This window comes from Aliiroseovarius sp., from assembly GCF_965228805.1.
Lineage (GTDB): Bacteria > Pseudomonadota > Alphaproteobacteria > Rhodobacterales > Rhodobacteraceae > JASBTN01.
In genome coordinates this window covers 1,047,670-1,158,126 of the sequence record NZ_CBDDIE010000003.1, presented here as the reverse complement: position 1 = coordinate 1,158,126, position 110,457 = coordinate 1,047,670, and the positions used below count along the sequence as shown (strand labels likewise).

At 61.4% G+C, this 110,457-nt stretch carries 116 protein-coding genes and 1 tRNA gene (2 of these 117 cut by a window edge); 63 read left to right on the top strand and 54 right to left on the bottom strand.

The annotated features are described in order from the left end of the window. Window positions 1-78, bottom strand: the 5' portion of a protein-coding gene (locus ACO07D_RS07000) for a CopD family protein (RefSeq protein ID WP_421702242.1). 372 nt of this gene lie to the left of the window's left edge; only the first 78 of its 450 coding nucleotides appear in the window; it begins with the start codon at window positions 76-78; the stop codon falls past the left edge of the window. 411 nt (window positions 79-489) lie between these two features. Here ACO07D_RS07000 and ACO07D_RS06995 point away from each other — a divergent pair, with 411 nt between their 5' ends. Genes ACO07D_RS06995 through dnaQ form a run of 4 tightly spaced genes read left to right on the top strand, consistent with a single transcriptional unit; the run spans window position 490 to window position 3,238 of the window. Then, window positions 490-1,089: a Maf family protein gene (locus ACO07D_RS06995; protein ID WP_421702241.1), complete on the top strand. Its 600-nt coding sequence runs from the start codon at window positions 490-492 to the stop codon at window positions 1,087-1,089. Then, on the top strand, window positions 1,086-1,925 hold the full coding sequence (locus ACO07D_RS06990; protein ID WP_421702240.1) for a shikimate dehydrogenase: 840 nt from the start codon (window positions 1,086-1,088) through the stop codon (window positions 1,923-1,925). Before ACO07D_RS06995 ends, ACO07D_RS06990 begins: the two co-directional genes overlap by 4 nt. Next, window positions 1,918-2,517, top strand: coding sequence for a dephospho-CoA kinase (coaE, locus tag ACO07D_RS06985; protein WP_421702239.1), 600 nt, complete (start codon window positions 1,918-1,920; stop codon window positions 2,515-2,517). Before ACO07D_RS06990 ends, coaE begins: the two co-directional genes overlap by 8 nt. Then, the gene (gene dnaQ / locus ACO07D_RS06980; RefSeq protein ID WP_421702238.1) at window positions 2,510-3,238 is read left to right on the top strand and encodes a DNA polymerase III subunit epsilon; all 729 of its coding nucleotides are present in this window, start codon (window positions 2,510-2,512) and stop codon (window positions 3,236-3,238) included. The genes coaE and dnaQ overlap by 8 nt, the downstream gene beginning before the upstream one ends. Before the next feature lie 9 nt (window positions 3,239-3,247). Here the strand turns inward: dnaQ and secB are convergent, their stop codons facing one another. Then, a complete protein-coding gene (secB, locus tag ACO07D_RS06975) occupies window positions 3,248-3,742 on the bottom strand; it encodes a protein-export chaperone SecB (RefSeq protein ID WP_421702237.1) in 495 nt (164 codons plus the stop codon). Between the two features lie 124 nt (window positions 3,743-3,866). On the opposite strand from secB, the gene idi reads away from it, so the two are divergent. Next, a complete protein-coding gene (idi, locus tag ACO07D_RS06970; protein WP_421702236.1) occupies window positions 3,867-4,388 on the top strand; it encodes an isopentenyl-diphosphate delta-isomerase in 522 nt (173 codons plus the stop codon). Here idi and ACO07D_RS06965 read toward each other — a convergent pair. Continuing rightward, window positions 4,368-4,859: an FxsA family protein gene (locus ACO07D_RS06965; RefSeq protein WP_421702235.1), complete on the bottom strand. Its 492-nt coding sequence runs from the start codon at window positions 4,857-4,859 to the stop codon at window positions 4,368-4,370. The genes idi and ACO07D_RS06965 overlap by 21 nt on opposite strands. 104 nt (window positions 4,860-4,963) lie before the next feature. Here ACO07D_RS06965 and ACO07D_RS06960 point away from each other — a divergent pair, with 104 nt between their 5' ends. Genes ACO07D_RS06960 through ACO07D_RS06950 form a run of 3 tightly spaced genes read left to right on the top strand, consistent with a single transcriptional unit; the run spans window position 4,964 to window position 7,260 of the window. After that, window positions 4,964-5,626 carry a Tim44/TimA family putative adaptor protein gene (locus ACO07D_RS06960; protein ID WP_421702234.1) on the top strand — a complete coding sequence of 221 codons (663 nt, stop codon included), beginning with the start codon at window positions 4,964-4,966 and terminating at the stop codon, window positions 5,624-5,626. 6 nt (window positions 5,627-5,632) lie between these two features. Continuing rightward, window positions 5,633-6,655: a murein transglycosylase A gene (locus tag ACO07D_RS06955; protein ID WP_421705005.1), complete on the top strand. Its 1,023-nt coding sequence runs from the start codon at window positions 5,633-5,635 to the stop codon at window positions 6,653-6,655. A gap of 8 nt (window positions 6,656-6,663) precedes the next feature. Further along, entirely contained in the window at window positions 6,664-7,260 is a 597-nt protein-coding gene (locus tag ACO07D_RS06950) for a Smr/MutS family protein (protein ID WP_421702233.1), read from the top strand. Here the strand turns inward: ACO07D_RS06950 and ACO07D_RS06945 are convergent. The 4 genes from ACO07D_RS06945 to hslV all read right to left on the bottom strand — a co-directional run bounded on the left by ACO07D_RS06945 (window position 7,257) and on the right by hslV (window position 10,571). After that, window positions 7,257-8,333 (bottom strand): alpha/beta hydrolase, encoded by a 1,077-nt coding sequence (locus ACO07D_RS06945; RefSeq protein WP_421702232.1) that lies wholly within the window; start codon window positions 8,331-8,333, stop codon window positions 7,257-7,259. The genes ACO07D_RS06950 and ACO07D_RS06945 overlap by 4 nt on opposite strands. Before the next feature lie 61 nt (window positions 8,334-8,394). Beyond that, window positions 8,395-8,679 (bottom strand): hypothetical protein, encoded by a 285-nt coding sequence (locus tag ACO07D_RS06940; protein WP_421702231.1) that lies wholly within the window; start codon window positions 8,677-8,679, stop codon window positions 8,395-8,397. A gap of 27 nt (window positions 8,680-8,706) precedes the next feature. Then, window positions 8,707-10,017 carry an ATP-dependent protease ATPase subunit HslU gene (gene hslU / locus ACO07D_RS06935; protein WP_421702230.1) on the bottom strand — a complete coding sequence of 437 codons (1,311 nt, stop codon included), beginning with the start codon at window positions 10,015-10,017 and terminating at the stop codon, window positions 8,707-8,709. Further along, the gene (gene hslV, locus ACO07D_RS06930) at window positions 10,014-10,571 is read right to left on the bottom strand and encodes an ATP-dependent protease subunit HslV (protein WP_421702229.1); all 558 of its coding nucleotides are present in this window, start codon (window positions 10,569-10,571) and stop codon (window positions 10,014-10,016) included. The genes hslU and hslV overlap by 4 nt, the downstream gene beginning before the upstream one ends. Before the next feature lie 92 nt (window positions 10,572-10,663). Between hslV and ACO07D_RS06925 the strand changes: the two genes are divergently transcribed. After that, a complete protein-coding gene (locus ACO07D_RS06925) occupies window positions 10,664-11,581 on the top strand; it encodes a hypothetical protein (RefSeq protein ID WP_421702228.1) in 918 nt (305 codons plus the stop codon). On the opposite strand, the gene hemH is transcribed toward ACO07D_RS06925, so the two are convergent. Both hemH and ACO07D_RS06915 read right to left on the bottom strand, forming a co-directional pair. Beyond that, window positions 11,578-12,603, bottom strand: coding sequence for a ferrochelatase (hemH, locus tag ACO07D_RS06920; protein WP_421702227.1), 1,026 nt, complete (start codon window positions 12,601-12,603; stop codon window positions 11,578-11,580). The genes ACO07D_RS06925 and hemH overlap by 4 nt on opposite strands. A 54-nt stretch (window positions 12,604-12,657) precedes the next feature. Next, window positions 12,658-13,476: a methyltransferase domain-containing protein gene (locus ACO07D_RS06915; protein ID WP_421702226.1), complete on the bottom strand. Its 819-nt coding sequence runs from the start codon at window positions 13,474-13,476 to the stop codon at window positions 12,658-12,660. Window positions 13,477-13,506: 30 nt separating this feature from the next. On the opposite strand from ACO07D_RS06915, the gene ACO07D_RS06910 reads away from it, so the two are divergent. From ACO07D_RS06910 to ACO07D_RS06890, 5 genes are read left to right on the top strand one after another with little or no spacing between them, the layout of a single operon-like run. Further along, complete coding sequence (locus ACO07D_RS06910) at window positions 13,507-14,223, top strand: ComF family protein (RefSeq protein ID WP_421702225.1); 717 nt, start codon at window positions 13,507-13,509, stop codon at window positions 14,221-14,223. A 28-nt stretch (window positions 14,224-14,251) separates the two neighbouring features. Further along, on the top strand, window positions 14,252-14,506 hold the full coding sequence (gene grxC / locus ACO07D_RS06905; RefSeq protein WP_421702224.1) for a glutaredoxin 3: 255 nt from the start codon (window positions 14,252-14,254) through the stop codon (window positions 14,504-14,506). Continuing rightward, window positions 14,506-15,324, top strand: a complete 819-nt coding sequence (locus ACO07D_RS06900; protein WP_421702223.1) for a carbon-nitrogen hydrolase family protein — start codon at window positions 14,506-14,508, stop codon at window positions 15,322-15,324. The genes grxC and ACO07D_RS06900 overlap by 1 nt, the downstream gene beginning before the upstream one ends. Then, window positions 15,325-15,771 (top strand): MarR family winged helix-turn-helix transcriptional regulator, encoded by a 447-nt coding sequence (locus tag ACO07D_RS06895; RefSeq protein ID WP_421702222.1) that lies wholly within the window; start codon window positions 15,325-15,327, stop codon window positions 15,769-15,771. Then, a complete protein-coding gene (locus tag ACO07D_RS06890) occupies window positions 15,768-16,550 on the top strand; it encodes a GNAT family N-acetyltransferase (RefSeq protein WP_421702221.1) in 783 nt (260 codons plus the stop codon). The genes ACO07D_RS06895 and ACO07D_RS06890 overlap by 4 nt, the downstream gene beginning before the upstream one ends. A gap of 178 nt (window positions 16,551-16,728) precedes the next feature. On the opposite strand, the gene ubiG is transcribed toward ACO07D_RS06890, so the two are convergent. Beyond that, entirely contained in the window at window positions 16,729-17,469 is a 741-nt protein-coding gene (gene ubiG, locus ACO07D_RS06885; RefSeq protein ID WP_421702220.1) for a bifunctional 2-polyprenyl-6-hydroxyphenol methylase/3-demethylubiquinol 3-O-methyltransferase UbiG, read from the bottom strand. 50 nt (window positions 17,470-17,519) lie between these two features. Here ubiG and pip point away from each other — a divergent pair, with 50 nt between their 5' ends. From pip to infB, 7 genes are all read left to right on the top strand, one after another. After that, window positions 17,520-18,509, top strand: a complete 990-nt coding sequence (pip, locus tag ACO07D_RS06880) for a prolyl aminopeptidase (protein WP_421702219.1) — start codon at window positions 17,520-17,522, stop codon at window positions 18,507-18,509. 104 nt (window positions 18,510-18,613) lie between these two features. Further along, window positions 18,614-19,252 carry a CDGSH iron-sulfur domain-containing protein gene (locus ACO07D_RS06875; RefSeq protein WP_421702218.1) on the top strand — a complete coding sequence of 213 codons (639 nt, stop codon included), beginning with the start codon at window positions 18,614-18,616 and terminating at the stop codon, window positions 19,250-19,252. A gap of 38 nt (window positions 19,253-19,290) precedes the next feature. Next, a complete protein-coding gene (locus ACO07D_RS06870; protein WP_421702217.1) occupies window positions 19,291-19,905 on the top strand; it encodes a class I SAM-dependent methyltransferase in 615 nt (204 codons plus the stop codon). Window positions 19,906-20,071: 166 nt separating this feature from the next. Beyond that, window positions 20,072-20,656, top strand: a complete 585-nt coding sequence (gene rimP, locus ACO07D_RS06865; RefSeq protein ID WP_421702216.1) for a ribosome maturation factor RimP — start codon at window positions 20,072-20,074, stop codon at window positions 20,654-20,656. Window positions 20,657-20,658: 2 nt separating this feature from the next. Then, on the top strand, window positions 20,659-22,359 hold the full coding sequence (gene nusA / locus ACO07D_RS06860; protein WP_421702215.1) for a transcription termination factor NusA: 1,701 nt from the start codon (window positions 20,659-20,661) through the stop codon (window positions 22,357-22,359). 23 nt (window positions 22,360-22,382) lie between these two features. Beyond that, window positions 22,383-23,021: an RNA-binding protein gene (locus tag ACO07D_RS06855; RefSeq protein WP_421702214.1), complete on the top strand. Its 639-nt coding sequence runs from the start codon at window positions 22,383-22,385 to the stop codon at window positions 23,019-23,021. Continuing rightward, window positions 23,018-25,531: a translation initiation factor IF-2 gene (gene infB, locus ACO07D_RS06850; protein WP_421702213.1), complete on the top strand. Its 2,514-nt coding sequence runs from the start codon at window positions 23,018-23,020 to the stop codon at window positions 25,529-25,531. Before ACO07D_RS06855 ends, infB begins: the two co-directional genes overlap by 4 nt. Window positions 25,532-25,607: 76 nt before the next feature. Here the strand turns inward: infB and ACO07D_RS06845 are convergent, their stop codons facing one another. From ACO07D_RS06845 to ACO07D_RS06830, 4 genes are all read right to left on the bottom strand, one after another. Beyond that, window positions 25,608-25,748, bottom strand: a complete 141-nt coding sequence (locus ACO07D_RS06845; RefSeq protein ID WP_421702212.1) for a hypothetical protein — start codon at window positions 25,746-25,748, stop codon at window positions 25,608-25,610. Between the two features lie 115 nt (window positions 25,749-25,863). After that, the gene (locus ACO07D_RS06840) at window positions 25,864-26,280 is read right to left on the bottom strand and encodes a (deoxy)nucleoside triphosphate pyrophosphohydrolase (RefSeq protein ID WP_421702211.1); all 417 of its coding nucleotides are present in this window, start codon (window positions 26,278-26,280) and stop codon (window positions 25,864-25,866) included. Between the two features lie 44 nt (window positions 26,281-26,324). Beyond that, complete coding sequence (argJ, locus tag ACO07D_RS06835; protein ID WP_421702210.1) at window positions 26,325-27,626, bottom strand: bifunctional glutamate N-acetyltransferase/amino-acid acetyltransferase ArgJ; 1,302 nt, start codon at window positions 27,624-27,626, stop codon at window positions 26,325-26,327. A gap of 9 nt (window positions 27,627-27,635) precedes the next feature. Beyond that, entirely contained in the window at window positions 27,636-28,478 is an 843-nt protein-coding gene (locus ACO07D_RS06830) for a peptidylprolyl isomerase (protein ID WP_421702209.1), read from the bottom strand. 178 nt (window positions 28,479-28,656) lie between these two features. Here ACO07D_RS06830 and secA point away from each other — a divergent pair, with 178 nt between their 5' ends. The 3 genes from secA to ACO07D_RS06815 all read left to right on the top strand — a co-directional run bounded on the left by secA (window position 28,657) and on the right by ACO07D_RS06815 (window position 34,175). After that, on the top strand, window positions 28,657-31,350 hold the full coding sequence (gene secA / locus ACO07D_RS06825; RefSeq protein ID WP_421702208.1) for a preprotein translocase subunit SecA: 2,694 nt from the start codon (window positions 28,657-28,659) through the stop codon (window positions 31,348-31,350). 209 nt (window positions 31,351-31,559) lie between these two features. Continuing rightward, complete coding sequence (locus tag ACO07D_RS06820) at window positions 31,560-32,603, top strand: hypothetical protein (RefSeq protein ID WP_421702207.1); 1,044 nt, start codon at window positions 31,560-31,562, stop codon at window positions 32,601-32,603. A 21-nt stretch (window positions 32,604-32,624) separates the two neighbouring features. After that, a complete protein-coding gene (locus ACO07D_RS06815) occupies window positions 32,625-34,175 on the top strand; it encodes a substrate-binding domain-containing protein (RefSeq protein WP_421702206.1) in 1,551 nt (516 codons plus the stop codon). A 6-nt stretch (window positions 34,176-34,181) separates the two neighbouring features. Here the strand turns inward: ACO07D_RS06815 and radC are convergent, their stop codons facing one another. The 3 genes from radC to dnaK all read right to left on the bottom strand — a co-directional run bounded on the left by radC (window position 34,182) and on the right by dnaK (window position 38,146). After that, complete coding sequence (gene radC / locus ACO07D_RS06810) at window positions 34,182-34,952, bottom strand: RadC family protein (RefSeq protein ID WP_421705004.1); 771 nt, start codon at window positions 34,950-34,952, stop codon at window positions 34,182-34,184. 45 nt (window positions 34,953-34,997) lie between these two features. After that, on the bottom strand, window positions 34,998-36,146 hold the full coding sequence (gene dnaJ, locus ACO07D_RS06805) for a molecular chaperone DnaJ (RefSeq protein ID WP_421702205.1): 1,149 nt from the start codon (window positions 36,144-36,146) through the stop codon (window positions 34,998-35,000). 80 nt (window positions 36,147-36,226) lie between these two features. After that, complete coding sequence (dnaK, locus tag ACO07D_RS06800; RefSeq protein WP_421702204.1) at window positions 36,227-38,146, bottom strand: molecular chaperone DnaK; 1,920 nt, start codon at window positions 38,144-38,146, stop codon at window positions 36,227-36,229. 194 nt (window positions 38,147-38,340) lie between these two features. Between dnaK and ACO07D_RS06795 the strand changes: the two genes are divergently transcribed. Continuing rightward, window positions 38,341-38,961: an alpha-ketoglutarate-dependent dioxygenase AlkB family protein gene (locus ACO07D_RS06795; RefSeq protein WP_421702203.1), complete on the top strand. Its 621-nt coding sequence runs from the start codon at window positions 38,341-38,343 to the stop codon at window positions 38,959-38,961. Between the two features lie 5 nt (window positions 38,962-38,966). Here the strand turns inward: ACO07D_RS06795 and ACO07D_RS06790 are convergent, their stop codons facing one another. Both ACO07D_RS06790 and ACO07D_RS06785 read right to left on the bottom strand, forming a co-directional pair. Beyond that, window positions 38,967-39,569 (bottom strand): peptide-binding protein, encoded by a 603-nt coding sequence (locus ACO07D_RS06790; RefSeq protein WP_421702202.1) that lies wholly within the window; start codon window positions 39,567-39,569, stop codon window positions 38,967-38,969. Further along, entirely contained in the window at window positions 39,566-40,390 is an 825-nt protein-coding gene (locus ACO07D_RS06785; RefSeq protein ID WP_421702201.1) for an ABC transporter permease, read from the bottom strand. The genes ACO07D_RS06790 and ACO07D_RS06785 overlap by 4 nt, the downstream gene beginning before the upstream one ends. A gap of 130 nt (window positions 40,391-40,520) precedes the next feature. Between ACO07D_RS06785 and cysQ the strand changes: the two genes are divergently transcribed. The 8 genes from cysQ to ACO07D_RS06745 all read left to right on the top strand — a co-directional run bounded on the left by cysQ (window position 40,521) and on the right by ACO07D_RS06745 (window position 49,757). Continuing rightward, window positions 40,521-41,318, top strand: coding sequence for a 3'(2'),5'-bisphosphate nucleotidase CysQ (gene cysQ / locus ACO07D_RS06780; protein WP_421702200.1), 798 nt, complete (start codon window positions 40,521-40,523; stop codon window positions 41,316-41,318). After that, window positions 41,318-42,118 (top strand): 3-deoxy-manno-octulosonate cytidylyltransferase, encoded by an 801-nt coding sequence (locus tag ACO07D_RS06775; protein WP_421702199.1) that lies wholly within the window; start codon window positions 41,318-41,320, stop codon window positions 42,116-42,118. The genes cysQ and ACO07D_RS06775 overlap by 1 nt, the downstream gene beginning before the upstream one ends. After that, window positions 42,118-43,380, top strand: coding sequence for a glycosyltransferase family 2 protein (locus tag ACO07D_RS06770; RefSeq protein WP_421702198.1), 1,263 nt, complete (start codon window positions 42,118-42,120; stop codon window positions 43,378-43,380). The genes ACO07D_RS06775 and ACO07D_RS06770 overlap by 1 nt, the downstream gene beginning before the upstream one ends. Before the next feature lie 96 nt (window positions 43,381-43,476). After that, a complete protein-coding gene (gene galU, locus ACO07D_RS06765; protein WP_421702197.1) occupies window positions 43,477-44,373 on the top strand; it encodes a UTP--glucose-1-phosphate uridylyltransferase GalU in 897 nt (298 codons plus the stop codon). 5 nt (window positions 44,374-44,378) lie between these two features. Further along, entirely contained in the window at window positions 44,379-45,587 is a 1,209-nt protein-coding gene (locus ACO07D_RS06760; protein WP_421702196.1) for a glycosyltransferase family 4 protein, read from the top strand. A 73-nt stretch (window positions 45,588-45,660) separates the two neighbouring features. Beyond that, entirely contained in the window at window positions 45,661-46,647 is a 987-nt protein-coding gene (locus ACO07D_RS06755) for a glycosyltransferase family 2 protein (protein WP_421705003.1), read from the top strand. Further along, window positions 46,644-48,341 (top strand): beta-1,6-N-acetylglucosaminyltransferase, encoded by a 1,698-nt coding sequence (locus ACO07D_RS06750; RefSeq protein ID WP_421702195.1) that lies wholly within the window; start codon window positions 46,644-46,646, stop codon window positions 48,339-48,341. The genes ACO07D_RS06755 and ACO07D_RS06750 overlap by 4 nt, the downstream gene beginning before the upstream one ends. 3 nt (window positions 48,342-48,344) lie before the next feature. Then, entirely contained in the window at window positions 48,345-49,757 is a 1,413-nt protein-coding gene (locus ACO07D_RS06745) for a sulfotransferase family 2 domain-containing protein (protein ID WP_421702194.1), read from the top strand. Between the two features lie 62 nt (window positions 49,758-49,819). Here ACO07D_RS06745 and ACO07D_RS06740 read toward each other — a convergent pair whose 3' ends face one another. The 12 genes from ACO07D_RS06740 to ACO07D_RS06685 form a co-directional block, all read right to left on the bottom strand. Beyond that, window positions 49,820-50,284 carry a PTS sugar transporter subunit IIA gene (locus tag ACO07D_RS06740; protein ID WP_421702193.1) on the bottom strand — a complete coding sequence of 155 codons (465 nt, stop codon included), beginning with the start codon at window positions 50,282-50,284 and terminating at the stop codon, window positions 49,820-49,822. 45 nt (window positions 50,285-50,329) lie between these two features. Then, the gene (gene hpf, locus ACO07D_RS06735; protein ID WP_421702192.1) at window positions 50,330-50,902 is read right to left on the bottom strand and encodes a ribosome hibernation-promoting factor, HPF/YfiA family; all 573 of its coding nucleotides are present in this window, start codon (window positions 50,900-50,902) and stop codon (window positions 50,330-50,332) included. A gap of 217 nt (window positions 50,903-51,119) precedes the next feature. Then, window positions 51,120-51,881 carry an LPS export ABC transporter ATP-binding protein gene (lptB, locus tag ACO07D_RS06730; protein WP_421702191.1) on the bottom strand — a complete coding sequence of 254 codons (762 nt, stop codon included), beginning with the start codon at window positions 51,879-51,881 and terminating at the stop codon, window positions 51,120-51,122. After that, window positions 51,881-52,348, bottom strand: coding sequence for a lipopolysaccharide transport periplasmic protein LptA (gene lptA / locus ACO07D_RS06725; RefSeq protein ID WP_421702190.1), 468 nt, complete (start codon window positions 52,346-52,348; stop codon window positions 51,881-51,883). Before lptA ends, lptB begins: the two co-directional genes overlap by 1 nt. A gap of 25 nt (window positions 52,349-52,373) precedes the next feature. Continuing rightward, window positions 52,374-52,994, bottom strand: coding sequence for an LPS export ABC transporter periplasmic protein LptC (gene lptC, locus ACO07D_RS06720; protein ID WP_421702189.1), 621 nt, complete (start codon window positions 52,992-52,994; stop codon window positions 52,374-52,376). Window positions 52,995-53,053: 59 nt separating this feature from the next. Next, window positions 53,054-53,665, bottom strand: coding sequence for a ribonuclease D (locus ACO07D_RS06715; protein ID WP_421702188.1), 612 nt, complete (start codon window positions 53,663-53,665; stop codon window positions 53,054-53,056). Between the two features lie 52 nt (window positions 53,666-53,717). Then, window positions 53,718-54,584, bottom strand: coding sequence for a dimethyl sulfoxide reductase anchor subunit family protein (locus ACO07D_RS06710; RefSeq protein WP_421702187.1), 867 nt, complete (start codon window positions 54,582-54,584; stop codon window positions 53,718-53,720). Further along, window positions 54,584-55,315 (bottom strand): 4Fe-4S dicluster domain-containing protein, encoded by a 732-nt coding sequence (locus tag ACO07D_RS06705; protein WP_421702186.1) that lies wholly within the window; start codon window positions 55,313-55,315, stop codon window positions 54,584-54,586. The genes ACO07D_RS06710 and ACO07D_RS06705 overlap by 1 nt, the downstream gene beginning before the upstream one ends. Continuing rightward, entirely contained in the window at window positions 55,312-58,137 is a 2,826-nt protein-coding gene (locus ACO07D_RS06700; RefSeq protein WP_421702185.1) for a molybdopterin oxidoreductase family protein, read from the bottom strand. The genes ACO07D_RS06705 and ACO07D_RS06700 overlap by 4 nt, the downstream gene beginning before the upstream one ends. A gap of 95 nt (window positions 58,138-58,232) precedes the next feature. After that, a complete protein-coding gene (locus ACO07D_RS06695) occupies window positions 58,233-58,535 on the bottom strand; it encodes an ArsR/SmtB family transcription factor (RefSeq protein WP_421702184.1) in 303 nt (100 codons plus the stop codon). A 104-nt stretch (window positions 58,536-58,639) separates the two neighbouring features. Then, window positions 58,640-60,598 (bottom strand): bifunctional 2',3'-cyclic-nucleotide 2'-phosphodiesterase/3'-nucleotidase, encoded by a 1,959-nt coding sequence (locus ACO07D_RS06690; protein WP_421702183.1) that lies wholly within the window; start codon window positions 60,596-60,598, stop codon window positions 58,640-58,642. 87 nt (window positions 60,599-60,685) lie between these two features. After that, entirely contained in the window at window positions 60,686-61,690 is a 1,005-nt protein-coding gene (locus tag ACO07D_RS06685; protein ID WP_421702182.1) for a glycosyl transferase family protein, read from the bottom strand. 129 nt (window positions 61,691-61,819) lie between these two features. Here ACO07D_RS06685 and ACO07D_RS06680 point away from each other — a divergent pair, with 129 nt between their 5' ends. From ACO07D_RS06680 to lpxK, 6 genes are read left to right on the top strand one after another with little or no spacing between them, the layout of a single operon-like run. Beyond that, a complete protein-coding gene (locus ACO07D_RS06680; protein WP_421702181.1) occupies window positions 61,820-62,824 on the top strand; it encodes an ArsJ-associated glyceraldehyde-3-phosphate dehydrogenase in 1,005 nt (334 codons plus the stop codon). Next, window positions 62,821-64,080, top strand: a complete 1,260-nt coding sequence (arsJ, locus tag ACO07D_RS06675; protein ID WP_421705002.1) for an organoarsenical effux MFS transporter ArsJ — start codon at window positions 62,821-62,823, stop codon at window positions 64,078-64,080. Before ACO07D_RS06680 ends, arsJ begins: the two co-directional genes overlap by 4 nt. Window positions 64,081-64,090: 10 nt before the next feature. Then, complete coding sequence (locus ACO07D_RS06670; RefSeq protein ID WP_421702180.1) at window positions 64,091-64,999, top strand: alpha/beta hydrolase; 909 nt, start codon at window positions 64,091-64,093, stop codon at window positions 64,997-64,999. Window positions 65,000-65,059: 60 nt separating this feature from the next. Then, the gene (locus tag ACO07D_RS06665) at window positions 65,060-65,305 is read left to right on the top strand and encodes a DUF4170 domain-containing protein (protein ID WP_421702179.1); all 246 of its coding nucleotides are present in this window, start codon (window positions 65,060-65,062) and stop codon (window positions 65,303-65,305) included. A gap of 8 nt (window positions 65,306-65,313) precedes the next feature. After that, window positions 65,314-66,603 (top strand): 3-deoxy-D-manno-octulosonic acid transferase, encoded by a 1,290-nt coding sequence (locus tag ACO07D_RS06660; RefSeq protein ID WP_421702178.1) that lies wholly within the window; start codon window positions 65,314-65,316, stop codon window positions 66,601-66,603. A gap of 1 nt (window position 66,604) precedes the next feature. Beyond that, complete coding sequence (gene lpxK, locus ACO07D_RS06655; protein ID WP_421702177.1) at window positions 66,605-67,597, top strand: tetraacyldisaccharide 4'-kinase; 993 nt, start codon at window positions 66,605-66,607, stop codon at window positions 67,595-67,597. 48 nt (window positions 67,598-67,645) lie between these two features. Here the strand turns inward: lpxK and ACO07D_RS06650 are convergent, their stop codons facing one another. Next, entirely contained in the window at window positions 67,646-68,302 is a 657-nt protein-coding gene (locus tag ACO07D_RS06650) for a DsbA family protein (protein WP_421702176.1), read from the bottom strand. Window positions 68,303-68,305: 3 nt separating this feature from the next. Beyond that, window positions 68,306-68,797, bottom strand: coding sequence for a DUF721 domain-containing protein (locus tag ACO07D_RS06645; RefSeq protein ID WP_421705001.1), 492 nt, complete (start codon window positions 68,795-68,797; stop codon window positions 68,306-68,308). Window positions 68,798-68,928: 131 nt separating this feature from the next. Between ACO07D_RS06645 and ACO07D_RS06640 the strand changes: the two genes are divergently transcribed. Further along, a complete protein-coding gene (locus ACO07D_RS06640) occupies window positions 68,929-69,990 on the top strand; it encodes an A/G-specific adenine glycosylase (RefSeq protein WP_421702175.1) in 1,062 nt (353 codons plus the stop codon). 54 nt (window positions 69,991-70,044) lie between these two features. Continuing rightward, a complete protein-coding gene (locus ACO07D_RS06635) occupies window positions 70,045-71,184 on the top strand; it encodes an alkane 1-monooxygenase (RefSeq protein WP_421702174.1) in 1,140 nt (379 codons plus the stop codon). Here ACO07D_RS06635 and ACO07D_RS06630 read toward each other — a convergent pair. The 4 genes from ACO07D_RS06630 to ACO07D_RS06615 all read right to left on the bottom strand — a co-directional run bounded on the left by ACO07D_RS06630 (window position 71,174) and on the right by ACO07D_RS06615 (window position 74,393). Further along, window positions 71,174-71,794, bottom strand: a complete 621-nt coding sequence (locus tag ACO07D_RS06630) for a glutathione S-transferase (protein WP_421702173.1) — start codon at window positions 71,792-71,794, stop codon at window positions 71,174-71,176. The two genes, ACO07D_RS06635 and ACO07D_RS06630, sit on opposite strands and share 11 nt — an antisense overlap. A 145-nt stretch (window positions 71,795-71,939) precedes the next feature. Continuing rightward, the gene (locus ACO07D_RS06625) at window positions 71,940-73,040 is read right to left on the bottom strand and encodes a site-specific DNA-methyltransferase (protein WP_421702172.1); all 1,101 of its coding nucleotides are present in this window, start codon (window positions 73,038-73,040) and stop codon (window positions 71,940-71,942) included. A gap of 128 nt (window positions 73,041-73,168) precedes the next feature. Beyond that, window positions 73,169-73,792 (bottom strand): ribonuclease HII, encoded by a 624-nt coding sequence (locus ACO07D_RS06620; protein WP_421702171.1) that lies wholly within the window; start codon window positions 73,790-73,792, stop codon window positions 73,169-73,171. Window positions 73,793-73,952: 160 nt separating this feature from the next. Next, on the bottom strand, window positions 73,953-74,393 hold the full coding sequence (locus tag ACO07D_RS06615; RefSeq protein ID WP_421702170.1) for a hypothetical protein: 441 nt from the start codon (window positions 74,391-74,393) through the stop codon (window positions 73,953-73,955). 165 nt (window positions 74,394-74,558) lie between these two features. Here ACO07D_RS06615 and ACO07D_RS06610 point away from each other — a divergent pair, with 165 nt between their 5' ends. Together ACO07D_RS06610 and ACO07D_RS06605 are read left to right on the top strand one after the other, a co-directional pair. Further along, entirely contained in the window at window positions 74,559-74,846 is a 288-nt protein-coding gene (locus tag ACO07D_RS06610) for a hypothetical protein (protein WP_421705000.1), read from the top strand. Window positions 74,847-74,856: 10 nt separating this feature from the next. Beyond that, window positions 74,857-75,534, top strand: coding sequence for a winged helix-turn-helix domain-containing protein (locus tag ACO07D_RS06605; RefSeq protein WP_421702169.1), 678 nt, complete (start codon window positions 74,857-74,859; stop codon window positions 75,532-75,534). 10 nt (window positions 75,535-75,544) lie between these two features. Here ACO07D_RS06605 and ACO07D_RS06600 read toward each other — a convergent pair whose 3' ends face one another. Continuing rightward, window positions 75,545-75,901, bottom strand: coding sequence for a hypothetical protein (locus ACO07D_RS06600; protein ID WP_421702168.1), 357 nt, complete (start codon window positions 75,899-75,901; stop codon window positions 75,545-75,547). A 499-nt stretch (window positions 75,902-76,400) separates the two neighbouring features. Between ACO07D_RS06600 and ACO07D_RS06595 the strand changes: the two genes are divergently transcribed. Both ACO07D_RS06595 and ACO07D_RS06590 read left to right on the top strand, forming a co-directional pair. Then, a complete protein-coding gene (locus ACO07D_RS06595) occupies window positions 76,401-76,625 on the top strand; it encodes a helix-turn-helix transcriptional regulator (RefSeq protein ID WP_421702167.1) in 225 nt (74 codons plus the stop codon). 176 nt (window positions 76,626-76,801) lie between these two features. Further along, a complete protein-coding gene (locus ACO07D_RS06590) occupies window positions 76,802-79,096 on the top strand; it encodes a DUF262 domain-containing protein (protein WP_421702166.1) in 2,295 nt (764 codons plus the stop codon). A gap of 35 nt (window positions 79,097-79,131) precedes the next feature. Here ACO07D_RS06590 and ACO07D_RS06585 read toward each other — a convergent pair whose 3' ends face one another. Genes ACO07D_RS06585 through ACO07D_RS06575 form a run of 3 tightly spaced genes read right to left on the bottom strand, consistent with a single transcriptional unit; the run spans window position 79,132 to window position 84,322 of the window. Further along, window positions 79,132-79,974, bottom strand: a complete 843-nt coding sequence (locus ACO07D_RS06585; protein WP_421702165.1) for a phosphoadenosine phosphosulfate reductase family protein — start codon at window positions 79,972-79,974, stop codon at window positions 79,132-79,134. Continuing rightward, window positions 79,971-83,366, bottom strand: a complete 3,396-nt coding sequence (locus ACO07D_RS06580; RefSeq protein WP_421702164.1) for a hypothetical protein — start codon at window positions 83,364-83,366, stop codon at window positions 79,971-79,973. Before ACO07D_RS06580 ends, ACO07D_RS06585 begins: the two co-directional genes overlap by 4 nt. Continuing rightward, window positions 83,366-84,322 carry a DUF4007 family protein gene (locus tag ACO07D_RS06575; RefSeq protein WP_421702163.1) on the bottom strand — a complete coding sequence of 319 codons (957 nt, stop codon included), beginning with the start codon at window positions 84,320-84,322 and terminating at the stop codon, window positions 83,366-83,368. The genes ACO07D_RS06580 and ACO07D_RS06575 overlap by 1 nt, the downstream gene beginning before the upstream one ends. 173 nt (window positions 84,323-84,495) lie before the next feature. Here ACO07D_RS06575 and ACO07D_RS06570 point away from each other — a divergent pair, with 173 nt between their 5' ends. Next, entirely contained in the window at window positions 84,496-85,647 is a 1,152-nt protein-coding gene (locus ACO07D_RS06570; RefSeq protein ID WP_421702162.1) for a cysteine desulfurase family protein, read from the top strand. A gap of 49 nt (window positions 85,648-85,696) precedes the next feature. Here ACO07D_RS06570 and ACO07D_RS06565 read toward each other — a convergent pair whose 3' ends face one another. After that, window positions 85,697-86,731: a class I SAM-dependent methyltransferase gene (locus tag ACO07D_RS06565; protein ID WP_421702161.1), complete on the bottom strand. Its 1,035-nt coding sequence runs from the start codon at window positions 86,729-86,731 to the stop codon at window positions 85,697-85,699. A gap of 331 nt (window positions 86,732-87,062) precedes the next feature. Here ACO07D_RS06565 and ACO07D_RS06560 point away from each other — a divergent pair. Both ACO07D_RS06560 and ACO07D_RS06555 read left to right on the top strand, forming a co-directional pair. Further along, window positions 87,063-88,189, top strand: a protein-coding gene (locus ACO07D_RS06560; RefSeq protein WP_421702160.1) for an IS3 family transposase whose coding sequence is annotated in 2 segments (ribosomal slippage) — window positions 87,063-87,327 and window positions 87,327-88,189 — 1,128 coding nt in all. Because the reading frame shifts where the segments join, the coding sequence is not laid out codon by codon here. A 73-nt stretch (window positions 88,190-88,262) separates the two neighbouring features. Next, window positions 88,263-88,763: an alpha/beta hydrolase gene (locus ACO07D_RS06555; RefSeq protein WP_421702158.1), complete on the top strand. Its 501-nt coding sequence runs from the start codon at window positions 88,263-88,265 to the stop codon at window positions 88,761-88,763. 150 nt (window positions 88,764-88,913) lie between these two features. Here ACO07D_RS06555 and ACO07D_RS06550 read toward each other — a convergent pair whose 3' ends face one another. Further along, window positions 88,914-89,108, bottom strand: coding sequence for a hypothetical protein (locus ACO07D_RS06550; RefSeq protein WP_421702156.1), 195 nt, complete (start codon window positions 89,106-89,108; stop codon window positions 88,914-88,916). Window positions 89,109-89,274: 166 nt separating this feature from the next. After that, complete coding sequence (locus ACO07D_RS06545) at window positions 89,275-89,499, bottom strand: DUF2188 domain-containing protein (RefSeq protein ID WP_421702154.1); 225 nt, start codon at window positions 89,497-89,499, stop codon at window positions 89,275-89,277. 129 nt (window positions 89,500-89,628) lie between these two features. Between ACO07D_RS06545 and ACO07D_RS06540 the strand changes: the two genes are divergently transcribed. The 4 genes from ACO07D_RS06540 to ACO07D_RS06525 are packed head-to-tail and all read left to right on the top strand — an operon-like array spanning window position 89,629 to window position 91,901. Beyond that, on the top strand, window positions 89,629-89,835 hold the full coding sequence (locus ACO07D_RS06540) for a ribbon-helix-helix protein, CopG family (protein ID WP_421702153.1): 207 nt from the start codon (window positions 89,629-89,631) through the stop codon (window positions 89,833-89,835). Beyond that, window positions 89,832-90,455 (top strand): hypothetical protein, encoded by a 624-nt coding sequence (locus ACO07D_RS06535; RefSeq protein ID WP_421702151.1) that lies wholly within the window; start codon window positions 89,832-89,834, stop codon window positions 90,453-90,455. The genes ACO07D_RS06540 and ACO07D_RS06535 overlap by 4 nt, the downstream gene beginning before the upstream one ends. Then, window positions 90,452-90,979 (top strand): helix-turn-helix domain-containing protein, encoded by a 528-nt coding sequence (locus tag ACO07D_RS06530; RefSeq protein WP_421702150.1) that lies wholly within the window; start codon window positions 90,452-90,454, stop codon window positions 90,977-90,979. The genes ACO07D_RS06535 and ACO07D_RS06530 overlap by 4 nt, the downstream gene beginning before the upstream one ends. Then, window positions 90,969-91,901, top strand: a complete 933-nt coding sequence (locus ACO07D_RS06525) for an ImmA/IrrE family metallo-endopeptidase (RefSeq protein ID WP_421702149.1) — start codon at window positions 90,969-90,971, stop codon at window positions 91,899-91,901. The genes ACO07D_RS06530 and ACO07D_RS06525 overlap by 11 nt, the downstream gene beginning before the upstream one ends. Window positions 91,902-92,056: 155 nt before the next feature. On the opposite strand, the gene ACO07D_RS06520 is transcribed toward ACO07D_RS06525, so the two are convergent. The 7 genes from ACO07D_RS06520 to leuC form a co-directional block, all read right to left on the bottom strand. Further along, on the bottom strand, window positions 92,057-92,257 hold the full coding sequence (locus tag ACO07D_RS06520; RefSeq protein WP_421704999.1) for a helix-turn-helix transcriptional regulator: 201 nt from the start codon (window positions 92,255-92,257) through the stop codon (window positions 92,057-92,059). A 233-nt stretch (window positions 92,258-92,490) separates the two neighbouring features. Beyond that, window positions 92,491-92,567, bottom strand: a tRNA-Pro gene (locus tag ACO07D_RS06515). Between the two features lie 170 nt (window positions 92,568-92,737). Beyond that, a complete protein-coding gene (leuB, locus tag ACO07D_RS06510; RefSeq protein ID WP_421702148.1) occupies window positions 92,738-93,844 on the bottom strand; it encodes a 3-isopropylmalate dehydrogenase in 1,107 nt (368 codons plus the stop codon). A 71-nt stretch (window positions 93,845-93,915) separates the two neighbouring features. After that, window positions 93,916-94,836: an endonuclease/exonuclease/phosphatase family protein gene (locus tag ACO07D_RS06505; protein WP_421704998.1), complete on the bottom strand. Its 921-nt coding sequence runs from the start codon at window positions 94,834-94,836 to the stop codon at window positions 93,916-93,918. Window positions 94,837-94,946: 110 nt separating this feature from the next. After that, complete coding sequence (locus ACO07D_RS06500; RefSeq protein WP_421702146.1) at window positions 94,947-95,744, bottom strand: hypothetical protein; 798 nt, start codon at window positions 95,742-95,744, stop codon at window positions 94,947-94,949. 320 nt (window positions 95,745-96,064) lie between these two features. Continuing rightward, window positions 96,065-96,670, bottom strand: a complete 606-nt coding sequence (leuD, locus tag ACO07D_RS06495) for a 3-isopropylmalate dehydratase small subunit (protein ID WP_421702144.1) — start codon at window positions 96,668-96,670, stop codon at window positions 96,065-96,067. A 12-nt stretch (window positions 96,671-96,682) separates the two neighbouring features. Continuing rightward, window positions 96,683-98,089, bottom strand: a complete 1,407-nt coding sequence (gene leuC, locus ACO07D_RS06490) for a 3-isopropylmalate dehydratase large subunit (protein ID WP_421702142.1) — start codon at window positions 98,087-98,089, stop codon at window positions 96,683-96,685. A 241-nt stretch (window positions 98,090-98,330) separates the two neighbouring features. Between leuC and ACO07D_RS06485 the strand changes: the two genes are divergently transcribed. After that, window positions 98,331-99,701: a mechanosensitive ion channel family protein gene (locus tag ACO07D_RS06485; protein ID WP_421702141.1), complete on the top strand. Its 1,371-nt coding sequence runs from the start codon at window positions 98,331-98,333 to the stop codon at window positions 99,699-99,701. Window positions 99,702-99,703: 2 nt separating this feature from the next. Here ACO07D_RS06485 and ACO07D_RS06480 read toward each other — a convergent pair whose 3' ends face one another. Next, window positions 99,704-100,888: an alpha-D-ribose 1-methylphosphonate 5-triphosphate diphosphatase gene (locus tag ACO07D_RS06480; protein ID WP_421702140.1), complete on the bottom strand. Its 1,185-nt coding sequence runs from the start codon at window positions 100,886-100,888 to the stop codon at window positions 99,704-99,706. A gap of 66 nt (window positions 100,889-100,954) precedes the next feature. Further along, complete coding sequence (gene phnF / locus ACO07D_RS06475) at window positions 100,955-101,665, bottom strand: phosphonate metabolism transcriptional regulator PhnF (protein ID WP_421702139.1); 711 nt, start codon at window positions 101,663-101,665, stop codon at window positions 100,955-100,957. Between the two features lie 93 nt (window positions 101,666-101,758). Between phnF and phnG the strand changes: the two genes are divergently transcribed. From phnG to phnN, 7 genes are read left to right on the top strand one after another with little or no spacing between them, the layout of a single operon-like run. Further along, window positions 101,759-102,199 carry a phosphonate C-P lyase system protein PhnG gene (gene phnG / locus ACO07D_RS06470; protein ID WP_421702138.1) on the top strand — a complete coding sequence of 147 codons (441 nt, stop codon included), beginning with the start codon at window positions 101,759-101,761 and terminating at the stop codon, window positions 102,197-102,199. Next, window positions 102,199-102,762, top strand: a complete 564-nt coding sequence (gene phnH, locus ACO07D_RS06465; protein WP_421702136.1) for a phosphonate C-P lyase system protein PhnH — start codon at window positions 102,199-102,201, stop codon at window positions 102,760-102,762. The genes phnG and phnH overlap by 1 nt, the downstream gene beginning before the upstream one ends. Further along, window positions 102,762-103,844: a carbon-phosphorus lyase complex subunit PhnI gene (locus ACO07D_RS06460; RefSeq protein WP_421702135.1), complete on the top strand. Its 1,083-nt coding sequence runs from the start codon at window positions 102,762-102,764 to the stop codon at window positions 103,842-103,844. The genes phnH and ACO07D_RS06460 overlap by 1 nt, the downstream gene beginning before the upstream one ends. Further along, window positions 103,841-104,710: an alpha-D-ribose 1-methylphosphonate 5-phosphate C-P-lyase PhnJ gene (locus ACO07D_RS06455; protein ID WP_421702134.1), complete on the top strand. Its 870-nt coding sequence runs from the start codon at window positions 103,841-103,843 to the stop codon at window positions 104,708-104,710. Before ACO07D_RS06460 ends, ACO07D_RS06455 begins: the two co-directional genes overlap by 4 nt. Beyond that, window positions 104,707-105,477 (top strand): phosphonate C-P lyase system protein PhnK, encoded by a 771-nt coding sequence (gene phnK, locus ACO07D_RS06450; RefSeq protein ID WP_421702132.1) that lies wholly within the window; start codon window positions 104,707-104,709, stop codon window positions 105,475-105,477. The genes ACO07D_RS06455 and phnK overlap by 4 nt, the downstream gene beginning before the upstream one ends. A gap of 2 nt (window positions 105,478-105,479) precedes the next feature. Continuing rightward, window positions 105,480-106,163, top strand: a complete 684-nt coding sequence (gene phnL, locus ACO07D_RS06445) for a phosphonate C-P lyase system protein PhnL (protein WP_421702130.1) — start codon at window positions 105,480-105,482, stop codon at window positions 106,161-106,163. Next, a complete protein-coding gene (gene phnN, locus ACO07D_RS06440) occupies window positions 106,160-106,699 on the top strand; it encodes a phosphonate metabolism protein/1,5-bisphosphokinase (PRPP-forming) PhnN (RefSeq protein ID WP_421702129.1) in 540 nt (179 codons plus the stop codon). Before phnL ends, phnN begins: the two co-directional genes overlap by 4 nt. Here phnN and ACO07D_RS06435 read toward each other — a convergent pair. Next, window positions 106,681-107,364, bottom strand: coding sequence for a DUF1045 domain-containing protein (locus ACO07D_RS06435; RefSeq protein WP_421702127.1), 684 nt, complete (start codon window positions 107,362-107,364; stop codon window positions 106,681-106,683). The two genes, phnN and ACO07D_RS06435, sit on opposite strands and share 19 nt — an antisense overlap. Before the next feature lie 52 nt (window positions 107,365-107,416). On the opposite strand from ACO07D_RS06435, the gene ACO07D_RS06430 reads away from it, so the two are divergent. From ACO07D_RS06430 to preA, 3 genes are all read left to right on the top strand, one after another. Beyond that, window positions 107,417-108,559, top strand: a complete 1,143-nt coding sequence (locus ACO07D_RS06430; RefSeq protein ID WP_421702126.1) for an alpha-D-ribose 1-methylphosphonate 5-triphosphate diphosphatase — start codon at window positions 107,417-107,419, stop codon at window positions 108,557-108,559. Between the two features lie 181 nt (window positions 108,560-108,740). Next, window positions 108,741-110,069, top strand: coding sequence for an NAD(P)-dependent oxidoreductase (locus tag ACO07D_RS06425; RefSeq protein ID WP_421702125.1), 1,329 nt, complete (start codon window positions 108,741-108,743; stop codon window positions 110,067-110,069). Between the two features lie 3 nt (window positions 110,070-110,072). Continuing rightward, window positions 110,073-110,457, top strand: the start of a protein-coding gene (gene preA, locus ACO07D_RS06420) for an NAD-dependent dihydropyrimidine dehydrogenase subunit PreA (RefSeq protein ID WP_421702123.1). The gene runs 944 nt beyond the window's last position; the window shows 385 of its 1,329 coding nt (coding positions 1-385); its start codon is at window positions 110,073-110,075; the stop codon falls past the right edge of the window.

Here is a 110,457-nt window from a genome sequence, read left to right as displayed (position 1 = left end):
GCCGGCCATCCAGGCAATCACGCTGACGATATGCATCGCTTTTGCGAAGTTGTAGATCGTGATCAGGAAATCTTCCATTCTCTCTGCCTCTGTTCGGGTGGGTCTGGGCGAAACCTCTCGGGCCTTCCTTATAAAAAAATAAAAGAAAAGAAAAAGATGATGATTTTGATAGGGCCTGTGGATAACGGGGATTATTGGTTTGTCCCCAGTTTTCTCCGCGCGGATTTCGCTCTGTGGATTTCTGTGGGGGAAATGACAGTCCTGCTGTCTTTTCAAGGCTTTAAAGATCTTAAACTTCGGGGATAACCGCCGGGGCAAATGTTAAACAACCCGGTTTTCCCGCCTTAACATCTTTAAACCTTCCACGGTGGATCGACCCGGGAATTTGCGTTAGGGACTCGGGGAGTAATGCACAGGCTCGGCGGGGGGTGCGATTTCCCCACCAACAGGCCCCCGGAACAAACCGCAAATATCCACAGGGTTGTGAACATGGCGCAACAGATCATCCTGGCCTCCGCCTCGGAAATTCGGGCGCAGCTTTTGCGCAATGCGGGGATCGACGTGGATGTCATGCCCGCCCGCGTGGATGAGGAAATGATCCGCGCCGCGCTGGAGGCGGACGGGGTCGGCCCGCGCGAGGTTGCGGATGCTCTGTCCGAAGCCAAGGCATTGAAAATAAGTCGTAAAAGCCCGGATGCCCTGGTGCTTGGCTGTGACCAGGTGGCCGAGGTGGATCGCGAGATCCTGTCAAAACCGGAAAGTCCCGAAGAGGCCATCGCGCAGCTCACCCGCCTGTCTGGCCAGACCCATCGCCTGCTGTCGGCTGCGGTGATCTGTCATCAGGGCAAACCGATCTGGCGTCATGTCGGCACCGTGCGTTTGACCATGCGGGAGTTGTCCCCCGGCTACGTCGCCGACTATGTTAACCGCAACTGGGACAGCATCCGCTGGGCGGTCGGCGCCTATAAGTTGGAGGAAGAAGGCGTGCGCCTTTTCGCCCGTATCGAAGGCGATTACTTCAACGTTCTGGGCCTGCCCCTGATGGAGCTCATCTCTTACCTGATCATGCGTAAGGACTTGAAAATATGAGTGAAAAACGCATCCCTCTGGCCGGTGTCATTGGTGATCCCGTGGAACATTCCCTGTCGCCGCGCCTGCATGGGCATTGGTTGAAGACGATGGGTTTGCCGGGCCACTATGTGCCCCTGCGTGTGGGTGTGGATGACCTGGAGGAGGTCATTCGGTCGATGCCCAAGATGGGTTTCGTCGGCTGCAATGTGACCATTCCCCACAAGGAGGCGGTGCTGAAACTCGCCGATGTGGTCACCGACCGCGCTGCCCTGATTGGCGCCGCTAACACGTTGATTTTCCGAAAGGATGGCAAGATCCTGGCCGACAATACCGACGGGTATGGCTTCATCCAGAACCTGCGCCAGGGCGCGCCGGGCTGGAACCCCAAGGCCGGGCATGCGGTTGTCTTCGGCGCTGGCGGCGCCGCCCGCGCGATCCTAGCCTCGTTGATCGAGGTGGGTGTGGAAGACATCCGCCTCACCAACCGCACCCGCGCCCGCGCGGATGAGCTGCGGCATGAGTTCGGGTCAAAAATCACCGTGGTCGATTGGGTTCAGGCCGCCAACGTGCTGGACGGGGCCACGACGGTGATCAACACGACCTCGCTGGGCATGACCGGCGGCAAGGAATTTCGCGTGCCGCTCGATGGGCTGATGCCCGGCGCGGTGGTGACCGACATCGTCTATACCCCTCTGATCACGCCACTTTTGCAGGCTGCGGCCGAGGCCGGATGTGTCACCGTGGACGGGTTGGGCATGCTCCTGCACCAGGCGGTTCCCGGGTTTGAACGCTGGTTCGGCACACGGCCGGAGGTGACCGAGGATCTCAGAAAGGCGGTGCTGGGCGATGGCTGAACCGTACCTCATTGGCCTTACCGGCTCCATCGGCATGGGCAAATCCACCACCGCGGCCATGTTCGCCGAGGCAGGCATTCCCACCTGGGACGCGGATGCCGCCGTGCACCGGATCTATGCCCCCGGCGGCGCGGCGGTCGAACCGATCCGCGCGATCTGCCCGGAGGCGATCGTCGATGGCGGCGTGGATCGCGACCGGCTTAAAGACTGGATGATGCGCGAGCCTACCGCGTTGAAACAGATGGAAAAAGTCGTGCACCCCCTGGTCGCCGATGACCGCGCGCATTTCCTGGAAATGACCGGCAGCCCCATTGTCCTTCTCGATATGCCCCTGCTGTTCGAGATCGGCGCGGCAGATCAGGTCGACCTGGTTGTCGTCGTCTCGGCCCCGCCCGAGATGCAGCGCGAACGCGTGCTGGCGCGTGGCACGATGAGCGAGGAACAGTTCAAGGCAATCCTGGCAAAACAGATGCCCGACGTGATGAAACGCGCCAATGCGGACGTTGTCATCCCGACCGAAACGCTGGATGGTGCCCGCAATGCCGTGGCCCAGGTCATCGCCCATGTGAAGGAGCAGCTTGCCAATGCGTGAGATCGTGATGGATACGGAAACCACTGGCTTTGACCCGTTCACCGGCGACCGGATTGTCGAAATCGGCGGCATCGAGCTGATCAACCACATGCCGACCGGGCGAACCTATCACCAGTATATCAATCCCGAACGCTCCATGCCCGAAGGCGCTTTCAAGGTGCATGGAATCGGCCCGGATATCCTGGAACCGCCCCAGCCGGTCGAACCGGGCGCCGTGACGCTGCGCGACAAGCCGGTGTTTGCGCAGGTCGGCAAGGACTTCCACGACTTCGTGGGTGACGCAAAACTGGTGATCCACAACGCGCCCTTCGACATGAAATTCCTGAACTGGGAATGGAAACGCATGGGCCTGCCGGAACTGCCCATGTCGCAAGCCACGGACACGCTGGAAATGGCGCGGTCCAAGTTCCCCGGGGCGCAGAACACGTTGGACGGTTTGTGCCGTCGCTATGGTATCGACAACTCCAACCGAACCCTGCACGGTGCGCTTCTAGACAGTGAAATCCTGGCGGAAGTGTACCTGGAGATGATCGGCGGACGTCAGCCCGGCCTGGTGCTGAATGTCATGTCCGGCGGAGGCGGCGGCGCGGCTGAAGATGACTGGCGCCCACGTCCGCGGCCGGAGGCTTTGCCGTCGCGGATCACAAATGAAGAAGCCGCCGCCCATGCCGAATTCGTTGACGGCTTGGGCGACGGCGCGATTTGGAAAAAGTTCAGCTAAGCGAGTGGTTTAGCTCACCGGCTGGCCTTGCTTTTCGGCGGCCGCGCGGCGTTCGATCTCGCGACGGTACAGCGCCAGGAAGTCGACGGTATCCAGGTTCAGCGGCGGGAAGCCACCGTCACGTGTGATGTCCGACACGATGCGGCGCACGAAGGGGAACAGCATGCGCGGGCATTCGATCAGCAGGAACGGGTGCATCTGATCTTCCGGCACGTTTTCGATGTGGAAGATGCCGCCGTATTCCAGTTCCAGCAGGAACAGCTGATCGCCGCTGGCCTTGTTTTTCGAGCTGACGGTGAACTTGGTCGATACTTCGAACTGGTGTTCGGTCGGGCGCTTCTTGGCGTCCAGCGAAACCTCGACATTGATGTCGGGCTGAACCTCGCCCTGCACGCCTTTCTGGGCCAGGACGTTTTCGAACGACATGTCACGGATGAACTGGCCCAGCACCTGCATCTTGGGCTGAGAGGGGTGTTGCGGCTGCGGTGCGGCTTCGTCGGCCATTGCGGAAATCTCCTGCGTAAGAACTCTGGTCGGGGGCGTGCTTAGCAGGTCCGGGGCGGGGCCTCAACGACTTGGGTCAAGTCGGGGGCTTTTCGTCACGGGGCTGAGCGGATATGTCCACGCCATGAGCACGATGATCCCCGCCTGGGTGGATGGCACCCTGCAACCTGTCGAGAAACTCGCGGCCCATCTGGACGGGCTGCGCCACAAGGCCGTGTCGGTGTTCGTTGTGCATGGGGGTGAGGTGCTGATCCAACAACGCGCGGCGGGCAAATATCATACGCCGGGGCTTTGGGCGAACACCTGCTGTACGCATCCGCATTGGGATGAGGACCCGCGCATCTGTGCCATTCGCCGGCTGGAGGAAGAGTTGGGTTTGACCGGAGTCGATCCCGTCTGGAAGGATCAGATCGAATACCGCGCCGCGGTGGGTGGTGACATGGTGGAACATGAGGTCGTGGACCTGTTCCTGGCCACGCCCGCCGAGCGTCCTGCGTTGAACCTGAACCCGGAGGAGGTTCAGGCCACGCGTTGGCTGTCACTGGAAGAGTTGGAGGCAGAGGTCGCCGCCACGCCAGAGGTTTTCACCCCCTGGCTGCGCATCTACCTGGCTGAGCACAAAGCGTCAGTGTTTGGTCCAGCCTGACGGGCCTTCCACGCCCGGGTGGGTCGGGCGTTTCTCTGGCGTCACGTCTTTGAATTCGCCATCCACAACGTCTTCGCTGGCGGGACGGTAGTGGGCTTCTTGCGCGCCCATGGTAAAGCTCTGCACCTTCACCCGCGCGGCGACATAACGCATGACCGCGCGGCGCACACCCGGCACCAGCAGGGCAAAGCCGACCGCATCGGTAAAGAAGCCGGGTGTCAGCAGCAACGCGCCGGAGAACAGGATCATCGCGCCATGGGCAAGCGGCTCGGTCGGGTTGTTCAGCGAATTGAAGCTGGATTGTAGATCCGCCAGCGCCCGCATCCCTTGTGCCCGCACCAGCGTGGTGCCCAGGATTGCGGTCACCACGACCACGGCCAGGGTCGACCACAGACCGATTGCCCCGCCGACCTGGATGAACAGCGCGATTTCAATCAGCGGGACGGCGATGAACAGAGCAAAAAGCCACATGTGATCCTCGTTTCTTGATCGGGGCCGCGGTGGACTTGGCCCCTTGGGTCACCTACATAGGGGTCATGCGCGTGGGTTTCAAACGCGCCAACGAAGGAGCATCCATGAGTAACGGCATCATCCAGCTTCTGGTTCTGGCCGGAATTGCCCTGTTTCTGATCCTGCGCCTGCGCGATGTGCTGGGCACACGCGAGGGGTATGAAAAGCCGCAGGTGACGCGCCAACCGGACGACCGGCGCATGACACGCGACGACCTGCAGGTGATCGATGGCGGGCCGGATGCCGATATCGCCGATCACGTGGATCCCGAAAGCGAAAGCGGTCGCGCCCTGGCCCAGATGAAACAGGCCGAGCCCAGCTTCTCGGTTGGTGAATTCCTGGGCGGTGCGCGTGGTGCCTATGAGATGATCCTGATGGGGTTCGAAAACGGCGACCTGGCGCAGATCAAGCCTTTCCTCTCGGATGAGGTTTACGAAAGCTTCGCTGCGGTGGTCGAGGATCGCAATGCGCGTGGTCTGAACATCGAAGCCAATTTCGTGGGCCTGCGCGAGCTGAAACTGGTGGATGCCGAATTCGACGCGAGTACCAGCGAAGGTGAGGTCACCGTGCGCTTCGTCGGCGAACAGACCCTGGTGGTGCGCGACAAGGCGGGTGAGATCATCGAAGGCAACCCGAACGAGGTCAAACGCCAGAAGGATGTCTGGACCTTCGCCCGCACGATGGGCTCCGACAACCCGAACTGGCAGCTGGTCGCGACCGGAGGCTGACCCGTGCTGCGCCGTCTGGTTGCCGCGCTGGCCCTGACGGCCGCCTCTGCCGTTCCGTTGCACGCGGGATTGGACGAGGCCGAGGTCACCATTCTGACTTTCGATCAGCTGGAGGGCTGGGCCGAGGATGACCATCAGGTCGGGCTCCAAGTCTTTCTGGACACCTGCCGGCAATTCGACCATGTCGATTGGCAACCGATTTGTGCGCTCGCTGAAACACAGACCAGCGGGCGCATGTTCTTTGAGCTCTTCTTTCGCCCGGTGCTGATTGAAGACGGCAAGGCGCCGCTGTTTACTGCCTATTACGAACCCGAGCTGCGTGGGGCGCGGCGCCCCGATGCGCGCTACCGCTACCCGGTCTATCGCAAGCCGCCCGGTGATGCGGGCTTTACCCGGCGCGAGATCGAGGAAGAGGGCGTGCTGCAAGGCCGCGGATTGGAGATCGCCTGGGTCGAGGATCCGGTCGAATTGCAGTTTCTGCAAATCCAGGGATCGGGCCGCATTCGCCTGCCCGATGGCAGCTCGATCCGGCTGGGCTATGGCGGGTCGAACGGGCATCGCTTTCGCTCGCTTGGCGACAGGCTGGTCGCGCTGGGCATCTACAACCGCCACCAGGTGTCCGCGCAGGTGATCCAGGCCTGGGTCAAGCGCAACCCGGATAAGGGGCGTGAACTGCGCTGGCACAATACCAACTATGTCTATTTCCGCGAGATCGGTCGGGTGGCTGCCAGCGAAGGTCCAATTGGTGCCATGAATCGGTCGATCACCGCGCAACGCAGCCTGGCGGTAGACCCGGAGTTCACCCCCTTGGGCGCGCCGATCTGGTTGGAGAAACGCGGCGCGGCACCCTTCAATCGCCTGATGATCGCGCAGGATACGGGGTCACGCATCAAGGGCGCGCAGCGGGCGGATATCTTCATGGGCACGGGCGAGCTGGCCGGGCTGGAGGCCGCCAAGATCAGTGACCCCGGCCGTATGATCATCCTGTTGCCGATCCAACGCGCCTATGCGCTGAAGCCCGAGGGTTGACGGCAGACATGGTGCGCAAACCCAGGCATCTGAGCCCCGAGGAGCGGGAGCTGTGGCAGAAGGCGACCGCCAAGGACGATCGCCTGCATCCGGTGCGCGTCGATCCGGTCGAGGCCATCGCGACACCCGCATCAAAACCGGCGAAACCGGTGAAGGTTCAGCACCCGCAATTCCACGTGGGGCAAACGGCGAAACATCACGCCCGCCCGCACGACGTCGCCCCGGCCATCGCCGATCAGGTTGCCCGCCACCCGGTGCAAATGGACCGCAAGACCTTCGGCAAGATGAAAAAAGGCCGCCTGGCCCCCGAAGCACGCATCGACCTGCACGGCATGACCATCGCCGAGGCGCATCCGGAGCTGACGTCGTTCATCATGCGCGCGGTGACCCGCAACTTCCGCCTGGTGCTGGTGATCACCGGCAAGGGTAAGAAGAAGGACGAAGGCGGCCCGATCCCGGTGCGCCACGGCGTGCTGCGCCACCAGGTGCCGCATTGGCTGAACACCATGCCTCTGAAAACCCACGTGCTGCAGATCTCCGAGGCACATCTGAAACATGGTGGCGGCGGCGCCTACTACGTCTATTTGCGTCGCCGCAAGGGTTAGGGTGCCGCGCCGGGCGCAATCACCACATTGGTCACGTTCTGAACCACAAGCACCGTGCCCGGCAGCAGCCCGATATTCGCCGCGCGGTCCCGCGAGAAGGCCTGATCCAACACCGGGATCGAGCCCATCAGGCGCAGGAAACTGGGTGAGGCCAGCGCGGTGTTGTGGCTGCTTTCGGCATCGGTAAAGGCGGATACATCCAGCACCGTGACCTTCAGGTCGGCCAGCTCGCGCACATCCTCGATATTGCCCAGCCGGTCCCGCCGCCCGGTCAGCGCGGCCGACAGGCGCAGGATCTTGTCCTGGCTCGAGGAGAAGATGACGAAGGGCTGCGGCAGCTCTCCGATCCGCAGGGCCTGCTGGCGGAACAGCTCGATATCCACATCCGGCGAGATCAGGATCACCCCCTCGATATGACGATCGATGAAGCCCCGGTCGCGAATAGCAATCTGGCGCAGGGTCTCCATGATCAGAAGCGAGCCCATGGAATGGCCGACCAGGGTGATCTTGCCGCCCGCTGCCGCGATCTCGCCCATCATCTGTTCCATCCCGTCACGGGCAAACAGCATCGAGTCGCGGTCATAGCCATAGCCTAACGGATTGCCCGCGCTGGGCCAGGAATAATGCACCGCAACCTCGGGCATGCCCGTGTCATGCACAACCTGGGCAAAGCGATACATGCCCTCGGCAAAGGTGTTGTTATACCCGTGCACGAACAGCGCGACGCCCCGATGTTGTGGCGACCGCTTGGCCATTTCCCGCCGTACCTGGTCACGAAACCTGCGGGTGTCATATTCCGCGAAATCCCGGGTCAGGAAATGCTGGTCCGGGTCGGGGTTGCCGCGCGGCCATTCGATCTTGCCGACTTCATGCGCGTCAGGGATCGAAATGTCGATCCGCCCGAAACGAATCTGCTGATGCCGCTCGGCGTTGGGGCGACCTTCCTCGTTGAACCCCCGGGTGGTGCCGACAAGGAAGCTCAGCAGGGTGCCCCCGTCGCCGGGCAGATAGGTGATCATCCCGCGCGGGGCACAGGCGGCAAGCAGAAGCACAAGAAACAGAACACGACGCATGGGGATCCCCTTGTAGGTCCCCCTAGCGATAGTTGGAAATGCGGCACCTGCCTAGGCCCGGTTACCGCTTTTGCCAGTCATTGTAGCGCCGAATCAACTCGGATTCGCAGGCCTTGAACCCGATGAACGAGGCCAGGGCAACGCAGCCGTTGCCCAGGATCTGCAGTAGTTGCAGCGCCCCGCCCAGGCGCAGGGCCTCGAACCCATGTTTTCCCAGGAACTCGAAATTGTGCATGGCCATGCTGAGCAGGTTGAACGAACTGAAGGCCAGCACGACGCCGAACACCCCGGCCAGGGCAAAGACCAGGATCGCCGACCAGCGCGAAAGGCTCAGCACCCGTTTCATGCCCGCGCCTCCGAATATGTTGCGCGGTTACAGGACATAACGGCTCATATCCGCCGATTGCATCAGCTCGCCCAGGTTCTTCTGCACAAAGGCCTCGTCGACGGTGATTTCGTCGCCCGAGCGATCGGGGGCGGAGAAGGACAGTTCCTCGAACACCCGCTCCATCACCGTGTAGAGGCGCCGCGCGCCGATGTTCTCGACGCTCTGGTTTACCTCGGCGGCGATCTTGGCAAGCGCGGCGATCCCGTCCTCCGTAAAGGTAACAACCACCTCTTCGGTGCCCATCAGCGCGGTGTATTGGCGGGTCAGGGCGTTGTCGGTTTCGGTCAGGATGCGCACGAAATCGCCTTCGGTCAGCGCGCGCAGTTCGACCCGGATCGGCAGGCGGCCCTGCAGTTCGGGCAGCAGGTCGGACGGTTTGGCGATGTGGAAGGCGCCGGAGGCAATGAACAGGATGTGGTCGGTCTTGACCGGCCCGTGTTTGGTCGAAACCGTCGTGCCCTCGATCAGCGGCAGCAGGTCGCGCTGCACGCCCTCGCGGGAAACATCCCCGCCGCGGGCTTCCTGCCGGGCGCAGACCTTGTCGATCTCGTCCAGGAAAACGATGCCGTTCTGTTCGACCGCTTCCAGAGCGGTCTTGGTCACGGTTTCTTCGTCCAGCAGCTTGTCGGCCTCATCCGCGATCAGCACCTCATAGCTGTCACGCACGGTCATCTTCTTGCGCACAGTGCGCTGGCCGAACGCTTTGCCGAAGATGTCGCCCAGGTTCATCATGCCGCCCATTCCCATACCGGGCTGACCGGGGATCTCCATCGCGCCCATCGGGTTAGAATGGTCGGCCACCTCCAGCTCGACCACCGTATCGTCCAGCTCACCTGCGCGCAGTTTCTTGCGGAACATCTCGCGCGTGGCCTCGCGCGCGTCCGTGCCGGCGATGGCTTCGATCACGCGGTCCTCGGCCTGGGCCTCGGCGCGGGCCTTCACATCCTCGCGCATATGCTCGCGGGTTTGCAGGATGGCCGCATCCACCAGGTCGCGCACGATCTGTTCCACGTCGCGGCCGACATAGCCCACCTCGGTGAACTTGGTCGCTTCGACCTTGATGAAAGGCGCGCGGGCAAGCTTCGCCAGGCGGCGCGAGATCTCGGTCTTGCCGACGCCGGTCGGGCCGATCATCAGGATGTTCTTCGGATAAACCTCGTCACGCAGGTCCTTGGACAGCTGCTTGCGCCGCCAGCGATTGCGCAGCGCCACGGCCACGGCGCGCTTGGCGTCCTTCTGGCCGATGATGAAACGATCCAGCTCCGAGACGATCTCGCGGGGGGTCAGGTCGGTCATTTGGAAATCTTCTCCACGGTCAGGTTGCCGTTGGTGTAGACGCAGATATCGGCGGCGATCGCCATGGCCTTGCGGGCGATGACCTCGGCATCGCCATCGGTCTCCATCAGACCACGGGCGGCGGCCAGGGCAAAGTTCCCACCGGACCCAATCGCGGCAATGTCATGTTCGGGTTCCAGCACGTCGCCCGCGCCGGTGATGACATAGAGGTCCGCGCCATCGGTCACGATCAGCATCGCTTCGAGCTTTTGCAGGTATTTGTCGGTGCGCCAATCCTTGGCAAGCTCGACAGCGGCGCGCTGCAGCTGACCGGGCGTGGCTTCCAGTTTGGCTTCCAGCCGTTCCAGCAGGGTAAAGGCATCTGCGGTCGATCCGGCAAAGCCGCAGACCACGTCATAACCGCCCGGGCTCAACCGGCGCACCTTGCGGGCGGTTCCCTTGATCACGGTCTGGCCCAGGCTCACCTGCCCGTCGCCCGCAACCACCACTTCACCCCCCTTGCGCACGCCGATGATGGTCGTGCCGTGCCAGCCGGGAAATTCGCTGTCTGCCATGTCATGCCTCCGTTCGTCCAAGGCTATATGGACATCTGTATCGCAGGGCACAAGCGTTTGCAGCTTTCGCGCGTGGACGGTAGCGTGCGCCCATGGCTCAACCGAAGATCCTGCGCGTCTATCTGGACCCCATTCCGCTGAAACAGGCGCGCAAGGGGGAGTTCGGCATTCTGACCCGCATCCAACAGGCATTGGAGCCGCGCGGGTTCCGGGTGGAATGGCGCGAAAACAGCGAAGTGGAGCGGATCGCGTCGGGTGCGCGGCGTGGCTACGCGATGTTCCTGATGGACGACCCACTGCACGGCCGCGCCCTGACCCTGCGCAAGGCTTATTATTATCCCTACTGGCGGATCGAGGCGACGGGGCAGCGCTGGGAATTCGAGGTGGCACAGAAAGACTTCGATCCTGCTGAAACAGACCCTATTCAAGCGGAAAACTGGGTCAACAATTGGCGCAACTGGCTGTTCAAGCAAAAGGGATTGCAGGGCGTGACCCGTGACGGGCCGGTTTATGTGCCCTTGCAAGGGCGGCTGACCGAACATCGCTCGTTTCAGACCACGAGCCCGGTCGACATGATCCGCGCGGTTCAGGGATCGACTGACAAGCCGATCCTGCTGGGCCTGCATCCTGGTGAGGAGTACAGCCCCGCCGAACTGGTCGCCGTCCAGACAATTGCCGACGCCGACCCACGCATGACCCTGCAAACCGGTGGCATGATCGAGGCGCTGCAATGCTGCGACTATGTGGTCACGCAGAACTCCACCGCCGCCCTGTCAGGCTTCTTCTTCCACAAGCCCGCGGTGCTTTTCGGCAAAATCGACTTTCATCACCAGATGTCGAATGTGGCCGAGTTGGGCCAGGATAGAGCCTTGTCCGAGGTCAAGACGGCCACCCCGGCCTTCGACCAGTACTTGCACTGGTTCATCCACCAGAACTCGATCAAGGCGGATGCGCCGGACGCGGGGGACCGGATCGTGGAGCTGCTGCAAAGGCACGGTTGGGAGGTTTAGAGCCAGCCCGACAGTTCCCGCGCGGCGATGTCGGCCAGCGCTTCGATATGCGCGTCGTCATCGTTCAGGCAGGGGATGTAGGAAAAGCTCTCGCCACCTGCTTCCTCGAAACTCTCGCGGATCTCTTCGTTGATCTCTTCCAGCGTCTCGATGCAATCGGCGGAAAACGCCGGTGCGATCACCGCGATCTTCTTCTTGCCCGCTTGCGCCAGACGCGCGACTTCCTTGACCGTATAGGGTTTCAGCCATTCCTCGGTGCCGAAGACCGATTGGAAGGTGGTGGTGATGTCCGCGTCCGCCCAGCCCAGGCGTTCCTTCAACAGACGGGTCTGTTTCTGACATTGGCAGTGATACGGGTCACCCTCTTCCAGGTAGCGGATCGGCATACCGTGGTAGGAGACGACCAGGATGTCCGGTTTTTCCGCCATTTCCGCATAGGCGCGGCGCACGCTGTCGGCCAGCGCGTCCAGATAGGCGTCATCGTCGAAATAGGCAGGCACCGTGCGCGCGGCGGGCTGGTGTTTTTCAGCCATCAGGGCGCGGAAGAACTGGTCGTTCGCGGTGCCTGACGTCGCGCCCGCATATTGCGGGTACAGCGGGAAGAACAAGACCCTATCACAGCCCTTTTCGACCATTTCCCGCACTTTCGAAGGGGTCGACGGATTGCCGTAGCGCATGCAGAAATCGACCTCGACCTGGTCGCCATAGCGCGCCTCCAGCGCGGCGCGCAGCTTGTCGGTCTGGTTGCGGGTAATCGTCATCAACGGGCTTTCGTCCCGCTCGGTGTTCCAGATGGACCGGTAAGCCTCGCCCGAGGTAAACGGTCGTTTGGTCAGGATGATGCCCTGCAGCAGCGGCTGCCATTTCCACGCCGGGTAGTCGATCACGCGCTTGTCCGACAGAAACTCGTTCAGGTATCGACGCATCGACCAGTAATCGGTCGCATCGGGCGTGCCCAGGTTGGCAACCAACACGCCCACCTTGCGGGGCTTGATCGTCGGGTGATTGGTGGGCTTGTCCATGGATCTGTCCTGTCTGGCGCGTTTCCGTCTGAGATAGCGGCTTTTACCGGCGGGTCAATCGGGCAGTTTGCCCTCTTTCGTGCCCAGTGCATCGGCGAGCCGTTGCACGGCAGATCCTGGGGGCAGCGGTTTCTGCTGGCTTTCGTGCGGAGCCCAGCCGGTAAGAAAGATGAATTCGAAGGTGGCGGGGATGCGCCCGTCCTGCCCGAACGCTTCGGCATAGCGCGCGGCCATCGCCGGAAACAACGCGCGTGGAGCGAGCCGTTTCAGGCGCTGAGCCAAGGCATTGCTTTCGCCCATCGCACGCAGATCACGCATCAAGGCCAGCGCGTCGGCATAGGTCACGTTGCGCAGGGAGCTGTCGGCCACCGGCAGGGCCAGCCCGGCGCGCTGCAACAGCGCGCCGAGGTCGCGGATCTCCCCCATCGGCGCAATGCGCGGGGACAGACCCCCGGTCAACCGGGCTTCGGTTTCCGCCAGCACTGCACGCAGCTCATGCAGGGTCTGACCACCAAACATGCTGCCCATGAACAACCCGTCAGGACGCAGTGCGCGGTGGCATTGGATGATCTGGCCGACCGGGTCATTGGCCCAATGTAGGGAAAGCCCGTGGATCACCAGGTCATGGGCGCCAGTCTCCAGCGCCAGCACCTCATCATCGGGCACAATCACCGCTTCGGGGAAGATTTCTGCCCAGATTTTCGGGAAACCGGTAACAACGGCAGGTTTGGTAAACCTCCTGTTAACCTCTGTTAAGCGATCCTGCGTCTCAAGCGCGGCCTCGCGTTGCAGGAACATGCCCTCTTCCGTTGCGCGGGCACGGTTTCGGGCGAGCTGGGCAAGGTCGGTCAGGATCGGAGGCGTCTGGGTCATGGGCGCGGACCATAAACACGAGGACAGGGAATGCAATCGCCACTGAAACTGCTGTTTCCGCCGCAATGCGTGGCCTGTGGCGATCCGGTCGAGGGGGAGTTCGGCCTCTGCGGCACATGCTGGGGCAAGACGCCCTTCATCAACGGGCTGGTCTGTGACTGCTGTGGGGTGCCTCTGCCGGGGGAAGATGAAGGTGCTGCCATTATCTGCGATGATTGCATGCAGGTTGAACGGCCCTGGCAGCGCGGACGATCTGCGCTGATCTACAAGGACAACGCGCGGCGTATGGTGATGGCGTTGAAACACGGTGATCGGCTGGATCTGGCACGCCCGGCGGGCACCTGGATGGCGCGCGCATTAACGCCGATCCTGGACGCAGAAGCGCTTGTCGTGCCGGTCCCGGTGCATTGGACCCGGCTGATGAAACGACGCTACAACCAGGCCGCAGTGCTGGCCAAATCCCTGGCCGCCGAAGCGCGGTTGGAGTTCGCCCCCGATGTCTTGATCCGCCCACGCCGCACTCTGCCACATGAACGCATGGGCAATGCGGCGCGCTTTGCCAATATGGACGGCGCGATAGAGCCGCATCCGAAACGCGGTGCGCGACTGGACGGGCGCAAGGTACTTCTGGTCGATGATGTCATGACCTCTGGGGCAACCCTGGCGGCCACCGCCCTGGCGGCTCGCACCGCCGGGGCCCGTGACATAAATGTCATTACTCTGGCGCGGGTGGTGAAGGATGCCTAAATAGGGCGAAACCTGATAGGATAGCCTTATGAAAACCGTGACCATCTACACCACCCAACTCTGCGGCTTCTGCCATGCCGCAAAGCGCCTGCTGACCCAAAAGGGCGTGAACTTTGACGAGATCGACGTCGCCATGAACCCGGACAAGCGCCAGGAAATGATGGCGCGCGCCGGGCGCCACACTGTGCCGCAGATCTTCGTGGGCGAGACGCATGTGGGTGGCTGCGACGACCTTTACGACCTGGAGCGGTCTGGCAAGCTTGACCCGCTTCTGGCCGCCTGATGCGCGCGGGGCTGGTCCAGATCACCGCGGGTGACGACCCGGCAGCGAACCTGCCGGGCACGCTTGATTTGGTGCGCGAGGCCGCCGCCGGAGGGGCCGAGTTCGTGCTGACCCCGGAGGTCACCAACATCATCTCGACCAGCCGCAAGCATCAGAACCAGGTGCTGCATCAGGAGGAAGACGACCCGACCCTCGCCGCGCTTTGTGCCGAGGCCAAGGCGCTGGGCATCTGGCTGCTGGTCGGCTCGCTGGCGCTGAAGACGCATGATCCGGATGGGCGTTTTGCCAACCGGTCCTTCATGGTCAGCCCGCGCGGCGACATCACCGCGCGTTACGACAAGATCCACATGTTCGATGTGGAGATCGACGAGGCCGAAAGCTACCGCGAGAGCGCTGGTTACCGGCCCGGCGACCGCGCGGTGCTGACGCGCACCGATTTCGCCACCGTTGGCATGACGATCTGTTACGATATGCGGTTTGCGCATCTCTATCGCCGTCTGGCCCAAGCCGGGGCGCGCATCCTGACCGTGCCCGCCGCCTTCTCGCCGGTCACCGGCAAGGCGCATTGGGAAAGCCTACTGCGCGCCCGCGCGATCGAGACGGGGTGTTTCGTCTTCGCGCCTGCGCAATGTGGGCAACACGGGCCGACCCGCGCCACCCATGGCCACAGCCTGGCCGTGTCCCCCTGGGGCGAGGTTCTGGCGAACGGCGGTGACGCACCCGGCGTCACCTTGGTTGATTTCGACCTCTCGGACGTGGATAAGTCACGCAGGCGCGTGCCGTCCCTGACCCATGACCGAGATTTCGAAGGCCCCTGAATGTCCGACGACCCCATCGACAGCCTGTCCGTCGCGCTGTTTTCCGAGATGTTCATGGCCGATCAACTGGCCAAGAGCCGCCTGACCAAGGCGCTCCCGAAAGGCATGGAACTCAGCCACTTCTCGGTCCTGAACCACCTGGCGCGGTCTGGGGAAGAGAAAAGCCCGGCCCAACTGGCCAAGGCGTTCCACGTGACGCGCGGCGCGATGACCAATACGCTTAGCAAACTGGAATGGGCGGGACACGTGCATATCCGCCCCGATTGGGATGATGCGCGGCGCAAGTTCGTGACGATCTCGCCCGCTGGCCGGGCTGCGCGCGATGCGGCGCTTCAGGCGATCACCCCGATCATCGCCAATATGGTGACCAAGATCGGCCCAGACCGCGTACGCCAAGCCCTGCCGGTGCTGCGCGAGATGCGGGTCATGCTGAGCGATCTGGAATGAAATCGCTGGAGTTTGCCACGGACCTTCTGGTGCTGTCCGGGCGGACCGAGGTCGAGGGGCATCCCGACCGTATCATTCAACGCACGCCTGACGAGCCGCACTTCTGGTTTGGCAACCGCACCCTGTTTCGCGACCCGCCCAGGGATGCCGCGAAGCTGGTCGAGCAGTTCCACGCCGACCACCCCGAGGCCCGGCACATCTGCATCGGCTGGGACATCCCCAACCTGCCCCTGGCCGAGATCGAGCCGATGCTTGCGCGCAGCGGGCTGACGATCGAACAGGCTGATACGCTGTCCCTGACTGGCCCACTGCAACGCGTGGCTACACCCGACGGTCTGACCCTGCGCGCCTTCCAGCACCCGTCCGACTGGACCCAAAGCGAAGAGATCGCCTTTCACCAATCTCTCGCGGAAGGTTATCCCGAACCCGGCCTGCGCCGCTTTCACGCCGAGCGCACCCGGCAACGTCAGACCCAGGTCGCCAAGGGCTTGGGTCAATGGTTCGGTGCCTTCGACGGGGACACTCTCGCAGGCGATATGGGGATCTTCCACGACGACCATCTGATCCGCTACCAACAGGTGCAGACCCACCCGGACCACCGCCGCCGCGGCATCTGCTCCGCCCTGCTCGTCCACGCGCTCGACTGGGCGCAGGCCCGCGCGCCCAAGGCCACCCCGGTCATCGTCGCCGAAGCCGACAGCGATGCCGGTCGCCTCTACCGCCGCGCTGGTTTCGCTCTGAGCGAGACCACGATCAGCGCCTACCGCGCGCCGCGCTGACGTTTGCCTTTCTCGTTATCTTGCCAGAATATCCCCGCCGGAGGCCAAGCGTCCGCTTGCGGCGCGTTGGCCCAACAACACCTACAAAGAAGGTGTGAGAGGGCAAGAAACCTGCCGCGCGAAGCGCGGCCATGCCCAACTGCCGACAAGCCGAAGGCGAAGGCGGTAGGCGGGAGCACTACCCCTGCGGTTTCACCGCAGCCGTGACATAGTTCACCGACAGATCCCGGTCCGAGATTGACCAGCTCCACAGAAGCGGGTTGAACACGAACCCCTTGCGATCCACGTTCTCCAGACCGGCAGTCCCAATCATGTTCTGCAACTCGTCCGGGGTGATGAACTTCGACCATTCATGCGTGCCCTTGGGTAGCCAGCGCATGATGTGCTCGGCGCCGACGATGGCGACGGCAAAGCTCTTCGGGTTGCGGTTGATGGTCGAACAGATGAACAGCCCGCCGGGCTTGACCAGCTGCTGACAGGCGGTCAGGAAGGCCTGCGGATCGGCCACGTGCTCGACGATCTCCATCGCCAGCACCACGTCGAATTGTTCGCCCTCGGCAACCAGCGCCTCGGCCATGGTGCAGCGATAGTCGATTTCCAGCCCCATCTGCTCGGCATGGACCGATGCGGTCTTGATATTGCCCTCGGCCGCATCGGCGCCGATCACCTCGGCGCCCAGCCGCGCCATCGGTTCCGACAACAGCCCGCCGCCGCAGCCGATATCCAGCAGGCGCAGCCCTGCGAAGGGCAGCTCATCCGACAGAACCCGCGCGAACTCGGCGGCGATTTGCGATGTGATATAGTCCAACCGCACCGGGTTCATCATGTGCAGGGGCTTGAACTTGCCTGTAGGATCCCACCATTCTGCTGCCATGGCCTCGAACTTGGCGACTTCGGCGGGATCGACGGTGGTTTGCATTTGCACTCTTTCTGATGGCGGGCGTTTCGGGCGCGTTATATAGGGAATATATGGACAAGGCCGCAGGAAAAAACAGCGCAGGCGGGGAATTGTTCCCGCGGGTCGAGCCCTTTGCCCGGCGTATGCTGGATGTGGGCGATGGCCACAAGGTCTATTACGAGCAATGCGGCAACCCCACGGGTATGCCGGTTGTGGTGCTGCATGGCGGGCCGGGCGGCGGCTGTTCGCCGGCGATGCGGCGGTTCTTTGACCCGGACAAATACCACATCATCCTATTCGATCAGCGCGGCTGTGGCCGCTCGCGGCCTCATGCCAGTGTCGAGGCAAACACGACCTGGCATCTGGTCGCGGATATCGAAAAGATCCGCGAGGCCGTAGGGGTCGATCGCTGGATCGTCTTCGGCGGCAGCTGGGGCGCGACCCTGTCACTGGTCTATGCCCAGGCTCACCCGGATCGTGCCGCCTGGCTGGTGCTGCGCGGGGTCTTCCTGGGCACCAAACCGGAGCTTGACTGGTTCTATGGCGGTGGGGCCGGCAAGTTCTTTCCCGAGCTCTGGACCCGCTTTACCGACCTGATCCCGGCAGAGGAGCATGGTGACCTCATCGCCGCCTATCACAAGCGGCTGTTCAGCGGGGATAGGGTCGAGGAAACCGCCTACGCCAAGGCCTGGGCCGGGTGGGAGAACGCGCTCGCCTCGATCGAAAGCAACGGCGCCATGGTCGACAGCCCGGCGGAATATGCCCGCGCCTTTGCCCGGCTGGAAAACCACTACTTCGCCAATCGCGTCTTCCTGGATGACCAACAGCAGATACTCGACAACATGCGCAAGATCGCCCATGTGCCGGGTACCATCGTGCAGGGGCGTCACGACATGATCTGCCCGCCGCACACCGCCTGGGCGCTACACAAGGCCTGGCCGACCTCGGAATTCCGCATGGTGCCCAAGGCGGGCCACGCCCTGTCCGAGCCCGGCATCGCCGCCGAACTTGTGCGCACGATGAACCGCCTGGCGCGGCAGCGGGCCACGTTGGGCCTCTGATTCTCACGAAACCGTGCGCGGATGCGCGCCACCTGTGCACCCCTGCGGCTTGAGCCGCGAGCCCCTCCCGTCCAGACTGGTGCCAGCCACTTTGGGAGGTAGCCATGACAGATGACGTAAAGAAAGCCCCAGCCATCGAGACCCGTGAGAACGGCCCGCTGATGGCACGCGGTGTTACGCGAATGACCGGCGCGGATGGGCAGCCGGTTGACTGCAAACCGGTCATGGCGCTGTGTCGCTGCGGGCGCTCGGCCAACAAGCCATTCTGCGACGGCTCTCACAAGGATGGCTTTTCGGACGAACGGGGCACGCCTGCTGGCCGTGACCGGCTGATCGCCTATGAAGGCGCCGAGGCGACGGTGTTCTACAACCCGATGCTCTGCAGCCATGCCGCTGAATGCGGCCGCCTGGCCGGGCATATGTTCAATCCCGAAATGAAACCCTGGGTGCAACCCGACAAGGGCTCGGTGGAGGAGCTGGCCGAGGTCGTGGCCGCCTGCCCCTCGGGCGCGCTCAGCTTCAAAGGGTCCGATGGCGCCCCTGACCACCGCGTCACCGCCCGGGCAGAGGTCACGGTGGAGCCCAACGGGCCCTACTGGGTCCAGGGCGTCGCCCCGCCCGAACTGCCTGGCGGAGATGGGCAGACAGCCAATAAATACGTGCTCTGCCGCTGCGGGCTGTCGGGCAACAAACCCTTCTGCGATGGCTCGCATCGCGACGCGGGGTGGAAAAGCGACAACTGATCCCCATATGGCGGGGAGGTTGAAACGAGGACATTTCCATGACCGATATCCCCCGCTTCTGGGACAAGATCGCCCCGAAATACGCCCTGCGCCCGGTCGGCGACATGGCGTCCTATGAACACAAGCTGACCCGGACCCAGGCGCATATGCGTCCCGATATGGACGTGTTAGAGTTCGCCTGTGGCACCGGCACCACCGCGCTGCACCACGCGCCCCATGTGGCCAGCTACCGCGCCGTCGATATCTCGCCCGAGATGATCCGCATCGCCAAGGCAAAGGAGAGTGCCGATCAGGTCGGCTTTGAGGTCGCCGATTTCGACCGGATGGAGATAGCACCGGAAAGCCTCGACATGATCCAGGCCCATTCGATCCTGCACCTGCTGCCCGACCCGCCCGCCACCATCGCCAAGGTGCACGGCGCGTTGCGGCCCGGCGGGCTTTTCATCAGCTCCACCACCTGCCTAGGCAAAGCCTGGTGGCTGAAACCCATCGCCGCCGTGGGGAAGGCGCTGGGCAAGATGCCCGCGCTGAGCTGGTTCAACGAAGACGACCTGCGCGCCATGCTGACCAGTCAGGGCTTCGAGATCATCGAGGACTGGCAGCCCGAAGGGTCGATGAAAGCGGTGTTTCTGGTGGGACGCAAACCGGAGTGACCACTCGGCCAAGGGGGAATCAGCCATCCCCCTTGCATCCGCCCCCTTTCCTCTCTATATGACCAAGCAACAGCGGAGGCGCTGGGGTCCACACCCAGAGCCCCACCGGAAACACCAACGGGCCGCTGGCCCGTTTTTTTGTGCCCAGATAAAGGCTGCATGACATATGACCGACCTGGTTGCCAAAGCCGCCATCGACCGCAAGCTGGCCGATCTTCTGCGCCCCGTGATCGAGGGCATGGGGTATGAGCTGGTGCGCCTGCGCCTGATGGGTGGCAATACGCCCACGCTTCAGATCATGGCCGAGAAACCCGAAGGCGGGATCGAGGTTGATGATCTGGCCGAGATCAATACCGCCGTCTCCGCCATCATGGATGTCGAGGACCCGATCGAGGACAACTACAACCTCGAGGTTTCGAGCCCCGGGATCGACCGCCCGCTGACGCGGCTGAAGGATTTCGATGCGTGGAACGGCTATGTCGCCAAGCTGGAAACCGCCGAGCTGATCGACGGGCGCAAGCGCTTCAAGGGCACCTTGATGGGCACCGAGGGCGACGAGGTTCTGATCGAGATCGACAACCAGGGCGAGGCCGTGACCATCGGCCTGACCTTCGACCTTCTGGCCGAGGCCAAGCTGGCCATGACCGACGAGCTGATCACCGAGATGCTGCGCCAGCGCAAGGCGGCGGGGCAGATCGACGAAACCCAATTTGACGAAATTCAGGAAATCACCGGTTCCGAGGAGGACTGACAATGGCAATCACTTCCGCAAACCAGCTGGAGCTGCTCCAGACCGCCGAGGCCGTGGCCCGCGAAAAGATGATCGATCCCGGTCTGGTCATCGAGGCGATGGAAGAAAGCCTCGCGCGTGCTGCCAAGAGCCGTTACGGCGCGGAAATGGACATTCGCGTCCTGATCGACCGCAAGACCGGTCGTGCGACCTTTACCCGTGTGCGCACGGTGGTCACGGATGAGGAGCTGGAGAACTACCAGGCCGAGTTCACCGTGGATCAGGCGAAGGCCTATTTCGAACCGGCCAAGTCGGGGCGCGAGGAATTCTGGTATCGCGACGGCCAGCTGGTCGATTTCGCCGAGACCAAGGCGCCTGAGGTTGGTGACGAGTTCCGCGAGACCGTGCCGCCGGTCGACATGGGCCGTATCGCCGCGCAAAGCGCCAAGCAGGTGATCCTGCAAAAGGTGCGCGAAGCCGAACGTGATCGCCAGTACGAGGAATTCAAGGATCGTGCGGGCACGATCATCAATGGTCAGGTCAAGCGCGAGGAATACGGCAACGTCATCGTCGACGTGGGTGCCGGCGAAGCAATTCTGCGCCGCAACGAGAAGATCGGCCGCGAAAGCTATCGCCCGAACGACCGCATCCGCTGCTACGTCAAGGATGTGCGCCGCGAGACCCGCGGCCCGCAGATCTTCCTGTCGCGCACCGCGCCGGAATTCATGGCCGAGCTGTTCAAGATGGAAGTGCCGGAGATCTACGACGGCATCATCGAGATCAAGGCGGTTGCCCGTGACCCGGGTTCGCGCGCCAAGATCGCGGTCATCTCCTATGACAACTCGATCGACCCGGTCGGCGCCTGTGTCGGTATGCGTGGTTCGCGCGTGCAGGCCGTGGTGAACGAGCTGCAGGGCGAAAAGATCGACATCATTCCGTGGAACGAGGACACCCCGACCTTCCTGGTGAACGCGCTGCAACCGGCCGAAGTCAGCAAGGTTGTTCTGGACGAAGACGCCGAGCGCATCGAGGTTGTGGTGCCGGACGAGCAGCTGAGCCTCGCCATCGGCCGCCGTGGTCAGAACGTGCGTCTGGCCAGCCAGCTGACTGCGCTGGACATCGACATCATGACCGAGGCCGAGGAATCGGAGCGCCGTCAGAAGGAGTTCGCCGAGCGCACCCAGCTGTTCATGGACACGCTGGACCTGGATGAGTTCTTCGCCCAACTGCTGGTCTCGGAAGGCTTCACCAACCTCGAAGAGGTCGCCTATGTCGAGCTGGACGAACTGCTGGTGATCGACGGTGTCGACGAAGGCACGGCCCAGGAGTTGCAGGCCCGCGCCCGTGACTTCATCGATGAACAGAACCGCAAGGCAATCGAACGCGCCCAGGAGCTGGGCGTGCAGGACAGCCTGTTCAGCTTCGAGGGCCTGACCCCGCAGATGATCCAGGCTCTGGCCGAAGATGGCGTTCTGTCGCTGGAAGACTTTGCCACCTGCGCCGACTGGGAGCTGGCTGGCGGCTGGACCTCGCAGAACGGCGAGCGGATCAAGGATGACGGTGTGCTGGAGCCCTATGGTGTCAGCCTCGAAGATGCGCAGAACCTGGTCATGACCGCCCGCGTCATGCTGGGTTGGGTCGACCTGGCCGATTTGGAAGCCGATGCCGAGGAAGGCGAAGAGGTTGAAGGTGAAGAGGCCCTGGCTGAGGGCGACGAGGCCTGATCCCAGGCCTCGGAGCGAGCGCCATGACGCGCGGGGGCCAGAAATCGCGGGCGGAGGAGCCCGAACGGCGCTGCATCGCGACCGGTGACACCCAGCCCCGGGCCGGGTTGATCCGGTTTGTGGTCGGACCCGACGATCAGGTGGTGCCTGATCTGCTGGGCAAGCTGCCGGGCCGGGGCATATGGGTCTCGGCCGACCGCAAGGCGCTGGAGAAAGCCGTGGCGAAAGGTCTGTTTTCGCGCGGTGCAAAGCGTAAGGTCTCGGCCCCCGAGGGGCTGGTGGACGATTTGGAAAAGGCGCTGGCGGATCGGGTCGTGCACCTGATCAGCCTGGCGCGCAAGGCCGGCCAATCCGTGGCCGGTTACGAGAAGGTGAAAGACTGGTTGATGAAGGATCAGGCCGAGGTGCTGATCCAGGCCAGCGATGGTTCGGAGCGCGGGAAATCCAAGCTTCGCCCGCCCCCGGGACGGGACCGGTTCATAGGCGTTTTGACCGCAAATGAATTGGGTTTGGCTTTCGGGCGGGAAAATGTGATACATGGCGCGCTCGCCGCTGGTGGTTTGACCTCTCGTGTAGTAGAGGAGGCCGCAAAGCTGCGAGGCTTGCGCGCGCAAGAGGATGACGGCGCAAATCGGCGCCGGAAAGGTACGAAGACCAGATGAGCGATAATGACGGCAAAAAGACCCTTGGGATCCGTGGCAACCGCCCGGGTCAGGTGAAGCAGAGCTTCTCCCACGGGCGGACGAACAAGGTGGTGGTTGAAACCAAGCGCAAACCCCGCGTTGTGGTGCCCAAGCCCGGTGCGGCTTCGGCAGCCAAGGCGGCTGGCGCCAAGGGTGGTCCTGCGAAGGGCGATCCCTCGAAACGTCCTGCCGGGATCTCGGATGCCGAAATGGAGCGCCGCCTGAAGGCGCTGCAGGCTGCCAAGGCCCGCGAAGCCGAAGAGGCCGCCAAGCGTGCCGCAGAGGAAAAGGCCCGCGAGGAAGAGCGCGCCCGTCGCCGTGCCGAGGCCGAGGCCAAGGAACGCGAAGAGCGTGAGCGTGAGGCCGCGCTGAAGGCGAAAGCCGAGGAAGAAGAGCGCAAGAAGCGCGAAGCCGAGGAGGCCAAGGCCCGCGAAAAGGCCGCGAAGGCCCAGCCCGCCGTCGATCCGGCCGCCGCCCAGGCCGCCGAGGCCCGTGGCACCGGCAAGCCCTCGTCTGCGCCGCGCAAGACCGATCGCAATGAACGCGACCAGAAACAGAACCGCGGCAAGGGTGGTCGGGACGACAACCGTCGCTCGGGCAAGCTGACCGTGAACCAGGCGCTGCGTGGCGGTGAAGGCGGGCGTCACCGCTCGGTCGCCGCGATGAAGCGCAAGCAGGACCGTCTGCGCCAGAAGGCCATGGGTGGCAACGAGCCGCGCGAAAAGGTCGTGCGCGACGTGCAGGTGCCCGAGGCCATCGTGGTGTCGGAACTGGCCAACCGCATGGCCGAACGCGTTGCCGACGTAATCAAGTCGCTCATGAACATGGGCATGATGATCACGCAGAACCAGTCGATCGACCAAGACACCGCCGAGCTGATCGTCGAAGAATTCGGCCACAAGATCGTGCGCGTGTCGGATGCCGACGTCGAAGACGTGATCGACAGCGTCGAGGACAAGGAAGAAGATCTGGAGCCGCGCGCCCCCGTGATCACCATCATGGGTCACGTCGACCACGGCAAGACCTCGCTTCTGGATGCGATCCGCGATGCGAAGGTCACCGCGGGCGAGGCTGGTGGCATTACCCAGCACATCGGCGCCTACCAGGTGTCGACCGATGATGGCACTCTGCTGAGCTTCCTCGATACGCCCGGCCACGCCGCGTTCACCTCGATGCGCGCCCGTGGTGCCCAGGTGACCGACATCGTCGTGCTGGTGGTGGCGGCGGATGACGCCGTGATGCCGCAGACCGTCGAAGCGATCAACCACGCCAAGGCCGCCGAAGTGCCGATGATCGTGGCGATCAACAAATGTGACCTTCCGGCTGCCAACCCGGACAAGGTGCGCACCGACCTGCTGCAACACGAAGTGATCGTCGAGAAGCTGTCGGGTGACGTGCAGGATGTCGAAGTGTCGGCCCACACCGGTGACGGTCTGGACGAACTGCTGGAAGCCATCGCACTGCAGGCCGAGGTTCTGGAGCTGAAGGCCAACCCGGAACGCGCCGCCTCGGGTGCCGTGATCGAAGCACAGCTGGACGTGGGCCGTGGCCCGGTTGCCACCGTTCTGGTGCAGAACGGCACGCTGCGTCAGGGCGACATCTTCGTCGTCGGCGAACAGTGGGGCAAGGTCCGTGCGCTGGTTGACGACAAGGGCAACCGCGTGAGCGAAGCCGGTCCGTCCGTGCCCGTCGAGGTGCTGGGCCTGAACGGTACGCCCGAAGCCGGTGACGTGCTGAACGTGGTCGAAGCGGAAGCCCAGGCGCGGGAAATCGCCGACTACCGGATCCAGGCCGCCAAGGACAAGCGCGCCGCCGCCGGTGCTGCGACCACGCTGGAACAGATGATGGCCAAGGCCAAGGCGGATCAGAATGTCGCCGAGCTGCCGATCCTGGTCAAAGCCGACGTGCAGGGCTCTGCCGAGGCGATCGTTCAGGCGATGGAAAAGATCGGCAACGACGAGGTCCGCGTGCGCGTGCTGCACTATGGTGTCGGCGCGATCACCGAGACCGACATCGGCCTGGCCGAAGCCTCCGGCGCGCCGGTCATCGGCTTCAACGTCCGTGCCAACGCCTCCGCGCGCAATGCCGCGAACCAGAAGGGTGTCGAGATCCGCTACTACTCGGTCATCTATGACCTGGTGGATGACGTCAAAGCCGCCGCGTCGGGCCTGCTTTCCGCCGAGGTGCGCGAAAACTTCATCGGCTACGCCGAGATCCGCGAAGTCTTCAAGGTGTCGGGAGTCGGCAAGGTCGCCGGCTGTCTGGTCACCGAAGGTGTCGCCCGCCGCTCGGCCGGTGTGCGCCTGCTGCGCGACAACGTGGTGATCCACGAGGGCACGCTGAAGACGCTGAAGCGCTTCAAGGACGAGGTCAAGGAAGTGCAGTCCGGTCAGGAATGCGGCATGGCCTTCGAGAACTACGATGATATCCGCCCGCAGGATGTCATCGAGATCTTTGAGCGCGAAGAAGTGGCGCGGACCCTGGACTAAGGGTCTTCGCACAGCGCCAGAAACAAAAAGGGACGGCCAGCGCCGTCCCTTTTTCGTTCATTATGTGTGGCAGCGATCAGGCCGCCTGGGCCATATCGACCGGATAGCCCTGATAGAGCTTTTCTCCGACCCGAACGACGATCTTGCCGTTCGCCAGTTCCCGCACAAAGAGCCCCTGCACGGAAACACAGCTGCCCAGAATGACAGTGCGTAGCATGTTCGTTTCCCCCAGATAAAACGATACGAGGCCAAACTAGGGGGCCTTGGTTAGCAAATCATTAACAATTGTTACGCAATGGTTAGGAATGTGGCGAAACTGTGGCGCTTTCGCCCTAGAGCCAGTCCCTCAGCATGGGAATCAGCGGAATATCGGCGGGCGGCATCGGGTAGTCGCGCAGGTTCTGCGGCCGCGCCCAGGACAGTTTCTGACCTTCTTTGGGATGCGGCGTGCCCTCCCATTTGCGGCAGGCAAAGACTGGCATCAGCAGGTGGAAGTCGTCATAGGCATGGCTGGCGAAGGTCAGCGGTGCCAGGCACGACGCCCAGGTGTCGATGCCCAGCTCCTCGTGCAGCTCGCGGATCAGCGCGGCCTCCGGGCTTTCGCCCGGTTCGACCTTGCCGCCGGGAAATTCCCACAGGCCGGCCATGGACTTCCCCTCCGGGCGTTGTGCCAGAAGCACCCGCCCGTCGGGGTCAATCAGGGCGACCGCCGAGACCAGGATGACATTCGTATTGCGTACCGCGTCCATTCCGACCTGCTTTCTCTGTAGAATCCTAGGATTCTGGTCTCAGTTTACGACCGGTAATCCGCGTTGATCTGGATGTAGCCGTGGGTCAGGTCGCAGGTCCAGACCTGTGCCTCGCCCGCGTCCAGCCCCATGTCCACGTGGATGAGCAGCTCGTCGTGTTGCATGTAATGGGCGCCGTCCTCCTCGCGATAGTCGGGCGAGACCCAACCGCCCTCGGCAACAAGGATATTACCGAAGGAGATCGACAGCTTGTCACGTTCGGCATAGGCGCCGGACTTGCCGATGGCAGCCACGATGCGGCCCCAATTCGGGTCTTCGCCCGCCACCGCGGTCTTGACCAGCGGCGAGTTGGCGATGGCCAGCGCATGGGTGCGCGCATCGGCGTCGGTCTTGGCGCCGGTGACGCGGACCTCGACGAACTTGCTCGCCCCTTCGCCATCACGCACCACCTGGTGCGCCAGGTCCATCATCACCTCGCGCAGGGCGTCGCGGAAGGCGGCGTTCTCGGCGTCGACCTCGACATCGGAGGCGCCGGTGGCCCCAACGATCAGCGTGTCCGAGGTCGAGGTGTCGCTGTCCACGGTGATGTTGTTGAAGGTCTGATCGGTCAGCTCGCCCAGCATCTGCTGCAACACCGGCTGTTCGATCCTGGCATCGGTAAAGATGAAGACCAGCATCGTCGCCATGTCTGGCGCGATCATGCCCGAGCCCTTGGCGATGCCCGCGATATGCACCAGCCGGTCGCCCATGCGGACCTCGGCCTTGGCACCCTTGGCGAACGTGTCGGTGGTGCGGATCGCCTCGGCCGCCTGTTCCAGCGCATCAGGCACCAGGGTGCCCTTCAGCTCGTCCAGGCAATCGGTCAGGATCGCCGGGTCCAGTGGTTCGCCGATCACCCCGGTTGAGGCGGAATAGACCCTGTTTTCGGGCACATTCAGCGCTTCGGCCACCGCACCGGTGATGCTGGCAACCGAGTCGAAGCCGGCCTGCCCGGTAAAGGCGTTTGAATTGCCCGCATTGACGATGATCGCCGCCCCGGCGGCAGGGTCCGACCCGATCTTGGCTTGGCAATCCAGCACCGCCGCCGACCGGGTCGAGGATTTGGTGAACACCCCGGCGACCGCGCTGCCCGGTTGCAGCTCTGCCAGCATCACGTCCAGACGGTCGGCATATTTCACCCCCGCCTTGACCGCCGAGAACTTGGCCCCTGCGATGACCGGCAGCGCCGGGAAAGCCGCAGGCGCCAGCGGCGCGACCGCATGGGTGTGGGTCGTCGCCGCCTTCAGCCTGGATTTGAGCTTCTTCAGCTTCTTTTCGAGCTTCTTGATCTTTGCCTTGGTGCCCATGGTCGTCCGTCAGTCGATCAGAGTTTCGTCTTTCAGGGTGGCGGGGTCGATCGCCGACAGGTCCGGGCGCTCGATCGCGGCAGCGGCCATCAGCGCGGCGATGGCTTCTTCCATCGCGGTGCCCTGGATGATTTCGGCCAGCTGGTCACGCACCTCTTCCAGCGGGGGCGGACCCTGCAGACGCTTGTCGTTCAGCTTGACCACATGCCAGCCGAACTGGGTCGCGACGGGTTCGGACACCGCGCCAACTTCCAGTGCCATCACGGCGGCCTCGAATGCGGGAACCATCATGCCGGCCGAGAACCAGCCCAGCTCGCCGCCGTTCGGGCCGGAGGGACCGGTCGAATGTTCCTTGGCCAGAGCGGCGAAATCGGCGCCGCCTTCCAGCTCGGCAATCAGCCCCTCGGCCGCTTCCTTGCTGACAACCAGAATGTGCGAGGCGTTCCATTCCTCGGTCGGTTCGGCATTGGCGAATTGCGCGTCATAGGCTTCCTGCAGCGCCTCGTCGCTCACAGCCTCTTCGACCACACCTTGCAGCATCTCGCCCGCGATCAGCGCGCGACGCTCGTTTTCCAGGATTGCCTGGGTGCGACGATCAAGCTCGCCCATCGCCTGGGACAGCACGACCTGCTGGATCAATTGCTCCAGCAGCCCTTCGAATAGTACGTCATCGGGCAGCTGCTGGTACTGCGGCGGCAGCGCCGAGCGGGCCGCGACAAGGTGACCCAGGGTCAGGCTCTCGCCGTTCACGGTGGCAACCACGGTGTCGGCGGTAACATCCTGTGCGGTGGCGGGAAGGGCGAGGGCCACGGCCATCGCCGCCCCCATCAAAAAGCTGTGACGTTTCGACATGTTTTGGTCCTCGAAAGAGGCCGGAAAGCCCGGCAATGTTGACACTTATACCCCCTGCGCCTACATCCTCCGAAGGCTTGAGAGCGCCGGTTCCTTCCGCCCTAGATACGGGTCAGGGCGGGGACGGGCAAGCACCCTCTCATCAAAACGGATTGAACCCACTCGAGGCGGACGGAATATGCTTGGTATCGGAACTGTGGCGCGCAAGATTTTTGGCACGCCGAATGATCGCAAGATCAAGGCCACGCGCCAGGTTGTTGCCAAGATCAACGCGCTGGAAGAAGAGTTCGCCAAGCTGGACGATCAGGGGCTGATCGACAAGACCGAGGAACTGAAGCGCCGCGTCGCCGAGGGCGAGAAGCTGGATGCGATCCTGCCCGAAGCTTTCGCCAACTGCCGCGAGGGTGCCAAGCGCGCCTTGGGCCTGCGCGCCTTCGACACGCAGCTGATGGGCGGGATGTTCCTCCATCAGGGCAATATCGCCGAGATGAAGACCGGCGAAGGCAAGACTCTTGTCGCCACCTTCCCCGCTTATCTGAACGCGCTCACGGGCAAGGGCGTACATATCGTTACCGTGAACGATTACCTGGCCCGTCGTGACGCGGAATGGATGGGCAAGGTCTATGGCGCGCTGGGCATGACCACCGGCGTTGTCTATCCGCAGCAGCCGGACGAGGAAAAGAAGGCCGCCTACGCCTGTGACGTGACCTACGCCACCAACAACGAGCTGGGCTTCGATTACCTGCGCGACAACATGAAGTCCGAGCTGAAGGACATGTACCAGCGGGAGCATCACTTCGCCATCGTGGACGAGGTCGACTCGATCCTGATCGATGAGGCGCGCACGCCGCTGATCATCTCGGGCCCGGCCCAGGATCGCTCGCAGCTTTATGTCACCATCGACGCGCTGATCCCGGAAATTCAGGACGAGCATTTCACCCTGGACGAAAAGGCGCGCAACGTGACCTTTACCGACGAGGGCAACGAGTTCCTGGAGCAACGCCTGGCAACCGCGGGCCTGCTGCCCGAAGGTCAGACGCTCTATGATCCCGAAAGCACCACGCTGGTGCACCACGTGAACCAGGGCCTGCGCGCCCACAAGCTGTTCACCAAGGACCAACACTATATTGTGCGCGATGGTGATGTCGTTCTGATCGATGAATTCACCGGCCGCATGATGGCGGGCCGCCGCCTGTCTGATGGTCTGCACCAGGCCATCGAGGCCAAGGAAGGCTGCAAGATCCAGGCCGAGAACGTGACGCTGGCTCAGGTCACGTTCCAGAACTACTTCCGCCTCTACGACAAGCTCGCAGGCATGACCGGCACCGCGCTGACCGAGGAAGAGGAATTCCAGGAAATCTACAAGCTGGGCGTGGTCGAAGTGCCGACCAACAAGCCGATTGCCCGCGAAGATGAACACGACGCGGTCTATCGCACCGGCGAGGAGAAATACGCCGCCGTGATCGAGGAGATCAAAGCGGCGCATGAAAAGGGTCAGCCGACCCTGGTCGGCACCACTTCGATCGAAAAGTCCGAGATGCTGTCGCAGATGCTGAAAGCGGCAGGCATCCCCCATGACGTTCTGAACGCCCGTCAGCACGAGCGCGAGGCGCAGATCGTTGGCGACGCGGGTCGTCTGGGTGCGGTGACCATCGCCACCAACATGGCCGGTCGCGGCACCGATATTCAGCTGGGCGGCAATGTCGAGATGAAGGTGATGGAGGCTCTGGCCGCCGACCCGGAGGCCGATCCCGAAGCCATCCGTGCCAAGATCGAAGCCGAACATGCCGAGGAAAAGGCCAAGGTTCTGGAGGCGGGCGGGTTGTTCGTCCTAGCCACCGAACGCCACGAAAGCCGCCGCATCGACAACCAGCTGCGCGGCCGGTCGGGCCGTCAGGGTGACCCGGGCCGTTCGGCCTTCTTCCTGTCGCTCGAAGACGACCTGATGCGCATCTTCGGCTCGGAACGTCTGGACAAGGTCCTGTCGACCCTGGGCATGAAAGACGGCGAGGCCATCGTGCACCCCTGGGTGAACAAGTCGCTGGAACGCGCCCAGGCCAAGGTCGAAGGTCGCAACTTCGACATCCGCAAGCAGCTTCTGAAATTCGACGACGTGATGAACGATCAGCGCAAGGTGATCTTCTCCCAGCGTCGCGAGATCATGGAGACCGAGGATCTGTCGGAAATTGCCCAGGACATGCGCCACCAGGTGGTGGATGACCTTGTGGACAGCTACATGCCGCCCAAATCCTACGCTGATCAGTGGGACACTCAGGGGCTCTATGCCTCGGTGATGGAAAAGGTCGGCATCGACGTGCCGGTGATCGACTGGGCTGCCGAGGAAGGCGCCGATGACGACACCATTCGCGAGAAGCTTTATGACGCCTCGGACGAGATGATGGCGAAGAAGGCGGTCGATTTCGGCCCCGAGACCATGCGCAACATCGAAAAGCAGGTGCTGCTGCAGACCATCGACAAGAAGTGGCAGGAACACCTGCTGACGCTGGAACACCTGCGCTCGGTCGTCGGGTTCCGTGGCTACGCGCAGCGCGACCCGCTGAACGAATACAAGACCGAGGCGTTCCAGCTGTTCGAAAACCTGCTGGATGGTTTGCGCGAGGACGTGACCCAGCAGCTCGCGCAGGTGCGCCCGATGTCCGAAGAGGAACAGCGCGCGCTGATGGAGCAGTTCATGAAACAGCAGGCGGCCCAGGCTGCCGCCGCCGCGCCCGCCCCGGTTGAAGAGCCTGCGGGCGAAGCCATCCCCGGCTTTGACGAAAACGATCCCAGCACCTGGGGCAACCCGGGCCGCAACGACCCCTGCCCCTGTGGGTCAGGCAAGAAATTCAAGCACTGCCACGGCAGTTTCTGAACCTGATAGGAAACAGTTTTTGGAATCGGCCCCGCTCTGTTTCGTCAGGGCGGGGCCGAAATCTGTTTGAAACATGGCGTGGATGCGGCGATCTCAACCTTTCCTAAGGAAATCGGCGTCATCCTGAGGTGGAAAAGCCATGTGAATTCCATCAGATCGGCGCAATGTTTGGCGATCTTCACACTGGTTTCGAGTGGAAGGAGATCGCAATGCCCGTGATCGACAAGAAAAAGGCCAAGACCGCCGGTGCGACGCTTGTTATCGCTGCCGCCGCCGGGTTTTTCATGCAGAACGGGGTTCCGCTGCCGGGTGGCGCGCCGCTTTCCAAACCCACCATGGTCAGCGCGGCCGTTCCGAACGAACCCGCGAGCGAGGTGCTTGCGTCGGATGCACCCCTGCCTGCCCCTACGGTGGAACAGGCGCCTGAGGTGACCCGCGCGGATGTCGTGCCGATCCTGGCCCAACCGCCGCAGCCGATCCTGCCCTTCGCCGATCCCGACACCCCGGAGCCGGTGATCGAAGCGGCGTTGCAGTCGGACCCGGTTGAAACAGATACGCCCGAACCGACGGCCACGCCCGACTGCGAGACCGGCTTTACCGCCACGTCCGCCCCCGCCGCGATGGTTACCCTGGCGCTGGAAAGCCCCTGCCATGCTGGTCAGGTGGTCGAGATCCTGCACGAAGGCCTGCGGATCAACGAACGCCTGGATGATGGCGGCCTGACCCGTATCGACCTTCCTGCCTTGTCGGAAGACGCTGTTTTTACCGCGAATTTCACCGATGGCAGCCAGGCAGAAACCGAGATCTTCATGCCGACCCTGGCCGACTACGAGCGCATTGCGCTGGTCTGGAAAGGTATCACCGGTATGGGTCTGCACGCGCTGGAAGGCGGTGCCACCTATGACGAACCCGGCCACATGCACGCCAATCAAATGGGCAGCGCGGATCGTGCGACGACCGGCGAGGGTGGCTTCATGACCGTTGTCGGCTCGGTGCCCGGCGGCTGGACGGCCGATATCTACACCTATCCGGTTGCCCTGATCAATGCAGGGCGCAGCCCCGACGTGTCAGTTGAGGCCGAGATCCTGGCGGAAGCCTGTGACGCGCCGACCCGCGCCACCCTGCTGCGGATTTCCCCGCGCGATGGGCTGGGCAGCTCGGAATTGTCCTTCGGGGCACCCGGTTGCGACGCCGTGGGTGAATTTCTGGTGTTGAAAAACCTGCCCCAAGACCTGAAAATCGCCAGCAACTGACGCTGGCAACAGGGGCGGGCCATGACCATTCTTCGCGCGGCGGTTCTCGCCGCGCTTTTTCTTGCCACTCTCGCTGCGCCTCTGCGCGCCGATGACGTGACCCTGCGCGCCCGCGACGGCTCGATCGAGCTGGACGGCACCCTTCTCAGCTTCGATGGGGAGTTTTACCGAATCGACACGGATTACGGCGTGCTGACCGTCGATGCCTCCGGCGTCAGCTGCGAAGGGCCGGGCTGCCCGAACCTGGGCAGCTATGTCGCCGAGTTCACCATCTCGGGCGCCCAGGAGATGGGCCGTGTTCTGATCCCTGCGCTCATTGAAGGGTTCGCCCTGCGCCATTCCTATGCCCTGCAACGCGAGGAAGTGCCGGGCACCGGGTTGCTTTATACCCTGTTCGAGGGGAACACCCGCCAGCCTGCTGCAAGGATCACCATTCGCCTGACGACGTCCGCCGAAGGCTTTGCCGACCTGCTCGGCAATCAGGCGGACATGGTCCTGTCGATGCGCGAGGCGACCGGACAGGAACGCACGCTGGTGCGCGACGCGGGGCTTGGTGACCTGCGCTCGCTCAGACAGGTCCGGGTGATCGCCCTGGATGCGCTGGTCCCCGTGGTCGCCGCAGGCAACCCGGTGCGCCGCCTGTCGATGACCCAGCTGATGCAGATCTATTCCGGTGAGGTCACCAACTGGTCGGAACTGGGCGGTGAGGATGCGCCGATCACTCCCTATCTGCGCGACCCGTCCTACGGGTTTGGCCATGTCTTTGTCAGCGATGTCGTGCGTGCGCAGGGTGGCACGCTGGCTGAGGGCGTGTTGATACAGGGCAGTGATGCCGCCGTGACCCGCGCGGTGGCCGAGGATCCCTTTGGTATCGGCATGACCGGCTATTCCAGGCCAGGCGCGACCGAGGTTGTCACCCTGACCGGCACTTGCGGCTTCGACCTGGCCGCCACCCGCGCAACGATCAAGGCGGAGGATTTCCCGCTGACAACGCCGATGTATCTGTACTTGCCCGGTCGTCGCCTGCCGCGCCTGGCGCGGGATCTGCTGCGCTACATGCGCTCGGATGCGGCGCAATTCGTTGTGCGCCGCGCAGGGTTTGTCGATCAGCGTTTCGACGAGGTGCCTGCGCGAGAGCAGGGAGACCGGTTGAACAATGCCCTGCGTGCCGCTGGACCTGAGGTCACCTTGGAGCAGCTGCAACGCCTGGCCACGGTGATGGCGGACAATGCGCGCCTGTCGATCACCTTTCGCTTCGAGGGCGGTTCGGTCGTGCTGGACGCGCCATCGCGGTCCAACGTGGCACTGTTGGCGCGCTCTTTGGAATCCGGGCGCTTTGATGGCCGCGCGCTGACCCTGGTCGGCTTTGGCGACGGTCAGGGAAGCGCCGAACAGAACCTGAAGATCGCGCGCCGCAGGGCCGAGGCCGTGCGCGCCGCGCTGGCTGAGGAGGTCGAAGGCCCCCTGCCCGAAATGGCCGTCGATGCCTTCGGCGAAGCCCTGCCCATGGCCTGTGATGACAGCGCCTGGGGACGCGGCGTGAACCGGCGGGTGGAGGTCTGGATTCGCTGACCGGGCCTACAGATAGCCCTGCGCGCGAAAGCTGAGTTCGCGCGACTTGCCGATGATCAGGTGGTCATGCAGCGTCAGACCCAACGCGCGGGCGGCATCTTCGACCTGTTGGGTCATGGTAATGTCGCTATCGGATGGGGTCGGATCGCCGGACGGGTGGTTGTGCACCAGGATGATGGCGGAGGCATTCAGCTCCAGCGCGCGTTTCACCACCTCGCGCGGGTAGACCGGCACGTGATCCACCGTGCCCTGGGCCTGTTCCTCATCGGCGATCAGCACGTTCTTTCGGTCCAGGAACAACACGCGGAACTGTTCCGTCTCGCGATGGGCCATGGTGGTGTGGCAGTAGTCCAGCAGCGCATCCCAGGACGAAACAACGTGTTTCTGCATCACCTTTGCGCGGGCCAGCCGATGGGCCGCAGCTTCGACGATCTTCAATTCTTGCACCACCGCATCACCCACGCCCTTGACCTGGCGCAGCCGTTCGGCGGGGGCCGATAGCACACCGTTGAAATCCTTGAAGGTTTCCAGAAGCAGCCGTGCCAGCGGTTTCACGTCCTGGCGTGGAATGGCGCGGAACAGGACCAGTTCCAGCACCTCGTAATCCGGCATCGCAGCCGCGCCGCCAACCATGAAGCGTTCGCGCAGGCGTTTGCGGTGGTCCTTGATGTAGGAGGGCAGCTGCCCTTTCCCGTCCTTCGTGACCGGCACGACCGGTGCCTCGTCCGTGTCGAACAGGCTCTGGGGCATTTCGCCAAAGGAAAAGGGCCGAGTCATCATGACTCGACCCTTGCATGCGAATGGTAAATCAAAGGTTAACTGTTAACCTTTCATCCCGTCCCAGAAGCTCTTCACCTTCGAGAAGAAATTCGAACTTTCCGGGTTGTTCTCTTCGCCCAGGGTCTCGAATTCCCGCAGCAGTTCTTTCTGCTTGGAGCTCAGATTGACCGGGGTTTCGACGCCCAGCTCGATATACATGTCGCCCTGGCCGCCGCCGCGCAGGGCGGGCATGCCCTTGCCGCGCAGGCGCATCTGGCGTCCGTTTTGCGAACCGGCCGGGATCTTGACGCGGCTCCGCCCGCCATCGATCGTCGGCACCTCGACCTCGCCACCCAGGGCGGCGGTGGTCATGGCGACCGGCACACGGCAGTGCAGGTGGATGCTTTCACGATCAAAGAGCGCGTGGTCCTGAACCTCGATGAAGATATATAGGTCGCCTGCGGGACCGCCCCGCATCCCAGCCTCACCCTCACCTGCCAGGCGGATGCGGGTGCCGGTTTCGACACCGGCGGGGATGTTCACGGCCAGCGAGCGGTCTTTCTCGACCCGACCAGCGCCATGGCAGGACTTGCAAGGGTTCTTGATGATCTGGCCCAGGCCCTGACAGGTCGGGCAGGTGCGTTCGACGGTAAAGAAGCCCTGCTGCGCGCGAACCTTGCCCATGCCCGAACAGGTCGGACACATGGTTGGCTCTGCGCCGCTTTCGGCGCCGGTGCCGTTGCACTCCTCACAGGCCACCGAGGTGGGCACATTGATCGTCTTCTGCAGCCCTGCATAGGCTTCTTCCAGGGTGATGCGCAGATTGTAGCGCAAGTCGGAACCGCGCGCGGCGCGTTGTCCGCCGCCACGTTGCCCGCCGCCCATGAAATCGCCGAACAAATCGTCAAACACGTCCGAGAATGCGCTGGCGAAATCGCCCTGGCCGCGGAAACCGCCACCCGGGTGGCCACCGCCGCCCATGCCGCCTTCGAAGGCCGCATGGCCGTAACGGTCATAGGCTGCCTTCTTGTCGGCATCCTTCAGGACGTCATAGGCCTCGTTCGCTTCCTTGAACTGGGCCTCGGCATCCGGGTTGTCGGCGTTGCGGTCGGGGTGAAGTTCCTTCGCTTTCTTGCGATAGCCCTTCTTGATCTCGTCCGCCGAGGCGCCCTTGGCGACGCCCAACACCTCGTAATAATCGCGTTTTGCCATCAGTATTGTGTCCCTAGGAAACGCATGCGACCGGCCCGATCATCGGGGCCGGCCGCGAAAGGGTCCGACCGGACCCGGACTTAGCGCTTGTCGTCGTCCAGATCTTCGAAATCGGCGTCGACGATGTCGTCATCCACACCGCGCGGCTCGTCGGCAGCGGCGTCGGCCTCGGGGGCCTCACCGGCGGCCTCTTCCTGCTGTGCCTTGTAGATGGCTTCACCCAGTTTCATGGCCGCTTCGGTCACGTTCTGGATGCCCGACTTGATCTTCTCGGCATTCTCGCTGTCCATCTCGTCCTTCAGGGCGGCGATGGCCAGCTCGATCGCTTCGATGGTGGTCGGGTCGACCTTGTCGGAGTGCTCTTCCATCGACTTTTCGGTCGAGTGGATGAGGCTTTCGGCCTGGTTCTTGGCTTCGACCAGTTCCTTGCGCTCCTTGTCGGCCTCGGCGTTGGCTTCGGCGTCCTTGACCATCGCGTCGATGTCCTCGTCGGACAGACCGCCCGAGGCCTGGATCGTGATCGACTGTTCCTTGCCGGTGCCCTTGTCCTTGGCGCCGACCGACACGATGCCGTTGGCGTCGATGTCGAAGGTGACCTCGATCTGCGGCAGGCCGCGCGGGGCGGGCGGGATGTCTTCGAGGTTGAACTGACCCAGGATCTTGTTGTCCGCGGCCATTTCACGTTCACCCTGGAACACGCGCAGGGTCACGGCATTCTGGTTGTCCTCGGCGGTCGAGAAGATCTGGCTCTTCTTGGTCGGGATCGTCGTGTTGCGATCGATCAGGCGGGTGAACACGCCGCCCAGCGTCTCGATGCCCAGCGACAGCGGGGTCACGTCCAGCAGAACCACGTCCTTGACGTCACCTTGCAGAACGCCGGCCTGGATGGCGGCGCCCATGGCGACAACTTCGTCCGGGTTCACACCCTTGTGCGGCTCTTTGCCGAAGAACTTGGTCACCTCGGCGATCACCTTGGGCATGCGGGTCATGCCGCCGACCAGGACCACCTCGTCGATGTCGTCCTTCGACAGGCCGGCATCCTTCAGCGCGGCCTGGCAGGGCTTCAGAGAGGCTTTGATCAGGTCGCCGACCAGGGTTTCCAGCTTGGCGCGGGTCAGCTTCATGACCATGTGCAGCGGCGCGCCGTCCGAACCCATCGAGATGAAGGGCTGGTTGATCTCGGTCTGCGAGGAGCTCGACAGTTCGATCTTGGCTTTCTCGGCGGCCTCTTTCAGGCGCTGCAGAGCCATCTTGTCCTTGGACAGATCGACCTGGTTTTCCTTTTTGAACTCATCGACCAGGTACTGGACGATGCGCATGTCGAAGTCTTCGCCACCCAGGAAGGTGTCGCCGTTGGTCGATTTGACCTCGAACAGGCCGTCGTCGATTTCCAGGATGGTCACGTCGAAGGTACCACCACCAAGGTCATAGACGGCGATGGTCTGCGTGTCGGCCTTGTCCAGACCGTAGGCCAGCGCGGCGGCAGTCGGTTCGTTGATGATGCGCAGAACTTCCAGGCCCGCGATCTTGCCCGCGTCCTTGGTGGCCTGACGCTGGGCGTCGTTGAAATAGGCGGGAACCGTGATGACGGCCTGGGTGACGTCTTCGCCCAGGTAGCTTTCAGCGGTTTCTTTCATCTTGCCGAGGATGAAGGCCGAGATCTGGCTGGGGCTGTATTTCTCACCAGCCGCTTCGACCCAGGCGTCGCCGTTGCCGCCATCGACGATGGCGTAGGGCACCAGCTTCTTGTCTTTCTCGACAGCCGGGTCGTTCATCGCGCGGCCGATCAGGCGCTTCACGGCGAAGACGGTGTTGTCCGGGTTGGTGACGGCCTGGCGTTTGGCCGGCTGGCCGACCAGGCGCTCGTCGTCCTTGAAGGCGACGATGGAGGGGGTCGTGCGCGCCCCTTCCGAGTTCTCGATGACTCGCGGCTGCGAGCCGTCCATGATGGCGACACAGGAGTTGGTGGTCCCGAGGTCGATACCGATGACTTTGGCCATGCTCAAAATCCTCTCATAGGCGATGTTGAAGGAACCGGCCTTGGCAAGCACCGGCCCTTGATCCCAGATTTCAAGCCGGTTTCGGAATGTCCGAACCCGGCGTCTCGGCGTATATAAGTAGGCAAAAAGCGCCCTGCAAGCATTCAAAACAGGGGGGCGGGGCAAAAAAACGAGTCAAAATTGGGGTTTTACCGATGGGAAAGGTTTTCGGCGCGCCGGATGTGGTGATTGGCGGTGCGCAGGTCTGGAAAGCGGGCTTGGACATGGGAGCGCAAACAGAGATGGTTGCTGCCCTGCGCAAGGTCGTGGCGGCGGCGCCTCTGTTCTCGCCAGAAACGCGTTGGGGCAAGCCGATGTCCGTTCGCATGACCTCCTGCGGGCGCTATGGCTGGTACTCGGACCGGCGTGGGTATCGGTACGAGCGGCGCCACCCGTCGGGCGTGGACTGGCCGCCGATCCCGGAGTGCGTGCTGGATGTCTGGAACGCCATCGCGGGGAACGAATGCGCGCCGGACTGCTGTCTGGTCAATTTCTACGGCGAAAATGCGCGCATGGGGCTGCATCAGGACCGGGACGAGGCGGATTTTTCCTACCCCGTCGTGTCGATCTCGCTTGGCGATGCAGGGCTCTTTCGCATTGGCGGGGTGGAGCGCGGCGGCAAGACGCAATCGGTCTGGCTGGAATCGGGTGACGTTCTGATGCTGGGCGGTGAAGCGCGGCTGGCCCATCACGGGGTGGATCGCATCCGCTTTGGTTCTTCCACGCTGCTCAAGGAAGGCGGGCGGATCAACCTGACCATGCGGGTGGTGGATTAGCGCCGTCAGTTCCGCAGTGAACAGCAGCCCGCCCAATGGCGGTAGCCCGTTGGGTCGTGCAATACCGCATCCATGCTCAGCCCATATTCCCTATCTGACATGCCATCGTTGCAGGATTGCCGTCCGATCACCGCGTGCAGGGTCATGTCGGGGTTGCTGGCCACCAGGCTGTAGCGGTCCAGCCGCCCCGTCGCCTGAAGGCGTGTCTGCACGGCCATGAAAATCGCATCCCCGTCCATCGAAGTCACCGTGACCGTGCCGCTGGCGTCCAGGTCGATGGTCCAGAAGGGTTCGGTCCCAAAACAGCTCGCTGGGATAGGAAAGTCCTCGTGCACCCCGTCGCGCTCAAGAAACCGCATTGCGATCCAGCCGGAGCCCTCGCCTGCGTTGATCAGCCCCCAGCGTTCGTCTTCGGTCACGCGGATGACCTCGACCCCGACTGCGTGCGGCGCCAAGGCTCCGATCGGCGTGCCGGAGGTGCCGGGTGTCGGGCGGATGTTCAGAACATCGTCGGCCGCAACGCCGGTGACCGAATGGGTGGCCGGATAGCTCTGTGCCCAACCAAGCGCGGGCAACAGGGTAATCGCCAGCGCCCAAAGCCACCTCATCGCCGTGCACCCCAGGAGATCGACGCATGCTGACGGGTATAGCTTTCGCCCATGAAGCCGATGACCAACAGCACGCTGGCCAGGATCAGTGGATAGGTCGTGTTCGAATAGTGCGGGTTGTAGTTGATGAAGGCGAACCCCCGCGCCTGGTCGATCACGTGAAACAGCGGGTTCCAGTCGAACATCTTCAGAATGAAGAACGGCAGTGTATTGGCCAGGAACATCTTGCCCGAGGCCAGCATGTTTGCCCGCATGTAGATGGTCGAGGCAATCGACACGAACTGCGGAAACCAGGGTTTCAGCGCCAGGAAACACATGCCCACGGATACGCCGACGAACCAGGCCAGCAGAAGCATGGAAAAGGCGCCAACGGGATCGTTGATTTCGACCGAACCGGTCATGGCATTGTAGATGAACAGCACCAGAACCACGGACAGGACCTGGATATAAAGCGTACCCAGAGCGTTCGACACGATCGACACGAAGGTCGACATCGGCGCGTGCTGCATCATCGGGCTGGCGGGGCCTTCGGACCCGACCACGGCCCCCATCGCCTTGTTCTGGGTCATGAACAGGAAGATCCCTGACATGATGTAGACCATGAAATCGCCGCGTATCGCCACGCCGCGCAGGCCGAGGAAGGTGAACATGATGTAGAAGACAAAGACCAAGGTCATGGTCTGCAACATGTTGATTGCCAATCCGACGATGGCGTTCGGATGGCTTTTGCGCACGCTGCGCGCGGTCGCGTAATAGATCACCTCGAGGATGCCCAGCGCGCTTTGCGTCGTCGTACGAGTTCTTGTGTCGGCCTGGAACATCGCTCCGCCTCTTGCCTGCTCTCGACAGTATTTGCAGGGAATTCTTGCCGTTCCCTTACGCGCACAGCATAAGGGGGCTGAATTCTGTAATCAACTCACGCGCGCGAGCGGCGCCGAAGGAGCCCCTGACATGGATTTTGCGAAACTTGAAACCGTGATGCGCCGCCTGGCCCTGGAAGCCGGTGACGTGATCATGGAGATCTACAACTCCGACGATTTCGAGGTGAAATCCAAGTCCGACGACAGCCCGGTTACCGCCGCTGACGAGGCCGCCGATGCACTGATCTCGGCCGGTCTGCGGGCCGAGTTCCCAGACGTGCTTCTGGTAACCGAGGAGCAGGCGGACAGCCATGGCGCATCGGCCAATGAATTCCTGATCGTCGACCCGCTGGACGGCACCAAGGAGTTCATCCACCGCCGCGGCGATTTCACCGTGAACATCGCCTACGTGGTCGACGGCACGCCGATCCGTGGCGTGGTCTACGCCCCTGCCAAGGGTCGCATGTTCTTTACCCGCGCGGATGGGTCCACCGTGGAAGAGGCCGGGCCTTTCGACAAATCCACCATGGGCGCGGTCAAGGAGATCAAGGTCTCGACCCCCGACAATGAGGCTCTGTTCATCGTCGCCTCTAAATCGCACCGCGATCAGGCGACCGAGGATTACATCAACAAATACAAGGTGAAGGATTCGAAATCGGCGGGGTCCAGCCTGAAGTTCTGCCTGGTCGCCACCGGCGAAGCGGACCTGTACCCGCGTGTCGGCCGCACCATGGAATGGGACACCGCCGCCGGTCATGCCGTGCTGAAGGGCGCGGGCGGCGACGTGGTTCGCTTCGACGACCACACACCGCTGACCTATGGCAAACCGATCTATGAAAACCCCTTCTTCATCGCCTATGCGCCCGGGGTCGATCTGAAAGAGGCCTGATGTCCACCCTCATCGTCATTCCTGCCCGCTATGCCTCGGTGCGCTACCCGGGTAAGGCCCTGGCCGAGCTTCGTGGCGCGAGCGGGGTGTCGAAACCGCTGATCCGCCGCTCGTGGGAGGCCGCCCAGGCCGTGCGTGGGGTGGATCGCGTGGTGGTGGCGACCGATGACACCCGCATTCGCAACCGGGCGGAGGCTTTCGGGGCGGAGGTCGTGATGACCTCGTCCAAATGTCAAAACGGCACCGAACGTTGCGCCGAGGCGCTGGATGCGCTGGGCGGTGGCTTCGACATCGTCGTGAACCTGCAAGGCGATGCGCCGCTGACCCCCCCCTGGTTTGTCGAGTCGTTGGTCGAGGCACTGGATGCCCACCCGACAGCCGAAGTCGCCACGCCGGTGCTGCGCTGTGATGGCCGTGCACTGTCGGGCTTCTTGGAAGACCGCAAGGCGGGCCGCGTTGGTGGCACGACGGCGGCCTTCGGGGCCGAAGGCAAGGCGCTCTATTTCTCCAAGGAAGTCATCCCCTACACCACCCACGGTTGGCCGGATCACGAGATGACCCCGGTGTTTCACCATGTCGGCGTCTATGCCTATCGCCCCGCCGCGCTGGCCGCTTATCCGCTGTGGGAACCGGGCAGTCTGGAAGAGCTGGAGGGGTTGGAACAGCTCAGGTTCCTGGAACGCGACCGCCCGGTGCAATGTGTCGAAGTGGATGCGCGCGGGCGCCAGTTCTGGGAGCTGAACAACCCCGAAGATGTGCCCCGGATCGAGGCGATGCTGGCGGCAATGGGGGTGGAATAGTGTCACATGCGCCGGTCTCGGTCATCGTCGTCAGCCACGGCCGCCCGGCCCTGCTGACCCGCTGCCTGACCGGTCTGTCACAGCTCACCCACCCGAACTTCGAAGTCATCGTTGTGGCCGACCTGGAGGGGGCCAAAGCCGTGCGCGCCACCGGCCTGCCGGTGAAACTGTCGGAATTTGACGAGCTCAATATCTCCGCCGCGCGCAACCGGGGCTTGACCCTGGCGTCGGGCGAGCTGGTGGCCTTCATTGACGACGACAGCGTGCCGGAACCGAGCTGGCTTGACCACCTCACCGCACCCTTTGACGACCCGCGCGTCGTGGCCGCCGGGGGCTATGTGCGCGGGCGCAACGGGATTTCCTTTCAATGGCGGGGTAATACCGTCGATGCGCTGGGTGCGCCAACGCCGTTGGAGTTGGAGGGTGATGCGCCGCAGCTGTTCGCCGCCAAGCCCGGCCACGGGATCAAGACCGAGGGCACCAACTGCGCCTTTAGACGGGATACGCTGGCCAAGATCGGCGGATTTGATCCCGGTTTTCGCTTTTACTTGGATGAGACCGACGTGAACCTGCGCCTGTCCGGTCAGGTCACCGCCATCGTGCCCATGGCGCAGGTGCATCATGGCTACGCGCCGTCTGTGCGGCGCGGGGCGGATCGCATGCCCAAATCGCTGCATGAGATTGGCGCCTCTTCGGCCCTATTTCTGCGCAAACATGCGCCCGAACGCGATCCCTGGGGCGCGTTGGCTGCCTTGGAGGATCGACAGCGTCGCCGCTTGCTGGGCCATATGGTCGCAGGCAATTGCGAACCGCGTGATGTGAACCGCCTGCTGGCCAGCCTGCGCGCAGGCTGGGTCGAAGGGCTGGCGCGGCCCATCGAACCGCTTTCGCCGCTGCCGGATATCGCGCCGCCCTTTGTGGCGTTTTGCACAGGACCAACGGCAGAATCATTGCACCTGTCGGGCCGGTTTCATCAGCGCCGGGCCCTGCGTGCACAGGCGCGCGCGCTGGCCAAAGAGGGCAAGTTGGTGACCCTTTTCCTGCTGTCTCCGACCACGCTGTTTCACCACCTGCGCTTCCATCCAGACGGGTATTGGGAGCAGCGTGGCGGCATCTTCGGACGGGCCGAGCGCGGTGAAAAAACCTTTCAACTCAGAGGGTTTCACGCTCGCGTGGCAAGAGAGTGGAAACGTGTTGCCGGGCTGCGCCACTCGGCAAAAAGGTTAACGCCACGCGGTGACGTGACAAGTGCGCCCAATTAGCGTTAGGAAAAACGAAAGCAGAATGCCGCAGGATCGGGTAGAATTCCGGGTGTAACCAGGACGCCATCCCGGCGGTCGTTTAAGAGGTGGGACAACATGAAACGCAAAGTGACGAAAGCCGTCTTCCCCGTCGCTGGGTTGGGAACGCGGTTTCTTCCGGCGACCAAGAGCATTCCGAAGGAAATCATGACCCTGGTGGATCGCCCGTTGATCCAATACGCGATCGACGAGGCGCGCGCGGCCGGGATCAAGGAGTTCATCTTCGTCACCTCGCGCGGCAAGGGCGCGCTTGAGGATTACTTCGACAATTCGCCGGTCCTGGAACAGGAGCTGCGCAAGAAGAACAAGGACGAGCTGTTGGAGGTGTTGAAGGACACCAATATGGACAGCGGCGCGATTGCGTATATCCGCCAGCACAAGGCACTGGGCCTGGGCCACGCGGTCTGGTGTGCCCGCCGACTGATCAACAATAACGAACCCTTCGCGGTGATCCTGCCCGACGACGTGATCGCGGCGGAAAAGCCCTGCCTGCAGCAGATGGTCGAAGCCTATGAGGATACCGGCGGCTGCATGGTCGCGGCGATGGAAGTGCCCAAGGAAAAGGCCTCGGCCTACGGCGTGTTGGATGTGAAGGAAGACATGGGCACGATGGTGTCGGTGCAGGGCATGGTCGAAAAGCCCCCGGCGGACGAGGCGCCGTCGAACCTGGCGGTGATCGGCCGCTATATCCTGACGCCGAAGGTGTTGCAGAGCCTCAACCGCATGAAATCTGGCGCCGGTGGGGAAATCCAGCTGACCGACGCGATTGCCGAGGAGATCAACCAGGACCGCGACGTCTATGGCTACCGCTTCCGGGGTCAGCGGTTCGACTGCGGTTCGAAGGCGGGCTTCCTGCAAGCCACCGTCGCCTTCGGCATGGCCCGGCCCGAGTTGCGGGACGAGTTCACCTCGTATCTCGAAGACATGGTCAGCTTGACCAAGGCTGCCGAGTAACCCTGATGACCGGCGGATCCGGGACGGAGCAAGGACGGGCCAGATGTCTGGATCTGTCCCGCCTCGTCTCGCGCGTGGGGCGCGGACCCTGGACCGGGGTGGACCGGGTCGAGGCCGCTTATGTGCAGGCTTTGTTGGCTCTTGATGATCCCCTGTTTGGTCTGGTGCGTACCAGCATGGGGTTTGTCCTGCTGGACCGGGGCGGAGTGCAGGGTTTGTGGGATCGGCTGACCGAAGCCACGCCCTGGGGCCTGCCGGACCTGCTGTCACGACTGTTCCTGAAAGCCTCGGGGGCGAAACGCGCGGCGGAAAGCGATCTGCGGCGCCTTTGCCTGGCGCGTGCCGGGCGTGGCGGGTTGCGTGCGATGTTGAGACGCCGCCTGCCCGCGAACCCCACTTGGCTGAACGTAGGGCATTCGAACTTGCAACGTCACGTGTTCGACGCGTTCCATGCGGTTGGCGGCACCGCCACCGTGCTGATCCATGACATGATCCCGTTGGATTTCCCACAATATCAACGCCCTGGCACGGTCGAGGATTTTCGCGCCCGCATGCGTCGCGTGTCCGAGCTGGCCGACCTGGTGATCTACAACAGCGCGCAGAGCCGGGCGGATGCGGAGCGGTATTTTGCGGAATGGGGGCGTGTGCCGGAGGGTATTGTTGCGCATCTAGGGACAATTCCGCCCCAGCCGACCAGGGCACCAATCACGCCAGGTGCCCCCTATTTCGTCACCCTGGGCACGATCGAGCCGCGCAAGAACCACCTTCTGCTGCTCACCGCCTGGGACCAGTTGGTGCAGGAGATGGAGGCCCCGCCCGAGCTGCTGATCATTGGCAGCCGGGGCTGGAACAACGCCGAGGTCTTTGCTCGCCTGGATGAAAACCCGGCCCATGTGACCGAGCTGAATGGGCTCGATGACGGTGAGGTCGCGGCCCTTGTGCAGGGCGCCCGGGCGCTGCTGTTTCCGTCGCTGGCCGAGGGCTTCGGCCTGCCCCCCGCCGAGGCGCTCGCATTGGGCACGCCCGCGGTTGTAAATGACCTGCCCGTCTATCGCGAAATCCTTGGAAACAAGGCCATTTACGCGGATGCACGCGATATGTATTCTTGGGCGAAAATCATAACCGGTTTGACGATTGGTAACGAGGCGAGGCAAGAGGCGGCAGAGCTTCCCACATGGCAGGATCATTTCAACCTTGTCTTAAAGGTGACGTGATAGGCCGAAGGGGGACCATGCGGGTGCCGATTGCGGAAAAGGGATACGGTTGGGCGCGTGGAGGTCATATCGGCTGAGGCTGCAACGCAAGCGATGGCGCATCCGCGCCTTTCGCAAGCGTCGGGAATTGGTCGAGATGGTGGATCGCACCGCAGGGATCAAACCCAAGGATATCCTGGTCTTCTCGACGCTCAGAAACGAACGCATCCGCCTGCCGTATTTCCTGAAATACTACCGCGACATGGGGGTGAATCATTTCCTGATCGTGGACAATGACAGCGATGACGGCTCGCGTCAGTATCTGCTGGATCAGCCCGACGTGTCGCTCTGGACCACCGAGGCCAGCTACAAGCGCTCGCGGTTCGGGGTCGATTGGCTCAATTGGCTGCAACGCAAATACGCCGATGGCCACTGGTGTCTGGTGGTCGATCCGGATGAATTCCTGGTCTACCCGTTCTGCGACACCCGCCCCCTGCGCGCACTGACCGATTGGCTGGATGCGTCCTCGATCAAGAGCTTCGGCGCGATGCTCTTGGACATGTATCCCAAGGGTCCGCTGGATGCGCAGCCCTATCGCGAAGGTCAGGACCCGTTCGAGATCGCCTGTTGGTTCGACAGCGGCAATTACACGGTCGAAAAGAACAGCAAGTTCGGCAACCTCTGGATTCAGGGCGGGCCGCGGACGCGGGCGTTCTTCTATGACAACCCCGAACGGGCACCCGCATTGAACAAGATCCCATTGGTGAAATGGGACAAGGCCTATACCTATGTCAGCTCCACCCACATGGTTCTGCCGCGTGGGCTGAACCTGGTCTATGACGAATGGGGGGGCGAAAAGGCCTCGGGCTGTCTGCTGCATGCCAAGTTCCTGGACACGTTCACCGTCAAGGCCGCCGAGGAGCTGGAACGCAAGCAGCACTATGCCGGCAGTCATGAATACCGCGCCTATCACCAACATCTGAAGGACGACCCGGACCTCTGGTGCAAGTGGAGCGAGAAGTACATCAACTGGCGCCAGCTGGAGATCCTGGGCCTCATGTCCAAGGGGAACTGGGCATGACGGTCGGTGTGGTGATGCTGGTCCACGAGGCGTTCGACCGTGCCGAACAGGTGGCGCGACATTGGGCCACGCACGGCTGCCCGGTGGTGATCCATGTCGACAAGCGGGTCAAACGCGCAACCTATTCAAAGTTCGTCAGCGACATGTCCGACCTGGACAACGTGAAATTCTGTGGCCGTCATCGCTGCGAATGGGGCACCTGGTCGCTGGTCGCCGCCAGCCAGACCGCGTCGGAGGTCATGCTGCGCAATTTCGACAACGTGCGCCACGTTTTCCTGGCCTCGGGGTCGTGTCTGCCGCTCAGGCCGGTCGAAGATCTGATTGACTACCTTGCCGAACGGCCAATGACGAACTTCATCGAAAGCGTGACGACCGAGGATGTGCCCTGGACGGTCGGCGGGCTGGATGCCGAGCGTTTTACCCTGCGCTTTCCCTTCTCGTGGAAACGAAGCCGCTGGCTGTTCGATCGCTACGTGAGTTTCCAGCGCCGCATCCGCTTCAAGCGCAAGATCCCTGCCGGGATCGTGCCGCACCTGGGCAGCCAGTGGTGGTGCCTGACCCGCCAGACCCTGTCGGCGATCCTGGAAGACCCTGAGCGACAGGCCTATGATCGCTATTTCAAGCGGGTCTGGATCCCCGACGAGAGCTACTACCAGACCCTGGTAAGGCTCTATTCCACCAATATCGAAAGCCGTTCGCTGACCCTGTCGAAGTTCGATTTCCAGGGCAAACCGCACATCTTCTATGACGATCACCTGCAGCTTCTGCGCCGCTCCGACTGTTTTGTCGCGCGCAAGATCTGGCCCCATGCGGACAAGCTTTATGACGGGTTCCTGTCCAATGCCGCCAAGCTGATGAGCGGGGCGGAGCCGAACCCGGGCAAGATTGACCGCATCTTCTCGAAAGCGGTGGAACGGCGCACCAAGGGCCGCCCGGGCCTGGTGATGCAGAGCCGTTACCCGAATGACGGTTGGGAAAACGGCACCACCTGCGCACAGTATTCGGTGTTCGAGGGGTTTTCCGAGCTGTTCGAGGATTTCGATCTCTGGCTCAACCGCATGGTGGGTGCGCGGGTGCATGGGCATCTTTTTGCGCCGGAGGGGGTAAAGTTTGCCGGTAACCAGACGGTATTCTCTGGCGCGTTGACCGACAGCGCGGCTGTGCGTGATTACAATCCGCAGGCTTTCCTGACCTCGTTGATTTGGAACACGCGCGGCGAACGGCAATGTTTCCAATTCGGTCCGCGCGACAATCAGGCGCTCAACTGGTTCATCGCCAAGGATCCGAATGCACAGATCAGCGTGATCTCGGGCGCCTGGGCGGTGCCTCTGTTCAACTCGAACCGCAATTTCTCGGACATCCGGCGCGAGGCGGCCCGGCTGCAGAAGATCGAGGCGGAACATATCGACGTGCTACGCAGCTTCTATTCGAAGGCGCGGGTGCGGATCTGGACCATGGCGGAATTCGTGGACAACCCGATGGAGCCCCTGCAGACCATCATCGACGAGATCGGTGCGCGCAGCCCACATCGCCTGGCCGAGGCGCCGAAGATGGTGAACCTGGACGGATTCGGACAGTTCCTGCAGAACCTCAAGAACCAGGGCATGCAGCCGCATCTGATGGGGGATTTCCCCGCTGGCGCTGACCCGGTGAACAACCCGCGTAAGACACGCAAACCCTATCTGGTGAAATAGAGCATGGCCCGTAAATACGACTACTTCATCATCTTTGCCGAGATGCGCACGGGTTCGAACTTCCTCGAGAGCAACCTGGACCAGTTTCCCGGGCTGAAATGCTATGGCGAAGCGTTCAACCCGCATTTCCTGGTCAAACCCAACCTGAAGGAGCTGTTCGGCGTCACCGCCAAGATGCGCGATGCCGATCCCATGATGTTGATCGATCGGATGATCGAACACGCGCCGGGCATGCCCGGGTTTCGGTTCTTTCACGACCACGATCCGCGAGTCTTTGAAGGTGTGATCGACAATCCGCGCTGCGCCAAGGTCATCCTGACGCGCAATCAGGTGGACAGCTATGTCAGCCGCTGCATTGCCCGGGCCACCAACCAATGGGCGCTGAACGATGTGAAGGATGCCCGCAAGGTCCGTGTGCGTTTTGATCCTGACGAGTTTCTGACGGTCTTTGACACCCACAAGGCGTTTCAGCTGAAGATCAAGAACCGGCTGCAGAAGACCGGGCAAACGGCGTTTTTCATCGACTATGAGGAAACGCAAGATCTGGAGTGTCTGAACGGGTTGGCGAAGTTCCTGGGTGAAACGCACGAAATCACCGAGTTTGCTGGAAAGTTCAAGAAACAGAACCCGGAGCCGATCGCCGACAAGGTGCGCAACTATGACGAGCTGGTCGAGACGGTGGCGAAGGTCGACCTGTTCGACCTGGGCCGCGTGCCGAATTTTGAACCGCGTCGCGCCCCGGCGGTTCCGACCTATCTGCGCGCGGGCGATGCGCCGCTGATCTACCTGCCGATCAAGGGCGGGCCCGAGGACCGCCTGCGTGGCTGGATGGAAGGTTTTGGCGAGGTCGAGGCCGGTTTTACGCAGAAATCCCTGCGCCAGTGGAAACGCCAGCACAAGGGACACCGCACCTTTACCGTGCTGCGCCATCCGGTAGCCCGTCTGCACGCGACCTTCTGCAAGCATTTCCTGCAAGACGGGCCCGAGACCTTCTGGGAGATCAAATCCGCCCTGCGCGACAATTACGACGTGCCCCTGCCCGAACATCTGCCCGGCGACGACTGGGACCGCCGCGCGCATCACGCGGCGTTTCTGGGTTTCATCGACTTCGTGAAGAAGAACCAGACCGGGCAGAGCGGGATTCGCGTGGATGCCTCCTGGGCCTCGCAATCGGCGGTGATGCAGGGATTCGGCCAGTTCATGCTGCCCGACCACGTGCTGCGTGAAGATCAGCTTGAGGCGGGGCTGTCGAACCTGATGGCCGAGATTGGGCTGGACATGCCTGTGCTGCCCGCGACAGAACCCGACCGGCCCCATGCGTTGGAAGACATCTATGACAAGGAAATCGAGGCCGCCGTGCGCGGAGTCTATCAGCGCGACTACATGATGTTCGGCTTCGGTCCCTGGGGAAAATAGAAAGAGCTGTCCGGTTTTCTTGAAGAAACCGGAGCGGAAATTCCGAGAATTTGAGGTCTGCCTCAGGCGGCCTGGGTGTTCTGTGATTCGGTCAGCAGCGCGTGCAGCGTGGTCGCATCGCCATTGGCGCGCAGCTTGCCGCAGACCGCGCTGTCACGCATGGTGCGCGAGACCAGCGCCAGCGCTTTCAGATGCTCGACCCCGGACCCTTCCGGTGCGAAGAGCGCGAAGATCAGGTCAACTGGCTGCTTGTCCACCGCATCGAAGTCGAAGGGCTTCTCGACACGGATGAAGGCACCGATCACCTCGTTGATACCCTCGATACGCGCATGGGGCAGGGCGACCCCGTGGCCCACACCGGTGGGCCCCAGGTTTTCACGTTCCTGCAAAGCGGCAAAAGCCGCTGCGCCGTCAATGCCATGGCTGGCAGCCACCATGTCGCCCAGCTCCTGAAACAGGCGCTTTTTCGACGTGGCCGTGCCCATGACTTTCACGGCCTCGGGCCGAAGAATGTCCGAAAGTTCCATCTCGTTGTCCTTGCGGCCCGTATAGGAGCCTGTGGCCTCTGGCGCTTACGCGTCCTTCGGGTCGATCCAGCCGATATTGCCGTCTTCGCGGCGATACACGACGTTCACGCCTTCCGTTTTCTCGTTGCGGAAGACCAGGACGGGGGCGTGGGCCAGCTCCATCTGCATCACCGCTTCACCAACCGACAACGACGGAATACGGGTTTCCATCTCGGCGATGATCATCGGGTTCAGCGTGGCGTCGACAGCCTCGTCATGACCTTCTTCTGCCGCGAGGATATACGAGGCCCCGCCGAAGACTTCAACCGGGTCGACACGATCCTTGTGGTGATCTTTCAACCGGCGCTTGTAACGGCGCAGCTGTTTTTCCATTTTTTCGGTGCAACCGTCGAAAGCGGCGTAGATCTCGGTCGAATGGGCCTTGGCCTGCGCAGTCAGGCCGGTCGACAGGTGCACGACAGTCTCGCACACGAACTCATGGGCGCTTTTCGAGAAGATCACCTGCGCATCGGTCGGACGTTCGGCGTATTTCGCCACCACGTCGCCCAGCTCGTTCTTTACATGGGTCTGAAGGGCTTGACCGATCTCGATCTGTTTGCCGCTGATTTGATACTGCATCCTGTCTCCTCTTGAGTTAGCAAGTCAGGCTAACCGCCGACCCATCATGGGTCACCGGGGCGTCCTATCCGTTTTCTGATTGAGTTTCCAGACCGTCCCGAGAAGTTCGGGAGCGCCTGGTGCATGGCCATTGGGCCATGGCACGAACGGGAAAAGGCTTGTTCATGCATTAACCTCATTTGGCGACGAGTCGGGGGGGAATGTCAATGACACCGCCTTACGAAATCTTGAAATTCTGGCCCAGGTAGACCCGGCGCACATTCTCGTCGCGCACCACCTCGTCCGTGGTCCCGCTCATCAGCACGCGGCCGTCATGCAGGATATAGGCGCGGTCGACGATCTCGAGCGTTTCGCGCACATTGTGGTCGGTGATCAAGACGCCGATGCCGCGATCCTTGAGGTCATGGACCAGGGTTCTGATTTCCCCCACGGCAATCGGATCGACGCCTGCGAAGGGCTCGTCCAGCAGCAGGTATTTCGGGTTTGCGGCCAGGCAGCGGGCGATTTCCACCCGGCGTCGTTCACCGCCCGACAAGGCCAGGGCAGGTGCGCGGCGCAGGTGGCCAATGGAAAACTCGCTCAAGAGCTCTTCCAGCCGTTCGCGACGCTTGTGCCGATCCCGCTCGGCCACCTCGAGGATGGCAAGGATATTGTCTTCTACATTCAGCCCGCGAAAGACGCTCATTTCCTGCGGCAGATATCCGATGCCGAACTTGGCGCGGCGATACATCGGCAGAAGCGTTACGTCGCGCCCGTCGATCATCACCTGCCCCGCTTCGGGCGTGACCAGCCCGGCGATGGAATAGAAGGTGGTGGTCTTGCCCGATCCGTTCGGGCCCAGCAGCGCGACGACCTCACCCCGGTTCAGCTCCATCGAGAAGTCGAGGATCACCGGCTTTTTGCGGTAGCTCTTGCGCAAGCCGGTAACGCGCAGGCCCGCGTCGCCCTCGGCGACGCTGAGGTCGGGACGATCTGCCATTACTGCCCCCCGGGCTGCAGGATCGTCTTGACGCGCCCGTCCATCTGGCCGGTGCCGGAGGTCAGATCGACGGTCAGCCGATCGCCGGATAGGGCGTTCTGCCCTTGGGTCAGGATCACGCTGCCTGTCATCACCACCACGCCGCTGGTCACGGTATAGATCGCCTCGGCCGCTTCGGCCGCTTCGGCGCCATTGACCAGAGTCACGCCGCCGGTGGCATGCAGCTTGGAAATCTCGCCGGTCGATCCCTGTCCGGTCACATATTCGACGCGCACCTTGGCGGCGGACAGGCGCATTTCGCCCTGGCCGATCAGAACGTCACCAGTAAAGGTGGCCGAGCCGTCGGACTGATCCACGGCCAGCTGTTCGGCGGTGATTTCGATCGGCAGAGAGCTGTCGTGTTTGAGCCCGCCAAAGGCGATCTGCGCACCTTGGGCGAACGCCGGCACGGCCAGCAAAACGGTCATCACGATTGCAAGAAGATGTTTCAAATCACCGATCCCCCGGACCTTTCGGCACATATACCAGCTTCACCCCATCCTTGAAAACCAGAAGATAGGTCGAAGCGTCCCCATCTGCCGGTGCAATGCGGGCCTGTCCCGCGTCCAGCGTTCCGAGCGGCCCGGTGGCCTGCACGGCGCCGTCACTTTCCATCTCGGCCCGATCCATTTTGGTGATCAACCCAGCCGCCTCGATCCGGTAGTCGGTCGAGGTGGTCACGACCACGCCCCCGGACAGGGTCAGGAGGCTCGTGGCCCCGTCCACAAGGGCCTCTGCCGCCTCGATATCCACCTGCGCGCCGTCCGGCGTCTCGATCCGAGCGGTCAGCGCCTCGGCGCTCATCCCGTCGGCATTGTCGGGCAGGGGGCGTGCGGTTTCGGCGGTGATAGACAGGGCGGCGCCATCCTCGGTCACGCCGGAAAAGGACGGGGCCGAAATGCGCTGATCGCGTACCATGCCTTCCACGTCAACATTGGCAAAGGGGATCGCGCGGCTGGGGTCGATGGTGCGCGAGATCAGGAACATGGTCGAAAGCAGCACCAGTGCGATCACTGGCAACAGCACCTTCAACCACGCAACCACGCGCGAATATGTATTGTCATAAGTGGCCATCGACCTGCCTTTCGCAGGATATGTAACACCCCGTGGCGCTTTTCCAATGGGTGCGCGGATCAATGCGCGAAGATGTCCACCTCGGGCCAGCCCGCCAGATCAAGCTTCGCGCGGGTCGGCAGGAAGTCGAAGCAGCTCTGTGCTATTTCGGACCGGCCTTCGCGCTCCAGCAGCACGTTCAGCTTCTCGCGCAGCTGATGCAGGTACAGAACGTCCGACGCGGCATAGTCCAGTTGCGCCGCGGTCAGCTCGGGGGCGCCCCAGTCGCTCATCTGCTGCTGCTTGGAAATATCCACCTTCAACAGCTGGTCCAAGAGGTTCTTCAGCCCGTGCCGATCCGTATAGGTGCGCACCAGTTTCGAGGCGATCTTGGTGCAATAGACCGGGGCCGTGACCACGCCGAAAGCGTTCAGCAGTGCGGCAATGTCAAAACGGCCGAAATGGAACAGTTTCAGCACATTCGGGTCGGTCAGCATGCGTTCCAGGTTCGGGGCCGAGGTCTGGCCCTTCTCGACCTGCACCAGATGCGCATTGCCGTCGCCGCCCGACATTTGCACGACGCACAGACGGTCGCGATGCGGGTTCAGCCCCATGGTCTCACAGTCGATGGCCACCACGGGCCCTAGGTCCAGCCCATCCGGCAGGTCGCGTTTGTAGAGGTGATTGGCCATGTCGAAGCCCCTTTTTCCGTTCGCCTCGTGATAGGCGTAGAAGGCCCGGGGATCAACGTCCGTAATAGGATGCGACGACGTGTTCGGCCTGGGCAAAGAACAGCCAGCGTGACGCCGCCACGCCGATGACGTGCAGGATCACGGCGATCAGTGCGGTCAGATGCCCGGCGGGCAGGGCCAGCAGCAACAAGGCGGGCAGGGCGCCGATGCAGATCGTGGCGATCACGCGCAGTTTCTGGACGTGCTTGCGCCCGACCTGAAAGGCCATCTCGTCCAGGATATAATTGCGCGCGGTATGGGCGCTTTCCAACAGGCGGACCTGGCCGATCTCGCCCAGCCCGGTGGCAGTGCCCAGATCCCCGGTGGTCGACCGCTCATCGCCCTGTTTCCAAACCACAAGCTGCGCGGCAGTAACGGCCAGGATCAACACGCCCGCCAGTTTTGCCTGACCCGCCAGAAGCGCCCCGCCGGCGGCGGCATAGAGCAGGAACAGCACCGGCGTCAGCCACATGTGCCAACGCGCGATGGTTTTCAGCTGCGTGTAGATCATCGAGGTGGTGAAGACGGTCAGAACGGCAAAAACAGAGCCTATTCCACCCAAAACTGTCAATTCCATGTCCAGAAACACCCGGCCCAGAGCGACCGGGCCGAAGGTCAACAAGGTCGCCACAGCCATCACCCCCTCGCGCGATAGCCAGGAGCTGCGCCACTGCGAAAAGGCGTAGATCGCGTTCTTCGGATTGCCCAGGTGGAAGGTCGACGCCACCAGCCCCGCGCAGCTCAGTGCATAGGCCACGGCGAAGAAGACGAAGGCGACCCAGCCGGAGACATCTGGCAGACCGAGCCCCAGGAAGGCGAACAGCCCGAATCCGAGGCCCGACAGGGTGGTGAAGACGATGACGGAAGGCGCCGGATGCATCAGAGTTTCTCCAGTGCCTTGTCGAGCCATCCCAAGAAGCCTTTCGCTTCGGTGGCCACGGGTTTCAACGCGGGAACCTCCATCTGATCCTTGGGCCGCGGCGGCAGGTATTTGTTCACGGGCTTCGTGCCCTGTTCCGGCATCAGGTCGAAGCCACCCCGTTCGGCGACCAGTTTCGACACGTCCGAGCTCGGATCTCCCAGATCGCCGAAATGCCGCGCACCGGCAGGGCAGGTGCGCACGCAAGCGGGCACGCGATCTTCTTCGGGCAGGTTCTCGTTATAGATCCTGTCCACGCAGAGCGTGCATTTCTTCATCACGCCCGCATCCCGGTCCAGTTCGCGCGCGCCATAGGCACAGGACCAGGCGCAAAGGCCGCAACCGATGCAGCGATCCTCGTTCACCAGGACGATCCCGTCCTCTTCCCGCTTGTAGCTGGCGCCGGTCGGGCAGACGGTCACACAGGGCGCGTCCTCGCAATGCAGGCAGGATTTCGGGAAATGCACGGTCTGGGCGGGCTTTCCTTCCGGCTGCACCTCATAGCTGAACACGCGGTTCAGGAAGGTGCCCTGCGGGTCGGCGCCATAGGGGTCCAGATCGGACAGCGGCACGCCGTAGTTCTGCGTGTTCCAGCCCTTGCAGGCGGTCACGCAGCCGTGGCAGCCGACGCAGGTGTCCAGGTCGATGACAAGCCCCAGCTTCTTCTGGGTGGACGACGGCAGGCAGGTCATATCTTCCTCGCGACCTTGGCGGGGCCTTTGCCCACAGGGGATTTGATCGGCGGGTGTGCGGGCTGGGATTCGGCAGGTTTAGGCACTGCTTTTTCGATTTTCACGCGCAGGTCGAACCAGGCCGCCTGGCCGGTGATCGGGTCCGAATTCGCCCATCTGAGCCCATCGCCCTTGGGCGGCTGCAGCTCGTGAATGAGGTGGTTCAGCAGGAAGCCCTCGCCCGCCTCCGACGCGCCCTCGTCCAACGCCCAGGCGCCCTTGCGTTTGCCGATGGCGTTCCAGGTCCAGACGGTGTTTTCATTCAGCCCGGCCTGATGCGCGACCGGCACGGTGATCGAGCCATGGGCGGAGCTGACCACGGCATAGTCGCCATCCTCGAACCCATGCGCTTCCCAGATCTTGGTGGGCAGATAGAGCCTGTTCTTGCCGGTAATCTGCCTCAGCCAGGCGTTCTGAGTGCCCCAGGAGTGATACATGTGCATCGGCCGCTGGGTCAGGGCGTGGATCGGGAATTCGTCGGTGTCGACATTGCCGTCCTCGAAGGGCTCGTACCAGATCGGCAGCGGATCCATCGTGCGCCGGACCCGCTCGCGCAGATGCTCGGGCGGCTGCACCGCGCCGTGGCCCTCGGCGGCCAGTTGGAACTTGCGCATCGGTTCGACATAGAGGTTGAAGACATAAGGCGCCTCGGCATCGAACAGCCCGCGTTCGACGGCCCATTCCTGGTAGCCCTTGTTCCAGGGTTTGTAAAAGGCGGCCTCGTTCGGGACATGCGACACCCAGAAGCCACCGTTTTCGATGTATCGGTCGATTTGGGCCGGGTTAGGGTCGCCTCGGCCCTCGCCGGTGCCATCTTCGCCGCGGAATCCGGCCAGCGGGCCGACGCCTGGACGGCGTTCGTGGTTCACGATGTAATCGGCGTAATCCTGGTATTTCGGCCAGCCTTCTTCGCAGACGAACCCGGGCAGGCCCAGCTTGGCGCCAAGTTGCAGCAGAACCGTCTGGAACCCTCGCACGTCGCGGTCGGGTTCGACCACCGGCCAGCGGATCGCATCGGCCGCGCCGTCGGCCTCGCAAATCGGACGGTCGAGCAGCGAGATACAATCGTGCCGCTCCAAATAGGTCGTGTCGGGCAGGATCAGGTCGGCATAGGCCACCATCTCGGACGAATAGGCATCCGAGTAGATGATGCGCGGGATGACATATTCGCCGTCTTCACCCTTGTCGGTCAGCATGCGCATGACCTCAGAGGTGTTCATGGTCGAGTTCCAGGCCATGTTGGCCATGTACATGAACAGCGTGTCGATCTTGTAAGGATCCCCCGCATGTGCGTTCGAGATCACCATATGCATCAGCCCATGGGCCGACATCGGGTTTTCCCAGGTAAAGGCTTTGTCGATGCGCTTGGCGTTGCCTTCGTCATCCAGCAGCAGATGCTCGGGCCCCAGCGGATAACCCAGATGCGGCCCGTCCAGTGGCTGGCCGGGGGTGACGCCGGCGTGCGGACGCGGGTGCGCCTCGGGCGGCTTGGGGTAGGGCGGTTTGAAGCGGAACCCGCCGGGCACTTCGACCGAGCCCAGCAGGATCTGCAACACATGCAGCGCGCGGCAGGTCTGGAAGCCGTTCGAATGGGCCGAGATGCCGCGCATGGAATGGAAGGACACAGGGCGCCCGATCATCTTGTCGTGGCGTTGCCCCTTCCAATCGGTCCAGGGCTGGTCGATCACGATCTCTTCTTCGAAGGCGACGCGGGCCAGTTCGGCGGCGATCGACTTGATGCGGGTGGCGGGCACGCCGGTGCGCGCTTCGACCGCCTCGGGGGAATAGGCCGGGTCCAGATAACGTTCTGCCATCAGCTGGAACACGGTACGGTGGGTCACGCCGTCTTCGACGAATTGCCCGGCCAGGTCCGGCGTGATCGCGGGGCAGTCGTAATCCATCAGCTTGCCGGTCTCGCGGGCCAGGACCTGGGGCTTGCCGCTCTTGCCGCGCAAAAACAGACCCTGTTCCGGCGAATTCGGCTCTTCGTTCACGATGAACCCGGCGTTGGTATAGCGGCAGAGGTAGTTCAGATCGACCTTGCCCGCCGCCATCAGTTCATGCACCAGGGCGAGGATGAACAACCCGTCGGTGCCGGGGGTAATGCCGACCCATTCGTCTGCGATGGCGTTATAGCCCGACCGGATCGGGTTCACGCCGATCACCTTGGCGCCGCGCTCCTTGAGCTTGCCCAGTCCGATCTTGATCGGGTTCGAATCGTGATCCTCGGCCACGCCAAACAGCATGAACAGCTTGGTGCGGTCCCAGTCGGGCTGGCCGAACTCCCAGAACGCCCCGCCCATGGTGTAGATGCCCGCAGCGGCCATGTTCACGGAGCAGAACCCGCCATGGGCCGCGTAGTTCGGCGTGCCATAGGCCTGGGCGAACCAGGAGGTAAAGCTTTGCGATTGGTCGCGCCCGGTAAAGAACGCCAGCTTGGACGGGTCTTTCTTGCGCAGCGGCTCCAGCCAACCCGCGGCGATATCCAGCGCCTCGTCCCAGGAGATCTCTTCAAATTCACCCGATCCGCGCGGACCAACGCGTTTCAGCGGCGCGCGCAGGCGCGAAGGCGCGTAGTGCTGCATGATCCCGGACGAGCCTTTGCCGCAGAGCACCCCCTTGTTCACCGGGTGATCGCGGTTGCCCTCGATATAGGCGACCTGCCCGTCCTTCATATGCACGTTGATGCCGCAGCGGCAGGCGCACATGTAGCACGTGGTCTTGCGCACCTCGTCGGAAACGGGCGGCGAGGTGTTAAGGTCGAACTGGCTGGCCTTGCTCATTCGGGGGTCCATTGCGCATGGGATTGTCGGAGCTTGAGACAATCAGTCACGGGCACCGGACGGTAGGTCCAGATCTGGGCGTCACTAGGTCCAGATCAACAGTCTTCGGCGCAATAGACGCGATAGAGCGTCTCTATCACCGCCAAGGCCTCGGGCGATGAGAAGGTGTAGAAGACCGATTGCGCCTGTCTGCGGGCCGAAACGAGCTTTTCGCCGCGCAGTTTTGCCAGCTGTTGACTGACGGTGGACTGGCCCAGCCCGGTTTCTTCTTGCAGCTGGGAAACGGATTTCTCCCCCTCGACCAGCTTGCACAGGATCAAAAGGCGTTTCTGGTTGGACAGAATACGCAAAAGGTCACTGGCCTGCTCGGCAGTGGCACTGAGTTCATCGATGTTCACGCGCGTCTCGGCTCCCCGTGGTTTTCCCCAAACTGTCCGAATTTCACGGGACTTGTCAAATGGCCCCGCCGGGTAAGGGCGGGGCCATTCGTGGGGGCCTTGTTTTACAGGCTGATACGGAACCGGGCGAAACCATCCGGGCCATCGCCGGCAGGTTCGATCGTCACACCTTTGACGTCCCCGATGTAATCCGCGGCCTTCGGACCGGTGTCGAACAGCACGGTGGTGCCGGGCAGGGGCTTGAAGCTCCAGTTCGCATCGGCTGAGGGGTTGATCGTACCCTGTTCGACGATAAAGCGCACGATGACATCGCGGTTGGTGTCGGGGGCCTCCAGCACCGTTGTCTCACCGCCGGTGCCCGGGAAGCTGCCACCGCCGCCTGCGCGGTAGTTGTTGGTGGCAATGATGAACTCCATGTCATCGGTGACCGGCTTGCCGTCGTACATCAGATCGACGATGCGGGTCGCGTCGGGGTTCTCCAGCTCGCCCTTCGGACCAAAACGCGACGGTTGGCTGAGGTCGATCTGATAGGTCACCCCGTCGATCACATCGAAGTTGTAGCTGGGGAAGGACGGGTTCAGCAGGACCTGGTCGGCCTGACCCGGCGTGACCTGGTTGAACATGCCCGCAGAGCGTTCCAGCCAGCCCTTCAGCTCGGCGCCCGAGATACGCACGGCGCGCACGGTGTTGGGGTAGAGATACAGGTCGGCCACGTTCTTGATCGCGACGTCACCGGCGGGCACGTCGGTGAAATACTCCGGCCCACCCCGGCCCCCGGCCTTGAACGGTGCGGCGGCCGACAGGATCGGTAGGCCCGCATGTTCGGTGCCCTGCAGCATCTGTTCGACATACCATTTCTGTGCGATCGAGACGATCTGAACCGAGGGGTCATCCGCCACCAGCGCGAAATAGCTGTGCAGCGGCGCGGCAGTCTTGCCCACGGCGCGGCGCACATAGGCGAGCGTCTCGTCGTGTTCCTTGGCCACCGCGTCCAGCACCGGTTTATGGTCGCCGACCAGAGCGGTGATCGAACGATCCTCGTTGCGTTTGGAGATCGGTCGTGCCTCTGACGCAGACGAAACCACGCGCCATGCGTTGCCGTCGCGTTCCAGCATCAGGTCGATCACCCCCAAGTGCGACCCCCAGAACCCGCCCATGACGGCAGGTTTGCCATGAATAGTGCCTTTTTCCGCGTCCACACCGGCGAAATCCGCATAGGTGGGCGACGGGAAAACCAGGTGGCTGTGACCGGTCATCAGCGCGTCGATGCCCGGCACCTGGGCCAGCGGGACGCTCGCGTTCTCCATCCCGTCGCTGTGCTGGGCGGAGCCGATGCCCGAATGGCTGAGCGCGATCACGATATCCGCGCCTTCCTCGCGCATCTGCGGCACCCAGGCTTCAGCAGTCTCGATAATGTCGCGTGCCTGTACATTGCCTTCCAGATGGCGGCGGTCCCAGTTCATGACCTGCGGCGGCACGAAGCCGATGATTCCGACCTTGATCGGATGGGAATGGCCTGCCCCGTCGGTCACGGTGCGATCCAGGATGACATAGGGTTTCAGCAGGGTGTCATCCCCGCGCGGCCCGGACCCCATGGTCTTGGCGATATTGGCGCAGACCACCGGGAAATTAGCACGCGCGAGCGCCTTCATCAGGAAATCGAGCCCGTAGTTGAACTCGTGATTGCCCAGGGTGGAGGCATCGAAGCCAAGCACGTTCATTGCCTGGATGACCGGATGCTCGTCGCCCTCCTTCATGCCCCGTTCATAGGCAATGTAATCACCCATCGGGTTGCCTTGCAGGAAGTCGCCATTGTCCACCAGCAAGCTGTTGGTGGCTTCGGCGCGGATGCTTTCGACAATCGACGCAGTACGGGACAGGCCCACCGTGTCGCGCGGCTTGTCGGCGTAATAATCATAGGGGAAGACATGCACGTGGAGGTCGGTGGTTTCCATGATGCGCAGATGCGCCTGGTTGGAAGCCGCATTTGCGGAATAGGGGTGCAGAAGGGTCAGCGAAGCACCGGCTGTGCTGGCCAGGAAGGTGCGGCGTGAAAGCGTCATTGTAGGCTCCTGATATTGAAACATTGGAGCCTAGTTGCTTGCGCTAACAAACACACGACGCGTTGCGGCGAATGCGCGATTTCCCGCCTAGCGTGCGCCCGGGGTCCGGCCTGTGTCGCGGGTGCGCCAGATTTCGTCGGCCAGGGCCTGTGCGGCGTCGATACTGGCGGCCTTGCCCATGGTCTTGAGCGCAATCGCCATGGTGCCGGTAATGGCGCGGGTGGCGTAGTCATTCGTCTCTGTTCCATCCCAAATCGTCCCCAGGCGGGCGATATCCATCTCCTCATCCTTGGGCGCGTGACCGTCGTCCAGAAGGGCGGGCCAGGTTTCGACTTCGGGCTCAGAGGTGCCCCGCGTGGTCCAGACTTGCGTTGGTTTGTTGGGGCGTCGTTCGGCCTCGCCACCATCGCCACGGAACACCGACATGGCCGGTTCGTCCATCAACTGCGCCGCGCCAGCGTGGATGTCCATGAAGCCGCGATGGAAGATGCCGAGGATCGAGGCCTTGGCGTGGAACGGGTTCAGCATGCGGGTGAAACTATGTACCGGGCTGCGCAGCCCAAGGATTGGGCGCAGGTTGATCAATTCGCGCAGCCGTTCCGATAGCACCTCCAGCGGCACATAGGCAAAGCCGGTGGCGCGGATATTTTGGGCCGCCTCATCGAAGGAGGCGCAGACCGGAATGCCCAGATGCTCCAGAACCTCACGGGTGTAGACGCGGCCTGGCGTGTGGCCCTCGGTCCCGTGCATGAAAACGCGATAGCCCGCACCGACCAGTGCCAGGGCGGACAGGATATAGTAGGGCAGCTGCACCCGCTTGCCCGCATAGGACGACCAGTCCAGGTCAACCTCGGGCAGGTCGTCAGGCAGGTCGAACCGTGCCTTCGATCCCATGGCGAAACCGGCGATCTCCGACGGGCTTTCTTCTTTCAGGCGCAGAAGCATCAAAAAGGCCCCGACCTGTTCCGGATGGGTCTCGCCAGCCAGCAGCATCTCCATCGCTTCGCGGCTTTCCTCGACCGTCAGGTGCCGCTGCTTGGTCTTGCCGCGACCCAGAATGGCGACGAATTTCGAGAACGGATGCTGTGCCATGAAGACCCCCTGTTGCGCTGGGCGCAAACTGGCATTGCGCGCGGGCTTGTGCAAGGTGATCGGGATTGTCACAAAACGGTTACACGTGGGGCCTAAGCCGCCCTGACTGACCAGACCCGGAGAGACCCCATGACCCGTATCGCCATCAATGGCCTTGGCCGCATCGGCAAACTCGTTCTGCGCGCGCTGCATGATACCGGGCTGCCGGGAGAGATCGTGCTGATCAACGAGCCGGTCGGCGATGCGCATATGCATGCTCACCTGTTCGAGTTCGACACGGTGCACGGCCGCTGGGATGCCGAGATCAGCCATGATGACGACAGTGTCACCGTGAACGGCCAGCAGATGCGCCTGACCAACGTCTGGTCGATCGAGGAACTGCCGCTGGCCGATCTGGGCGTGGATCTGGTGATCGACTGCACCGGCGCCTTCAAGACCAATGCGAAGCTGGCGCCCTATTTTGCCGCCGGGGTGAAGAAGGTGGTGGTTTCCGCCCCGGTCAAGGAAGCGGATGCCGCGAACATCGCCTACGGTGTGAACCAGCATGTCTATACTGGTCAGAACGTGGTGACTGGGGCCTCCTGCACCACCAACTGCCTGGCACCGGTGGTCAAGGTGGTGCATGAGAAATTGGGCATCAAGCACGGCTCCATGACCACGATCCACGATGTGACCAACACCCAGACCATCGTCGACAAGCCGCACAAGGACCTGCGCCGGGCGCGCTCGGCGCTGAACTCTCTGATCCCGACGACGACCGGATCCGCCAAGGCGATCACCCAGATCTTCCCGGAACTCACCGGCAAGCTGAACGGCCACGCCGTGCGGGTGCCGCTGCTGAACGCCTCCCTGACCGACATGGTGTTCGAGCTGGAGCGAGAAACCACAGTCGAAGAGATCAATGCTCTGTTCAAGGAAGCGGCCGAGGGCGAGCTGAAGGGCATTCTGGGCTACGAGGAACGCCCGCTGGTCTCGACCGACTACACCCATGATCCGCGCAGCTCGATCATCGACGCGCTGTCGACCATGGTGGTGAACGGCACGCAGCTGAAGGTCTATGCCTGGTATGACAATGAATGGGGCTATACCTGCCGCCTGGCGGACGTGACCCGCATGGTGGCGGCGGACCTGTGACCCGGGCTGCGCAGAAGCCCGAGGGCCTGTCGGCCTATATTGCCGTCACGGCGGCTTACTGGGCCTTCATGCTGACCGACGGTGCGCTGCGCATGTTGGTTCTGCTGCATTTTCACACGCTGGGGTTCAGCGCGTTCACGCTCGCCTGGTTGTTCCTGCTTTATGAATTCATGGGCGTGGTCACCAACCTGAGCGCGGGCTGGATTGCCGCACGGTTTGGCCTGACCACGACGCTCTATGCGGGTCTATCCCTGCAGATTGTGGCCCTGGCGGCGCTGTCGCAGCTTGCGCCGGAATGGGCCGTGGCGTTCTCGGTCGTCTATGTGATGGTGGTGCAGGGCCTGTCCGGCATTGCCAAGGACCTGGCCAAGATGTCGTCGAAATCCGCGGTCAAACTACTGGCCCCCAGCGGCCAGGGCGGGCTGTTCAAATGGGTCGCCGTACTGACCGGATCGAAGAACGCGGTGAAGGGCCTGGGCTTCCTTCTTGGTGCCGCTTTGCTGGCACTCTGGGGCTTTACCACTTCCGTGGTCGGCATGGCGGCAGTGTTGATCGTGATCCTGATCGCGGTGGCACTGTTCATGCCATCGGGCCTGCCGAAAGGCTCCAAATCCGCCAAATTCAGCCAGGTCTGGTCCAAGGACGCCAATATCAACCGCCTGTCGCTGGCCCGCATGTTCTTGTTCGGCGCGCGCGATGTCTGGTTCGTGGTCGGCGTGCCCGTATATTTCTACGGCGTGCTGTCCGATGGCTCGCATGAGGGCAACCGCGCGGCCTTTTTCATGATCGGCAGTTTCATGGCGGTCTGGATCATCGCCTATGGCGCCGTGCAGGCCTGGGCGCCGAAGCTGCTGCGGGCCGCCACCCGGCCAGAGGGCGAAATGACCCATGCCGCGACCACCTGGGTGGGGCTGCTGACCTTGGTGATTGGTACACTCGCCCTGCTGTCGCTCTTCCCCGGCCCGTGGCTCACGCCGGTGCTGGTTGCCGGGCTGCTTGTCTTCGGCTTCGTCTTTGCCGTGAACAGTTCGGTGCACAGCTACCTGATCCTGGCCTTTACCTCGCACGAACGGGTCACCATGGATGTGGGGTTTTACTACATGTCCAACGCGGCGGGGCGGCTCATTGGCACGCTTCTGTCCGGGCTCAGCTTTCAGACCGGCGGGCTGCCCCTGTGCCTGGGCACGGCGGCGGCAATGGCCGGGGCCAGCTATCTGTCTGCACGCAGGCTTGCGGCGGGGCAGAACCCGGCCTAGCTTGGCCGCCATGGATTACGACACGCTGATCGACGCCGAGACCTGGGCCTTCATCAACCGCACGGCGGAGTTCTATCCGCCCGACGCCACCGACATGTCCATCGCGGACCAGCGTCGTGTCTACGATCAGATGTGCGAGGCCTTCCGCCAACCCCGTCCCGATGGTGTTTCCTGCCGGGATAGAGACTGTTCCGGCGTGCCCTGCCGCCTTTACGAAGTGGGCGAAACAGATACGACCGTGGTCTTCTTCCACGGGGGTGGTTTCGTAGTTGGCAGCCTCGATAGCCACGACGACGTCTGCGCCGAGATTTGCGCGTGCACCGGGATCCGCGTGTTGGCCGTGGACTATCGCCTGAGCCCCGAACACAAACACCCCGCCGCCTTTGATGATGCCATCGCGGCCACGACATATGCGGCGCAGACCTGGCCCGGCACCTTGCTTTTGTGTGGCGACAGCGCGGGTGGGAACCTTGCCGCCGCCACGGCGCATGCCCTGCGGGGCAAGCTGGCCTTCGCCGGACAGGTGTTGATCTATCCCGGTCTGGGCGGGGATCACGATGCGGGCTCCTACCTCTCCCACGCAAACGCGCCGATGCTGACGCGGGACGAAATCATCTACTACATGGCCATTCGCGAAAGCGATCTGCAGGATCCGACGGCGGCCCCGCTGCGCGACACGGATTTTGTCGGCCTGCCCAGAACAGTCGCTATTGCAGCGGAATGTGACCCGCTCGCGGATGATGCCCAGGCCTACGCGGACCGGATCAAGGCCGCTGGAGGCAAGGCCCATTGCATTGAGGAGCCCGGCTTGACCCATGGCTACTTGCGCGGCCGCACCTCCGTGACCCGCGCCCGGGACAGTTTCGACCGGATCATTGCCGCGCTCACCGCGCTGGGCCGGGGCGACTGGCCCTTCTGACCTTTCAACCCGCGCGTCCATCGCATAAGTTGCGCCTGAACAGTCAAGAAAGGGACAGCTATGGCCCAGCGTCTGCACCTGGTTTTCGGCGGCGAGCTCGTCGATCCCACCAAGAATGTCTTCAAGGATGTCGAGGCGATCGACGTGGTCGGGATCTTCCCGGATTACGACAGCGCCTATGACGCCTGGAAGGCGGCCGCCCAGCGCACCGTCGACAATGCGCATATGCGCTATTACATCGCCCATCTGCACCGCCTGCGCGAGGAAGAGGCCGAGGCCTCCCCGACCGAGGAACTGGGCAGCTGAACCGTCCCATGGGGTTCGCGCCCGGGCTGCAGCTGCTCTTGACCCAGCAGCGCAGGCGTGGCCTGCCCTGGGCGCGTCAGCGTCTGGTCACCCGTACTCGGGCGGGGGATGAAGACCCCGCACGGGGGGGCGAGCGGCTGGGCGAGTCCTCGCAACCGCGCCCTGACGGGCCATTGGTCTGGTTCCATGCAGGCGGTGAAAGCGAGGCGATGGCCCTGCCGGAACTGATCGCCCGCCTTGGGGTGGAGCGTGAGGACCTGAATGTGCTGGTCACCACGGAACGGTTCAGTCTGCACCACCAGCTGGAAGCCCTGCTGCCTGCAACTGCCTTGCATCAGTACGCCCCCTATGAGGTCCCACAGGCGATCGAGGTCTTCCTGACCCACTGGAAGCCGGATTTGGCGGTTTGGGCGGATCGGGCACTGCATCCGGTCTTGTTATCCGGCATGGCAGAGGCCGATTTGCCCATTGTCATGATCGACGGGCGCATGCCCGATGAGGCCAGCCAGAAATGGCGTTGGCGGCCTGGGATGGTCAAGGCGCTGTTGCGGTGTTTTGACCATATCCTGGCGGCGGATGAGCAGAGCGCGCGCAACCTGCGCCGGTTGGGCGCCACCACGGACCAGGTCGAACTGTCGGGCTTTCTGCAGGAGGGTAGCGCACCGTTGCCTTATGTGGAAAACGAACGTGACTACCTTGCCGCTATCTTCGCCGCCCGCCCGGTCTGGCTGGCGGTTAGCGTTGCCCCGGGCGAAGAGGCCGTGGTGATCGACACCCACCGCCAGGCCTCGCGTCGGTCACATCGCCTGTTGCTGATCCTTGTGCCCGAATGCCCTTCGGACGGCCCGGGCCTGGCCGCGCGGCTCTGCGAAGATGGCTGGCGCGTTGCCCTGCGCAGCGCGGATGACGAGCCCGGGCCCGATGTGCAGATCCTGGTCGCAGACCAGCCAGGGGAACTTGGGCTGTGGTATCGGCTGGCGCCAGTCACCGTGATGGGACAGACCTTTGACGGTCAGGCGCCGCGCAACCCGCATGAGGCGGCGGCCTTGGGCTCGGCAATCCTGTTCGGCCCGCACCCGGCGCGGTTTCGTGAACGGTTCAATCGCCTGGCCGAAGCGGGCGCGGCGCGGCGGGTGCGAGACGCGACGACGCTGGGCGATGAGCTAGAAGCGCTCCTGTCCCCCGAACGCGCGGCCACGATGGCTGCGGCGGCCTGGGAAGTCTCGACCGCCGGGGCCGAGGTGACCGACCGGATCTGCGAGTTGATTCTGGACAACCTGGATCGGCGAGGAGTCTGATATGCGAGCCCCCTTGTTCTGGTTCACCGACCCTGCGCGCCCCGACTGGCGGGCACGTCTGCTGGCGCCGCTCGGAAGGCTCTATTCCACCGCAACAGCGTGCCGATTGGCTCGCGCCGGCGGCTATCGTGCCGGGGTGCCGGTGATCTGCGTGGGCAATATCAACGCAGGCGGCACGGGCAAGACGCCGACTGTGATTGCCTTAGCTCAGAAGCTGAGCGCGATGGGCATTGCGGTGCACGCGGTCTCGCGCGGGTTCGGCGGCTCGGAACAGGGTCCGCTGCGGGTTGAGGAGCGCATCCACGCCGCTGACCAGGTCGGAGATGAACCCTTGCTGTTGGCCGCGTTCCTGCCCACCTGGGTCGCGAAGGATCGGGTTACCGGGATCAAGGCTGCCGAGGCGGCAGGTGCCCAGGCGATCCTGATGGATGACGGGTTCCAGAACCCCGGTGTGGATAAGGACCTGTCCATTGTCGTGGTGGACGCGGCGAAAGGCTTTGGCAACGGGCGCTGCATTCCGGCGGGGCCGCTGCGTGAGCCGGTAGACGTGGGACTAACTCGTGCGGATTTGCTGCTGTCGATTGGCCCGGATGGCGCGCAGAAAAGCTTTGCGGCCACATGGATCAACCCGCCCTGCCCGCATGTCACCGGTCACCTGGAACCGCTAATGACCGGTATGGGTTGGCAGGGGCTCGATGTGCTGGCCTTTGCCGGAATCGGCCATCCTGAGAAGTTCTTTGCCACCCTGCGTGGCTTGGGCGCGAACCTGCGTCGCGCCGAGGCGCTGGGCGATCACCAACCGCTGACCGAGGCCTTGATGAAACGGCTCGAGATGGAGGCGTTCACCATGGGTGCACAGCTGGTCACGACGGAGAAGGACGCGGTGCGCCTGCCTGCAACTTTCCGGCCAAAGGTGCTGACTGTGCCGGTGCGTCTGGAACTGTCGGATTGGGGCCTGCTGGAGGCGGAGTTCAGCCGGATTGGGCTGAAATAGGGTCTAACCGGTGGGCAAGGCGCTGCCTCGCCCACCAAAGAACTTGATTTACATGCCCAACTTGGCGTCGATGATCGCCTTCAGGTCGTCATAGGACATGTTCGAATGTTTCTCGCCGTCGATCACCAGGGTTGGGGTGGCGTTGATCTCGTCCGCAGCGGCATTCTGCTGATAGGCGGCAACCATGCTTTCGGCCATGGCGCGGTCGTTCAGGCAGGCCTCCATCTGATCATTGCTCATACCGGCGGTGCGGCCCAGCGCCTTGAGGTTTTCCAGAACTTCATCCGGATCGCCCGAGCCGATCCAGTCGCGCTGGCCGCGATAGATCAGGTCATTCATGCCGTAATACCGTATGTCACCACCGCAGCGCGCAATCATGCCGGCCCAGAGGCCGTAGCGGTCGAAATAGACCTCGCGGTGGATGAACTTGACCTTGCCGGTATCAACGTATTCGGCTTTCAGCCGCGCGCCGCTGTCGACATGGAAGTTGGCGCAATGCGGGCAGGTGTAGGAGGCGTATTCGATCACGGTAACCGGCGCATCCGGGTCGCCCATCACGATATCGGCAGCGGGGGTCACGTCCCCATCCGCGGCCATCGCCGGGGTAATCCCGGGCAGCGCGCCATCCTTTTGCGTCATCAGGTAGGCACCACCACCAACGGCGGCCAGCGCTCCCAGGGAAAGAGTAAATGCACGACGGTCCATGTTTCAGCCTTTTCTGTTGTCCTGCCGAGATAGGATGTTCTGTCCCAGCCTTTCAAGGGCGTCGCGCAGACTATCGTCCTGCACCGGCGCAGCGGTCTCGGCCGCCTTTTCCTTGACCTGCGGGGTCATCTGTTTTTCCGGCTTCGGTGCCGGGGTGAATTGCGCCTGCCCCTCGGCAAAGCCGGTGGGCGCGGTTTGGGTAATGCGTACGCGGGCGATGGCGGCATAGCCGTAGACCGCGTTGACCTTTTCGCGCAGCTGTTCCTTCTGCATCTCCAGCATCGGCGCCTGGGCCCCGGTGGTCAGCACGGTCAGCGTGGCACCGAAGCCTTCACGCCCGTATTTCACATCCACGGGCCGGGCGATGCTGGCGGTCGCATCGCCAACAATCTCGGCCCAATGAGTCAGCAGGCGCGACACGGCAAAGCCACGGCTTTCGCCAACCTTGCGAATCCGCGACGTCAGCAGCGAGGCCGTGCGTTCGAACCCGCGCATGCGGCGTTCAGGCTTTTTCTGGGGCTCCTTTGCGCCCCGTTTCGCACTATGTCTGGCGTCCTTGCTCATGGCCGCTATTCTAGGGGTCCGGCGGCGCTATGCCATAACAATCGGCAGAAGGGTAAAAACAAATGCGTGATGGCAAGGCGCCCCCGTCTTCGGCGGATTTGTTGGCCTGGTATGACCGCCACGCGCGGGTTCTGCCGTGGCGCGTTTCCCCCGCCGATCGTGCGGTGGGCGTGGTGCCGGATCCCTATGCCGTCTGGCTGTCCGAGGTCATGTTGCAGCAGACCACCGTGGCCGCGGTGAAGGACTATTTCACCCGCTTTCTGACCCTCTGGCCCACGGTGCAGGATCTGGCCACGGCTGAGGACGCACGCGTTATGGGGGAATGGGCCGGGCTGGGTTACTACGCTCGGGCCCGTAATCTGCTCAAATGCGCCCGCGAGGTTACGGCGCGCGGGGGCTTTCCCGACACGCGCGCAGGGTTGATGGAGCTGCCGGGCATCGGTCCCTATACCTCTGCCGCGATCTCGGCGATTGCTTTCGATCGGGCCGAAACCGTGGTTGATGGCAATGTTGAACGGGTGATGGCGCGGCTGTTTCGGGTGGAAACGCCGCTGCCCACGGCGAAGCCGGAGCTGACCACCCTGGCCGCCGATCTGACTCCGGCTGAGCGGCCCGGAGACTACGCCCAGGCGGTGATGGATTTGGGTGCCACGATCTGCACCCCGAAGAACCCAGCCTGTGGCATTTGCCCGTGGAATAGAGACTGTTTGGCCCGCGAAGGCGGGGTGCAGGCGAGTTTGCCAAAGAAGACGCCTAAGACGCCGAAACCCACCCGTTATGGCATCGCCTATCTTGCCCGGCGGGAGGATGGCGCATGGCTGGTCGAACGTCGCCCTGACAAGGGTTTGCTGGGGGGGATGCTGGGCTGGCCCGGGGCGGAGTGGGGCGATGATCCCAGCGAAGACCCACCCATTGCCGCCGACTGGCGCGACCCGGGGGCCGAGGTGCGCCATACGTTTACTCATTTCCATCTGCGTCTGGCCGTTCGCGTGGCGGAATTGCCTCAGGACGCCGAACCTGAACGCGGTGCCTTTCAGCATGTGCGGCCCAGTGATCTGCCCACGGTGATGCGCAAGGCCTTTGACCTGGCGCGGTCTACCCTGTCGCCCCCTGTGTCGCATTGAGATCAAAGGGATTTTCCTGTAAGGCACTCGCCGGGGGTACAAGAGAGGTCCGTCATGGTTCCCGCGTCCAAAGTTTCGAAACTGTCCAGCGCCCTGCCCTTTGCTCTGTCGCTGTCGCTGTTGCCCACGGTCTGGCTGGCCGCCACGCAAGGTGGCTGGTTTCTGCTGTTGCCGCCGATGGGCACCTGGTGGCTCTATGCGATCCTGGACGCGACGCTTGGCCGCAATACCCAGAACCCGGACACGGAAACGCCTGAGAAGGACCTGTTCTGGTATCGGCTGATCACCTGGATCTGGCTGCCGATCCAGGTTGTGCTGATCTATTCGACGCTCTGGTATGTGACCCGGGCCGGGCATCTGGAACTGTGGGAAAAATTCGGCGTCTTCTTCGGCGTCGGCGTGCTGACCGGGGCGGTGGGTATCGTTTACAGCCATGAGCTGATGCACCAATCCAACCGGTTCGAACGTTGGCTGGCGGACCTGTTGCTGGCCACCGTGCTCTACAGCCATTTTCGCACCGAGCACCTCTTGGTCCACCACCCCCATGTCGGCACCACCCGCGACGGGGTGACCGCGCGCTATAACGAGGGGTTTCACCGCTATTTCTTCCGCGTGCTGCGCACCGGGCCGGGGTCGGCCTGGCGGGCGGAAAAGGCGATGCTGGCGCGACGCGACCTCAGCCCGCTCGACGCTGCCAACCCGTTCTGGCGTTATGGCGCCTTGCAGATGGTGGCGGTGATTCTGGCGGTGATCTTCGGAGGCTGGCTGGGGCTGGCCCTGTTCATCTGGCAGGCGTTTATCGCGATCTGGCAGTTGGAGCTGACCAACTACGTCGAACACTACGGCCTGACCCGCAAACATCTGGGCGAGGGCAAATACGAACCCGTGCGGCCGCATCACAGCTGGAATTCGGACCAAATGGCGTCGAACTGGCTTCTGATCAATCTGCAGCGCCATTCGGATCATCACTACAAGCCCGCGCGGCGTTTTCCGCTTTTGCAGACCTACCCGGATCACGAAGCACCGCAGCTGCCCTATGGCTATCCGGTGATGACGGTGGCGGCGATGATCCCGCCCCTGTGGCGACGGGTCATGAACAAGCGCGTGCGCAAATGGCGCGGCATGTATTACCCCGAGATCACCGACTGGGCGCCCTACAAGGCGGGCACCCTGCCGCCTCCGGTCATTCGCTAGGCCAAAACACCGGCGCATCGCCCGACTGCCAGGCTGGGCGTTTCTGCATGACTTTCGCCAGGCGGTCGGAGGCCAAGAATGTCTCTAACCATGCTGAAACACGCGGAGTCGCCTCGGTATCGAAGCGCGGCTTGTCGATCATTGCGAATTGCCGGACGAAGGGCAGGATGGCGAGGTCGGGCAGGTGGGGTCGGCCTCCGAACAGCCAGCCGCCGGAGAGCTGAACCTCCAGCGTGCCCAGCACCTCCATCGCCTCGGCACGGGTTTGTTCCGGGTCGCTGTCCGGATAGCGCACCGCATATTTCGTCAGGTCCAGCACACGTTTGAACGGCCCGTCAAACTCGGCAATCAGCTCCGGTGCGGGCTCAGCCAACAACCCCTCAGGATCGTTTTGCGCCAAGGCCCAGAGCATGATGTCCAGGCTTTCATCCAGCACCTCGCCCGCCACCAGGCAAGGCACCGTCGCGCTTGGCGAAGCCTCCAAGAAGGCTGGGGGCTTGTCTCGCAACACCACCTCACGCAGCTCGACCGTTACCCCAGCGCTGGCCAGGGCCAGCCGGGCGCGGATCGCGTAGGGGCAGCGGCGGAAGGAATAGAGCACCGGGGTCATGCCCCTTATAGAGGCCAAAAAAAACCCCGCCACAAGGGCGGGGTCAGTGAGATAGTGCCGTGGATGGGCCACAGGCACTGGCGGTACCTCTGTTGCGGGGGGTCTTACGCCCCCCTGCCAATTCTGTCTGGATGGACCCGTTGGGTCAGTTCATCTCGGCGCGGATCTGCTGACGCAGCACGTCGATCGGCACGCGTTTGCCGTCCTGCTTGAAGTGCCAATAGGTCCAGCCGTTGCAGCTGGGCGCACTTTCCAGCGCCGCGCCCACCTGGTGGATCGAACCGCGCACATCGTCCGAGATCAGCGTGCCATCGGCGCGCACCTTGGCGGTCTTGCCACGGGGGCTGACCAGCATTTCGCCCGGGCGCAACATGCCGCGTTCCACCAGCTGGCCGAAGGGCACACGCGGTTCAGCGCGTTTCGACGGCGTGGTGGTCAGGGCTTCCTTGTCGAACTTGCGGATCTTGGAAATCCGCTTCTCGGCCACCTTGCGGTAGGCCTCTTCACGCTCGATGCCGATGAAATCGCGTCCCAGCATCTTGGCGACCGCGCCGGTGGTGCCGGTGCCGAAGAACGGGTCCAGGATCACGTCACCGGGGTTGGTGCAGCCGACCAGAACGCGGTGCAGCAGGGCCTCGGGTTTCTGGGTCGGATGCGCCTTGTCGCCGTTTTCGTCCTTCAGACGCTCGTGCCCAGTGCAGATCGGAATGACCCAGTCGGAACGCATCTGCACGCCTTCGTTCAGCGCCTTCAGCGCTTCGTAGTTGAACGTGTATTTGGCGCCTTCGCCCTTCGAGGCCCAGATCAGGGTTTCGTGGGCGTTGGTAAAGCGCTTGCCGCGGAAGTTCGGCATCGGGTTCGACTTGCGCCAGACCACGTCGTTCAGGATCCAGTAGCCCTGATTCTGCAGCTCGGCGCCCATGCGGAACACGTTGTGATAGGACCCGATGACCCAGATTGCACCGTTGGGTTTCAGGATGCGGCGCGCGGCTTTCAGCCAGGCGCGGGTGAACTCGTCATAGACGCGGAAGCTGTCGAACTGGTCCCAGTCATTGTCGACCGCGTCGACTTTGGAATTGTCCGGGCGGTGCAGCTCGCCTTTCAGCTGCAGATTATAGGGCGGATCGGCAAAAATCAGATCGACGGAGTTCTCCGGCAGACTGTTCATCCGTTCGATGCAGTCACCATCCAGAATCTGGTTCAGGGGCAGCTCGAGAGCCGCTTTTGTTTTGGTTTTCGTCGTCATTTCTGCCTCATTGTACCGGCGTGTTTTCACGCTCTGGGGATCGGTGCATTCGCACTCGTTTTGGTGGGTCCAGAATGAGTCAGGAGGGATTCGCCGTCAAATTCTTTTTTGAATCAACGGGTTACGATTTACTCTTGATACAAGATATTGTGGATGGGTTTGAACGAACGTCTATGGTGTGGGGTCACCCCAAGATTTCGAAGCCCTTCCATATGCGCTTTGGTTCCGTATCCGGCGTTTTTTTCCCATGCGTATCCGGGGTGCTGTTGCGCCAAATCCACCATGACATAATCTCGACATATTTTGGCCACAATTGAGGCCGCCGAGATCGACAATGAGCGCGCATCGCCCTTGACGATCGTCTCGGTGGAAACAGTCAGGCCGCGCGGCACCTGGTTGCCGTCGATCAGCACGTGGTCGGGTGGGGTTTCAAGGCCGGCCACCGCGCGTTCCATCGCCAGGTGTGAGGCGCGCAGGATGTTGATTTCGTCGATCTCTTCGACTGTGGCATGGGCGATCGAGACTTCGGCCATGTCGAGGATCTGTTCGTAAAGCGCCTCGCGCCGTTTCGCGGTCAGTTTCTTGGAATCGTTCAGCCCGGGCGGGATGCGGTTGGGGTCCAGGATGACGGCGGCGGCGGTCACCGGGCCCGCCAGCGGACCGCGGCCCACCTCGTCCACACCGGCGATACGGGAAAAGCCGCGCATCATCGCGGCCTGCTCGAAACTGAAATCGGGGGTCTGTTTGTCCATGCTTTCGTGTCGCGCATCACCGGACGGGGGGCAAGAAAAAAGGCGGGAGGCCATGCCCTCCCGCCAGGTCGACCCCCGCATGCCACTCTCACGCGGGGGCCGGAAGGCGCGGCCAGGTTATTGGGGATACGCACCGCGCCGGTGTGGTCAGGTGCCTCTGTCAGCGGCGACCGGCAACGGTGTAGCCTTCACGACGCAGGCAGCGCGGCTTGAACACATCGCGGCGCACGCGGTCACCGTGACGGTTGCGGGTCTTGATGGTCACCTCGCAACGGGCCGGCAGGCGGTGAGCGCGGGCATAGTGGCGTTCAAGGCAGCGCGCGCCCCAGAAGCGTTTCGTACCGTCACGGGTTTCGAACCGCTTCAGGCAGCGGCCGGGCAGGGCCTTGCGATCCCAGCGATCTGGGCGATGCACATCACGGTCGCGGCGGCGGTCGTTTTTGTCATCAATGATCGCACCGACAATGGCCAGGCCCAGAAGGGCGGCAACCCAGGCGTCCGTATTGTCGTTGGCGCGGGCGGGGGCGGTGCTGATCGGGCTCAGAACAATGCCCAGGCTCAGGGTCAGGGCGGTGGCGAGGCGGGCAAACGGGGTCATCATTGTCGTTTCTCCTGTTGGGGCATGGGGTCATGCATTCGGGATGAGACAACGATGGGGTCAGGGGGCTCTGCCACACAATATCGGCCGCTTGTCATGGCATAACAACGCGCCGAACCCCCTTTTGTTATTGAATAACTCGGCATCGATGCGCAGGATCACACCATGATGAAACATGCACTCCTTTCCCTTGGCCTGATGGCTGCCTTGGCCCTGCCCGCAGAGGCGGGATGCTATGCCGACTACAAGGCCAAGCGCGACAACCCACTGAAACTGCACTACGGTGTGATCGAGCTTCCGGACACGGCCTGCGGATCGAAACAGGCCGCCGCCCGACAGATCGCCGGGCGGATTGGCCGCGATGGCTGGACCCTGCTGAACGTGCTGGGCATTTTTGATGCAAACGGATTGAACCAGAGGAAAGACAGTGCCGGAGCCTACTTCCTTCGCTTCTGAAACCCGCCGCATGCCCGCCTTGTCCGGTGGGCGAGTCGTGCCCGTCGGCATGGCGGTGATCGTCGCCATTCTGCTGGGGGCTGCGGTTCTGCTGTTCATCAACCTGCCGGATGCGAATGCCTTCAACATGCGGGTTGAACAAATCTTCATCGAGAATGATGACCTGACCTCGGGGGCCGAGATCAAGCTGCTTGAGATCCTGGCCCAAAGCGGAACGGCATTTGCCGATACGCTGACCAGCTACCGGGTGGTGATCTTCGTGCTGCTGGTGTTCTCCACCGCACTTCTGGTGGCCGCGCTGGTGTTTCTGACCACCATCATTGGCCTCAACCGCCGCATGGGTGAGATCGAGCGCGCGGGCATTCAGGTCAACTCGCTGCTGATCTCGCGTGAGGAACGCACGGTCTATCTGAACAACATGGAGTTCACGCTGACCGAAGCCGCGATCGAAACCCTGTCCGTCCTCGCCGAGGCGCGCATGGACGACGAGGTTCTGTCCGGTGCCGAGTTGGAGGCGGTGGTGTCCGGTCGCGATGCCAGCGATTGTGAAGAGGCCGCCGGGGCCACGCGGATCAAGCGCCTGCGCGATGCGCTGGGCAATCAGATGATGTCTGAGCTTCTGGTCAAAACCATCGCCCGGCGCGGCTACATGCTGTCGATCGACAAGGATGTGATTCGCATGGTCTGAGGGCGCGCCCTCACAGCTCCAGGAAATAGTCGTCCACTCGCCGCCAGAAATGCAGAAGGTCGCGGGTGCGTGCGGGTTGGTGCCCCATGCTTTCCACGGCATAGATGTCGCCTGCCAGGACCGCTGCCAGCTTGTAGGCCAGAGGAGCAATATCCCCGGACTCGCCATCGCGCACCAGGTTGTCCTCGATCATCGCGCCAGCCGAGGTCAAGGCAAAGACCAGCGACAGGGCCGGTTCCGAGGGGAATTTCAGGCACATGTGCCTGACCAATCCTCGCCGCCGACCGTCATCCCCCGCCATTAGCTCTTCCAGCGCATACTCGATCATCTCGTCGATCGGCGTCACGCGTTCCACTTCCACACCCACTTACTTAACTACCGGGCAAAGCCCGACGGTCAGTCTACCGCGAAGGGGGGGGGTGCCCAAGGAAATAAAGGAATCACGCGTCTTGTCGGCAACTGTGCGGTGCGAAAAGCGCGGTATGAGCGCGCGACATCCCACCCGTTGGCAGGCGGGTGATTTCGTGTTTCATTTCAGGGAAGAAATGGTGCCAGGAGAGGACCGTATTTGTCTCTGTATGATATTGATCATAAAGAATTACCTCAGTTCGATAATTCTCCAGTACCCACACTGATACCCGGGGACCAATTTTGGTTGAAAGGTTCGAGTCCTCACCCCAAAAACGCCCGCCTAAGACCTACGATTGATCAGATAGGCGCAGGCGTCAAGCTTGATCCAATTGCGACCATTCGCACCTTAGGTGTGGCAATGTGAGGCAGCTCTAATCTCGTTTCCGGCTTGGAGCGCTAGCTCGACCGACCTAACCTCATCTGGCCTGGGCTTTTGTCAACCCTAGGGCATCGCGATGCTCTTCAATCATGGAGACATCGTGATGAGGTTACTTTCAAAACGCCAGCTGAAGGAGTTGGTTCTGTATTCGCCGCAACACATCGCACGACTGGAAAAAGCAGGCTTATTCCCAAGAAGGGTACAGCTGGGCTCGAACAGAGTGGGATGGGTCGAAAGCGAGGTCCTGGACTGGCTTCAGGAACGGTTGGACAACCGCGAAGAACCCAACCGACACTCCTGACACAGGAGCAGGGTGGCCGGGCGTGCACAGCCCGGTCACCCGTTTGTCATCAACGCCGAGGTAGTGAAGCCTTATTCGTCAAGGGTTGGTGGCATTCGCATCTTCAGGTTGAGGCGCATATATGTTCTGATAACAATTACTAAACGCTAACTCATTTTGCAGGAACAAGATTCGGCATGACCATTGATGTAAAAGACGCCTTTCGCGCCAATCCTCGCAGTGTTCGAGAGTTCCTGCTTGAGCCAGGCCAAGGTTGCTACATTCCCGCATACCAACGAGAGTACCGGTGGGACAAAGGCAACGTGGATCGTCTTTTCGAGGATGTATTGCACGGTCTTTGTCAGTTTCCAGCACGACCCCAAACGATCAGCTTCCTCGGAACAGTGATTGCCATTCACGACACAACCTACGCCACAGTTAAGCCCGTTCATCGGAATGAAATGCCGCGATCTGTGATGACAATCATTGATGGGCAACAGCGCCTCTCAACTTTCATCCTGATATTCGTCGGTCTGCACAACCAAATAGCCAAACTTCGGAAAGGACTTGAGAGGGACGGAACCGAAGCGGATGGCTGGCTAAAAACGGAGCTCGACAAGCTATCACCAGAGCTACAAGATTGCATTATTTTGGACCGCCGCACCGGAAAAGGGCTGCATCGATACTATCCTCGATTGATTAGATCGTTTGTCGATGTCTGGTCGTCTCAACCTGACACCGCGAAGTACGACGGTGCGATAGCTAGTCTAATTTGGCAATACATCGAACACTCTCAGACCGAGGATACCTCTCAAAAGGAGTTCAAGCCGAAAAAGAGCGCGGAAAATCAGGATACGTTTGGCAATGTAGAGAAGATATTCAGCCATATTGTCAATCGGTTGAAGCGACTAGGAAAGCCATCGGAAGAGCAAGCAAACCTTGTAGAGCAAGCTGTTGTTCCTCAGTTCGGTACGCAGCTCTTGGGCTACGAAATACCGGCTGCAGTTGTTGAACGGTTGAATTCACTTGATGAGACAGTAGCCGATAGGAGGTTCCGGGACGCATTTTGCTGTTTGATTTTTGCACACTACGCGCAACAAAGGATGGCATTCACAGTTGTACAAACTGGTAGTGAAGATGATGCTTTCGACATGTTTGAAGCACTAAATACGACTGGGGAACCTCTTACAGCCTTCGAAACATTCGAGCCAAGGATTATCGAATCCGTTGGCCTCGAAGCCTATGAGAACTCTATGGCGCATATCCAGGTTCTGCGTATCAAAGGGTACCTAGACCAATTTATAGAGCAGACTGACAAAGTTCAGAAGGCCACATCAGCAATGTTGGTTTCGTTTGCCTTGTCAGACACTGGCCAGAAACTTGGCACAAAACTGAATGAACAGCGACGTTATCTTCGCCAAAGGTTCGAAGACCCCGATGGCTCTCCTGAATTCCAGCAGGCTTTTGTACGTCGGCTAGGAGATGTGGCAGAATTCATGTCGAATGCTTGGGCCGTAGCGGGTGAGGCTAATCTCGGCACGGTCAACGATCCAGAGGCGAAAGTAGCTTTCGAGTATCTACGCAGCCTCAACCATACAGTAACAATAGCTCCGTTGGTTCGGTTCTATGGAAGCGTACTATCGGCCGTCGAGCCCGATGCGAAGCGGTCTGCAATTACAGACTTGGAAGCAGCAATAAAGGCATGCGCTGCATTCACTGCGATCTGGCGCGGTGCCTTTGGTACAACCAACAACATCGACGCTGTATATCGACGCGTTATGGCTGAAGGGGACGGTATCAGCGCTCTGGCTGCGGACCCAAAGGGCCGCACAGGCACCATCGATGTTACGCTGCTTAAACAAGCGTTGGCTGCCGCTTTAACCGAGCAGAAAATTGATAACCAATCTGATTGGTCCAAAAGGGTTGTACAGTGCCCGATTTACTCGAAGTCTCGCCCGACAGCCCAATTCCTGATTGCCGCTGCATCTAAAGATGCAGAAGCTGATCCCGGCAACCCTGGCTTGACCATTCCAGGTCGTTCAGGACTTCATAAAACCATGGAACCTGAGGCCTGGCGGGAACTCTCAGCAATGGAAATCGAACATGTTGCTCCACAAAGGGGAATTGGGTCCAACTGGGATCAGAAGATTTACGAGGATCACGACACCGTAGATACTTTAGGCAATCTTACACTTCTTCCCAAAGACCAGAATATTGTTATGTCTAATCACTCTTGGACAAAAAAACGCGCAGGTTTCAAAGCGCTGGCAGCACGCACTGCGCAGGAATTCGACGATGTGCGCGCTGAGGCTAAAGCACAAGATCTTGATCTACCTGGTCGAGGCGAAGAAGTCCTAGCGAGCGCAAATTACTCACCGTTGCTTGTGCCTTTGTCAAAGCTTACCAGCAGTTGGGATCTAGAGCTCGTTAACAAGCGTTCTGCTAGGCTGTCCGAAATAGCTTGGAAAAACCTTCATGGGTGGCTGGAATAAGAGCTAGGTTCTAGAAAGCACACTTTCCCCTTGGTTTACTTGTGACAAGCCAAACAAGCTTTTGATTGCCCAAACAGTTCATCAATATCTATCGTTTCGGAGTGGTTTCGAAGAGGGTTGTCTTGTTTTTTAGCACGCAGGCGCTCCAACCTTTTCTCGTAGTCCTCTTTGATCTGAGCCACTCTTTCCGGCCTTGTGAGCTCGTCCAAGGATTCGCCTTGAGACCACGTAAACGGTGAGCCGTGGGCAACAGCATCCTTTTCGTAGGACTTCGCCTCCTCAAATGCTTCCGGATGGTTTTCCTTTAGGCGGACCCATTCGATCTTCTGTTGATAAAAGCAGAATGTACAACCACTTCGGGATCGCCAGTCATAGTATCGTGGCAATCCAAGCCCCGAGTCATCGAGAATCTCATGCACCCCCGCCTTGTCCACCCCATCTTCCTTAAACGGAAGCTTCACCACTAAGTTGGCGTTTTTTGAACTGTAGCCTTCGCGATATTCTTCATCTGCACGAATTGCCACGTAGCTATGAACCAACATGCCATCATCGAGCAAAGGTCTGATCCAATGCTCAAATGGTCTAAGTTTCAACTGTCGAGTGCACCACCTAGTTTGAGGAGATGGCAAGAAGCTCTTGTATCGTTTTAGCCAAAAGTCAAAATCGCGGTCAGGATTCAGCCTAAGTATTGTTTTGCCCAAAAACCCTTCCAGCCTCCCAAGAAACTCGTAAACCTCGGGCAGCTCTTTACCAGTGTCTGTGAAGAAATACTCGATATCGAGTTCCGGATGATGTTGACGCATGTAAACGGCTAAAGCGGCGCTGTCCTTCCCACCAGATAGCCCGAGAACATGTTTTGTAGACTCCGAAGGGGTCATGGTACTACCCTCTCATCTATTCCTGAACCTGACACGTTTTCAGAAACAGGATCCATATAGAGAGCACTCAACTCGGCGAGAGCTGCAAGGATGACATTGCGCCGGTCAGGATCGGCTTCGGATAGTGTCGCCCCCACTCGTGCGATCAAGTCGTCAACTGCTTGTCGATCTGCATCAGTAATCGTGAATTCTTCGTGGAGCGGGGCAGGTCTTCCATCAACTCCAACCACCACAGCCATAGCATGACGTTTGTCGGGTCGACCCTTAACGCGTGCGAAGGATTCATTCCTAATGAACTGCTGCGCAAGCGCCGTGGTTTCGATTGCAGCCTTGTCAACATCTGGATCGGTCCAAGCATGAAGTGGTTTGTCCGCGGCAAAACTTGCGATGCTTTCAATATCGGCAACTGTGCCATCAAACTGTGAAAGCCGCGCTACGAACGCATCCAACCGAAAGTCGCCGCCGAGTGATTTGATGTTTTCGGCTCTTGTACGCAATTCCGCCAAAGCTTGTGGAGATGCATTTGGGACTTGCAGCTCTTGAAGCATCAATTCCATGAGTCTGTGCAACATCGAGGGGTAAGCGGTTGTGAGTTCTTTGAGGCCGTCGCGGACGTCGTCCACAATAGAAGACAGATCAGCTTCTTCCACCAACCCGGTCTTTATCCCAAATGTAGCTGGGATGTCATCGAACAGGAATTTGTTTGGGTCTCTCGCATGTTTGAACAAGTTGCGCACATGTACAGCATTGGCTGAAAGTCGGGTCGTGCGTTTTGTCCAAGCGTGAAGCCGTTCGAAAACAGATATTAGCCCGCGCGCTACGTCAATCGGCGTCAGGTGAGAAAGGCTATTGCTTTCATCAAGGCCTCGAACGACATCTGCCATGCCCGACAACAGTTTTCGGGCAACTTCCGACAGATCCATCCATCTAAGCTGAACTTCGGTGGGATCCGTTGCTAGCATCTCCACATCAACGTCTTTGAAACGTGGCTGAAAGACGCCTTGCCGATAGATAGCTATTTTGTCCCGCCGTGACAGTATAAAGGCCACTGCGAGCACCGGCATGAGCCCTTCTTTCAGCCCAAACGGTGGTGACGACCAAAGATCATAGATCTCGGAGACATGAACTGTCCTGTCTTCACAGTCCGTAAGGTATTCAGCCGCCGCAGCCCATAGCGGCGCTAATCCACATGGATCCCTCCCGTTCTCGGGCGCTACAAAACGCCAGCCATGTTGGTGTTCTGAATAGAGGCCCGTTGCCTCTAGAAGTGAGGCGAACAGCCCCCCTTCTGCAGGGAAGCCCTCGATTCCGAGTCGCTCACGACCCTCATTCACAACCATGTGGCGCAGGAGTGCGTTTTGACCAGCGACGGCGTTGCTTGAAGGCTTGATACGATTAAGAAGCTCGTTGTGGATGCGAGGGGTTTTTGAGAAGCGGACATCTGCGAGCTGTGAAGCAATGCCGTTGAGTTCAGCACTACGCCAATGCTGTTCTTTTCTGCCCTTTCGATGCCAGGTAGCGTTGTCAAACGCATGGCGCAGTTCTGCTTCTAGATGCCCCTGTAATGCAGCCTGATGTGCACTTATTTCCCGCTGAGCCACTGGATCACCCGCAAGGTCTGGATGTTCGTCTTTTACGGATTCTAGAGCAATCAGCTCCCGTGCAAGATCAGTGATTGCCCAAGCTCGCTGCGATATACCCGCAATGATGTCCCATTTTTTGGAAAGGCGCGCCGCCTCACGGCAAGCTTTTTGTGCACGCTCCGCGCTTTCACCTTCCGTGGGTACCGCTAACAAAAACTGCCCGATCGTTCCTTTGCGCGGTTCGAACGTTGCAGCGTTCTCAACAAGATCCTTCACCGGTGCAAGTTGGACGTCAAACCACCGAAAAGAACCCGTTTCGTGATAGTGGCGCTTAGCCAAAATTGGCTGCAATCCAGCAAGTTTCTGTAGTACGGCAAAATCGAGTTCCCGGATATGCTCTAGGGCTTCACCTACCGCACTTTCGATATCAAAGTCGCTGCCCGCATACACTGCGTATGCATCTGAGAATCTGCGGAAAATTATCAGTGACCATTTTTGTAGTTGCTGGAGGGCTCGCTTAATTTCCTCCTCCGAGAGCCCCCCCACACAACACAAAAGCAACGCCATGTTCGGGACTAACCCGGAGCGTTCTTTGAACAAGTCGATTACGGCGACCACCTTCAAAACCCGGATATGGTATTCATCACCCCCAAGCGCTTCGCAGCGTTCGATTGCCTCAGACGCCAGTGCCCACCTGTGGCCATCAGGAGAGGCTAGGATTGAGGGCTCTAAGTTGGCACGTAGGTAGTCCCAAAGCTGGTCCGGTTCAAATACATCTTCATCGGAAGCGCGACGAACGAAGTCTTGAAAGCCGTAAGGTTCTGCTGAGTTTAGGAAACCAAAAATACTGCGTTGGTTTTGCCCAAAGCGGCGGCGCGAAATTGGACCGAGCAGGCAGGCCACAACGGGGTGAATTGGCCAACACCCCTCCAGGACCTCCGGGAGATATGCAGACGATGCAGGTCGGCGCCTTTTGATTTCAGCAGCCACCAACGCGGCGCGCTTACCAGGCGAAACCGGACCTCGACTATTCTCGATCGCGCGCGAAACGAGCTCAATTTGCTCCTCACCAGCGATATTGACTGGCAAATCAACAAATCGCCCCTGAATTTTGGACCATTCATCACGCATCTCACGGGATAGGCGACCAGCATAATCCTCGAACGACTGGTGCAGAATGCCCACTAAAACAAACCGACCCTCGCTTCTCGAAGCCGCTTCAGCAAGGAGCTGAAAAAGATAGACATCCGATCCAGCGTGAGCAGCTGCTTCCAAGAACTTGCCCATCTCATCGATGAACAGGATTAATCCACCTTCACTATTGGGACGGCTGGTAGAAATTCTAGAGAGCTCAGAAACTACCGACTTGTCGGTCCACCTCTTATCCTTGGTGCCGCGGCAAAACCCGGCAGCTTCAAGGGCTTCGCCAATGACTACGGCGGGATCATCCCGCCGCCCCACGACCGGGAGAATACGCCACCCGTCTGACTTGGGTGGGAGTGCGGCTAAAACAGCCCTTGCTGCTTCATGCCCAATTGCTGTGGAAGCTTGCTTTCGAAGGGCCTCATCTGGCCCCAATAGCGCACTAAGAGCCACCACAAGACTTGACTTTCCGCTACCAAACGGACCAGTCCAAGTGAAGGCACCATGACCAGTTTGAGCTACGTGACGAGCGGTGGCCGTCAGCACTTCCTCCGAAGATTTCGGACATACGAAGCCTTCAAGAGCTTTCGCATCACCAAAGTCAGAATCAATGCGTACCGCACGCTGAAATCGGCGGGCGATGTAGACGCGTCCAGTTAGGCTCATTATGCCGCCCCCTTTTCCAATGCGACGCGATAGTCAGCGTTAATAAAGCCTAGTGCTTCATCAACGCTGATTTCTCCATCTCGGATGACCTGCTTCAACCCAGCAGTTTCAGACCAACGGAAAACCCCGTTCGTGAAGTCTTCGAGCGACAGCAACCTTCCTGCCACATCATTTTCGTCAAGTAGGAAGGTGCGCCCCGGGGACCCAGGCTCATGCGCGATAGCTTCGAAGGAAAGTGTACTAGCTTGTGAATAGCCCCTCCAGAAGTCGATGAGGGCGTACAGGAATACACCCGCACCAAGAGTGGCTTTTGGACCTCGCACAAATCGAAACCCATCCTTTTTCCCAACCGACTTCACGAGACCAAGCTCCGCAAGCGGCGATTCCAGAGCATCTTCATAAGATGTTTGCACAGTATTTCGCGCTCCGTATGTGCGCACAAAGCATTCGACATCACGCTTGATTGTTGAGGCCGAGACTCTCTTCCAGCTGCGATCTTTCGCAACTTTTTCAATGCCTTTTACCAGATTCTCTCGCTCAAATGTCGCTCCAGGATAGTTGTTGAAGCTCCAGTACCACGTCGTCTTCTTTGGATGGCCTGAGATCTGCCAATGGACCATCCATAAGCTTGCCGGATCCTCCATATATGGATCGAGGCCATCTTTTCCAAAGATCTTCCGCCCAAGCGCGGTTGTCCTGACAGTGTTGGGCTCATCGCTATCTTCTATGACGCCTGCAGCGCCAGCCCAATGTCGCATTGATGCGACCATGTTTTTGCCAAGACCAAACCGGGCAATCGCTTCGCCCGACAGGAATACCGATTTGTTTCCCGGCTGCCCATCGCATTCATTGACGGCATCAAATGCCTTCTTCAACCAACCATATCGAAGCGGGAATGTCTCATGACCCGAGAGCTGTGGAGTGTAGTCGTCTAAAAAAACTGGCCCGCGTGGCATTGATTTTCCTTGGAACTGGAGGAATGATCCAGGTCGACAATAGACCACTGTATTTGGTAGGGTCAATCAACGATCTGGATGGCGTCCCCAGGCTAGGATAGTCTGCTCGAGTGATGAACTCCGAAGTAGCAATTTTCGAGTAAGGCACCGTAAATAAATACTTTTGAGGCGAAATGCTCTATCTTGACCACCAAGCAACAACCCCCATAGACACGGAAGTTTTTGCGAGGATGTCCCCATATTTTGCCGAATTCTTTGGGAATCCACATTCAGCTGACCATTTCAAGGGATGGCAAGCGGACCAAGCAGTTGAATTGGCTCGAAACGAAGTAGCGACTTTGGTCGGCGCTGATCCAGATGAGATCATTTTCACTTCAGGTGCAACTGAGGCCAACAACCTTGCTCTATTCGGGCTTGCCCGTCGCGCGGCTACCAACAATCGCCGCAGGATTCTCTTGAGTCCCATTGAGCACAAATGTGTGCTTGCGTCAGGCCGAGCGATCCAAGAGCAGCTCGGATTTAAGATTGAAACACTAAAGGTCAACAGCATTGGTCAGATTGATCTTGAACATCTTGTTCACAGCATTAACGACGATGTTTTAGTTGTCTCAGCCATGGCTGTGAACAACGAAATCGGCACCATCCAAGACATAAAAAGGATTGGCGAGATCGCGGGCAAATATGGCGCGCTTTTTCATTGTGACTGTGCACAAGCTCCCTGCGCCATGGATACGGCACAGATAGCCACACACACTGATTTGGCGAGCCTTTCAGGACACAAGATGTATGGTCCAATGGGGATTGGTGCATTGTATATCCGACGTGATATACAGACATCAATTGAACCACTGATCTTTGGTGGAGGGCAACAAAACCACCTCCGGTCGGGCACACTTCCTACCCCTCTTTGCGTGGGGATGGGAGCGGCAAGTACGCTTTTTGGCGGTGATTTAGCCGCACTCGAACGAGCACGGCAAGCAAGGCTGCGGGATCGGTTTGTGCAGAAACTGACAATGCTAAATTATCCGGTTGCATTGAACGGTCCGCCTTTAGGAGGTCAGCGGCATCCTGGTAATGCCAACATCCGATTTAGCGGATTTTCTGCGCAAGACATTCTTGGGGCTCTACAACCGATTGTCTCAGCCTCAACGGGTGCAGCCTGCGCGAGCGGGATACCTGAACCATCACATGTGTTGCACGCAATAGGCCTAGACGAGCAAGAAGCTGGTTCGTCGATAAGATTCAGCCTAGGTCGTGATACGAACGAAGAGATAATAGATGAGGCCGTTTTCCGGATTCACGAAGTACTTGATGAAGTCGGCTAAATCATTTGATTTGATGCGCATAATTTCCCCATAGCGGGTGTCAAGCTCCTCACTTGTTAAGCTCGTACATCTTCCAAACAACTTCCTTGCGCCCCAATAGGTCCGCAAACTCACCGTGATAGACAACAGAGAACCCGGTCGATTCAGCCAACCCAATGAACTCCTCGTTAACCACAGGATACATACCTCGCTCCCTGTCGTGGGGGCCAAGACGGAGGGAAACGAAAACACGACCCTCGACGCCCGTAAGTTCAAATATCCGCGCCAGAGCTCGACCTCGATCATTCGGCGCAACATGCATCCACATCGCATGCATTAAAACCACGTCAAACGTTCCAGGGACCAGATGTGTAGCTTCCAAACTTGGAAGCTCGGCATCGACCCAGCGGATTCGTTCAATAGAATGCAGTGATTTCGCAATCCTCCGCATTGCTGCCGACGGCTCAACGGCAACTACCTCGTGCCCCCTCTCAGCCACCCATGCTGCGTCCCTTCCAGTTCCTGCGCCGACATCAAGAACAGTGAGCGGATCACCAGAAAAAACCGGAACAAGAAACGGATACGCATCTTCAAATGCCACGGACTCATATCCATCAGCAAGCGCGGCGGCGTGCCTTTCGTAGAAATCAATACCTTTGTTCATATCAGAAGCAACATAGCGCCCGTACCAGAAGTAGCATTCCGTTGAGAGCAAGATGAAACTAGCTCCTGCTGCCCAATAAAGCATGAGTGAGAACAATTGTCGAACGCGCTCTTGGACAGTAAAGAATTTTCGGAAGCTTCCTTTAGTGCAGTCTGGCTGGCCAGCATCCACAAATCCTTCCGGATAGGCACTCTTTAGCTTGTTGAGGTACAGTGACATTACGTACCTAAAACGCATCAACACGAGTGCAAGCGTCACGTTCCCAATAACAGCAGTTAGCAGCAGCATTACAGAGAGCAATGGCTTGTCTTCAAGTTTTGATACACCGAACCACAGCCCACCAGTTAGGGACATAGCAAGTACAGGCACCTGCCACATGATCTGATTGAGCGACCGGAACTGCTGGTAATTCTGTTCGTAAGCTTCTTTCTCAAGTGCCAATTATCCAAACCTCGGTTCTAAAAAGGCTTTCTGCAACCACATGGAGATAACCACGGGAGAGATTTCAGCAACCCTTAAGTGAAAGCGGATCAAAAAATCAACCAGACCCCGGATATTGTGGACACCCCGAATACGTTTGTTGAAAGAGTTTTCTCGCCCCAACCAGGCCCCTCAGAAATCTGGACCCTAAACTTACAAGCAAAAAAGCCAGCTCTGTGCTGAAAATCTCTTCAACTTATGTGAAGATTGATAGCTCCTGTGCTCCCACTCGACACTGATCCTCCCCCACTGAAGTGGTCCGCCCCTATAGTTAGGAAACGGAGGATCAAAGATGGGAATTAATCGCCACAAACCGGAAGAGATTGTCACGAAGTTGCGGCAGGTTGAGGTGCTATGCGGCCAAGGGATGCCGCGAGTTGATGCGATCCGCCAGGTGCAGATAACCGAGCAGACGTTTTACCGCTGGCGTAAGCAATATGGCGGTATGGGAACCGACCAACTGAAAGAACTCAAACGGCTCCAGAAAGAGAATGATCGCTTGCGCCGGGCCGTGTCCGACCTGACGCTGGACAAGCTGATCCTATCGGAGGCCGCACGGGGAAACTACTGAGCCCTTCGCGTCGCCGCGCCTGCGTTGAGCATGTGCGAAGCCAGTTTCACATCTCAGAGCGTCGCGCTTGTCGTGTCTTGGGACAGCATCGATCCACACAAAGACGGATGCCTGTTGGGCGTGCTGACGAAGATCGCCTGGTGGCCGACATGATCGCGCTGACGCGCCAGTATGGTCGCTATGGTTATCGCCGGATCGCCGCTTTGCTGAGAGATGCAGGCTGGCTGGTGAACGACAAGCGTGTCGAACGTCTGTGGCGACGCGAGGGGCTCAAAGTACCGATGAAGCAACCCAAAAAAGGGCGGCTCTGGCTGAATGACGGTTCTTGCGTCCGGCTGCGACCGAAGTATCGCAATCATGTCTGGAGCTATGACTTCGTTCATCATCGAACGGATGATGGAAAGGTGTTTCGCACCCTCAACATCTTGGATGAATATAGTCGGGAATGTCTGGCGATCCGTGTGCAGCGGAAGTTGAACTCGACCGAGGTCATCGACGCGCTGACGGACCTGTTCATCCTGCGTGGTGTCCCTGCTTTCATTCGCTCCGATAACGGCCCTGAGTTTATCGCACAGTCTGTCCGGGACTGGATTGCAGCCGTCGGAGCCAAGACCGCTTACATTGAACCGGGATCACCATGGGAGAATGGATACTGTGAAAGCTTCAATGCCCGGTTCCGCGACGAGCTGCTCAATGGTGAAGTCTTCTACAGCTTACGGGAGGCGCAAATCCTGATTGAACAATGGAGGAAGCACTACAACACCAAACGGCCACATAGTGCCTTGGGCTACCGCCCACCGGCCCCGGAAACCATCGTCCCGATGGAACCCAGGCCAATCATGCACTAACATTCAGACTGGACCACTTAGGTGGGGCTGATCAATCCGTCCCTTTGCCGAAAGGCAGGAGCCAGACTGCGATGTGAACGTTCATGTTCTGGCGCATTCCATGGGTGCGTTTTTGGTTCGAGAGGCCTTTGACTATGCTGATGATGACCATGCTACCGCGCAAACAAGCTGGACTATGAGCCAAATTGCTCTCGTCGCCGCAGATATCTCACGTAAGTCCATGAAAGATGGGAGCGCAAACTCCAGATCGATGATCCGACGCGCTACCCGTATCACAAACTACTTCAGTAAGCATGATGAGGTTCTTTCGATCTCCGAGATCAAACGCGTTGGCGTGTCGCGGCGCCTCGGTCGAGTGGGTGCGCCAGATGATAGATCAGAAAAGGTGGTCAATCTTGATTGTTCCAACCTTTACAAGAACAGTCCAGATTTACACGGCACGACGGAATCCCACCGCTGGTATTTTGAATCTCCAAGATTCTACGAGGACCTGACATCAACATTCGTCTCAAATCTGGACAGGGATGTAATCCCTGGACGCGAACCCGCTGGAAATGGGCTGCGCCTAGTTTAACGGGATTTGCGACTATACCGCTCCATGACTAACCACGGCCCAGAGCGGACCTTCGCATGTCGTCTCCTGCTGCGGTGCGGCTTCCCTAAATCGGACATTGGTTGTTTTGCGGGCTTCCAAGAGCCGCAAGGTCTGACGTGTGGGTAAGGACTAGTTTTCTGAACGGGCGCCAATGCCAGCTATCTGCGTATCGCGAAAAGCAATTTCCGTTGAGGCGGTAAAGCCAAAATCATCTAACTGGATTTGTGCAAATAATAGCACTGAAGGGCATAACGCGATGCCCTTCAGAAGAGGATCATCTCCCCAGCCGCTTATTGAAGCGCGCAAGCTGTTCAGGGGAGCCATTCAGGCGATAGCCATCATGTGTTTTCTGCACAGTCGTACCTGTACCAGAAGCTGCACGGCGGACCGCTTGATCGACATTCCGCCGCATTTCCTGCCGCAAGGCAGATTTCAATGAACTCGCAGATGAGAATGTCCGGCCTTTGAACTTAAATCTTACAGTCATTTCTCACCCTTTCGGCGGATAGGGGTCGTTGCCATGGGAATCGCGCGCTCTGATCTGACCGTTACGACCGTGGATCAACAATTCAGATCCCTGATTGTGAGCAGTTTGGCGAGCAGCAGAGATCGCTTCACTCTGCGTCGAATGCACGGATGACGCACGCTGAGCACCAGCCCCCCGTACTGCCCATCCTCGATCATGCGGGACAACATGTTGGTTTCGTTTGGCCATAGAATCTCTCCTTTTCGTCTAGGCAGCTCAAAAGTTGCTCATTTTTTAGCTATTGTCTAGCTATTTATTGAGTATTTTTGGTTGACTTTTTGGCTTGAAATTACTAATCACGTCGTGTAGGAGGCCCGCATGAAACGCACTATGACTTTGAATCTAACGGAAGCGGAAATGGCTGTTCTGGAAGCTCTTTGCGATCAGAAGGGTTTGTCTAAAACCGCACTCGTTCGCCAAGCACTGAGGCTTTACAAGTCGGTCGATGACCGCCTAGCTAATGGTGACAAGGTTTTCGTGGAAAACGCTGACAAATCAGAGAAAGCCGAGTTGATGGTTTTATGAAGGCAATACTTCGCAGTTTTCAGCTACCGCAAAACAATTCGGGCAACAACGTTAGCGTTGAGCTATACCGAGGCGCAGACAAATCAAATGCCGACCATATTGATCGAGACTGGAGTGCCTGGTTTGATCAAGCGCCAGGCGCACAAGATGCTCATTGGAGGTGGGACGAGAAGCTCTTTCGAGCTGAAGATGACCCTCTTCTATTTGATGTGTTTGTGCTGGAGGCTGAAAACACGACGCAAGCAGTGATGCTAGCAATGAAGGGCGGTTTGAAGTGCACTAGCATTCACCCAGACCATCCACGCTTGCCATTAGTTTACATCGATCTGCTAGCGACAGCTCCATGGAACCGGCAGGCCAAGTCGGACCCTGTTCGTTTTAAGGGCTGCGGACAACTAATGATTGCGACCGCCGTGAGCCTCAGCATGAGTGAGGGCTTCAAAGGTCGTGTCGGGTTACACTCTCTGACAGGTGCGGAGAGTTTCTATCGTCGCAGGATTGGCATGACGGAGTTCCCACCGGACCCAACATATGGCGGTCTACGATATTTCGAGCTGTCCGAAACTCAGGCAGCTGCATTCTTGAGCAACCAACCGTCGACAAAAGGAGGGCGATCATGAAGTTAATGTTTAATGAGGAATGGCTACACAACCGTGTAGCTGATGATCCAGGCGACGTATGCGAGATCGGGACGCCTATTCGTCGAGCAGCAGACTTCGTAAATACAATAAAAAATGCTCGGTCAGACACGGAAACGCATACCGAAGAGCCGCAAATCGACAGCGTTCTTGGTTTGTTTGTGTTCCAACTGAGAAGGCGCGATAAGCTGACTGTCAACCAGTTGGCAGATCGCTTGCGCGTCAGTCCTGACGAAATTGAGACTATCGAAAAGGACCCACGATACGGGCCTCGTTCTCGTACCCTGCATCAACTTGCCAACTACTCTGAGGTTCCAGCCAGTAACCTCGTTAGGTTGGTGCCTGATGCCGCAAACGTGGACGAACAAATTGAGCAGGCGGCGTATCGTTTTGCTGCAAGCTCGGATGGGTTGTCAGATCTTAGCAGGGCAGAACGACGCGGATTCAATGACTTCGTGAAGTTCTTGGCAAAGTACAAAGGTAGCGACAAAACGGATGCCAAATAACCAGTATCAGATCGACCCGTTTTCCGCGCAGGATATCGATATCGCCGTTGATCGTATCCTGCGCGATCTCGACAACCCAGAGCCACCCCTTAGGCTTGAAGATGTCAGAGAGCTGCTGAAATTGGACTTGTCCTATTACAGCAAGGCCGATCTGAACTTGCTTGATGAAATTTCCCACCAAGTGGTGATGGCTGGGAATACTATCATGAGCAACGCCAAGCGCATGTTTGACGTTGTCTCCAAGGTGGGACTAAGGGGCATTCTATTGCCCACAGAACGGCAAATTTTCATTGATGATGATGTTGCGGATCTCAAGAAACGATTTCTTATTGGTCACGAGATCGCACACGACTTCATCCCTTGGCACAAACCTCTCATGATGGGAGATAATGATGAAACCATTAGCCCATCGTGCCACGATGAAATGGAGGCTGAAGCGAACTATGGCTCGCGTCGCCTGATCTTCCTAGGCGACCGCTTTGCAACAGAATGGCGCGATAGCCAAGGATTCGATTGGAAGAGAGCAAGCGCGAGCGGAAAAGCCTTCGGCAACACGCTCACCACGACACTTTGGCAAATTGTACATACTAGCCCCACCGAAACACCCACACTGGGCTTGATGAGCGTGCACCCTCGCCACCATGGTTTCTGTTCGAGAGCAGGAAGGGGCAACGTCGCCTATTTTTTTGCGTCAGGGCGCTTCAATCAGCAGTTTTCAAACATCACTGAGGATGCTGTATTCTCAGAGATTTGCAAATATGTAAGCTTCAACAAGCGTGGCCCGCTTGGTTCGTCCGTGCAAGTTTTGACGGATGTTAATGGTGACGCTTACGATTTCGAGTTCTCGAGTTTCTGCAACGGTTACGATGTACTGACGCATGCCAGCATGATCGGACCGCACACAAAAGTCATTGGCTTCTAGATCTTAAGAAGTTCGAGCGAAACAGGAACGTGAATTGGACCAGTAACGTTTTAGTTCCGCTTTCTCGCCTAACCAACATTGGTGCTGATCGCAGCGAACTTCCGCATCCCGCCCTTTGTGGGTGACCAGGCTGTGCACACCTGGCCACCCGGCTCCTATGCAGGAGTGTCGGGCGGGGTATCCCGAGCAGCCAGTCTGCGCTCAAGCCATTCTAGTACCTCGCTTTCAACCCATCCCACCCTGTTCGGGCCCAGCTGTACCCTTCTCGGGAATTTGCCTGCCTTTTCCAAGCGTGCGACATGTTGCGGCGAATACAAGACCAGCTCCTTCAGCTGACGTTTCGATAAAATCCTCATCACGATCTCTCCATTGCTGAAGAGCATCGCGATGCTCTTGGTTACGACAATACCAAGGCAGATCGAGGCTAGCAGAGCCAAATTCGTATGGCGATTGGATTTCGAACGCTTTGGTTGGGGGGTGTTCTATTAGGCAAAGGTTTTGCGAATAGGTCTAAGCAGAAATCTATGGATTTCCGAGACAAAACCGAGACAATTTCTCAAGGGAGGAAGAGGTAACTCTTTGATTTTATTGGTCGGAGTGAGAGGATTCGAACCTCCGACCCCTGCCTCCCGAAGACAGTGCTCTACCAGGCTGAGCTACACTCCGACCGTGGCGGGCGGGATAGCCTCTATTTGGGTTGGTGGCAAGCCCCATTTCGTTGGATCGGGGGTTTTCTTTTATGTGCCAGAGGATTGCGCAAGGAGGGTAAGCGCAAACGTGAAAAAACCGGCCCCGAGGGGCCGGTTTTGATGCGAATCGCCCAGGGGCGGGTGCGATTACAGGCTGGCGTCCAGCGCTGCGATCACGGCGTCGCCCATGTCGCTGGTCGAGGTGGGTGCGACGCCTTCCTCGTTCAGCAAGTCGCCGGTACGCACGCCGTCGGCCAGCACCTGTTCCACTGCGGCTTCCAGGCGGTCGGCTTCGGTGCCCATATCGAAGCTGTAACGCAGCGACATGGCGAAGCTGAGGATACAGGCGCAGGGGTTGGCCTTGCCTTCGCCCGCGATGTCCGGGGCGGAGCCGTGTACCGGTTCATACAGCGCTTTCGGACGGCCATTGGCCATCGGCGCGCCTAGCGAGGCCGACGGCAGCATGCCCAGCGAGCCGGTCAGCATGGCGGCAGCATCCGACAGCAGATCGCCGAACAGGTTGTCGGTCACGATCACGTCGAACTGTTTCGGCGCGCGGCACAGCTGCATGGCGCCGGCGTCGGCATACATGTGGCTGAGTTCGACATCCTGGTATTCGGCCTGGTGCACTTCGGTCACGACCTCGCGCCACAGGATGCCCGATTCCATCACGTTGGCCTTCTCCATCGAGCAGACCTTGCCACCGCGCTTGCGGGCCAGTTCGAACGCCGAGCGCGCCACGCGGGCGATTTCCGATTCGGTGTAGCGCTGGGTGTTGATGCCGACGCGTTCGTTGCCCTCCTCGATGATGCCGCGGGGCTCACCGAAATAGATGCCCGAGGTCAGCTCGCGCACGATCATGATGTCCAGACCGGCAACCACGTCCTTTTTCAGCGACGAAAAGTCCGCCAGCGCGTCAAAACACTGGGCCGGGCGCAGGTTCGCAAACAGGTCCATTTCCTTGCGCAGGCGCAGCAACCCGCGTTCGGGTTTCACCGAGAAGTCCAGCGCGTCGTATTTCGGGCCGCCCACGGCACCCAGAAGGACAGCGTCGACTTCCTGGGCCTGGGCCATGGTCTCGTCAGTCAGGGGGGTGCCGTGCGCGTCGTAGGAGGCGCCGCCGACCAGCCCCTCGGACACGTCGAATTTCACGTCGCGCTTGTCGCCGAACCAGTCGATGATCTTGCGCACCTCGGCCATGACTTCGGGGCCGATGCCGTCACCGGCGAGGATGAGGAGGGAGGGGTTGCTCATGGGGGCGATCCTTCGCTGAAAAAACCTTCCGGCGTTGGGTAAAGCCCCTGTGGCGCTTGGTCAAGGGATGGTCAGGGCAGGGTGACGTCGACCCAGACCAGATGGTGGCGTTTCTCGCTGTCCTCGGGCCAGAAAACACCTGATCCGGTCACGGTCAGACGGACATCGGGCAGCACATAGTCCAGGCGCAGGTTGCCGGGGCGCGGATCCTTGAAGTCGGCAGTGTCCAGCGCCGGGTCGCCCAGGTGGCCGGGGGTGGCCTGGGCTTCGGCCTCAAGGCTGCGCGGTTCGGGATCCTGCAGGCGCGGGTGGTCCAGCAGGCCCCGGATCCCCTCCAGCCGTCCGGCGCCGTCGAACGGGTCGACATTGGCGCGGCCCAGCACGACCACGGGCTGTGGCGGCCTGGGCCAGGGCAGGTCGCCGTCCAGGTAGCGGACCCAGAATGTGACCTCATCGTGATTGCGACGCCCATTGCGGTCTTCGTCCCCGTCATAGAGAGGCGTCCCGGCGGCAAAGGCCAGCAGGCGCAGGGAACCGTCGGGGGTCAGAACCTCGACATCCCAATGGCCAACCGAGGACAGGCGTTGGGCGGCGAATGCCTCGGGTGATGGGAAGGGCTGCCCGTCGATCACGGGCGGGATCGCGCCGGGCAGGTCGGCCCAGAGGAAGGCGCTGAAATCCTGCACCGAGCCGATCGGGTGGCGCGACAACACCGCCATGCCGCTGTCGCCGGTAAAGCGGCCATAGCCCTGGGCATCGCGGGCCTCGCCCAGCTGACCGTTGCCATCCATGTCCAGCCCACTGGGCAAGCCGCTGTTGGGCTGGGCGGCGTAGGCGTGGGTATAGTCCAGCCCGGCCTCGGCCAGGGCCTGTTGCAGGGCGCTCAGCGCATGGCCTTCCACGTCATGGTCCAGGCCCATCAGGTGCACCACGTCCGGGCGGACCTCGACCAGGGTGGCGATCACCGCCTGCACATCATCCTCACCACGCAGGATGTCGCGCAGCAGAAGGCCCGGGCCCTTGCGGCCCAGTTCCGTGTCGAAGGTGGCAATGCGAAGGGTCTCCGCCGAGGCGGGGCAGGCGATGAGGCTCGCGGCCAGGATCAGGCGTGCAGCAAGCTGCCGTCCTTGGCTGCCGAGGAATTGCGCTTGCGTTCGGCGCTGATCATCGTGGCAATGCGCCCCATGGCGATGCCGCGCATGAACAGGCTGGCGGGAAGAAAGGCCCATGCTGCCACCGTCCAGATCAGGGTTTGCGAATTGGCCATCGAGACCGAGCCGAACAGCGATGCGGCGGCCTTGACGACGGCGGGGGTCAGGAAGGGCAGAAGGAAGCCCAGGGCGATGTTGATCCGCGCGTCCCGCTCCAACCGGTCGACCACGTCGCCCCCGGCGGTCGGGTCGAAGGTGGGCAGGTTGACCCAGACGTTGAAGCCGCCGAATTGCGCGGGCCAGCCCATCACGCGCAGGGCGGCAATGAAAACCGCCAGCGATAGAAGCGAAATCAGATAGCTCATCCCTGCGGCCGTGCGCAGCGCTTCAACCTCGGCCGGGCCTGCGTCAGACGGCAGCATCAGCACAAGCAGACGCACCGGCGAATAGGGGAAGTCCAGCGCCTGGCCGATCAGGTGGCCGATGGCGGTGATGAACTGGGTTGCGGTGGTCGGCAGCACATGGCCGCGTGCGATCACCGACAGAAGAAAGATGGTGGTGAAGAGGCTGAGGAACCGAATGCGGTTGAAGGGCGGCGCATCGCGAAACTCAACCAGACCCGGATAGGTCGAGGCGTATTCGAACAGTGTCAGCGCGGCGGCAAAGATCGCCACCAGAGCCGTGATCTGCGCCGTATCCGCGCTGGTGCCCGGCACCAGAAGCGACGGGGTGGCGACAAGAATCACCATCAGAAACGCGCGCACGAGGGCGCCTGTCAGTTGTGAGATCACTGCTCTACTTTCCTCAACCTGGACGGGCGCGATGCGATGCCGAGCCCTTGTTCCGTGTTGATGCCGCCAATTGTGACGGCCTGCCTCATCTTTGCCACATTCTTGCCCACATTCACCACTCACCACAAGCTCTTGTTAAAGCTTCGGAAACTATTTGGGCGGGAACGTGGCCGAACTGGTGCTTTCCTGCATCAATGGCCGGACGGAAAAAGGGCCGCCCCGTGGGACGGCCCATCATCTTGTGTCTGCGCCCTTTTCGGGCACAAGGCGCCGGGCGATTACACCCAGGGGCGGGCCTGCGCGGCCTGTTCCTCAAACGCGTCGATCGAGGTTTTCTTTTCCATCGTCAGCCCGATGTCATCCAGCCCGTTCAGCAGGCAGTGCTTCTTGAACGCATCGACGTCAAACGGGATCACCTGACCGTCCGAGGTGGTGATCTCCTGCGCTTCCAAGTCGACGGTCATGCGGGCGTTTTCGCCCTTTTCAGCGTCGGCCATGAGGATGTCGACCTGTTCTTGCGGCAGCACGATCGGCAGGATGCCGTTCTTGAAGCTGTTGTTGAAGAAGATGTCGGCAAACGAGGTTGAGATGATGCACTTGATGCCGAAATCGGCAATCGCCCAAGGGGCGTGTTCGCGCGAGGAACCACAGCCAAAGTTGTCACCGGCGACCAGGATCTCGGCCTTGCGGTATTGCGGCTTGTTCAGCACGAAATCGGGGATTTCGGTGCCGTCGCGGTTGAAGCGCATTTCATCGAACAGGTTCGCGCCGAAGCCGGTGCGTTGGATCGACTTCAGGAACACCTTGGGGATGATCATGTCGGTGTCGATGTTCACCAGCGGCATGGGCGCCGCGATACCGTGCAGTTTTTCGAACTTTTCCATTGTTTCGACTCCTCAGATCAGGTCACGGACGTCGGTCAGGCGACCGGTCAGCGCGGCAGCGGCCGCCATGGCCGGGCTCACCAGATGGGTGCGGCCCTTGTAGCCCTGGCGCCCCTCGAAGTTGCGGTTCGAGGTGGAGGCGCAGCGCTCGTTCTCGGACAGCTGGTCGGGGTTCATCGCCAGGCACATGGAGCACCCCGCCAGGCGCCATTCGAAACCGGCCTCCTTGAAGATGTCGGCCAGGCCTTCTTCTTCCGCCTGGGCGCGCACCAGGCCGGAGCCCGGCACGATCATGGCGCGGATGCCATCCTTGATCTTCTTGCCTTTCACGACCTCGGCCACGGCGCGCATGTCTTCGATGCGACCGTTGGTGCAGGAGCCAATGAAGACGGTGTCGATCTCGATATCCGACAGTTTCTGACCAGGGGTCAGGCCCATGTATTCGATCGAACGGCGGGCCGCTTCGACCTTGCCGCCTTCGAAGTCCTCGGGCGAGGGCACGACGCCGGTGATCGGCAACACGTCCTCAGGCGAGGTGCCCCAGGTGACGACCGGTTCAATGTCTTCGCCGCGCAGGGTGACGACTTTGTCGAAATGCGCGCCTTCGTCGGTGAAGAGGGTTTTCCACCAGTCCAGAGCGGCCTCCCATTGGGCACCTTTCGGGGCGTGGGGGCGGCCTTTGACATAGTCGTAGGTGGTCTGGTCCGGCGCGATCAGGCCGGCGCGCGCGCCGCCTTCGATCGCCATGTTGCAGACGGTCATGCGGCCTTCCATCGACAGATCGCGGATCGCTTCGCCGCAGTATTCGATAACGTAACCAGTGCCGCCGCCGGTGCCGGTTTCACCGATCACGGCCAGGGTGATGTCCTTGGCGGTCACGCCCGGCTTCAGCTTGCCGGTGATTTCCACCTTCATGTTCTTCGACTTCTGCTGGATCAGCGTCTGGGTGGCCAGAACGTGTTCGACTTCCGAGGTGCCGATGCCGTGGGCCAGCGCGCCGAAGGCGCCGTGGGTGGCGGTGTGGCTGTCACCGCAGACCACGGTCATGCCGGGCAGGGTCCAGCCATTCTCAGGCCCGACGATATGCACGATGCCCTGGCGGATGTCCGACACCGGGTAATAATGCACGCCGAATTCCTTGGCGTTCTTGTCCAGCGCTTCCACCTGGATGCGGCTTTCTTCGGTCATCTGGGCGGGGTCTTCGCGGCCTTCGGTGGTCGGCACGTTGTGGTCCGGCACGGCGATGGTCTTGTCCGGTGCGTGCACCTTGCGGCCCGCCATGCGCAGGCCTTCGAAGGCCTGGGGGCTGGTCACTTCGTGAACCAGGTGGCGGTCGATATACAGCAGGCAGGTGCCGTCTTCGGCTTCGTGGGCGACATGGGCGTCCCAGATCTTGTCGTATAGTGTCTTGGCAGACATACGGAGTGCTCCCGTAGTTTGGCTGTGGAATGTCGTGGTCTCGGAAATGCGGGAAGGCCCCGCGCCGCTCATAGCAGGGCGAGGATCGTCAGCGTCGCGCCGTGAAAGCGCCAAGGCAGGCGCGCGCGGTCGTCCATGTCGATAATCCGAGTCATGATGGTCAGATACTCCTTTCATGCCTTCCTCGCAAGGGTGGACGCCCAAGTGTGCCCCGTGCATCATGCACCGAAGAGGAGAGCACATGGAGCAGGACGCCCCCCCGGTCGAAACAGGTGAACCGGTCGACCCGATAGAAACGGTTGCCACCCTGCGCGAGCAGGTCGAGGGGTTGTTGTTCGATCTGATTGCCTTCGGACAGACCCTGTTGTTGCCCTGGCGGCTTTATCAGCTGGGGATCATCTTGGTCCTTGTCGGCGTGGCCTTCGTCGGCAATTGGTATCTGCGACCGCGGATCGAGGCCTGGCTGCGTGCGCGTGAGGGCTGGCCGAAATGGCGTCTGCGCCTGGCGATCCACATCCGAAAACGGGTGCCTCTGATCCTGTTCGTAGCCGTGGCCTGGGTGACCGTTGCAGTGATGCGTGAGGTCACCTGGCCCTCGCGCTCCTACCTGATCGGCCTGGCGGCCACCTTGGCCACCGCCTGGCTGCTGGTGGGCGTGGCGGCCTGGTTCGTGCAGAACAAGTTCCTGCGCCGCCTGATCATGTGGGGTCTGTGGATCTATGTCACGCTCTACTACCTCGGCCTGACCGAGGCGGTCGGGCAGGTGATGGACAACCTTGCCCTTGAGGTTGGGGACATGCGCGTCTCAACCCTGGATGTTGTGCGAGCCCTGGTGATCACTGCGATCCTGTTCACCGGTGCGCGCTTTATCTCGCGCACTACCTCGCATCGGATCGAAAAGAACGAGGATATCTCGCCCTCGATGCAGGTGCTGGTGATCAAGTTCGCACAGGTGCTTCTGTATGGTGCGGCCTTTTTCATCGGGCTGAAGGCGATCGGCGCGGATCTGACCGGGCTGGCTGTGCTGTCCGGTGCCATCGGCGTGGGCTTGGGTTTCGGTCTGCAAAAGGTGGTGTCGAATCTGGTGTCCGGTGTCATCATCCTCTTGGACAAGTCGATCAAGCCGGGGGACGTGATTTCCCTGGGCGAGACCTTCGGCTGGATCCAGTCGCTGGGTGCGCGCTATGTCTCGGTGGTCACGCGGGACGGGCGCGAATACCTGATCCCGAACGAGGATCTGATCACCGGGCAGGTGGTGAACTGGTCGCATACCAACGCCTTTGTGCGGCTCGATATCTTCTTTGGCACCGCCTATCACGATGACCCACATCTGGTGCGCAAGATTGCCATCGGCGCGGCCTCGTCCGTGGACCGGGTGCTGAGCTTCCGCCCGCCGGTCTGTCATATCGTCGGTTTCGGCGACAGCAGCGTGGACTACATCCTGCGCTTCTGGATCGACGATCCCACCGGGGGGCTCACCAATATTCGCGGCAATGTCTACCTGGCCCTGTGGGACGCGTTCCAGGAAAACGGCATTTCGATCCCCTTCCCGCAGCGCGAGTTGCGCATGTTGGAGGATGTCGATCCCGCGGGGGAGGCTGCGAAGGACTGAGCCTACTCCGCCGCCAACTGCATGCCACCGTTGATCGCATCCATGAAGCGGCGGGCTGCGAGGCCGCAGAGGTGGGTCAGCTTGCCGCCTGCAATGGTGGCCTCTATCGCGCGGGTATCCTTGTTGACAACGACCAGATCGGCGCGGCGGCCGTATTCGATCCGGCCACGGTCCGGTAGGCGTTTGATCTCGGCCGGTTTGGTCGAGATCATCGCCCAGGCGCGGGGCAGGTCCAGAACACCATCATCGACCAGACGGAAGGCCGCCTGCGCCAGGGATGGGTAGTGATAATCGCTGACCAGGGCATGGCACAGCCCATCGCGAATCAGGTCCACCGCGGCGATATTGCCGCTTTGCGAGCCGCCGCGCACCACGTTCGGCGCCCCCATCAGCACCGGGTCGCCGATGGCGCGGGCGACGGCGGCCGGGGCGCGGGCGGTGGGGAACTCGCAGATCTTCGCGCCGATGGTGGAAAACCACTCGCGCGTCTCGGCGGTTTCGTCGTCATGACTGCCATAGGTCACACCCAATCCATCGAAGGCCTCGGCCAGGCGGCACAGGAACCGGGGCACTTCGCCGCCACGCTCCTTGGCGTGTGTGACCTTCGCCATCAGCTCCTCGGGGCTGACTCGGTGCTGCGCGGCCCAGGTGGCAATCACGTTGGGTTTGACGTCCCAGGCATTCACTGCCTCGTCCAAATGGTTGTTGAAGACGACATAGTCGATCCCATGGCGGCGCACGGCGGCCAGCAGCCGGTCGCCGCTGTCGACCATGTGCGTCTCCACCCGCAGCTGCACGCGCAGATCGGTCAGCGCGCGTTTGCGGTAGATGTCGAGATCCTGCAGCAACTCTTCGGCATAATCCGGGCTGCGCTTGCCGCCCTCCCAGGACCAGCTCTGCGCGAGCCAGGCGGTCGTGACCCCATTTGCCGCCGCATCACGGTCGACACTGGCCAGGCCGCTGGCAATCGGGAAGGGGGCCGAGGGGCGCGGGGCGATGTGCCGTTCAAAAGCATCGCCGTGAAGGTCGATGATGCCGGGCAGGATCCAGAAGCCGGACAGGTCCACCGCCGGGCGCGGACCCTTGGTGATGCGTCCATCCTCGATCACCACGGATCGGTCCTGCATCCTGCCTTCACGCAGGATCGTCGCGCCCGTCAGGCGCAGCGGGGGAAGCTTCTGGGGCATGGGACTGCTCTGCCAAGTTGCGTTGGCAGGTCTTCTACGCCCGATCTGTATCGCGTTTGTGACAGATCAGCGGTCATCGACCACCAGGGTCATGCGGTCGCCCACGAACCAGGTACGCCCGTACTCCACCGCGCGGCCTCCCGGATCCACGTTCACCCCGACCGTGCGCAGGATCGGGTCGCCCTCGTGAATGTTCAGCTGGACCGCCTGCGGCCCGGTTGCGCGTTTCGCGGTCAGGCGGGTGTGGGCACGTGTATAGTCTCTAACCCCGCCCATTTCGAGCGCCTTGGTAACTGACCGCGTCTCCTCCAGGTCCCGCAGGAGGTTGGGAAAGGGAGCTGCGGGAAAGACCGAGCGGAACAGCGCCACGGGCACATTGTCGGCCAGCGACAGCCCGTCATAGCAATGCACGAGGTCACCCGGGGGCAACCCCAGCGCCTTGGCCTCGCGTGTATCCGAGGCGCGGGTTTCCAGCGTCAGGATGCGCTTGGCGGGCAGGCGGCCGGCGGCGGTCAGGTTCTGGTGAAAACGCACCCGGCGGCCAATGGGATACTCGGTGGGTTCGGCCAGGACAAACACGCCCGATCCGCGCCGCGACTGCACCAGCCCGCGCTCGGCCATATCGGCGATCGCGCGTCGTAATGTGTGTCTATTCACGCCGAAACGCGACGAAAGCTCCGCCTCGGTCGGCAGCTTGTCGCCCGGGGCATAGCGCCCCTCGGCGATGTCGCCGCTCAGGGCCCGGGCGATGGATTTCCAAACGGGTGTTCGGGGCATGTCATCAAACTTTCACACGGTTCTTCTGGACTCGGCCACCATCGCGGCCCTATGATTTGTCTAGTTGTATAGACTAATCGGAAAGTTGTCCAGATGGACCAATCGACACGACAAGCCTGGATGAGCTTGCTGGCCAAGGCGCCCGCCGAGCAGCTCAAGGCGCTGTGGGCAGCCACCGGCCTTGCCCCGGATCATACCACCCTGCGCGCGCCCGAGGTGGGCGGCGTGATGCTGCGCGGCCGCATGGGCGGCACCGGCGCGCCCTTCAACCTGGGCGAAATGACCGTGACCCGCTGTTCGCTGAAACTGGCGGATGGTGCGGTGGGTCACGCTTATGTGCAGGGGCGCGACAAGGACAAGGCGCGCATTGCGGCACTGATCGACGCGCTGATGCAGACGGATGCGGCAATGACCCTGCGCGCGGCAGTCCTGGTGCCGCTGGAGGTCGCGATGGCCGAGGCGAAACGCACCCGTGCAGCCAAGGCCGCGGCCACCAAGGTTGATTTCTTCACCATGGTACGGGGAGAGGACTGATGGACACCATTTCCCTTGAAGGTGGCTTCGCCAACGCCGCCGTGGACGCCGCCCACGCGTTCCGTGCCGCAATGCGCGCCATGGCACGTCCGGGTGAAATAGAGACTGTTTCTGGCGCCATGCCCCCTGCGCCGCTATCCGTGGCGGCGGGGGCCCTGGTGCTGACGCTCTGCGACCCAGACACGCCGGTATATCTGGCCGACAGCCACGACACGCAGGCCGTGCGCGACTGGATTACCTTCCAGACCGGTGCGCCCTTTGCGGCGCGTGCCGAGGCCATGTTTGCCATCGGAAGCTGGGAGGCCCTGGCGCCGCAGACGGATTACCCGATCGGCACGGCGGAATACCCGGATCGCTCGACCACGCTGATTGTCGAGACGGATCGGCTGGAGGCGGTGGGCGCGACACTCAGCGGGCCAGGAATTCGTGAAAAAGTGGCTCTATCCCTGCCGAATTCCCCCTTCTTTGTTCAGAACCATGCCCTGTTTCCCCAGGGTCTGGACATGTTCTTCACCTGCGGCGACCGCCTGGCCGGCCTGCCGCGTAGCACGAAGGTGACCTGATGTATGTGGCCGTGAAAGGTGGCGAACGCGCCATCGACAATGCGCATGCCTGGCTGGCCGAAGAAAGGCGGGGTGATACCTCTGTCGCCGAACTGTCGGTCGCCCAGATCCGAGAGCAACTGACGCTTGCCGTGAACCGGGTGATGGCCGAGGGCTCGCTTTATGACCCCGATCTGGCCGCCCTGGCGATCAAACAGGCGCGGGGTGATCTGATCGAGGCGATCTTCATCATCCGCGCCTATCGCACCACTTTGCCGCGCTTGGGCGCCAGCCTGCCGGTGGAGACCGAGGACATGGCCTGCGACCGCCGCATCTCGGCGACCTTCAAGGATGCGCCGGGCGGGCAGGTGCTGGGCCCGACCTTCGACTACACGCATCGTCTGCTGGACTTCAAACTGATGGCCGAGGGCGATCTGCCCGAGGTGCCCGAAGGCGAAGCCCGCACGGAACCCACGCCGCGTATCGTCGAGTTCCTGAACCGCGAAGGCTTGATCCAGGATGAGGTCAGGTCGGACGACACGCCCCCCGACCTGACCCGCGAACCGCTTGAGCTGCCCGCCGAGCGCGCGTTGCGACTTCAGTCTCTAACCCGTGGGGATGAGGGGTTCGTGCTGGGCATGGCCTATTCCACCCAACGTGGCTACGGACGCAATCACGCCTTTGTCGGCGAGCTTCGCATCGGTACTTGCGCGGTGGAGATGGAGATCCCCGAACTGGGCTTCGCCATCGAAATCGGCGAGGTCGAACTGACCGAATGTGAGACTGTGAACCAGTTCACCGGGTCCAAGACGGAACCCCCACAATTCACCCGGGGCTACGGCCTGACCTTCGGCCAGTGCGAGCGCAAGGCGATCTCCATGGCGCTGGTCGACCGGGCGCTGCGGTGGAAAGAGTTGGGCGAGGAAGACTCCGGTGCCCCGGCGCAGGACGAGGAATTCGTGCTGAGCCATGCCGACAACATCCAGGCCACCGGCTTCCTGGAGCATATCAAGCTGCCGCATTACGTGGATTTCCAATCCGAACTGGAGCTGATCCGCAAGCTGCGTGCCGAGGCAACCGCGATGCAGGAGGCGGCGGAATGAGCGACTACAACTTCGCCTATCTGGACGAACAGACCAAACGCATGATCCGCCGGGCGATCCTGAAGGGCCTGGCGATCCCCGGCTATCAGGTGCCATTCGCCTCACGCGAAATGCCGATGCCCTATGGCTGGGGCACAGGAGGCGTGCAGGTGTCCGCCGCGACCTTGACGCCGGAGGACCGGATGAAGGTGATCGACCAGGGTGCGGATGACACCACGAACGCAGTGTCCATTCGCAAGTTCTTCGAGAAAACGGCTGGAATAGACACTGTTGAGGCCACATCCGAGGCCACGGTGATCCAGACCCGCCACCGTATTCCCGAAGAGGAACTGACCGAAGATCAGATACTCGTCTATCAGGTGCCGATCCCGGAACCGCTGCGCTTTCTGGAGCCGCGCGAGACCGAGACGCGCAAGATGCACAGCCTTGAAGAATACGGGCTGATGCATGTGAAGCTATACGAAGATATCGCGCGGCACGGCGCCATTGCGACCTCCTACGCCTACCCGGTTATGGTCGAGGATCGTTACGTGATGGACCCCTCGCCGATCCCGAAATTCGACAATCCCAAGATGGAAATGGCGGCGATCCAGCTGTTCGGTGCGGGGCGCGAGCAACGCATCTATGCGCTGCCGCCCTACACCAAAGTCATCAGCCTGGACTTCGAGGACTACCCGTTCGAAGCGTCAAAAGCCGATCACGCCTGTGATCTTTGCGGGGCCGAGAACAGCTATCTGGATGAAGTCATTATGGACGATCAAGGTGGGCGCATGTTCGTCTGTTCCGACACGGATTATTGCCAGTCGCGTCGCGCGGCCGGACATATGGGCGCGCAAGGCGCACCTTACGAGGAGGGCGCGGCATGACCCCGCTCCTGCAAGTTCGCGACATCGCGAAATTCTATGGGCCGCGTATCGGCTGCACTGATGTCAGTTTTGACCTCTACCCGGGCGAGGTCATGGGCATTGTCGGCGAAAGCGGCTCGGGCAAGTCGACGCTGCTCAATTGCCTGGCGGGACATCTGGAGCCGGACCGGGGCGAGGTGCTGTTCGACACCCGTACCGAAGGCCTGCGCGACACGGTGACCATGTCGGAGCCGGAACGTCGCATGTTGGGCCGCACCGACTGGGCCTTTGTGCATCAGCATGCCCGTGATGGGCTGCGCATGGGCGTCAGCGCCGGCGGCAACGTTGGCGAGCGGCTGATGGCCGTGGGTGCGCGGCATTACGGTGACATTCGCGAGCAGGCGATCGACTGGCTGGGCCGGGTCGAGATCAGCGAGGACCGCGTGGACGACCGACCGTCGGCTTTCTCGGGCGGGATGCAGCAACGCCTGCAAATTGCCCGCAACCTGGTGACCGGGCCGCGGCTGGTGTTCATGGATGAACCGACCGGCGGGCTGGATGTCTCAGTCCAGGCGCGGCTGCTGGACCTTCTGCGCGGGTTGGTGCGCGAGATGGGTCTGTCCGCCATCATCGTCACCCATGACCTGGCCGTCGTGCGCCTGCTTGCCGACCGGCTGATGGTCATGAAGGATGGCCATGTTGTTGAAACCGGCCTGACCGACCAGGTGCTGGACGATCCGCAGCACGCCTATACGCAACTCCTCGTTTCCTCTGTCCTGCAGGTGTGACCATGATCCGTATCGATAACCTTGGCAAAAGCTTTACCCTGCACAACCAGGGCGCGGCGGTAATCCCGGTGATGGAGGGGGCGGAGCTGACCGTTGCCCCTGGTGAATGCGTGGCACTGACCGGCGCCTCGGGGGCGGGAAAATCGACCCTGATGCGCATGATCTACGGTAATTACCTGGCGGAACAGGGTCACATTTGGGTGGGCGACACGGATGTCGCCAATGCCGAACCGCGCGAGATCCTGGCGCTGCGTCGCGAGACGCTAGGCTATGTCAGCCAGTTCCTGCGCGTGGTGCCCCGGGTGCCGACGCTGGACGTGGTGGCGGAGCCGCTGCTGGCTGTGGGCACTCCGGTCGATCAGGCCCGCGACAAGGCGCGCGCGCTGCTTGGGCAGTTGAACATCCCCGAGCGGCTCTGGGGCCTCAGCCCCACCACCTTCTCGGGTGGGGAACAGCAGCGGGTGAACATCGCCCGGGGCTTTGCCCATGACTACCCGGCGCTTCTGCTCGATGAACCCACCGCCAGTCTGGATGCCGCCAACCGTGAGGTGGTGCTGTCGCTGATCGAAGCCGCCAAGGCACGCGGCGCGGCGATTGTCGGCATTTTTCACGATCAACCCGCCCGCAACCGCGTTGCGGATCGTGAGGTGGATGTGACCGGCTTCACCCCGGGGCTTGCCGCATGACGGGATGTTTCATCGCCGTGGTCGGCCCCTCGGGCGTCGGCAAGGACACGCTGATGGAGGCTGCTGCCGCGCAGACCGACATGGTCCTGGCGCGCCGGGTCATCACGCGCCCGTCCGAGGCGGGCGGCGAGGATTTCGACGGCGTCAGCGAGGCGGAGTTCGACCGCCGCCTGGCCGCCGGAGGATTTGCCCTGCATTGGCCCGCTCATGGGCTGCGCTACGCGATTCCGGCGGAAATAGACACTGTTTTGGCGCAAGGGCGCAATGTGCTGGCAAACCTGTCGCGGGCCGTACTTCCGCAACTGGCCTCGAGGTTTGAACACCACCGTATCGTGCTGCTGACCGCCGCACCCGAGGTTCTGGCCGCGCGCCTGGCGGCCCGGGGCCGCGAGAGCGAAGAGGATATTACCCGGCGCCTGAAACGGGCATCCTTTCAGCTGGAACAGGATCTGAAACCGGTGGTGGTGGAAAACAACGGCACCCTGGATCAGGCTATCGCTGATTTCATCCGCGCCTGTCAGCCGGTGAGGGCGTAGCGATGGATCAGGTGGAACATGCCGACCTCATCCTCGCCAACCAGGCAGAGGCTTTCGATCACGAAGGGCTTGGTGAGCAAGGGTTTGATGCGTTTCTTCAACACCTTGCGCAGGGCCTCCCCCTCGGCCTCGTCCATCTTGCCGGTCAGGGTGATGTGAAAGCGGAACTCGTCCATCACGTAAGGGTAGCCCCAACGCTCCAGCAGCTCGTCCTGGCGGTTGGTCAGCCCCGCCGCCCGGCGCCGGTCGATCTGCGCCTGGCTCTGTGGGCCGCGGAAATCATCCAGCCCCGACACTGCCGCCGCGGCCAGCAGCGACAGCGCGTTTGTGTCGCCCTTGGGCACCAGTGCCAGGAACCCGCCCAGCCGCGCGACTTTGAGCCCGTTCAGCGCCACCGGCTCGACGCTGGCGCAAAGCGCGCCCATGGCGGCGTCCAGTTCCTCGACAGTATACCCTTCGGCCAGAGAAAAGGGCGGCTTGATCGTGCCGTGCGCGCCATATTTGCGCGGCGTGTCGGTCAGGGCGGGTACGTCCCAGCCATCGACCACCGGATGCGCCACCGGCTGGCCGGTCGCAATGTCCCAGCCCAGCCAGGACGCCAGCTCATCCGCCAGCGCGCCCGGTTCGGGCAGGTAATAGACAGCAAATCTGCGAAACCCTTCCATGGGTGCCTCCAACATCCTATCGGCAGCACTGCCGTGAAAGCGTGACAAGACCATGACAAATCAGACGATCTTCGCCAATGCCCAGGTGGTTTTGCCCGACGAGGCCTTTGTCGGACAGGTAACCATACAGGGCGGAATAGTCACTGATATTGCCCGCGGGGCGGCCGTGCCCACCGGGGCAGTGGATTGCAATGGCGATCTGCTCATGCCGGGCCTGGTCGAGCTGCACACCGACAATCTGGAGCGTCACATCCAACCCCGCCCCAAGGTCGACTGGCCCCACGCGGCGGCCATTGTCGCCCATGATGCCGAGCTTGCGAGCGTAGGGATCACCACGGTCTTCGACGCCATGCGTGTGGGGTCCGTGCCCAACGGCCGCGCGCGCTATGACGCCTATGCGCGGGATCTGTCCTGGGAGCTGTTGGAGCTGCGGGCGCAGGGTGCGCTGCGGATCAGCCACTACCTGCACCTGCGCGCCGAGGTCTGTTCCGAAACCCTGGTCGCGGAGCTGAACGAGTTCAATCCCGAGGACCGGGTCGGCATCGTCAGCCTGATGGACCACACGCCGGGCCAGCGGCAGTTCCGCGACCTGTCGAAACTGGCGCAATATGTGATGGGCAAGCATTCCATGACCCAGGCCGAGTTCGACGACCATGTCGCCCGTCTGCGTGATCTGCGAGACACCTATGGCGACGATCACGAGGCCGCCGCCGTGGCCGAGGCGCGTCGTTTCGGCGCGGTGCTGGCCAGCCATGACGATACCACGGCCGATCACGTGGCGACCTCCAAGAGCTATGGGATCGGATTGGCCGAGTTCCCCACCACGGTCGAAGCCGCCCGGGCCTGTCGTGATCACGGGATCAAGGTGATGATGGGGGCGCCGAACCTGATCCGGGGTGGCTCACATTCTGGCAATGTGGCGGCGCGGGAGCTGGCGGAGTTGGGCCTGTTGGATATCGTCAGCTCGGACTATGTGCCCGCCGCGCTGCTGGCCTCGGCCTTGATGCTGGGCGAGCTCTGGGGCGACCTGCCGCGTGGCATTCGAACGGTGACGAAAGCCCCGGCGGAGGCCGCCGCGCTGCATGATCGCGGCCGGATCGAGCTCGGTGCCCGGGCCGATCTGATCCGGGTCGCACAGGTGGGCGGCGCCCCGGTTGTGCGGGGTGTCTGGGTGCAGGGAAACCGCGTCGCCTGATCTTCGCTGCAGTGCCGAAACAGGGCCGCAGGGTATGCCTCTGCGGCCCTTTTTGTATTTTGGATCAGGAGGTTGTCGGGTTCTCAATTTGCCCAAATTTTACCAATTGATAAAAAAACAGACCTGTGCCACGCTGAAAAGAAAACAACACCAGAGCCAACAGAGAGAAAGGGAGGTTCCCTTGTCCAATTCCCAGCAGACGCCAGGAATTGTTCCGAACCGACTGCCCAGCGAGGCATATCAGGACAATTTCAGCGACCTTCATCCCCGTTTTGACGATCACGAGGCGCTAGTTGCCGCTGATCGTTGCTACTTCTGTCATGATGCGCCCTGCATGGAGGCCTGTCCGACCACAATCGACATTCCGCTGTTCATCCGGCAGATCGCGACCGGCACGCCGGAGGCCGCCGCGCGCACCATTCTGGAACAGAATATCCTGGGTGGCATGTGCGCCCGGGTCTGCCCGACCGAGACGCTCTGCGAAGAGGTCTGCGTGCGTGAAACCGCCGAGGGCAACCCGGTCGAGATCGGTCGCCTTCAGCGCTACGCCACCGATACGGTGATGGATGCCCATCCGTTCACCCGCGCAGAGCCGACCGGCAAATCGGTTGCCGTCGTCGGGGCCGGTCCCGCGGGTCTGTCTGCCGCGCACCGACTGGCGATGCACGGCCATGACGTCGTGCTTTACGATGCGCGCCCCAAGGCGGGTGGGCTGAACGAGTTCGGCATTGCCTCCTACAAGAGCGTCGACAACTTCGCCGCGCGCGAGGTCGATTGGCTGCTGTCGATTGGCGGGATCGAGGTAAAGCTGGGCCAGGCGCTGGGCAACGGGTTGCACCTGGATGCGCTGACCGATGCCCATGATGCGGTCTTCATTGGTGTCGGCCTGGCCGGGGTCAATGCGCTGCGCTGTGACGGTGAGGAAAAGGAAAACGTACTGGACGCGGTCGAGTTCATCTCGGACCTGCGCCAGGCGGATGACTTGAGCGGTCTCCCGGTGGGTCGTCATGTCGTCGTCATTGGCGGCGGCATGACGGCTGTGGACGCCGCTGTGCAGGCAAAGCTGCTGGGGGCCGAGGATGTGTCCCTGGTCTATCGCCGTGGTCGCGACCGTATGGGCGCAAGCGAGTTCGAACAGGACCTCGCCGCCTCGAAGGGCGTGCGCATCATCACCCATGCCAGCCCGAAGGCGATCCACGGCAATGGTGCCGTGGCCGAGATTGAATTCGCCTATACCGCCGATGGCGCGAACGGGCTGGAGGAAACCGGCGAGAGCTTCCGCCTGAAGGCCGACCAGGTGCTGAAGGCCATCGGCCAGACCCTGGGCGATGCCAACGGGCTGGAGATCGAGGGCGGCAAGATCACGGTGAATGACACGGGCCGCACTTCGCGTGCGGGCGTCTGGGCCGGGGGCGACTGTGCCAGCGGTGGGGATGACCTGACCGTGACCGCCGTGGCCGAGGGCCGCGATGCCGCCGAAGACATTCACGCAACTCTGATGGGGGGCTGAGACATGGCTGACCTGCATTCCACCTTCCTGGGCATCGAAAGCCCGAACCCGTTCTGGCTGGCCTCGGCGCCGCCCACCGACAAGGAATACAACGTCCGCCGCGCCTTCGAGGCCGGCTGGGGCGGTGTGGTCTGGAAAACCCTGGGTGAGGCCGGGCCGCCAGTGGTGAACGTGAACGGCCCGCGTTATGGCGCGATCCATGGGGCCGACCGTCGCCTGCTGGGGCTGAACAATATCGAGCTGATCACCGACCGGCCGCTGGAGGTGAACCTGGAAGAAATCACCCGGGTGAAACGCGACTACCCGGACCGCGCCGTGATCGTCTCGCTGATGGTGCCCTGCGAGGAAGAGCCCTGGAAGAACATCCTGCGCGAGGTCGAGCTGACCG

Excerpts from the sequence above, each read along its gene's own strand:
- ACO07D_RS06625 (WP_421702172.1), bottom strand. The coding sequence starts at position 73,040 with ATGACGACGAAAACCAAAACAAAAGCGGCTCTCGAGCTGCCCCTGAAC.
- ACO07D_RS06685 (WP_421702182.1), bottom strand. The coding sequence starts at position 61,690 with ATGGCACAGCATCCGTTCTCGAAATTCGTCGCCATTCTGGGTCGCGGC.
- leuB (WP_421702148.1), bottom strand. The coding sequence starts at position 93,844 with ATGAGCAACCCCTCCCTCCTCATCCTCGCCGGTGACGGCATCGGCCCC.
- ACO07D_RS06535 (WP_421702151.1), top strand. The coding sequence starts at position 89,832 with ATGAAGGCAATACTTCGCAGTTTTCAGCTACCGCAAAACAATTCGGGC.
- ACO07D_RS06785 (WP_421702201.1), bottom strand. The coding sequence starts at position 40,390 with ATGTTCCAGGCCGACACAAGAACTCGTACGACGACGCAAAGCGCGCTG.
- ACO07D_RS06750 (WP_421702195.1), top strand. The coding sequence starts at position 46,644 with ATGACGGTCGGTGTGGTGATGCTGGTCCACGAGGCGTTCGACCGTGCC.
- ACO07D_RS06545 (WP_421702154.1), bottom strand. The coding sequence starts at position 89,499 with ATGGCCAAACGAAACCAACATGTTGTCCCGCATGATCGAGGATGGGCA.
- ubiG (WP_421702220.1), bottom strand. The coding sequence starts at position 17,469 with ATGCAAACCACCGTCGATCCCGCCGAAGTCGCCAAGTTCGAGGCCATG.
- ACO07D_RS06550 (WP_421702156.1), bottom strand. The coding sequence starts at position 89,108 with ATGGCTCCCCTGAACAGCTTGCGCGCTTCAATAAGCGGCTGGGGAGAT.
- lptA (WP_421702190.1), bottom strand. The coding sequence starts at position 52,348 with ATGACCGTTTTGCTGGCCGTGCCGGCGTTCGCCCAAGGTGCGCAGATC.
- radC (WP_421705004.1), bottom strand. The coding sequence starts at position 34,952 with ATGACTCGGCCCTTTTCCTTTGGCGAAATGCCCCAGAGCCTGTTCGAC.
- ACO07D_RS06815 (WP_421702206.1), top strand. The coding sequence starts at position 32,625 with ATGACCATTCTTCGCGCGGCGGTTCTCGCCGCGCTTTTTCTTGCCACT.
- ACO07D_RS06945 (WP_421702232.1), bottom strand. The coding sequence starts at position 8,333 with ATGCGTCGTGTTCTGTTTCTTGTGCTTCTGCTTGCCGCCTGTGCCCCG.
- ACO07D_RS06775 (WP_421702199.1), top strand. The coding sequence starts at position 41,318 with ATGTCCACCCTCATCGTCATTCCTGCCCGCTATGCCTCGGTGCGCTAC.
- secA (WP_421702208.1), top strand. The coding sequence starts at position 28,657 with ATGCTTGGTATCGGAACTGTGGCGCGCAAGATTTTTGGCACGCCGAAT.
- dnaJ (WP_421702205.1), bottom strand. The coding sequence starts at position 36,146 with ATGGCAAAACGCGATTATTACGAGGTGTTGGGCGTCGCCAAGGGCGCC.
- ACO07D_RS06585 (WP_421702165.1), bottom strand. The coding sequence starts at position 79,974 with ATGACCCCTTCGGAGTCTACAAAACATGTTCTCGGGCTATCTGGTGGG.
- ACO07D_RS06940 (WP_421702231.1), bottom strand. The coding sequence starts at position 8,679 with ATGAAACGGGTGCTGAGCCTTTCGCGCTGGTCGGCGATCCTGGTCTTT.
- ACO07D_RS06640 (WP_421702175.1), top strand. The coding sequence starts at position 68,929 with ATGCGTGATGGCAAGGCGCCCCCGTCTTCGGCGGATTTGTTGGCCTGG.
- ACO07D_RS06595 (WP_421702167.1), top strand. The coding sequence starts at position 76,401 with ATGCTCTTCAATCATGGAGACATCGTGATGAGGTTACTTTCAAAACGC.
- ACO07D_RS06995 (WP_421702241.1), top strand. The coding sequence starts at position 490 with ATGGCGCAACAGATCATCCTGGCCTCCGCCTCGGAAATTCGGGCGCAG.
- idi (WP_421702236.1), top strand. The coding sequence starts at position 3,867 with ATGAGCACGATGATCCCCGCCTGGGTGGATGGCACCCTGCAACCTGTC.
- secB (WP_421702237.1), bottom strand. The coding sequence starts at position 3,742 with ATGGCCGACGAAGCCGCACCGCAGCCGCAACACCCCTCTCAGCCCAAG.
- lpxK (WP_421702177.1), top strand. The coding sequence starts at position 66,605 with ATGCGAGCCCCCTTGTTCTGGTTCACCGACCCTGCGCGCCCCGACTGG.
- argJ (WP_421702210.1), bottom strand. The coding sequence starts at position 27,626 with ATGGGCACCAAGGCAAAGATCAAGAAGCTCGAAAAGAAGCTGAAGAAG.
- cysQ (WP_421702200.1), top strand. The coding sequence starts at position 40,521 with ATGGATTTTGCGAAACTTGAAACCGTGATGCGCCGCCTGGCCCTGGAA.
- ACO07D_RS06530 (WP_421702150.1), top strand. The coding sequence starts at position 90,452 with ATGAAGTTAATGTTTAATGAGGAATGGCTACACAACCGTGTAGCTGAT.
- ACO07D_RS06740 (WP_421702193.1), bottom strand. The coding sequence starts at position 50,284 with ATGGAACTTTCGGACATTCTTCGGCCCGAGGCCGTGAAAGTCATGGGC.
- leuC (WP_421702142.1), bottom strand. The coding sequence starts at position 98,089 with ATGTCTGCCAAGACACTATACGACAAGATCTGGGACGCCCATGTCGCC.
- ACO07D_RS06895 (WP_421702222.1), top strand. The coding sequence starts at position 15,325 with ATGTCCGACGACCCCATCGACAGCCTGTCCGTCGCGCTGTTTTCCGAG.
- ACO07D_RS06435 (WP_421702127.1), bottom strand. The coding sequence starts at position 107,364 with ATGGAAGGGTTTCGCAGATTTGCTGTCTATTACCTGCCCGAACCGGGC.
- ACO07D_RS06630 (WP_421702173.1), bottom strand. The coding sequence starts at position 71,794 with ATGACCCCGGTGCTCTATTCCTTCCGCCGCTGCCCCTACGCGATCCGC.
- lptB (WP_421702191.1), bottom strand. The coding sequence starts at position 51,881 with ATGGCAGATCGTCCCGACCTCAGCGTCGCCGAGGGCGACGCGGGCCTG.
- hslV (WP_421702229.1), bottom strand. The coding sequence starts at position 10,571 with ATGGCAGACAGCGAATTTCCCGGCTGGCACGGCACGACCATCATCGGC.
- ACO07D_RS06745 (WP_421702194.1), top strand. The coding sequence starts at position 48,345 with ATGGCCCGTAAATACGACTACTTCATCATCTTTGCCGAGATGCGCACG.
- ACO07D_RS06485 (WP_421702141.1), top strand. The coding sequence starts at position 98,331 with ATGGAGCAGGACGCCCCCCCGGTCGAAACAGGTGAACCGGTCGACCCG.
- phnF (WP_421702139.1), bottom strand. The coding sequence starts at position 101,665 with ATGCCCCGAACACCCGTTTGGAAATCCATCGCCCGGGCCCTGAGCGGC.
- ACO07D_RS06680 (WP_421702181.1), top strand. The coding sequence starts at position 61,820 with ATGACCCGTATCGCCATCAATGGCCTTGGCCGCATCGGCAAACTCGTT.
- ACO07D_RS06520 (WP_421704999.1), bottom strand. The coding sequence starts at position 92,257 with ATGAGGATTTTATCGAAACGTCAGCTGAAGGAGCTGGTCTTGTATTCG.
- ACO07D_RS06790 (WP_421702202.1), bottom strand. The coding sequence starts at position 39,569 with ATGAGGTGGCTTTGGGCGCTGGCGATTACCCTGTTGCCCGCGCTTGGT.
- ACO07D_RS06820 (WP_421702207.1), top strand. The coding sequence starts at position 31,560 with ATGCCCGTGATCGACAAGAAAAAGGCCAAGACCGCCGGTGCGACGCTT.
- ACO07D_RS06480 (WP_421702140.1), bottom strand. The coding sequence starts at position 100,888 with ATGCCCCAGAAGCTTCCCCCGCTGCGCCTGACGGGCGCGACGATCCTG.
- pip (WP_421702219.1), top strand. The coding sequence starts at position 17,520 with ATGGACAAGGCCGCAGGAAAAAACAGCGCAGGCGGGGAATTGTTCCCG.
- ACO07D_RS06705 (WP_421702186.1), bottom strand. The coding sequence starts at position 55,315 with ATGACCTGCCTGCCGTCGTCCACCCAGAAGAAGCTGGGGCTTGTCATC.
- hslU (WP_421702230.1), bottom strand. The coding sequence starts at position 10,017 with ATGACCGACCTGACCCCCCGCGAGATCGTCTCGGAGCTGGATCGTTTC.
- grxC (WP_421702224.1), top strand. The coding sequence starts at position 14,252 with ATGAAAACCGTGACCATCTACACCACCCAACTCTGCGGCTTCTGCCAT.
- hemH (WP_421702227.1), bottom strand. The coding sequence starts at position 12,603 with ATGGACAAGCCCACCAATCACCCGACGATCAAGCCCCGCAAGGTGGGC.
- ACO07D_RS06460 (WP_421702135.1), top strand. The coding sequence starts at position 102,762 with ATGTATGTGGCCGTGAAAGGTGGCGAACGCGCCATCGACAATGCGCAT.
- phnH (WP_421702136.1), top strand. The coding sequence starts at position 102,199 with ATGGACACCATTTCCCTTGAAGGTGGCTTCGCCAACGCCGCCGTGGAC.
- ACO07D_RS06570 (WP_421702162.1), top strand. The coding sequence starts at position 84,496 with ATGCTCTATCTTGACCACCAAGCAACAACCCCCATAGACACGGAAGTT.
- leuD (WP_421702144.1), bottom strand. The coding sequence starts at position 96,670 with ATGGAAAAGTTCGAAAAACTGCACGGTATCGCGGCGCCCATGCCGCTG.
- hpf (WP_421702192.1), bottom strand. The coding sequence starts at position 50,902 with ATGCAGTATCAAATCAGCGGCAAACAGATCGAGATCGGTCAAGCCCTT.
- rimP (WP_421702216.1), top strand. The coding sequence starts at position 20,072 with ATGACCGACCTGGTTGCCAAAGCCGCCATCGACCGCAAGCTGGCCGAT.
- phnG (WP_421702138.1), top strand. The coding sequence starts at position 101,759 with ATGGACCAATCGACACGACAAGCCTGGATGAGCTTGCTGGCCAAGGCG.
- ACO07D_RS06950 (WP_421702233.1), top strand. The coding sequence starts at position 6,664 with ATGGTGCGCAAACCCAGGCATCTGAGCCCCGAGGAGCGGGAGCTGTGG.
- lptC (WP_421702189.1), bottom strand. The coding sequence starts at position 52,994 with ATGGCCACTTATGACAATACATATTCGCGCGTGGTTGCGTGGTTGAAG.
- ACO07D_RS06610 (WP_421705000.1), top strand. The coding sequence starts at position 74,559 with ATGAAACATGCACTCCTTTCCCTTGGCCTGATGGCTGCCTTGGCCCTG.
- ACO07D_RS06875 (WP_421702218.1), top strand. The coding sequence starts at position 18,614 with ATGACAGATGACGTAAAGAAAGCCCCAGCCATCGAGACCCGTGAGAAC.
- ACO07D_RS06870 (WP_421702217.1), top strand. The coding sequence starts at position 19,291 with ATGACCGATATCCCCCGCTTCTGGGACAAGATCGCCCCGAAATACGCC.
- phnN (WP_421702129.1), top strand. The coding sequence starts at position 106,160 with ATGACGGGATGTTTCATCGCCGTGGTCGGCCCCTCGGGCGTCGGCAAG.
- phnL (WP_421702130.1), top strand. The coding sequence starts at position 105,480 with ATGATCCGTATCGATAACCTTGGCAAAAGCTTTACCCTGCACAACCAG.
- ACO07D_RS06615 (WP_421702170.1), bottom strand. The coding sequence starts at position 74,393 with ATGATGACCCCGTTTGCCCGCCTCGCCACCGCCCTGACCCTGAGCCTG.
- ACO07D_RS06620 (WP_421702171.1), bottom strand. The coding sequence starts at position 73,792 with ATGGACAAACAGACCCCCGATTTCAGTTTCGAGCAGGCCGCGATGATG.
- ACO07D_RS06690 (WP_421702183.1), bottom strand. The coding sequence starts at position 60,598 with ATGACGCTTTCACGCCGCACCTTCCTGGCCAGCACAGCCGGTGCTTCG.
- ACO07D_RS06760 (WP_421702196.1), top strand. The coding sequence starts at position 44,379 with ATGACCGGCGGATCCGGGACGGAGCAAGGACGGGCCAGATGTCTGGAT.
- ACO07D_RS06580 (WP_421702164.1), bottom strand. The coding sequence starts at position 83,366 with ATGAGCCTAACTGGACGCGTCTACATCGCCCGCCGATTTCAGCGTGCG.
- ACO07D_RS06890 (WP_421702221.1), top strand. The coding sequence starts at position 15,768 with ATGAAATCGCTGGAGTTTGCCACGGACCTTCTGGTGCTGTCCGGGCGG.
- ACO07D_RS06665 (WP_421702179.1), top strand. The coding sequence starts at position 65,060 with ATGGCCCAGCGTCTGCACCTGGTTTTCGGCGGCGAGCTCGTCGATCCC.
- ACO07D_RS06500 (WP_421702146.1), bottom strand. The coding sequence starts at position 95,744 with ATGGTGATTCTTGTCGCCACCCCGTCGCTTCTGGTGCCGGGCACCAGC.
- ACO07D_RS06915 (WP_421702226.1), bottom strand. The coding sequence starts at position 13,476 with ATGACCCAGACGCCTCCGATCCTGACCGACCTTGCCCAGCTCGCCCGA.
- ACO07D_RS06795 (WP_421702203.1), top strand. The coding sequence starts at position 38,341 with ATGGGAAAGGTTTTCGGCGCGCCGGATGTGGTGATTGGCGGTGCGCAG.
- ACO07D_RS06710 (WP_421702187.1), bottom strand. The coding sequence starts at position 54,584 with ATGCATCCGGCGCCTTCCGTCATCGTCTTCACCACCCTGTCGGGCCTC.
- ACO07D_RS06900 (WP_421702223.1), top strand. The coding sequence starts at position 14,506 with ATGCGCGCGGGGCTGGTCCAGATCACCGCGGGTGACGACCCGGCAGCG.
- ACO07D_RS06660 (WP_421702178.1), top strand. The coding sequence starts at position 65,314 with ATGGGGTTCGCGCCCGGGCTGCAGCTGCTCTTGACCCAGCAGCGCAGG.
- ACO07D_RS06840 (WP_421702211.1), bottom strand. The coding sequence starts at position 26,280 with ATGGACGCGGTACGCAATACGAATGTCATCCTGGTCTCGGCGGTCGCC.
- dnaQ (WP_421702238.1), top strand. The coding sequence starts at position 2,510 with ATGCGTGAGATCGTGATGGATACGGAAACCACTGGCTTTGACCCGTTC.
- dnaK (WP_421702204.1), bottom strand. The coding sequence starts at position 38,146 with ATGGCCAAAGTCATCGGTATCGACCTCGGGACCACCAACTCCTGTGTC.
- ACO07D_RS06990 (WP_421702240.1), top strand. The coding sequence starts at position 1,086 with ATGAGTGAAAAACGCATCCCTCTGGCCGGTGTCATTGGTGATCCCGTG.
- ACO07D_RS06430 (WP_421702126.1), top strand. The coding sequence starts at position 107,417 with ATGACAAATCAGACGATCTTCGCCAATGCCCAGGTGGTTTTGCCCGAC.
- ACO07D_RS06605 (WP_421702169.1), top strand. The coding sequence starts at position 74,857 with ATGCCCGCCTTGTCCGGTGGGCGAGTCGTGCCCGTCGGCATGGCGGTG.
- ACO07D_RS06925 (WP_421702228.1), top strand. The coding sequence starts at position 10,664 with ATGGCTCAACCGAAGATCCTGCGCGTCTATCTGGACCCCATTCCGCTG.
- ACO07D_RS06575 (WP_421702163.1), bottom strand. The coding sequence starts at position 84,322 with ATGCCACGCGGGCCAGTTTTTTTAGACGACTACACTCCACAGCTCTCG.
- ACO07D_RS06590 (WP_421702166.1), top strand. The coding sequence starts at position 76,802 with ATGACCATTGATGTAAAAGACGCCTTTCGCGCCAATCCTCGCAGTGTT.
- ACO07D_RS06715 (WP_421702188.1), bottom strand. The coding sequence starts at position 53,665 with ATGGCCAATCACCTCTACAAACGCGACCTGCCGGATGGGCTGGACCTA.
- ACO07D_RS06965 (WP_421702235.1), bottom strand. The coding sequence starts at position 4,859 with ATGTGGCTTTTTGCTCTGTTCATCGCCGTCCCGCTGATTGAAATCGCG.
- nusA (WP_421702215.1), top strand. The coding sequence starts at position 20,659 with ATGGCAATCACTTCCGCAAACCAGCTGGAGCTGCTCCAGACCGCCGAG.
- ACO07D_RS06455 (WP_421702134.1), top strand. The coding sequence starts at position 103,841 with ATGAGCGACTACAACTTCGCCTATCTGGACGAACAGACCAAACGCATG.
- ACO07D_RS06855 (WP_421702214.1), top strand. The coding sequence starts at position 22,383 with ATGACGCGCGGGGGCCAGAAATCGCGGGCGGAGGAGCCCGAACGGCGC.
- ACO07D_RS06645 (WP_421705001.1), bottom strand. The coding sequence starts at position 68,797 with ATGCGCGGGTTCGAACGCACGGCCTCGCTGCTGACGTCGCGGATTCGC.
- coaE (WP_421702239.1), top strand. The coding sequence starts at position 1,918 with ATGGCTGAACCGTACCTCATTGGCCTTACCGGCTCCATCGGCATGGGC.
- phnK (WP_421702132.1), top strand. The coding sequence starts at position 104,707 with ATGACCCCGCTCCTGCAAGTTCGCGACATCGCGAAATTCTATGGGCCG.
- ACO07D_RS06700 (WP_421702185.1), bottom strand. The coding sequence starts at position 58,137 with ATGAGCAAGGCCAGCCAGTTCGACCTTAACACCTCGCCGCCCGTTTCC.
- ACO07D_RS06525 (WP_421702149.1), top strand. The coding sequence starts at position 90,969 with ATGCCAAATAACCAGTATCAGATCGACCCGTTTTCCGCGCAGGATATC.
- ACO07D_RS06960 (WP_421702234.1), top strand. The coding sequence starts at position 4,964 with ATGAGTAACGGCATCATCCAGCTTCTGGTTCTGGCCGGAATTGCCCTG.
- ACO07D_RS06650 (WP_421702176.1), bottom strand. The coding sequence starts at position 68,302 with ATGGACCGTCGTGCATTTACTCTTTCCCTGGGAGCGCTGGCCGCCGTT.
- ACO07D_RS06830 (WP_421702209.1), bottom strand. The coding sequence starts at position 28,478 with ATGTCGAAACGTCACAGCTTTTTGATGGGGGCGGCGATGGCCGTGGCC.
- ACO07D_RS06845 (WP_421702212.1), bottom strand. The coding sequence starts at position 25,748 with ATGCTACGCACTGTCATTCTGGGCAGCTGTGTTTCCGTGCAGGGGCTC.
- infB (WP_421702213.1), top strand. The coding sequence starts at position 23,018 with ATGAGCGATAATGACGGCAAAAAGACCCTTGGGATCCGTGGCAACCGC.
- ACO07D_RS06540 (WP_421702153.1), top strand. The coding sequence starts at position 89,629 with ATGAAACGCACTATGACTTTGAATCTAACGGAAGCGGAAATGGCTGTT.
- ACO07D_RS06910 (WP_421702225.1), top strand. The coding sequence starts at position 13,507 with ATGCAATCGCCACTGAAACTGCTGTTTCCGCCGCAATGCGTGGCCTGT.
- galU (WP_421702197.1), top strand. The coding sequence starts at position 43,477 with ATGAAACGCAAAGTGACGAAAGCCGTCTTCCCCGTCGCTGGGTTGGGA.
- ACO07D_RS06670 (WP_421702180.1), top strand. The coding sequence starts at position 64,091 with ATGGATTACGACACGCTGATCGACGCCGAGACCTGGGCCTTCATCAAC.
- ACO07D_RS06635 (WP_421702174.1), top strand. The coding sequence starts at position 70,045 with ATGGTTCCCGCGTCCAAAGTTTCGAAACTGTCCAGCGCCCTGCCCTTT.